101 protein-coding genes and 5 pseudogenes (2 of these 106 running past the window's edge) are annotated in these 113,521 nt (G+C 69.5%); 58 read left to right on the top strand and 48 right to left on the bottom strand.

What is annotated here, in order from left to right:
- The 4 genes in view from H4Q84_RS20690 to rsgA are tightly spaced (at most 27 nt apart) and all read left to right on the top strand, a layout consistent with a single transcriptional unit that may run on beyond the window.
- A protein-coding gene (locus tag H4Q84_RS20690) for a sigma-70 family RNA polymerase sigma factor (RefSeq protein WP_248580955.1) crosses the window boundary here: on the top strand, positions 1-1,263 show its 3' portion. The gene continues 525 nt to the left of window position 1, outside the view; the window shows 1,263 of its 1,788 coding nt (coding positions 526-1,788); the start codon falls outside the window, past its left edge; it ends in the stop codon at positions 1,261-1,263.
- Between the two features lie 27 nt (positions 1,264-1,290).
- The gene (locus H4Q84_RS20685) at positions 1,291-1,821 is read left to right on the top strand and encodes a DoxX family protein (RefSeq protein WP_248580954.1); all 531 of its coding nucleotides are present in this window, start codon (positions 1,291-1,293) and stop codon (positions 1,819-1,821) included.
- Positions 1,822-1,837: 16 nt separating this feature from the next.
- A complete protein-coding gene (aroA, locus tag H4Q84_RS20680; RefSeq protein ID WP_248580953.1) occupies positions 1,838-3,106 on the top strand; it encodes a 3-phosphoshikimate 1-carboxyvinyltransferase in 1,269 nt (422 codons plus the stop codon).
- Positions 3,103-4,101, top strand: coding sequence for a ribosome small subunit-dependent GTPase A (gene rsgA, locus H4Q84_RS20675; protein ID WP_248580952.1), 999 nt, complete (start codon positions 3,103-3,105; stop codon positions 4,099-4,101). The genes aroA and rsgA overlap by 4 nt, the downstream gene beginning before the upstream one ends.
- 81 nt (positions 4,102-4,182) lie before the next feature.
- Here rsgA and H4Q84_RS20670 read toward each other — a convergent pair whose 3' ends face one another.
- Positions 4,183-4,626, bottom strand: coding sequence for a DUF2231 domain-containing protein (locus H4Q84_RS20670; protein WP_248580951.1), 444 nt, complete (start codon positions 4,624-4,626; stop codon positions 4,183-4,185).
- A 54-nt stretch (positions 4,627-4,680) separates the two neighbouring features.
- Between H4Q84_RS20670 and hisN the strand changes: the two genes are divergently transcribed.
- The 3 genes from hisN (at position 4,681) to H4Q84_RS20655 (ending at position 6,499) form a co-directional block, all read left to right on the top strand.
- The gene (hisN, locus tag H4Q84_RS20665) at positions 4,681-5,571 is read left to right on the top strand and encodes a histidinol-phosphatase (RefSeq protein WP_248580950.1); all 891 of its coding nucleotides are present in this window, start codon (positions 4,681-4,683) and stop codon (positions 5,569-5,571) included.
- Between the two features lie 94 nt (positions 5,572-5,665).
- On the top strand, positions 5,666-6,097 hold the full coding sequence (locus tag H4Q84_RS20660; protein ID WP_248580949.1) for a CBS domain-containing protein: 432 nt from the start codon (positions 5,666-5,668) through the stop codon (positions 6,095-6,097).
- Positions 6,098-6,130: 33 nt separating this feature from the next.
- Entirely contained in the window at positions 6,131-6,499 is a 369-nt protein-coding gene (locus tag H4Q84_RS20655; protein WP_248580948.1) for an FKBP-type peptidyl-prolyl cis-trans isomerase, read from the top strand.
- A 9-nt stretch (positions 6,500-6,508) separates the two neighbouring features.
- On the opposite strand, the gene H4Q84_RS20650 is transcribed toward H4Q84_RS20655, so the two are convergent.
- On the bottom strand, positions 6,509-6,754 hold the full coding sequence (locus H4Q84_RS20650) for an RNA-binding S4 domain-containing protein (protein ID WP_248580947.1): 246 nt from the start codon (positions 6,752-6,754) through the stop codon (positions 6,509-6,511).
- A gap of 20 nt (positions 6,755-6,774) precedes the next feature.
- Positions 6,775-8,049 carry a DUF445 domain-containing protein gene (locus H4Q84_RS20645; RefSeq protein WP_248580946.1) on the bottom strand — a complete coding sequence of 425 codons (1,275 nt, stop codon included), beginning with the start codon at positions 8,047-8,049 and terminating at the stop codon, positions 6,775-6,777.
- Positions 8,050-8,087: 38 nt separating this feature from the next.
- On the opposite strand from H4Q84_RS20645, the gene H4Q84_RS20640 reads away from it, so the two are divergent.
- From H4Q84_RS20640 to H4Q84_RS20630, 3 genes are all read left to right on the top strand, one after another.
- Positions 8,088-8,483 carry an adenylyltransferase/cytidyltransferase family protein gene (locus H4Q84_RS20640; RefSeq protein WP_248580945.1) on the top strand — a complete coding sequence of 132 codons (396 nt, stop codon included), beginning with the start codon at positions 8,088-8,090 and terminating at the stop codon, positions 8,481-8,483.
- Between the two features lie 314 nt (positions 8,484-8,797).
- Positions 8,798-10,303 (top strand): MXAN_6640 family putative metalloprotease, encoded by a 1,506-nt coding sequence (locus tag H4Q84_RS20635; RefSeq protein ID WP_248580944.1) that lies wholly within the window; start codon positions 8,798-8,800, stop codon positions 10,301-10,303.
- 8 nt (positions 10,304-10,311) lie between these two features.
- A complete protein-coding gene (locus tag H4Q84_RS20630; protein ID WP_248580943.1) occupies positions 10,312-11,268 on the top strand; it encodes a D-glycerate dehydrogenase in 957 nt (318 codons plus the stop codon).
- Between the two features lies 1 nt (position 11,269).
- On the opposite strand, the gene H4Q84_RS23260 is transcribed toward H4Q84_RS20630, so the two are convergent.
- Positions 11,270-11,395, bottom strand: coding sequence for a hypothetical protein (locus tag H4Q84_RS23260; protein WP_282580280.1), 126 nt, complete (start codon positions 11,393-11,395; stop codon positions 11,270-11,272).
- Positions 11,396-11,646: 251 nt separating this feature from the next.
- Here H4Q84_RS23260 and H4Q84_RS20625 point away from each other — a divergent pair, with 251 nt between their 5' ends.
- A complete protein-coding gene (locus H4Q84_RS20625; RefSeq protein WP_248580942.1) occupies positions 11,647-11,967 on the top strand; it encodes a hypothetical protein in 321 nt (106 codons plus the stop codon).
- Between the two features lie 37 nt (positions 11,968-12,004).
- Positions 12,005-12,364, top strand: coding sequence for a hypothetical protein (locus H4Q84_RS20620; protein ID WP_248580941.1), 360 nt, complete (start codon positions 12,005-12,007; stop codon positions 12,362-12,364).
- Positions 12,365-12,488: 124 nt separating this feature from the next.
- On the opposite strand, the gene H4Q84_RS20615 is transcribed toward H4Q84_RS20620, so the two are convergent.
- From H4Q84_RS20615 to H4Q84_RS20605, 3 genes are read right to left on the bottom strand one after another with little or no spacing between them, the layout of a single operon-like run.
- Positions 12,489-13,673 (bottom strand): acyl-CoA dehydrogenase family protein, encoded by a 1,185-nt coding sequence (locus H4Q84_RS20615; protein ID WP_248580940.1) that lies wholly within the window; start codon positions 13,671-13,673, stop codon positions 12,489-12,491.
- 17 nt (positions 13,674-13,690) lie between these two features.
- Positions 13,691-14,074, bottom strand: coding sequence for an acyl-CoA dehydrogenase family protein (locus tag H4Q84_RS20610; RefSeq protein ID WP_248580939.1), 384 nt, complete (start codon positions 14,072-14,074; stop codon positions 13,691-13,693).
- Complete coding sequence (locus H4Q84_RS20605; RefSeq protein ID WP_248580938.1) at positions 14,022-16,301, bottom strand: MMPL family transporter; 2,280 nt, start codon at positions 16,299-16,301, stop codon at positions 14,022-14,024. Before H4Q84_RS20605 ends, H4Q84_RS20610 begins: the two co-directional genes overlap by 53 nt.
- 183 nt (positions 16,302-16,484) lie before the next feature.
- On the opposite strand from H4Q84_RS20605, the gene H4Q84_RS20600 reads away from it, so the two are divergent.
- The 3 genes from H4Q84_RS20600 to H4Q84_RS20590 are packed head-to-tail and all read left to right on the top strand — an operon-like array spanning position 16,485 to position 18,279.
- Positions 16,485-17,426: a histidine kinase gene (locus H4Q84_RS20600; RefSeq protein WP_248583693.1), complete on the top strand. Its 942-nt coding sequence runs from the start codon at positions 16,485-16,487 to the stop codon at positions 17,424-17,426.
- Positions 17,384-17,626, top strand: coding sequence for an ATP-binding protein (locus tag H4Q84_RS20595; protein ID WP_349238381.1), 243 nt, complete (start codon positions 17,384-17,386; stop codon positions 17,624-17,626). The genes H4Q84_RS20600 and H4Q84_RS20595 overlap by 43 nt, the downstream gene beginning before the upstream one ends.
- Positions 17,623-18,279: a response regulator transcription factor gene (locus tag H4Q84_RS20590; RefSeq protein ID WP_248580936.1), complete on the top strand. Its 657-nt coding sequence runs from the start codon at positions 17,623-17,625 to the stop codon at positions 18,277-18,279. The genes H4Q84_RS20595 and H4Q84_RS20590 overlap by 4 nt, the downstream gene beginning before the upstream one ends.
- 14 nt (positions 18,280-18,293) lie before the next feature.
- Here H4Q84_RS20590 and H4Q84_RS20585 read toward each other — a convergent pair whose 3' ends face one another.
- A complete protein-coding gene (locus tag H4Q84_RS20585; protein WP_248580935.1) occupies positions 18,294-18,848 on the bottom strand; it encodes a serine hydrolase domain-containing protein in 555 nt (184 codons plus the stop codon).
- On the opposite strand from H4Q84_RS20585, the gene H4Q84_RS20580 reads away from it, so the two are divergent.
- Positions 18,829-19,281, top strand: coding sequence for a hypothetical protein (locus tag H4Q84_RS20580; protein WP_248580934.1), 453 nt, complete (start codon positions 18,829-18,831; stop codon positions 19,279-19,281). The genes H4Q84_RS20585 and H4Q84_RS20580 overlap by 20 nt on opposite strands.
- Here the strand turns inward: H4Q84_RS20580 and H4Q84_RS20575 are convergent, their stop codons facing one another.
- The gene (locus H4Q84_RS20575; protein ID WP_248580933.1) at positions 19,282-20,409 is read right to left on the bottom strand and encodes a TDT family transporter; all 1,128 of its coding nucleotides are present in this window, start codon (positions 20,407-20,409) and stop codon (positions 19,282-19,284) included.
- Positions 20,410-20,502: 93 nt separating this feature from the next.
- On the opposite strand from H4Q84_RS20575, the gene H4Q84_RS20570 reads away from it, so the two are divergent.
- Both H4Q84_RS20570 and H4Q84_RS20565 read left to right on the top strand, forming a co-directional pair.
- Positions 20,503-21,426, top strand: coding sequence for a LysR family transcriptional regulator (locus tag H4Q84_RS20570; RefSeq protein WP_248580932.1), 924 nt, complete (start codon positions 20,503-20,505; stop codon positions 21,424-21,426).
- Between the two features lie 51 nt (positions 21,427-21,477).
- A complete protein-coding gene (locus tag H4Q84_RS20565) occupies positions 21,478-22,113 on the top strand; it encodes a class I SAM-dependent methyltransferase (RefSeq protein ID WP_248580931.1) in 636 nt (211 codons plus the stop codon).
- 2 nt (positions 22,114-22,115) lie between these two features.
- Here the strand turns inward: H4Q84_RS20565 and H4Q84_RS20560 are convergent, their stop codons facing one another.
- Positions 22,116-22,328 (bottom strand): CDGSH iron-sulfur domain-containing protein, encoded by a 213-nt coding sequence (locus H4Q84_RS20560; RefSeq protein WP_248580930.1) that lies wholly within the window; start codon positions 22,326-22,328, stop codon positions 22,116-22,118.
- Positions 22,325-23,272, bottom strand: coding sequence for an iron-containing redox enzyme family protein (locus H4Q84_RS20555; RefSeq protein WP_248580929.1), 948 nt, complete (start codon positions 23,270-23,272; stop codon positions 22,325-22,327). The genes H4Q84_RS20560 and H4Q84_RS20555 overlap by 4 nt, the downstream gene beginning before the upstream one ends.
- Positions 23,273-23,399: 127 nt before the next feature.
- Between H4Q84_RS20555 and H4Q84_RS20550 the strand changes: the two genes are divergently transcribed.
- From H4Q84_RS20550 to H4Q84_RS20520, 7 genes are all read left to right on the top strand, one after another.
- Positions 23,400-23,837, top strand: coding sequence for an SRPBCC family protein (locus H4Q84_RS20550; protein ID WP_248580928.1), 438 nt, complete (start codon positions 23,400-23,402; stop codon positions 23,835-23,837).
- A gap of 4 nt (positions 23,838-23,841) precedes the next feature.
- Positions 23,842-25,458: an NAD(P)/FAD-dependent oxidoreductase gene (locus H4Q84_RS20545; RefSeq protein ID WP_248580927.1), complete on the top strand. Its 1,617-nt coding sequence runs from the start codon at positions 23,842-23,844 to the stop codon at positions 25,456-25,458.
- Positions 25,459-25,540: 82 nt separating this feature from the next.
- A complete protein-coding gene (locus H4Q84_RS20540; RefSeq protein WP_248580926.1) occupies positions 25,541-26,815 on the top strand; it encodes a cation:proton antiporter in 1,275 nt (424 codons plus the stop codon).
- A 42-nt stretch (positions 26,816-26,857) separates the two neighbouring features.
- On the top strand, positions 26,858-28,048 hold the full coding sequence (locus H4Q84_RS20535) for a zinc-dependent alcohol dehydrogenase (RefSeq protein WP_248580925.1): 1,191 nt from the start codon (positions 26,858-26,860) through the stop codon (positions 28,046-28,048).
- The gene (locus H4Q84_RS20530; RefSeq protein WP_248580924.1) at positions 28,045-28,998 is read left to right on the top strand and encodes an SDR family NAD(P)-dependent oxidoreductase; all 954 of its coding nucleotides are present in this window, start codon (positions 28,045-28,047) and stop codon (positions 28,996-28,998) included. Before H4Q84_RS20535 ends, H4Q84_RS20530 begins: the two co-directional genes overlap by 4 nt.
- A 28-nt stretch (positions 28,999-29,026) precedes the next feature.
- Positions 29,027-29,215: a hypothetical protein gene (locus tag H4Q84_RS20525; protein ID WP_248580923.1), complete on the top strand. Its 189-nt coding sequence runs from the start codon at positions 29,027-29,029 to the stop codon at positions 29,213-29,215.
- Positions 29,212-30,867, top strand: a complete 1,656-nt coding sequence (locus H4Q84_RS20520; protein WP_248580922.1) for a thiamine pyrophosphate-binding protein — start codon at positions 29,212-29,214, stop codon at positions 30,865-30,867. The genes H4Q84_RS20525 and H4Q84_RS20520 overlap by 4 nt, the downstream gene beginning before the upstream one ends.
- 49 nt (positions 30,868-30,916) lie before the next feature.
- On the opposite strand, the gene H4Q84_RS20515 is transcribed toward H4Q84_RS20520, so the two are convergent.
- Entirely contained in the window at positions 30,917-33,199 is a 2,283-nt protein-coding gene (locus H4Q84_RS20515; RefSeq protein WP_248580921.1) for a catalase, read from the bottom strand.
- Positions 33,200-33,359: 160 nt separating this feature from the next.
- Between H4Q84_RS20515 and H4Q84_RS20510 the strand changes: the two genes are divergently transcribed.
- From H4Q84_RS20510 to H4Q84_RS20490, 5 genes are all read left to right on the top strand, one after another.
- Positions 33,360-34,751 (top strand): glutamate--cysteine ligase, encoded by a 1,392-nt coding sequence (locus tag H4Q84_RS20510; RefSeq protein ID WP_248580920.1) that lies wholly within the window; start codon positions 33,360-33,362, stop codon positions 34,749-34,751.
- Positions 34,752-34,833: 82 nt separating this feature from the next.
- Positions 34,834-35,622 carry a siderophore-interacting protein gene (locus H4Q84_RS20505; protein WP_248580919.1) on the top strand — a complete coding sequence of 263 codons (789 nt, stop codon included), beginning with the start codon at positions 34,834-34,836 and terminating at the stop codon, positions 35,620-35,622.
- 228 nt (positions 35,623-35,850) lie between these two features.
- On the top strand, positions 35,851-41,463 hold the full coding sequence (locus tag H4Q84_RS20500) for an ExeM/NucH family extracellular endonuclease (RefSeq protein WP_248580918.1): 5,613 nt from the start codon (positions 35,851-35,853) through the stop codon (positions 41,461-41,463).
- A gap of 84 nt (positions 41,464-41,547) precedes the next feature.
- On the top strand, positions 41,548-41,685 hold the full coding sequence (locus tag H4Q84_RS20495) for a hypothetical protein (RefSeq protein WP_248580917.1): 138 nt from the start codon (positions 41,548-41,550) through the stop codon (positions 41,683-41,685).
- Between the two features lie 19 nt (positions 41,686-41,704).
- Positions 41,705-43,342: an ABC-F family ATP-binding cassette domain-containing protein gene (locus H4Q84_RS20490; RefSeq protein WP_248580916.1), complete on the top strand. Its 1,638-nt coding sequence runs from the start codon at positions 41,705-41,707 to the stop codon at positions 43,340-43,342.
- 51 nt (positions 43,343-43,393) lie between these two features.
- On the opposite strand, the gene H4Q84_RS20485 is transcribed toward H4Q84_RS20490, so the two are convergent.
- A complete protein-coding gene (locus H4Q84_RS20485; RefSeq protein ID WP_248580915.1) occupies positions 43,394-44,854 on the bottom strand; it encodes a PucR family transcriptional regulator in 1,461 nt (486 codons plus the stop codon).
- 84 nt (positions 44,855-44,938) lie between these two features.
- Between H4Q84_RS20485 and gabT the strand changes: the two genes are divergently transcribed.
- Genes gabT through H4Q84_RS20465 form a run of 4 tightly spaced genes read left to right on the top strand, consistent with a single transcriptional unit; the run spans position 44,939 to position 50,173 of the window.
- On the top strand, positions 44,939-46,276 hold the full coding sequence (gene gabT, locus H4Q84_RS20480; RefSeq protein WP_248580914.1) for a 4-aminobutyrate--2-oxoglutarate transaminase: 1,338 nt from the start codon (positions 44,939-44,941) through the stop codon (positions 46,274-46,276).
- Positions 46,276-47,541 carry a Glu/Leu/Phe/Val dehydrogenase gene (locus H4Q84_RS20475; RefSeq protein WP_248580913.1) on the top strand — a complete coding sequence of 422 codons (1,266 nt, stop codon included), beginning with the start codon at positions 46,276-46,278 and terminating at the stop codon, positions 47,539-47,541. Before gabT ends, H4Q84_RS20475 begins: the two co-directional genes overlap by 1 nt.
- Positions 47,538-48,902, top strand: a complete 1,365-nt coding sequence (locus tag H4Q84_RS20470; RefSeq protein WP_248580912.1) for an NAD-dependent succinate-semialdehyde dehydrogenase — start codon at positions 47,538-47,540, stop codon at positions 48,900-48,902. The genes H4Q84_RS20475 and H4Q84_RS20470 overlap by 4 nt, the downstream gene beginning before the upstream one ends.
- A complete protein-coding gene (locus H4Q84_RS20465) occupies positions 48,899-50,173 on the top strand; it encodes an NAD(P)/FAD-dependent oxidoreductase (RefSeq protein WP_248580911.1) in 1,275 nt (424 codons plus the stop codon). The genes H4Q84_RS20470 and H4Q84_RS20465 overlap by 4 nt, the downstream gene beginning before the upstream one ends.
- On the opposite strand, the gene H4Q84_RS20460 is transcribed toward H4Q84_RS20465, so the two are convergent.
- Positions 50,151-50,483 carry a multidrug efflux SMR transporter gene (locus H4Q84_RS20460; protein ID WP_248580910.1) on the bottom strand — a complete coding sequence of 111 codons (333 nt, stop codon included), beginning with the start codon at positions 50,481-50,483 and terminating at the stop codon, positions 50,151-50,153. The genes H4Q84_RS20465 and H4Q84_RS20460 overlap by 23 nt on opposite strands.
- A gap of 63 nt (positions 50,484-50,546) precedes the next feature.
- Here H4Q84_RS20460 and H4Q84_RS20455 point away from each other — a divergent pair, with 63 nt between their 5' ends.
- On the top strand, positions 50,547-51,110 hold the full coding sequence (locus H4Q84_RS20455) for a TetR family transcriptional regulator (protein WP_248580909.1): 564 nt from the start codon (positions 50,547-50,549) through the stop codon (positions 51,108-51,110).
- A gap of 5 nt (positions 51,111-51,115) precedes the next feature.
- Here the strand turns inward: H4Q84_RS20455 and H4Q84_RS20450 are convergent, their stop codons facing one another.
- From H4Q84_RS20450 to H4Q84_RS20425, 6 genes are read right to left on the bottom strand one after another with little or no spacing between them, the layout of a single operon-like run.
- Positions 51,116-52,534 carry a gamma-aminobutyraldehyde dehydrogenase gene (locus H4Q84_RS20450; RefSeq protein WP_248580908.1) on the bottom strand — a complete coding sequence of 473 codons (1,419 nt, stop codon included), beginning with the start codon at positions 52,532-52,534 and terminating at the stop codon, positions 51,116-51,118.
- Positions 52,531-53,889 (bottom strand): NAD(P)/FAD-dependent oxidoreductase, encoded by a 1,359-nt coding sequence (locus tag H4Q84_RS20445; protein WP_248580907.1) that lies wholly within the window; start codon positions 53,887-53,889, stop codon positions 52,531-52,533. Before H4Q84_RS20445 ends, H4Q84_RS20450 begins: the two co-directional genes overlap by 4 nt.
- Entirely contained in the window at positions 53,886-54,821 is a 936-nt protein-coding gene (locus H4Q84_RS20440; RefSeq protein ID WP_248580906.1) for a nitrilase-related carbon-nitrogen hydrolase, read from the bottom strand. The genes H4Q84_RS20445 and H4Q84_RS20440 overlap by 4 nt, the downstream gene beginning before the upstream one ends.
- Positions 54,818-55,852, bottom strand: coding sequence for an agmatine deiminase family protein (locus tag H4Q84_RS20435; protein ID WP_248580905.1), 1,035 nt, complete (start codon positions 55,850-55,852; stop codon positions 54,818-54,820). Before H4Q84_RS20435 ends, H4Q84_RS20440 begins: the two co-directional genes overlap by 4 nt.
- The gene (locus H4Q84_RS20430) at positions 55,849-57,480 is read right to left on the bottom strand and encodes an amidohydrolase (RefSeq protein ID WP_248580904.1); all 1,632 of its coding nucleotides are present in this window, start codon (positions 57,478-57,480) and stop codon (positions 55,849-55,851) included. Before H4Q84_RS20430 ends, H4Q84_RS20435 begins: the two co-directional genes overlap by 4 nt.
- Complete coding sequence (locus H4Q84_RS20425; protein WP_248580903.1) at positions 57,477-58,853, bottom strand: APC family permease; 1,377 nt, start codon at positions 58,851-58,853, stop codon at positions 57,477-57,479. The genes H4Q84_RS20430 and H4Q84_RS20425 overlap by 4 nt, the downstream gene beginning before the upstream one ends.
- 85 nt (positions 58,854-58,938) lie before the next feature.
- Here H4Q84_RS20425 and H4Q84_RS20420 point away from each other — a divergent pair, with 85 nt between their 5' ends.
- Entirely contained in the window at positions 58,939-59,526 is a 588-nt protein-coding gene (locus tag H4Q84_RS20420; RefSeq protein ID WP_248580902.1) for a TetR/AcrR family transcriptional regulator, read from the top strand.
- Positions 59,527-59,605: 79 nt separating this feature from the next.
- Here H4Q84_RS20420 and H4Q84_RS20415 read toward each other — a convergent pair whose 3' ends face one another.
- Positions 59,606-60,001: a PaaI family thioesterase gene (locus H4Q84_RS20415; RefSeq protein WP_248580901.1), complete on the bottom strand. Its 396-nt coding sequence runs from the start codon at positions 59,999-60,001 to the stop codon at positions 59,606-59,608.
- 717 nt (positions 60,002-60,718) lie between these two features.
- On the opposite strand from H4Q84_RS20415, the gene H4Q84_RS20410 reads away from it, so the two are divergent.
- The 3 genes and pseudogenes from H4Q84_RS20410 to H4Q84_RS20400 all read left to right on the top strand — a co-directional run.
- Positions 60,719-60,964, top strand: coding sequence for a hypothetical protein (locus H4Q84_RS20410; protein WP_248580900.1), 246 nt, complete (start codon positions 60,719-60,721; stop codon positions 60,962-60,964).
- Positions 60,965-61,018: 54 nt separating this feature from the next.
- Positions 61,019-61,408: pseudogene (locus H4Q84_RS20405) on the top strand (HAD family hydrolase); the annotation flags it as partial.
- Positions 61,409-61,560: 152 nt separating this feature from the next.
- Positions 61,561-61,695: pseudogene (locus tag H4Q84_RS20400) on the top strand (transposase); the annotation flags it as partial.
- Here the strand turns inward: H4Q84_RS20400 and H4Q84_RS20395 are convergent.
- From H4Q84_RS20395 to H4Q84_RS20385, 3 genes are all read right to left on the bottom strand, one after another.
- Positions 61,670-61,873, bottom strand: a complete 204-nt coding sequence (locus H4Q84_RS20395; RefSeq protein WP_248580898.1) for a tyrosine-type recombinase/integrase — start codon at positions 61,871-61,873, stop codon at positions 61,670-61,672. The pseudogene H4Q84_RS20400 and the gene H4Q84_RS20395 sit on opposite strands and share 26 nt — an antisense overlap.
- Positions 61,874-62,107: 234 nt before the next feature.
- On the bottom strand, positions 62,108-63,187 hold the full coding sequence (locus tag H4Q84_RS20390; protein ID WP_248580897.1) for an ABC transporter permease: 1,080 nt from the start codon (positions 63,185-63,187) through the stop codon (positions 62,108-62,110).
- A 378-nt stretch (positions 63,188-63,565) separates the two neighbouring features.
- A complete protein-coding gene (locus tag H4Q84_RS20385; RefSeq protein WP_248580896.1) occupies positions 63,566-64,414 on the bottom strand; it encodes a helix-turn-helix transcriptional regulator in 849 nt (282 codons plus the stop codon).
- Between the two features lie 138 nt (positions 64,415-64,552).
- Here H4Q84_RS20385 and H4Q84_RS20380 point away from each other — a divergent pair, with 138 nt between their 5' ends.
- Positions 64,553-65,332 (top strand): NAD(P)H-dependent oxidoreductase, encoded by a 780-nt coding sequence (locus tag H4Q84_RS20380; RefSeq protein ID WP_248580895.1) that lies wholly within the window; start codon positions 64,553-64,555, stop codon positions 65,330-65,332.
- A gap of 857 nt (positions 65,333-66,189) precedes the next feature.
- Here H4Q84_RS20380 and H4Q84_RS20375 read toward each other — a convergent pair.
- The 7 genes from H4Q84_RS20375 to H4Q84_RS20345 form a co-directional block, all read right to left on the bottom strand.
- Positions 66,190-66,786 carry a hypothetical protein gene (locus H4Q84_RS20375; RefSeq protein ID WP_248580894.1) on the bottom strand — a complete coding sequence of 199 codons (597 nt, stop codon included), beginning with the start codon at positions 66,784-66,786 and terminating at the stop codon, positions 66,190-66,192.
- 42 nt (positions 66,787-66,828) lie between these two features.
- Positions 66,829-67,185, bottom strand: a complete 357-nt coding sequence (locus H4Q84_RS20370; protein ID WP_248580893.1) for a hypothetical protein — start codon at positions 67,183-67,185, stop codon at positions 66,829-66,831.
- A gap of 5 nt (positions 67,186-67,190) precedes the next feature.
- A complete protein-coding gene (locus tag H4Q84_RS20365) occupies positions 67,191-67,898 on the bottom strand; it encodes a hypothetical protein (RefSeq protein WP_248580892.1) in 708 nt (235 codons plus the stop codon).
- Positions 67,895-69,361: a TraM recognition domain-containing protein gene (locus H4Q84_RS20360; RefSeq protein WP_248580891.1), complete on the bottom strand. Its 1,467-nt coding sequence runs from the start codon at positions 69,359-69,361 to the stop codon at positions 67,895-67,897. Before H4Q84_RS20360 ends, H4Q84_RS20365 begins: the two co-directional genes overlap by 4 nt.
- Positions 69,362-70,087: 726 nt before the next feature.
- A complete protein-coding gene (locus H4Q84_RS20355) occupies positions 70,088-71,917 on the bottom strand; it encodes a peptidoglycan DD-metalloendopeptidase family protein (protein WP_248580890.1) in 1,830 nt (609 codons plus the stop codon).
- Complete coding sequence (locus H4Q84_RS20350; protein ID WP_248580889.1) at positions 71,845-72,261, bottom strand: single-stranded DNA-binding protein; 417 nt, start codon at positions 72,259-72,261, stop codon at positions 71,845-71,847. The genes H4Q84_RS20355 and H4Q84_RS20350 overlap by 73 nt, the downstream gene beginning before the upstream one ends.
- A gap of 146 nt (positions 72,262-72,407) precedes the next feature.
- Positions 72,408-72,866, bottom strand: coding sequence for a hypothetical protein (locus tag H4Q84_RS20345; RefSeq protein ID WP_248580888.1), 459 nt, complete (start codon positions 72,864-72,866; stop codon positions 72,408-72,410).
- A 309-nt stretch (positions 72,867-73,175) separates the two neighbouring features.
- On the opposite strand from H4Q84_RS20345, the gene H4Q84_RS20340 reads away from it, so the two are divergent.
- Together H4Q84_RS20340 and H4Q84_RS20335 are read left to right on the top strand one after the other, a co-directional pair.
- A complete protein-coding gene (locus tag H4Q84_RS20340; RefSeq protein ID WP_248580887.1) occupies positions 73,176-74,564 on the top strand; it encodes a ParB/RepB/Spo0J family partition protein in 1,389 nt (462 codons plus the stop codon).
- An 80-nt stretch (positions 74,565-74,644) separates the two neighbouring features.
- Positions 74,645-75,868: an IS1380 family transposase gene (locus H4Q84_RS20335; protein WP_282580279.1), complete on the top strand. Its 1,224-nt coding sequence runs from the start codon at positions 74,645-74,647 to the stop codon at positions 75,866-75,868.
- 70 nt (positions 75,869-75,938) lie between these two features.
- Here H4Q84_RS20335 and H4Q84_RS20330 read toward each other — a convergent pair whose 3' ends face one another.
- The gene (locus H4Q84_RS20330; RefSeq protein ID WP_282580278.1) at positions 75,939-76,253 is read right to left on the bottom strand and encodes a transposase; all 315 of its coding nucleotides are present in this window, start codon (positions 76,251-76,253) and stop codon (positions 75,939-75,941) included.
- Between the two features lie 363 nt (positions 76,254-76,616).
- Here H4Q84_RS20330 and H4Q84_RS20325 point away from each other — a divergent pair, with 363 nt between their 5' ends.
- Positions 76,617-77,312 carry a hypothetical protein gene (locus H4Q84_RS20325; RefSeq protein ID WP_248580885.1) on the top strand — a complete coding sequence of 232 codons (696 nt, stop codon included), beginning with the start codon at positions 76,617-76,619 and terminating at the stop codon, positions 77,310-77,312.
- A gap of 73 nt (positions 77,313-77,385) precedes the next feature.
- On the opposite strand, the pseudogene H4Q84_RS20320 reads toward H4Q84_RS20325, so the two are convergent.
- The 4 genes and pseudogenes from H4Q84_RS20320 to H4Q84_RS20305 form a co-directional block, all read right to left on the bottom strand.
- Positions 77,386-78,033 (bottom strand): annotated as a pseudogene (locus tag H4Q84_RS20320) (IS256 family transposase); the annotation flags it as partial.
- A 39-nt stretch (positions 78,034-78,072) separates the two neighbouring features.
- Complete coding sequence (locus H4Q84_RS20315; protein WP_248580884.1) at positions 78,073-78,276, bottom strand: sulfotransferase; 204 nt, start codon at positions 78,274-78,276, stop codon at positions 78,073-78,075.
- Positions 78,277-78,448: 172 nt separating this feature from the next.
- The gene (locus tag H4Q84_RS20310) at positions 78,449-79,456 is read right to left on the bottom strand and encodes a hypothetical protein (protein ID WP_248580883.1); all 1,008 of its coding nucleotides are present in this window, start codon (positions 79,454-79,456) and stop codon (positions 78,449-78,451) included.
- Positions 79,453-80,856 carry an FAD-binding oxidoreductase gene (locus H4Q84_RS20305; protein WP_248580882.1) on the bottom strand — a complete coding sequence of 468 codons (1,404 nt, stop codon included), beginning with the start codon at positions 80,854-80,856 and terminating at the stop codon, positions 79,453-79,455. The genes H4Q84_RS20310 and H4Q84_RS20305 overlap by 4 nt, the downstream gene beginning before the upstream one ends.
- 264 nt (positions 80,857-81,120) lie before the next feature.
- Here H4Q84_RS20305 and H4Q84_RS20300 point away from each other — a divergent pair, with 264 nt between their 5' ends.
- The gene (locus H4Q84_RS20300; protein ID WP_248580881.1) at positions 81,121-81,891 is read left to right on the top strand and encodes a hypothetical protein; all 771 of its coding nucleotides are present in this window, start codon (positions 81,121-81,123) and stop codon (positions 81,889-81,891) included.
- A 57-nt stretch (positions 81,892-81,948) separates the two neighbouring features.
- Here H4Q84_RS20300 and H4Q84_RS20295 read toward each other — a convergent pair.
- Positions 81,949-82,263: pseudogene (locus H4Q84_RS20295) on the bottom strand (hypothetical protein); the annotation flags it as partial.
- A gap of 149 nt (positions 82,264-82,412) precedes the next feature.
- On the bottom strand, positions 82,413-83,969 hold the full coding sequence (locus H4Q84_RS20290; protein ID WP_248580880.1) for an amino acid adenylation domain-containing protein: 1,557 nt from the start codon (positions 83,967-83,969) through the stop codon (positions 82,413-82,415).
- Positions 83,970-84,174: 205 nt separating this feature from the next.
- Here H4Q84_RS20290 and H4Q84_RS23350 point away from each other — a divergent pair.
- Positions 84,175-84,338, top strand: a pseudogene (locus H4Q84_RS23350) (hypothetical protein); the annotation flags it as partial.
- 303 nt (positions 84,339-84,641) lie between these two features.
- On the opposite strand, the gene H4Q84_RS20280 reads toward H4Q84_RS23350, so the two are convergent.
- The gene (locus H4Q84_RS20280) at positions 84,642-86,048 is read right to left on the bottom strand and encodes an IS1380 family transposase (protein WP_248580879.1); all 1,407 of its coding nucleotides are present in this window, start codon (positions 86,046-86,048) and stop codon (positions 84,642-84,644) included.
- A gap of 520 nt (positions 86,049-86,568) precedes the next feature.
- On the opposite strand from H4Q84_RS20280, the gene H4Q84_RS20275 reads away from it, so the two are divergent.
- Positions 86,569-87,282 (top strand): phosphatidylglycerol lysyltransferase domain-containing protein, encoded by a 714-nt coding sequence (locus H4Q84_RS20275; protein WP_248580878.1) that lies wholly within the window; start codon positions 86,569-86,571, stop codon positions 87,280-87,282.
- Positions 87,283-87,285: 3 nt separating this feature from the next.
- Here H4Q84_RS20275 and H4Q84_RS20270 read toward each other — a convergent pair whose 3' ends face one another.
- Positions 87,286-89,211 (bottom strand): RiPP maturation radical SAM C-methyltransferase, encoded by a 1,926-nt coding sequence (locus tag H4Q84_RS20270; RefSeq protein ID WP_248580877.1) that lies wholly within the window; start codon positions 89,209-89,211, stop codon positions 87,286-87,288.
- A gap of 252 nt (positions 89,212-89,463) precedes the next feature.
- Here H4Q84_RS20270 and H4Q84_RS20265 point away from each other — a divergent pair, with 252 nt between their 5' ends.
- From H4Q84_RS20265 to H4Q84_RS20230, 8 genes are all read left to right on the top strand, one after another.
- Positions 89,464-90,786 (top strand): aminotransferase class III-fold pyridoxal phosphate-dependent enzyme, encoded by a 1,323-nt coding sequence (locus tag H4Q84_RS20265; protein WP_248580876.1) that lies wholly within the window; start codon positions 89,464-89,466, stop codon positions 90,784-90,786.
- Positions 90,783-91,772, top strand: a complete 990-nt coding sequence (locus tag H4Q84_RS20260; protein WP_349238380.1) for a TauD/TfdA family dioxygenase — start codon at positions 90,783-90,785, stop codon at positions 91,770-91,772. The genes H4Q84_RS20265 and H4Q84_RS20260 overlap by 4 nt, the downstream gene beginning before the upstream one ends.
- 87 nt (positions 91,773-91,859) lie before the next feature.
- A complete protein-coding gene (locus tag H4Q84_RS20255; protein ID WP_248580874.1) occupies positions 91,860-92,594 on the top strand; it encodes a hypothetical protein in 735 nt (244 codons plus the stop codon).
- A 27-nt stretch (positions 92,595-92,621) separates the two neighbouring features.
- Positions 92,622-95,150 (top strand): amino acid adenylation domain-containing protein, encoded by a 2,529-nt coding sequence (locus H4Q84_RS20250; RefSeq protein ID WP_248580873.1) that lies wholly within the window; start codon positions 92,622-92,624, stop codon positions 95,148-95,150.
- Positions 95,147-96,631 carry a lyase family protein gene (locus tag H4Q84_RS20245; protein ID WP_248580872.1) on the top strand — a complete coding sequence of 495 codons (1,485 nt, stop codon included), beginning with the start codon at positions 95,147-95,149 and terminating at the stop codon, positions 96,629-96,631. The genes H4Q84_RS20250 and H4Q84_RS20245 overlap by 4 nt, the downstream gene beginning before the upstream one ends.
- Positions 96,628-97,572, top strand: coding sequence for a hypothetical protein (locus tag H4Q84_RS20240; RefSeq protein WP_248580871.1), 945 nt, complete (start codon positions 96,628-96,630; stop codon positions 97,570-97,572). Before H4Q84_RS20245 ends, H4Q84_RS20240 begins: the two co-directional genes overlap by 4 nt.
- On the top strand, positions 97,569-99,836 hold the full coding sequence (locus H4Q84_RS20235) for a pyridoxal-phosphate dependent enzyme (protein ID WP_248580870.1): 2,268 nt from the start codon (positions 97,569-97,571) through the stop codon (positions 99,834-99,836). Before H4Q84_RS20240 ends, H4Q84_RS20235 begins: the two co-directional genes overlap by 4 nt.
- Before the next feature lie 25 nt (positions 99,837-99,861).
- Positions 99,862-100,896, top strand: a complete 1,035-nt coding sequence (locus H4Q84_RS20230) for a GntG family PLP-dependent aldolase (protein ID WP_248583692.1) — start codon at positions 99,862-99,864, stop codon at positions 100,894-100,896.
- A 171-nt stretch (positions 100,897-101,067) separates the two neighbouring features.
- Here H4Q84_RS20230 and H4Q84_RS20225 read toward each other — a convergent pair whose 3' ends face one another.
- From H4Q84_RS20225 to vioD, 4 genes are all read right to left on the bottom strand, one after another.
- Positions 101,068-102,174, bottom strand: a complete 1,107-nt coding sequence (locus H4Q84_RS20225) for a cytochrome P450 (RefSeq protein WP_248580869.1) — start codon at positions 102,172-102,174, stop codon at positions 101,068-101,070.
- Positions 102,175-102,262: 88 nt separating this feature from the next.
- A complete protein-coding gene (locus tag H4Q84_RS20220; RefSeq protein ID WP_248580868.1) occupies positions 102,263-103,147 on the bottom strand; it encodes a transglutaminase domain-containing protein in 885 nt (294 codons plus the stop codon).
- Positions 103,144-105,117 carry an amino acid adenylation domain-containing protein gene (locus H4Q84_RS20215; RefSeq protein ID WP_248580867.1) on the bottom strand — a complete coding sequence of 658 codons (1,974 nt, stop codon included), beginning with the start codon at positions 105,115-105,117 and terminating at the stop codon, positions 103,144-103,146. Before H4Q84_RS20215 ends, H4Q84_RS20220 begins: the two co-directional genes overlap by 4 nt.
- The gene (gene vioD, locus H4Q84_RS20210; RefSeq protein ID WP_248580866.1) at positions 105,114-106,241 is read right to left on the bottom strand and encodes a capreomycidine synthase; all 1,128 of its coding nucleotides are present in this window, start codon (positions 106,239-106,241) and stop codon (positions 105,114-105,116) included. The genes H4Q84_RS20215 and vioD overlap by 4 nt, the downstream gene beginning before the upstream one ends.
- Before the next feature lie 457 nt (positions 106,242-106,698).
- Between vioD and gntD the strand changes: the two genes are divergently transcribed.
- Together gntD and H4Q84_RS20200 are read left to right on the top strand one after the other, a co-directional pair.
- Complete coding sequence (gene gntD, locus H4Q84_RS20205) at positions 106,699-107,718, top strand: guanitoxin biosynthesis L-enduracididine beta-hydroxylase GntD (RefSeq protein WP_248580865.1); 1,020 nt, start codon at positions 106,699-106,701, stop codon at positions 107,716-107,718.
- Between the two features lie 29 nt (positions 107,719-107,747).
- Positions 107,748-109,028 carry an MFS transporter gene (locus tag H4Q84_RS20200; RefSeq protein ID WP_248580864.1) on the top strand — a complete coding sequence of 427 codons (1,281 nt, stop codon included), beginning with the start codon at positions 107,748-107,750 and terminating at the stop codon, positions 109,026-109,028.
- Between the two features lie 65 nt (positions 109,029-109,093).
- Here H4Q84_RS20200 and H4Q84_RS20195 read toward each other — a convergent pair whose 3' ends face one another.
- The 3 genes from H4Q84_RS20195 to H4Q84_RS20185 all read right to left on the bottom strand — a co-directional run bounded on the left by H4Q84_RS20195 (position 109,094) and on the right by H4Q84_RS20185 (position 111,509).
- Positions 109,094-110,431 (bottom strand): cytochrome P450, encoded by a 1,338-nt coding sequence (locus H4Q84_RS20195; protein ID WP_248583691.1) that lies wholly within the window; start codon positions 110,429-110,431, stop codon positions 109,094-109,096.
- A gap of 389 nt (positions 110,432-110,820) precedes the next feature.
- Positions 110,821-111,150, bottom strand: coding sequence for a cupin domain-containing protein (locus tag H4Q84_RS20190; protein ID WP_248580863.1), 330 nt, complete (start codon positions 111,148-111,150; stop codon positions 110,821-110,823).
- 53 nt (positions 111,151-111,203) lie between these two features.
- Positions 111,204-111,509 carry a phosphopantetheine-binding protein gene (locus H4Q84_RS20185; RefSeq protein ID WP_248580862.1) on the bottom strand — a complete coding sequence of 102 codons (306 nt, stop codon included), beginning with the start codon at positions 111,507-111,509 and terminating at the stop codon, positions 111,204-111,206.
- A 139-nt stretch (positions 111,510-111,648) separates the two neighbouring features.
- Here H4Q84_RS20185 and H4Q84_RS20180 point away from each other — a divergent pair, with 139 nt between their 5' ends.
- Entirely contained in the window at positions 111,649-112,239 is a 591-nt protein-coding gene (locus tag H4Q84_RS20180; RefSeq protein ID WP_248580861.1) for a metallophosphoesterase, read from the top strand.
- Complete coding sequence (locus H4Q84_RS23255; protein WP_282580277.1) at positions 112,233-112,883, top strand: 4'-phosphopantetheinyl transferase superfamily protein; 651 nt, start codon at positions 112,233-112,235, stop codon at positions 112,881-112,883. Before H4Q84_RS20180 ends, H4Q84_RS23255 begins: the two co-directional genes overlap by 7 nt.
- Positions 112,884-113,221: 338 nt before the next feature.
- Here the strand turns inward: H4Q84_RS23255 and H4Q84_RS20170 are convergent, their stop codons facing one another.
- On the bottom strand, positions 113,222-113,521 hold the 3' portion of the coding sequence (locus H4Q84_RS20170; RefSeq protein WP_248580860.1) for a hypothetical protein. Its footprint extends 867 nt past the window's final position; 300 of the gene's 1,167 nt are visible here — the last part of the coding sequence; its start codon lies beyond the right edge, outside the window; the stop codon is at positions 113,222-113,224.

Here is a 113,521-nt window from a genome sequence, read left to right as displayed (position 1 = left end):
GAGGGGCTGCGGCAGGCGTTCCTCACCCAGCACGCCAGCGAGCTCGACGACGACACCTGCCGCTGGACCCACGAACACCTCGGCGCCTACGTGCGCGGCGGGTTGTCCCGCCGCGACACCGGTAAGGTCGAGGACCACGTCAAGGAGTGCCGTACGTGTGCGGCGATCTACCTCGAGCTCACCGAGGTCAACTCCAACCTCTCCGGCGTCCTCGCGCCGCTGTTGCTGGGCGGCTTCGCCGCGGCGTACGTCGCGTCGGGCACCACCTCCGCCGGCGTCGGCGCCGGCATCGGGCTGCTCGCCGGCCGGGTCCGCGACCTGGTGCTGAGCAACGCCCCGGTCGCCGCGGCAGCAGGTGTGGCCACGACGGCCCTCATCACTGGAGCGGTGTTCGTGGCCGTGCAGAACAACGACAACAGCCAGCTCTCCTCGGCCGAAATGCCGCTCGGGCCACTAGCCACCTCCAGCTCGCGCACCCCTGGCCCGACGGGGACACTCGACGCCGGCACCGGCCTCGTCCGGTCGCCCGAGGCGTTGGGTTCCGAGACCGCGGGCCCCGGCGACGCACCCGATGGCACCGTCATCGACCTGCCCACGGGCGACCCGAGCACGGACCCGTCCGTCGGCACCGGCGACCCGACCGACGACGGCAGTGACGACCCCACCGCCGGGCCCAGTGACAAGCCCAGTGACAAGCCCAGCGACAAGCCCAGCGACAAGCCCACGAAGACGCCGACCAACAGCCCGACGACCGCACCGACGACGACGGCTCCCACGAGCGACCCGACCGTAGGGCCGACGAACGACCCCACCACCGGGCCGACCGACGACCCCACGGACGACCCCACGGACGACCCGACCACCGGACCGACCGAGGATCCGACGGAGGAACCCACCGAAGAACCCACCGTCGACCCGACCAACCCGCCGCTTCCCGTCGCGGACATCGCGGTCTCCGCCAAGGCCGCACGCGTCCTCGTTCTGTGGGACATCGTGGTGACCGTGACCGGGGTGCCGGCCGGCGCGGAGGCCTCGATGACCGCCCACATCAACGGTCCGCCCGGTCTGGCCCGGCTGGCCTACGTGGGCGGCGACACTCGCTGCAAGGGCAACGTCTTGAACATCACCTGCACCGTGACGCCCGGCCCGTTCCGCTTCATCGCCGCGGCACTGGGCCGAGGCACCGTCGACTTCACCGTGACCGCCCCCGGCGTCGATGACCCCGACCTCGACAACAACACCGACACGGTCACCTTCGACTGACCGCGGGCTATCGGGTAGGAATGTCACATGACAGTGACGCGACTGATCGCCCGACCCATGCTCGCCTCCATGTTCGTCGTGGGAGGCCTCAACGCACTGCGCAACGTCGACGCACACGCGGCGGCAGCCAAGCCGGTGGCCGACAAGATCGTCCCGATGGCCAAGAGGGCCGTGCCGCAGGCGCCGATCCCGAGTGACGCCAAGACGCTCGTGCGCATCAACGGCGTCGCTCAGGTCGTCGCCGGCCTCGCGCTGGCCACCGGCCGGGCGCCCCGCCTGTCGGCGACCGTCCTGGCGGCGACCCTGGTGCCGACCACCGCCGCCGGCCACCGTTTCTGGGAGGAGAGCGACCCCAGCGCCCGCAGCGCCCAGCGGATCCACTTCTTCAAGAACGTCTCGATGTTCGGCGGTCTGCTGCTCGCCGGCGTCGACACAGACGGCAAGCCGGGCGTCGCCTGGCGGGCACGCCGCGCCGCCCGCGACGTACGCCGCGAAGCCGGTCACCTGGCCAAGGACGCCCGCCACGAGGCCAAGCTCGTCCGCGCCCAGATCAGCTGACGCCAACCCTGTGACCGTGCTCGTCGACGACCCGTGGCCGGCCCCGCGCGCCAGCGACCCCGTCGACCTCACGATCGACCTGCCCGGCTCGAAGTCGCTGACCAACCGCGCGCTGATCCTGGCCGCGATCGCCGACGGCCCCAGTGTCGTACGTCGTGCCCTGCGGTCGCGGGACACGACCCTCATGGCGCGGGCACTGACCTCGCTCGGCGCCGAGGTCGACACCAGCGGTGACGACTGGCACGTCACCCCCGGCAGGTTCGACGCGGGCGCCGAGGTCGACTGCGGGCTGGCCGGCACGGTGATGCGGTTCGTGCCGCCGGTGGCCGCACTGTCGACTGGCACGACCACCTTCGACGGCGACGCCCACATGCGCAACCGTCCGATCGGCACAGTCCTCACCAGCCTGCGCGACCTCGGCGTGACCATCGACGACGGCGACCGAGGCTCGCTGCCCTTCGCGGTGGTCGGCAAGGGGTCGGTGCCTGGCGGGAAGGTCGTCATCGACGCGTCGATGTCGTCCCAGTTCGTGTCCGCACTACTGCTGGCCGGGGCCCGCTACGAACAAGGTGTCGAGGTCTGCCACGACGGCAAGCCGGTGCCGTCACTCCCCCACATCGAGATGACGATCGCGATGCTGCGTGCCCACGGCGTCGAGGTCGACGACGCCGAGGCCAACCGCTGGGCGGTCGCGCCAGGTCCGGTGGGCGCCGTCGACCACGTCATCGAGCCCGACCTCTCCAACGCGGCGCCGTTCCTCGCGCTGGCGGCCGTGTCGGGCGGCTCCGTCGTCGTACGCCGCTGGCCGGAGGCCACCACCCAGGCCGGCGACGCCCTGCGCGACATCCTGACCTCGATGGGCTGCGAGGTGACCCGGGTGCCCGAGGGGCTGCGGGTGCGCGGCACCGGCGTCCTGCACGGCGTCGACGTCGACCTGCACGACGTCGGCGAGCTCACCCCGGCCGTGGCGGCGCTCTGCGCGCTGGCCGACTCGCCCTCCCACCTGCGCGGCGTCGCCCACATCCGCGCCCACGAGACCGACCGCATCAGCGCGCTCGTCACGGAGCTGACCTCGCTCGGCGCCGACGTCACCGAGCGCGAGGACGGCCTGTCGTTGAACCCGGCACCCCTGCACGGCGGCGTCTTCCGCACCTACGACGACCACCGGATGGCGCACGCGGCGGTGATCCTCGGCGCGGGCGTCGACGGCGTACGCGTCGAGAACATCGGCACCACCGGCAAGACGTTCCCCGACTTCGCGCCGTTCTGGTCGGGACTGCTGTGAGTCGGCAGCAGCAGCGCTACGACGAGAACGACCAGGAGCACTACGACCGCCCGCGCCGGCGCACCCGCCCGCGCACCAAGGAGCGACCTACGTACGACGACGCCGTCCCCGGCCGCGTCGTCACCGTCGACCGCGGACGCTTCACCCTCCTGATCGAAGGTCGCATCGTGATGGCCATGAAGTCCCGGCCACTCGGCCGCAAGGGCGTGGTCGTGGGCGACTGGGTGCGGGTCGTGGGTGACGTCTCGGGCGACGACGGCTCGCTGGCGCGGATCGTCGAGGTCACCGAGCGCACCAGCACGCTGCGTCGTACCGCCGATGACGACGACCCCATCGAGCGCGTCATCGTGTCCAACGCCAACCAGCTGGTCGTCGTCACCGCGCTGGCCGACCCCGAACCCCGCCCTCGACTGATCGACCGCGCACTCGTCGCGGCGTACGACGAGGGCATGGCGCCGCTGCTCTGCCTCACCAAGGCCGACCTGCGCGACCCCGAGACGTTGCTGTCGACCTACCGCTCACTCGGCGTGCCGTGGGTCGTCACCCAGCGCGGCGGCGAGCTCGACGTCGTACGCGACCGGCTGCGCGGACGCACCAGCGTGCTCGTCGGTCACAGTGGCGTCGGCAAGTCCACGCTCGTCAACGCACTGGTGCCCGATGCGCACCGATCGGTCGGCGTCGTCAACGCGGTGACCGGGCGAGGGCGGCACACCTCGACCTCGGCGTACCTCCTCGAACTGCCGGACGGTGACGGCTGGATCATCGACACTCCGGGCATCCGCTCGTTCGGGCTGGCGCACGTGCGGCCCGAGAAGCTGATCGAGGCGTTCCCCGACCTCGACGAGATGACCGAGGACTGCCCTCGCGGCTGCACGCACGGCACCGACGAGCCCGAGTGCGGGCTCGACGACGCGATCGCCTCCGGCGAGGCCGACCCGGAGCGGGTCGAGTCGTTCCGGCGGCTTCTCGCTGCGCGCGAGGGCTCGAGCGACTAACCCCACGGCCGGGGTAGTCCGGGCCAAATCGCACGTCGAACGGGCATTCGAGGTGCGATTTGCCCCGGACTAACTGGCCAATCAGCCCCAGACCGCCTGGGCGCCGGCGTCGCCCGTGAGCACGACCCAGACAAGGGTTGCCACGGCGCCCGCCAGCAGCAGCACCGAGAGCAGCGCCCCGACGAAGCCGCCGCGGCGATGGGCGAACGCCTTGAGCACGGCCACGATCGCGAAGCCGCTCACCACCAGGCGCAGGGTCTCCGCGAGCTCCACGTGGTGCTCGATCTTCTCGAGGGCCTCTCCGGAGAAGCCGTCGAAACGCGCGGAGTCGAAGAAGTCCTCGCCGGTCAGGTACGCCGCCCAGATCGAGCCGGCGGCGAGCAGCGCGAGCACCACCATCGGCCAGCGCAGCCGGTCGTGCCACGGCGGTACGAGGTAGACGAGTGCCGCGAGTGCCGCGAGCGGGCCGAGGACGACCGCCGCGTGCACGACCAGAGGGTGCAGGGGGACACCGGTGATCTCCATGGGCCGCACGGTAGTGCCGGGTTCGACGAGTTGGCTGGCACTAACCTGTGCGACATGCCCATCTCCGGTCCGGGTTCGCCCGACTACACCGACGACCTCCGGCTCGCGCACGTGCTGGCCGACGACGCCGACTCGACGTCCACGTCGCGGTTCAAGGCGCTCGACCTGCACGTGATGACCAAGCCCGACCTGACGCCGGTCACCGACGCCGACCAGGCCGTCGAAGAAGGCATCCGGCGCACCCTGTCGCGGGCGCGCTCGCGCGACGCCGTACTCGGCGAGGAGACGGGTTCGACCGGCCACAGCCAGCGACGCTGGGTGATCGACCCGATCGACGGCACCAAGAACTTCGTGCGCGGCGTGCCCGTCTGGGCGACGCTGATCGCGCTGGTCGTCGACGAGGAGGTAGTGCTCGGCGTGGTCTCCGCGCCGCAGCTGCAGCGACGCTGGTGGGCCTCGAAGGGCCACGGCGCCTGGACCGGCCGCTCGCTGCTCAAGGCGACCAGGTGCGAGGTTTCCGACGTACGCCGCCTCGAGGACGCCTCGCTGTCCTACAGCTCGCTCCACGGCTGGGACGAACGGGGTCGCCTCGACGACTTCTGGTCGCTGTCGCGTCGCTGCTGGCGCACGCGGGCCTACGGCGACTTCTGGTCCTACATGCTGCTCGCCGAGGGCGCCGTCGACCTGGCCGCGGAGCCGGAGCTCGAGACCTACGACATGGCCGCGCTCGACATCATCGTGCGCGAGGCGGGCGGCCGGTTCACCTCGCTCGACGGCACCGACGGCCCGTTCGGGGGCAACGCGCTGGCGTCTAACGGCCACCTCCACGAGGCCGCGCTGGCGTTCCTCGGCTCGATGCCAGACGACGACCAGGACCCCGATTCCCGGCGTCCTGGCCCGGGCTCCGTGCACGAGCTGCGCGACCGACGCCCCTCGCTCGACTAATTCTGTCTCGTCACCTGTGTCGCCCTGTCGCCCGCCGCCGGACGCGACTAGATTCGGAGACTCTCGACGAGAGTCGAGTCACCGGAGGTGTGCCATGCGGATCAACGACGTGCTCAAAGCCAAGCCCAGTCACGACATCTTCACCATCAGTCCCGACGCCACCGTGCGCGAGCTCATCGCGCTCCTCTCGGAGCACAACGTCGGTGCCCTCGTCGTCAGCGGTGACGGCACGTCGGTCGACGGGATCGTCAGCGAACGCGATGTCGTACGCCGCCTCCACGACGACGCCCAGGTGCTCGACCGGCCAGTCGGCTCGATCATGACCGCCGAGGTCCGCACCTGCGAGGGGAGCCAGGCCCTCACCGAGCTGATGCAGGTGATGACCGAGCACCGCATCCGGCACGTGCCCGTGGTCACCGACGGCAACCTGGTCGGGATCATCAGCATCGGCGACCTCGTCAAGCACCGCATCGACGAGCTCGAGTTCGAGCGCGACCAGCTCGACAACTACGTCCACCGGACCTGAGGTCGCAGGCGGCCGCCTACTAGGGTGGTCGCCATGGACAAGCCTGAAGTCGACCCGCACATGGGAGCAGTTCCGTCCGACCTCGAGGTCACCGACCTCATCGAGGGCGACGGCGCCGAGGCCACCACCGGCAAGACCGTCTCGGTCCACTACGTCGGTGTCGCCCACTCCTCTGGCGAGGAGTTCGACGCGTCGTACAACCGTGGTGCGCCCCTGCAGTTCCGTCTCGGCATCGGACAGGTCATCTCCGGCTGGGACCAGGGCGTCGAGGGCATGAAGATCGGCGGACGTCGCCGGCTCGTCATCCCGCCGCACCTGGGCTATGGCGACCGCGGCGCCGGCGGCGCGATCGCGCCGGGCGAGACGCTGATCTTCGTCGTCGACCTGCTCGACGTCAGCTGACCTGAAGCTTCACCAGGGCAGGTCGTCCGCGACCTCGCCCGTGGCGACCCGCGCGGACACCCCACCGAGCGTCACCACGTCGCCCGGCACGAGCTGGCGACCGCGCCGCGTCTCGACCTCGCCGTTGACCTCGACCGAGCCCTGGATCATCAGCGGCTTCGCCTCGGAGCCGTGGTCGATGAGGTTGGCGAGCTTGAGGAACTGACCGAGCCGGATCGACTCGTCGCGGATCGGGACGTCCTGGGGGGCGGGCATGGGGCCATTGTGTCTCGCGGCTACTGGACGAGCACGCTGGCGGTGTGGATCAGTACCCCGACCAGCCCGCCGACGATGGTGCCGTTGATCCGGATGAACTGTAGGTCGCGGCCGACGTGCAGCTCGATGCGTCGGGCGGCCTCCTTGCCGTCCCAGCGCTCGATCGTGTGCGTGATGACGGCGGTGACCTCGGCGCCGTACCTCGAGACCGCGAAGACGGCGATGCCGGCCGCGGTCTCGTCGAGGCGCTTGCGCAGCTCTGCGTCGGTATTGAGGTTGCCGGCGAACGTCGAGAGCTCGGCGAGCAACCGTTGGCATACGGCGCCGTCGCGGTCGTTGAGCGAGGCCAGCAGGGCGCGACGCAGAGCGTTCCAGAGCGAGACGCCGGTGGTGACCACCTGCGGGTGGGCTAGCACGCGTTCCTTGAGTCGCTCGGCGCGCTCCTGGGTGTCGGGGTCGACCATCAGGTCCTGCGCGAGCTGCGCCAGCACCTCGTCGAGGGCCCCGCGCGCGTGGTGACGGGGGTCGTCGCGGATGTCGGTCACCCAGCGGACGGCCTCGGTGTGGATGCGGGCGGTGACGACCTCGTTGAGGCGTGGCGGCGCCCACCACGGCGCGCGCTCGCCGATGACCTCGATGAACGTGTCGGGGTTCCCGACCAACCAGCGGTGCAGCTCCTCGAGCGCCAGGTCGACCATGCCGTGGTGCAGGTCGTCGCGCACGACCTCGGCCAGCAGCCCACCGGCGAGCGGAGCAACGGGCTCCTCGCGGAACCGCGGCAGGAGCGCCTCGGTGAAGAAGTCCTCGATCTGGTCGTCTCGGACCTTGCCGAGCCCCAGGGCGGCAAGGTCGGCGACCTCGTCGACGACCCTGCGGGCGTTGACCTCGTCGGTGAGCCAGGTGCCGACCCGGGCCGAGATGGTCGCGGCGGCCACCCGTTCGCGGATGACGCCCTCCTGCAGGAAGTTCTCCCCGACGAACTCCTCGAGTCCCTTGCCGAGGTCGTTCTTGCGGCGCGGGATCAGAGCCGTGTGCGGGATCGGCAGCCCGAGCGGGTGCTTGAAGAGAGCGGTCACCGCGAACCAGTCGGCGATCGCACCGACCATCGACGCCTCAGCACCGGCGTTGACGAAACCGAGGAAACCCTCCTGACCCAGCGTGGCGACGTACACGACGGCAGCCAGGCCGAGCAGCGACACGGCAACGGTTCGCATCTGGCGGAGGCCGCGTCGGCGCGCCTCGTCGGCGGCCGGCTCGGACGCGATCATCGGGGCGGTGCTGGCGCTGGTGCTCATCGCGGCCATCCTCCCCTGCCCGTGCCAGAATGCCGCCCATGCCTCGCACGATCATCACTTTCGGGACGTTCGACGTCTTCCACGTCGGACACCTCCGCGTCCTCCAGCGGGCCGCCGCCCTCGGCGACCGACTCGTCGTCGGTGTGTCCGCCGACGCTCTCAACGAGCGGAAGAAGGGCCGCGTTCCCGTGTTCAGCCAGGGCGAGCGGCTGGCGATCGTGGCTGCCCTCAAGGTGGTCGACTCGGTCTTCGTCGAGGAGAGCCTGGAGCTCAAGCGCGACTACATCGTCGAGCACGGCGCCGACGTGCTGGTGATGGGCGACGACTGGGCCGGCAAGTTCGACGAGTTCAACGACGTGTGCGAGGTCGTCTACCTCACGCGTACTCCGGCCATCTCGACGACCGCGATCATCGAGCACATCGCAGACCTCTGAGCCTGCCCAACGGTCCATGGCGGTCCGGCGGCGCACGCACTCGCGGCGGGGGCTGAAAGCGCGGCGTGGCGCCGCGCATCGGCGAACGACCACAGACGGCACTACCGCGGCGACACGGCACGCCTGTCCCCCGCCGCGAGTGTGGGAGTGGGCGGGCTTCGCCAGTGAGACGCGGGGGCGATACGTGCCTGTTTCGAGACCAGCAAGTGCCACGCCGGGGTGCTTCCCGTACGTCGGACACCACCGCCACGTAGCCTGTTGCCTCACCCGCGCCGCGTCGGAACCAGTCCGATGGGCCCGATGGAGGGATTCTCGTGCGTCGTCTCGTCACGCTGGTGCTCGCTACGGCCGTGCCGCTCACCCTCGCCCTGCCGGGCGCGGTGGCCGCTGACCCCCGCAAGCCCGCCGCACCTGCGGCGCCGGTGATCGCGCAGGCTCGTGCTGCCCTCGACGGGACCGCGAAGGAAGCCGATCGGGACGTCACGATGGCCATGCGCGACGTGTTCCTCGCCCGGCCCGATCTGAGCCCGGCCGGCAAGCGCCAGGCAGACGCGCTGCTGGGTCGCCCGACCGACTCGGAGAGCCCCGACAACCCCAACACCACGACGTACCAGGCCAACGCGCCGCGCGCCCAGGTCTGCGGCCCGCATGTCTGCGTCACCTACGTCACCGCCAGCGCCGACGTGTCCAGCGCCGCGTGGGCGGCTCAGACCCTTCAGGTGATGGAGGCTTCGTGGACCCGCGAGGTCGACCAGATGGGTTACCGCGCGCCCGCCGCCGACGGCGCCGCCGGTGGCGACGGCCGCTTCGACGTCTACCTCGCCGACGTGTCGTCGCAGGGCTACTACGGCTTCTGCGTGCCCGAGGCGCCGGTCGCCGGCCAGAAGTACCTGGCACAGGCCTACTGCATCCTCGACAACGACATGCTCGGCTTCCCGATGGACCCGGTCTCCAGCCTGCGCGTCACTGCGGCCCACGAGTTCTTTCACGCGATCCAGTTCAACCTCGACGCCGCCGAGGACAAGTGGTGGATGGAAGCGACCGCCACCTGGATCGAGGAGCAGGTCGCCGGCGACGTCAACGACAACCGGCAGTACCTCCCCGTCGGCCAGCTCGGCAAGCCCGGCGTCCCGCTCGACACGTACGACGGCTCGCTGGCGATGTACGGCAACTGGATCTTCATCCAGCGGCTCTCGCAGGCCTACGGCGTCGACGCGATCCGCCAGATCTGGAGCCGTCTCGACGCAGCCACCGGTGCGCCCGATGAGTCGTCGATCAAGGCCGTGTCGGCCTTCCTTAAGACGAAGAAGACCAGGTTCGCCGACTTCTACTCCACCTTCGTGGAGGCCAACTTGATCCCGCAGAAGAAGTACGCCGAGGGCGCGGCGTACAAGGCGGCCCCGGTGGCCTCGAAGGTCACCCTGACCGGCAAGAAGCGCAAGACGGGCGCGAAGAAGCTCGCCGCGCCGCACCTGTCCAGCACGTCCCTGCGGATCAAGCCGGGCAAGGGCATCAACGGCAAGCGCAAGCTCTTGATCTCGGTCGACGCCACCCGCGGCAAGAAGGCCAGCCCGGTCGCCCGCGCCCTCGTCTTCACGAAGAAAGGCGCCGTCTCCAAGACGACGATCAAGCTGAACAAGTTGGGCAAGGGCAGCAAGCTGGTCAAGTTCAACCGCGGCAAGGTCAAGTACGTCGTCCTGCTGCTCAGCAACGCCTCGACCCGCTACAAGAACTGCGTCACGGCCAACACCAACTGGGCCTGCGGCGGAAAGCCCAAGGACGACAAGCAGAAGTTCATCGTCAACGCGTCGGTGCGCTAAAGACCGGTATGCCGCGCACCCACGTGGGCTTCCGGCCCACTCCTGACGCTAGGGCGGCTCTCGACTCGCTGCCCGGCGAGGTCACGACGAGTCACGACCCGTCGGGGCAGGAGCGGGCCGCCTTGCTGGCGGACGTCGCAGGCTGCGACGCCGTGGTCACCCTGCTCACCCAGCGCGTCGACAAAGAGCTGCTCGATGCGGCCGGGCCGGGGCTGCGCGTCGTGGCCAACGTCGCGGTCGGCCACGACAACATCGACCTCGACGCCTGCCGGCAACGAAATGTCATCGTGACAACAACGCCCGGTGTGCTCGACCAGGCCACCGCCGACCTCGCCTTCGCGCTGGCCCTGGCCACGGCCCGACGGGTGGTGGAGGCCGACGCGTTCATCCGGGCGGGCAACGCCTGGACGTGGAGCCCCGACCTCTTCGTCGGCCTCGACGTCACTGGTGCCACGCTCGGGATCGTCGGCTTCGGCCGGATCGGCCAGCAGGTCGCGCGTCGTGCCGCGGCCTTCGACATGCGGGTGCTCGCGACGCCGTCACGCAGTGGCGCCGCGGCGGCGACCGAGCTGGGCGTCGAGACGATGCCCCTCGATCGGCTGCTCGGCGAGAGCGACATCGTCTCCCTGCACTGCCCGCTGACGCCCGAGACCAGGCACCTGATCGGTGCCGAAGAGTTCGCACTCATGAAGCCCGAGGCGATCCTGGTCAACACCGCTCGCGGACCGATCGTCGACGAGGCCGCCCTTGCGGCAGCACTGATCGCCGGGCAGATCGGCGGTGCCGGGCTCGACGTCTTCGAGCACGAGCCCGACATCCACCACGACCTCGTCGGCCGGCCCGACGTCGTACTGCTCCCCCACATCGGCAGCGCCGGGCGGCGCACCCGCCTGCGCATGCTCGAGCTCGCACTCGACAACGTGCGGGCCGTGCTGGCAGGCGAGACGCCGCCGACTCCGGTCTGACTCAGACCTCGTCGGACGTGGTGACCCGCACGAGCGGCGCGAGCTGCTCGAGCAGCACCAGACCGGCGAGGTCGAGGTGCCGGTGCAGGTCACGTGCTGTGACCAGGGCGGCGAGCTCGTTGTGCACGGGGTGACGACCGACGGTTGGGTGATCTGGTCAACCGGTCCGTCATCAGCGTTCGCTTGGCGTCCCGGTGAGAACGACGCCGTGCGACTCGCTCTCGAGTCGCGTCAGCTCTCGCTGCAGAACTGGCCGGGCGGCGTCATGTGGCAGGGGCGGATCCGGGCGATCACCCGGCTCGCCGGCGTGCTCGCCACGGTGTCGGAGGCAGGCGTCGTACGTCGCGTGGGCAAGGTCCCGACCGACCAGCTCGGGCAGTGGTCGCCGGACGGGTCGGCGTACGTCTATCCCCGAGACAGGCCGACGGACGCTCCCTCGTCAACGCGGCGCTGGACAACCTCTGGGTGCAGGACGTCGGCACCGGCGACCGCCGGCGGCTGGACCTGCCGACCGAGCTGCGCTTCGGACTGGCGACGTGGGAGTCGCCCCAGGCGGTCATCCTGCAGACGAGGTTGCCGTTCGACGGTTTCGACGACCGGGACGCCGGTGTCGAGGCACTCGTGCGATGTGACGCCGGCACCGGCGCGTGCGAGCGGGTGTCGGGAGCCCCGACCGGTGTGCCGGTGCTGCCGTCCTGACCCCGGGCTGTCGCCCCTGGATGGCAGGATGCGCTGCATGACGCCGGCTGAGTCCTCCGACCAGGTCCGGGGGCGTGTCCTGGCCGGCCTGGCGTTCGTCGCTGCACTCGTTGCGACCGCGTCAGTGCTGTTGGACCGAGTCACGGTGGCGAGCGGCGAGGCACTTGGACACCTCGGCTTCGGCTTCCCGATGACCTGGCTGGTGCAGGACCAGTCGGCGCTGTCGCCGCCGTATCCCACAGATCTCTCACCTGCATCGCCGTGGGAGAACCCCACGAGCGTGGCCATCGGCCCGCTCGTGGTCGACGCTCTCGTCGCCTACGTGCTCCTGGTAGGCGGATGGCTCATCAGTCATCCGGTCCTGCGTCACCTCAGAACCTCGCACGGTTCGCACTGACCCGGCGCCGGCGGAACTTCGTCCCGCGAGGTCCTCACCGTCCTCGACAGCGGGCAGGGCCCGGCCCAGCGCTGCCACGACCACGAACGGCCCCGTGGCCAGTTCCCTGACCGTTCGGAGGAGGTCAGCGGAACGCGGACTCCCCCGTGAGGGCCTGGCCGATCACGAGCTGGTGCACCTCGCTGGTGCCCTCGTAGGTCAGCACCGACTCGAGGTTGTTGGCGTGCCGCATGATCGGGTACTCCAGCGTGATGCCGGCGGCGCCGAGCAGGGTGCGGCACTCGCGCGCGATCGCGATCGCCTCGCGCACGTTGTTGAGCTTGCCGAGGCTGACCTGCTCGGGCGCGAGGGTGCCGGCGTCCTTGAGCTTCCCGAGGTGCAGCGCGAGCAGCATGCCCTTGCCGAGCTCGAGCGTCATGTCGGCGAGCTTGGCCTGCGTGAGCTGGTAGCCGGCCAGCGGCTTGTCGAAGATCTCGCGCTCGCGGGTGTAGGCGATCGCGGTCTCGAGGCAGTCGCGGGCGGCGCCGAGAGCACCGAAGACGATGCCGTAACGGGCTTCGTTGAGGCAGGAGAGCGGGCCGGAGAGGCCCGTCGCCTCCGGGAGCACCGCGGATGACGGCAGCCGGACGCCCTCGAGCACGAGCTCGGAGGTGACGGAGGCGCGGAGCGACATCTTCTTCTTGATCACCGGTGCCGAGAAGCCAGGAGTGTCGGTGGGTACGACGAACCCGCGGACCTTGTCGTCGGCCGGATCATCTACGCGGGCCCAGACCACGGCGACGTCGGCAACGGAGCCGTTGGTGATCCACATCTTGGCGCCGTCGAGCACCCAGTCGTCGCCGTCGCGGACGGCGCGGGTGCGCATGCCGGCCGGGTTGGACCCGAAGTCGGGCTCGGTGAGGCCGAAGCAGCCGATCGCGTCGCCGGCCGCCATCCGCGGCAGCCACTCCTGCTTCTGCTCCTCCGACCCGTGCTTCCAGATCGCGAACATCGCCAGCGACCCCTGCACGCTCACCAGCGAGCGCAGCCCGGAGTCACCGGCCTCGAGCTCCATGCAGGCAAGGCCGTACGCCGTCGCCGTCGTACCCGCGCAGCCGTAGCCCTCGAGGTGCATGCCCAGGACACCGAGCGTGCCGAGCTCCCTGGCGAGGTCGCGGGCAGGGATCTCTCCGGACTCGTACCAGTCGGCCAGGTGCGGCCGGATCTTCTCGTCGACGTGCTTGCGCACCGTGTCGCGGATCGCGAGGTCGTCGGGGTCGATCAGGTCGTCGGTGCCGAAGAGGCCGAGTGGGGTCCGGGGGTTCGCCATGGGTGCAGCCTTTCAGGTCAGAGAAACGTGCTGACGCCGGTCTCGGCGCGCCCGATGATCAGCTTCTGGATCTGGCTGGTGCCTTCGTAGAGCGTCATCACCCGGGCGTCGCGCATGAACTTCTGCACGGGGTACTCGTCGACGTAGCCGATCCGCCGAACGCCTGGATCGCCAGGTTCGACGCACGCACGCACCGCCGCCTCCGAAGCGAAGAGCTTGGCCTTCGACGCGGCCACTCCGTAGGGCTCGCCGCATTCGATCAGGTCGGCCGCACGCCAGGTGGGGAGCCGCGCGGCATCGGCGCGGTCCCACGCGGCGCGGTGCGGGACGACCTCCTTCTCGAGGAAGTCACGGGCGAGCTGCTGGAAGCTCAGCTGGTCGTCGTTCAGGGACAGGTCCATCGAACTCCTCGGGGGTCACCGTAGGTCTACCAGCCGTGGCCGACCGGAGGCCAGGAGGTTCGTCGCCCGCCGCCTGGCTGGGCAGCAGTCGATCCAGCCAGGCGGGCAGCCACCAGTTGGCGTGGCCCATCAGCTTCATCACTGCGGGCACCAGCACCATCCTCACGATCGTTGCGTCGACGAGGATGGCCGTCGCCAGGCCGAGTCCGAACATCTTGGTGATCGCGTCGTCACCGAGGACAAAGCCCAAGAAGACGGCGACCATGATCAGGGCCGCCGAAGTGATGACCCGACCCGTCCGGGCGATGCCGTGGACGACGGACGCCGTGTTGTCGCCCGTGACCAGGTACTCCTCACGGATGCGTGAGAGCAGGAAGACCTCGTAGTCCATGGAGAGGCCGAACAGGATCGCGAACATGAACATCGGAATGAAGGGGACGATCGGAACCGTCGACTCCAGGCCGATGAGTTGGGCGCCCCACCCCCACTGGAAGACCATCACCATCACACCGAACGAGGCTCCGATGCTCAACAGGTTCATCAGGGCGGCCTTCAGCGGCACCAGGACCGACCGGAAGACCAGTGTCAGCAGCAGCCAGGACATCAGGACCACGGCGCCGATGAAGAGCGGCAGCCTGTCGTTGACCTTGCCGCCGACGTCGGCGAAGGTCGCCGTCTGGCCACCCACGTGTGCCCGGGCCGGACTACCGCGCAGGGCCTCCGGGAAGACGTCTGCACGCAACCGCTCGATGGTGTCCTGCGTGGCATCGTCCTGGGGCCCCGTGGTCGGAAACGCAACCATGGTGGCGACTCCTGCCATCGCGTCGACCGCGGGTGCACCCACGCTGGCTATCCCGGCGTCAGCGCCGATGGCTTCGCGGAGTGGCTGAACCACGTCGGGATCATCCGCGATGTCGATGGCCACGACCAGCGGCCCGTTGGCCCCGGGTCCGAACCCGCCGGCAACGAGGTCGTAGGCCCGACGCTCGGTGCGGTGCTCAGGTAGCGCGCCCTCGTCCGGGGTGCCGACACGAAGGTCCAGCACCGGGGCAGCGAGTGCCAGCAGTACGACGGTCGCGCCGACCGCGTACCTGACGGCGTTCCGCGAGACGTGGGCGCCCCAGCGATGCCAACCGGCACCGGCCGATGGCGCAGCGCCCGAACGGCGTCGGCTCAACGCGAGACGGTTGATCCAGTGCCCGCTCAGACCAAGGAATGCCGGCAGCAGGGTGATCGAGGCGGCAACCATGAGCAGGACGATGAGGGAGACGGCGATCGCACCTGCGGTCATGAACGGCACTCCCGCGACGGCGAGGCCGAGGATCGCGATCACCACCGTGCCTCCGGCGAAGACCACGGCCAGGCCCGCGGTGGCGACCGAGCGCCCCACGGACTCCTCGACCGAAAGGCCGCGGGCCAGGTACTCGCGATGCCGGGTGACGACGAACAAGGCGTAGTCGATCCCCACACCGATCCCGACCATGCTCCCGATCACCGGAGCCCAGCTGGGAACGTCGATGACGTAGGTGACCAGAGACAGGGAGCCGATCCCGAGGCCCAGACCGAAGAGGGCGAGCCCGATCGGGAGGCCGGTCGCGATGAGCGACCCGAAGGCCAGCATCAAGATGATGACGGCTGCGACAAGCCCGGCAATCTCCCCGCCGCCGGCGCCTGCCTCCTCGAACGCGAAGAAGAGGTCACCGCCGATCTCGATCTGCAGCGGCGACCTCACCTGTGACCGGGCGACGAGCGCCTTGAGGTTCTCGAGGTCGTCGGGTTGCAGCTCTTCCAGCACGGGGTACTGCACCCGGAGGAGGGCGACGCGCCCGTCTTCGGATATCACTCCGCTCGCCTCTCTCGCCGGGAGATTCGCGGTCGCGACGCCAGCCGGGTCGCTGGTCGTGACCACGTTCGGCAGGCGGCGCACGGCTGACTGGATCTCGGCCAGCGCGGCACTGGCGTCGGGTGAGTCGAAGAACGTGGCGCTCTCCTCCCGGGGCGTCAGCACCACCTGTGCCGTCAGACCCTCGCGGCCTGACGAGGCGGCCGAGAGCAGGTCGGCGGCCTCCTGGGAGTCGAGACCCGGCGCGCCGAACGAGTCCTTGGGCTGTTGACCGAACGCGACCGAGGCACCCACCACCAGCACGGACACGAGGAGCCAGGATCCGATGGTCGCCCACGGCCGACGTGCGGTGAGGCGACCCAACCGGTACAACGCGTGCGACATGAGCGATCTCCTTGGCCTACATCCGGTGCCCGTACGGCGACCGGTACGCCCTCGATGCTCGCGGGAGTCCTCACTCCCCTGCCTCGGGAGAAGAGCCCGACTCGGCTCGTCCGGGCGAAGGAGGGCCGGGTCGTACTTTGGACCGATCCCGGTGGGCGGTCGTGTCCCTAGGCTGGGGTCGTGATGAGGAATGTCGTCGGCGCGCTCTGGGCCGAACCCCGGGCTCCGCACCCGCCCGGGCGCGTGTGGCGGGACTGGCCGCTTGTCGCTGTCGTGCTGGTGACGGCGATCCTCGAAGGCTCGTTCCGTGCGGAGATGCCGTGGCGACCCGTCGCGCTCGTGCTTGCGGTGGCGCTTGGGTTCACGGTGCTGTGGCGCCGTACCCATCCGCTCGCGATGGTGGTCCTGGCCTTCGGCTCCGTCATCGTGCTCGACGTCGCGAGCCTGATCGGCTCACCCGGGGTGGTGGGCCTCAACTCCATGGCCTTCGTGTTGGTGCTCGCGTACGCGCTCGCGCGATGGGGCGCCGGCCGTGAGGTCGCGATCGGCCTCGGCATCATGCTGGTCGCCGCCGGCCTCGGCATTGCCGTCGACTTCACGGGGGTCGTCGACGCCGTGGGCGGGCTCATGGTCCTCCTGTTTCCTGTCTGGAGCGGACTGACGGTTCGTTACTGGACCTCCAGCCGGATCCGGGAGCTCGACCAGGTCAAGCTCCGAGAGCGCGCCCAGCTCGCGCGCGAGCTGCACGACACCGTCGGGCACCACGTGTCCGCGATCGCCATCCGCGCCCAGGCCGGACGTCTCCTGGCCTCGTCCCAGCCAAATGCCGCCGTGGACGCGCTCGAGGTCATCGAGCAGGAGGCCTCGCGCGCCCTGGCCGAGATGCGCATCGTGGTCGGCGGTCTGCGCGACGGGGAGACTGCGGCCCTTGCTCCGCAGCCCGGCGTGGCCGACCTCGAACTGTGCGGAGCCTCGGGGAGCGCCCCCGGGTCCACCTCGACCTGTCGGGTGACCTCCAGGACCTGGCGCCGCGGGTCGACTCAGCGATCTACCGCATCACCCAGGAGTCGGTCACGAACGCGGTGCGACACGGTGTCCGAGCGACCCGGATCGACGTCCGCGTGACCGGGGAGCTCGACTGTGTCCGCCTCACCGTCAGCGACGACGGTGACGTGAGCGTCCACGGCAGGAGCACGACGGGTTACGGCGTGGTGGGCATGACCGAGCGAGCGACGCTCCTGGGCGGCACCCTCCAGGCGGGCCTCAGCCCTGATGGCGGTTGGACCGTGGACGCCGTACTGCCGAGGACGGGTTCGTCGGCATGACCATTCGAGTGCTCGTCGCCGACGACCAGGACATCGTCCGCACCGGCCTCACCATGATCCTCGACGCCCAGCCCGACATAGAGGTCATCGGCCAGGCAGTCAACGGTCGTGAGGCGGTGGCCCTCGCCCAACGGCATCGACCCGACGTGTGTCTCTTCGACATCCGCATGCCCGAGATGGATGGCATCGAGGCAACCCGCCGGCTCGCCGGACCCGGCGTCGAGGACCCCCTTGCCGTCGTCGTGATCACGACGTTCGACCTCGATGAGTATGTGCACGGCGCGCTCAAGGCAGGAGCCCGCGGCTTCCTGTTGAAGGACGCCGGCCCCGCGCTGCTGTCGCAGGCGATCCACGCCGCCGCAGCTGGCGACGCACTCATCGCCCCGGCCGTCACCGGTCGTCTGCTTGCCGCCTTTGCGAACGCCCGCACGGGAACGAACGCGGCCGAGCCGCTGGAGTCGCTCACTCGCCGCGAGGAGGACATCGTGATCACGGTGGCCCGGGGTCGTACCAACTCCGAGATCGCGGAGGAGCTGCACATCAGTCTCAGCACGGTCAAGACCCACGTCACCAGCGTCATGAACAAGCTCGGCGTACGCAATCGGGTCGAGATAGCCATGTGGGCGTACGAGAGCGACCGCATCCCACGGTGACCCGGGGCCCGGGCTCAGAGTGCTGCGTAGAGGGCCTGCTCGAAGTCGCCGAACACCTTCCATGCCTCGTCGCGGACGATGAACGGCAGCGAGTTGGTGTAGCTCGACGCGCAGATGCCGGTGGTCCGGTCGATGAAGAAGTGCGTGTTGAACAGACCGGCCCAGGCGCCCGAGCCTGCCTTGCGGCCACCCGGAGAGTCGGCGCCGTTGAGCATCAGTCCGTAGCCCCACTTCCAGCCGGGACCGGCGTACAGGGTGTCGGTGATCGGCGGGTCAGCGGTCGCGATCTCGGCGGGGAAGTCGAGGTCGCCGATCTGGTTGGAGAACGCCGCGTCGACCGTGGCCTCCTCGAGGATGCGGGCGCCGTCGAGCTCTCCGCCGCGCAGCAAGGCCTGCTCGAAGCGGATGTAGTCGCGCGGGGTGGAGTAGCGGCCGTGGCCGCCGGGCCACCAGTCGGGCTCGGGATTGAGGATGCTGCCGGCCGAGCCCCACGTGCCCGCCCTCGTGCTGCCGGAGACGATGACCGAGGTCGACGCCAGCCCGTGCGGTGTGGGCGTCGCCGCCGGCATCGGGCAGCTGCACCACTCGTTCCGTACGGCGCTGGTGGCCCTCCTGCTCTGCGACCCGCCGGCCACGCCACGCGTGACCGCCGACGAGTACGGCGGCCTGATCGGGCTGCTGGCCGACGCACCCGCCGACTCGCCGCAGCCCGACGCCATCCGGCTCGACGAGGTCGCCCGGCACCCGTGGGGCGTCGCGACCGTCGACGCGATCGTGCGTTCACCTTCGGTGCGGCAGGCAGCTCGGCTGGCCGGCGTGCACCACAGCACCCTGCAGACTCACCTCGACTGCATCACCGGCGTGATGGGTTTCGACCCGTACGACGGGTTCGGTCGCACGCGTCTCGGCACGGCGTACCTCGTCTGGCGGCTCCGGCACTCGCGCGTGCTGGACATGCCCGTTCCGCAGGTGGACGTGGTCGTCGTCGCGGACGGCGCCTAATCAGGCCGGCACGCGCAGCAGCTGACCCCGCCAGGTGCCGAGCCCGGTGCGGATCGCGACCCCCACCCATGCCACCAGCAGCCCGACGTAGAGGACCAGCGCGGCCACCACCAGGAAGTCCGCGCCCGTGGCGTCGGCGAGCCCCGAGGTGCCGGTCACGACGGTGCCGAGCGGGAACGTGAACGACCACCAGGACAGCGAGAACGGCAACCCCTGGCGCGCGGTGCGCACGGTGACGGCCAGCGCCAGCGCGAGCCAGAGCATCGCGAAGCCCCACATCGGCGCGCCGTAGACCACGCCCATGGCCTCGAACGCCATGCCGTACGGCGCGGGCAGCACGTGCGCAGCCGTGGCACCGAGCGTGTGCGACGCGGTGACGGACTGGCCGAGCGGTCCGAGCACGATCCACAACGTCGGCACGGCCGCAGCGGCGCCGATCTTGTGGTGGACCAGGCGGCCCCAGACCAGCGTGATCACGACCAGGCTGGCGACCAGGGTGAGCCCGAACATCATCGTGCAGGCCAGCTGCATGGCGAGCTGCCACTGCCCGTGCGGGAGGTGCGGCAGCAGGAGTGGCCCCGTGGCCGCGCTCACCATCGGCGGCACCACCGGCATCAGCCACCCGCCGAAGGCCGAGTCGGGCTTCACGTCGTGCCTGGTGAACGCCTTGTAGGGCACGGCCACCGCGGTCCAGAGCCCCAGCACGGTGCCCGTCGTCCAGAGCACGAAGTCGAGGCGAACGGCGGAGACCAGCCCGACGAGCGGCTCACCCACCAGCACGGCACCGGCTCCGACGGTCATCAGCGCCATCGCCGGAGCTCCGTAGAAGTGCGACATCACCGGGTCGTCCAGATGCCCGCGGGCGGTGCGCGGGTGGTGCACCCAGTGCAGCACCGTCGCCGCGATGACCACCGCGAGCAGGACCACGTCGGCGGCCCAGACGACACCGGCGAACGCCATCAGCCCCGGTACGTCGACCGGCAGGGTCGCCGCGGCGTTGGCGACGATCCCGGTGCCCATCACCGACGCGAACCAGTTGGGACCGATGAAGGCGAAGACGGGCTGACCCGCGAGGGCGCCCATAAAGGCTGTGCGATCACCGGTGGGACGGACGAGTGTGCTGGTCATGCTTCGAGTCTCAATCGGTGCGTCGTTTCCCAGTAGCCCCTCTGTACCTGTGTCCTCACAAGCAACGCCTGTGGACGGCGTACGGTATTGCCTGTGTCCACCCACGTGCCCGACCTCGCCGGTCTCGAGCTGCTCGTCGGCATCGCCCGGCACGGCAGCATCGGCGGATCCGCCCGCGCCATGGGCGTCAGCCAGCAGGCGGCCTCCGAACGACTCCGCGCGGTCGAGGCGCAGACCGGTCTCACTCTGGTCCATCGCGGCGCCCGCGGCTCGCGGCTGACCGCCGCCGGCGTGGTGGTCGCCGAGTGGGCCGCGCGGCTGCTCGATCTTGCCGACGAGATCGACACCGCCATCACCGGGCTGCGCGGCGACCGCAACCACGACCTCACCGTGTGGGCCAGCATGACGATCGCCGAGAGCCTCATCCCCCGTTGGCTCGTGCAGCTGCGGCAACGGCAGCTTGGCGAGGGACGGCGTCCCACCGCAGTCAGCCTGAACGCGTCGAACAGCGGCCACGTCGTCGAGGCGGTGCGAGACGGCGTCGCCCAGCTCGGGTTCATCGAGGGCGTGCGCGCCCCGCGCGGGCTCCGCAACACCCAGATCGCCCACGACGACCTGGTCCTGGTGGCGGCGGCGGGCTCGCCGCTCAGCCGCCGACGCAGTCCCCTGCCTCCCGAGGAGGTCGCGGCGCTCCAGCTCACCAGCCGCGAGCGCGGGTCCGGCACCCGCGAGGTCCTCGAGGCCGCGCTCCACGCCCACGGCCTGACCATGGGCGACGCCGTCGTCGAGCTCACCACCGCCACCGCGATCCGCGAGGCGGTGCTCGCCGGCAGCTCGCCCGCCTTCCTCAGCCAGCGCGTGGTGGCCCGCGAGCTCGACTCCGGCCACCTCGTCGCCGTACCGACCACCGGCCTCGACCTCACCCGGGTCTTCCGCGCGCTGTGGGTCGGCAGCGAGCAGCCGCCGGCCGGTCCGGTGCGGGAGCTGATCGCGATCGCGCGCGCGGTGGACCGCTGAAGCGTTGGTCGGGACGACGCATGCAGGCGGCGACGCTGGGTACCTCTGCGTATGAGCAAAGCCCTGACCTTCGGTTCCCTCGAGATCGCCTTCGACGACAGCGTCCTCCGACCGCGGGAGTGGACCACCGGCCAGTCGTTGTGGGCGGCCTCCCTGCTCGTTGACGCGGTGCCCGACGGACCCGTGCTCGAGCTCTGCGCCGGCGCCGGCCAGATCGGCCTGCTCGCCGTCGCGGGTTCGGGGCGCAGCCTCGTATGCATCGACGCCAACCCCAGCGCCTGCGACTTCGCGCGTGCCAACGCCCACGCGGCCGGCCTGGCCGACCTTGTCGACGTCCGCGAGGGGCGGCTCGAGAGCTCTCTCGCCGATGACGAGCTCTTCGCCCTCGTCATCGCCGACCCGCCCTGGGTACGTCGTGAGGAGACCGGGCGATATCCCGAGGACCCGCTGCTCGCGATCGACGGCGGCGACGACGGTCTCGACGTGGCGCGTGCCTGCCTGACCGTCATCGGGCGGCACCTGATGCCTGGTGGCGCAGGGGTGCTGCAGCTCGGGTCCGAAGCGCAGGTCGAGGCGCTGCGGGAGGATCCGAGCGTTCGCGCCGGCGGGCTGTCGCTCTCGGAGGTGCGGTCACATGAGCGCGGCGTACTGGTGCTCGTCGATCGAGAGCCCGACGACACCCTCTGACGTCAGGGCCGGTCGTCCACCGGCAGCAGCTTGTGGGTACCGTCGCAGAACGGCAGCCGGGCCGACCTCGTGCAGCGACACAACGCAACCACCGGACGGACTGACGCGTGCACCCGCCCGTCGGCGTCCTGCACCGTCTTTGCGCCGCGGATCAGCATGGGCCCGCCCGGGCAGAGCACGACGTCGGGGTGGTCGTAGTCCGGGGGGCCGCTCACGCGTCGCTCCCCCACCGCTGCAGCATGGAATGGGCGAACCGCGCTTCCAGGTCGAGACAGGTGAACGCTCCGAACCAGATGTTGTCCACCTGGCCCGGCTCATCGTCTGCCAGGGTGCCGCAGATGTCTCGCGCCGCGAGCTGCTCGTGCATGGCGTCGGCCTCGACGTGCTCGGTGTAGTAGCCGACCAGCTCCTGGGCGAACCCGAGGCGGCCCAGGCCCTGCGCCATCTTCCGCGAGGGTACGGAGCTCGTCGCCTCGAACGCCGCCAGGTGACCCATGGCCGCGCCGCGCAGTCGCCGGTGGAGGCCGAACAACGACATGGCGTTGTTCATCTCCAGCGTCTCGACGGTCGCCTCGTCGATGTAGGCGCCGTGCTCCGAGCGCAGGCCCTCGGCATCGAGGCCCTTGGCGAAGAGATGGGAGTGCAGCCGGTTGGGGTCGCCGCCGCCGTACTCGTCGAACTGCAGCTCCACCAGCGCGGCCTGGGCACGGACGGGCAACCGGGGCACGACCCACGACGCGGGGTCGGCCTCCTTGAGGTGGTAGACCGAGCGCTGTCGCATCAGCTCCAGCGCCTCGTCGCGCGTGGCACGCTTCTGCACGTACGACGCCAGCGAAGGGCCGTCGTCGGCCTCCACGTAGGCCAGCAGGTCGTCGGGCGAGTAGCCGTCACCGGGGTTGCCCGGCCAGCGTTCGTGAAGTCGCTGCTCGAGCTCACGCTCCAGCTTCCGGCGCAGCCCGAGCGCCGTCAGGTCCCACTCGGCTTCGTCGTCGACATCCTCGAAGCCGCGGTACGACAGCTCGTGCAGCACCCACAGGCAGAGAGCTGCATCGACGTCATCATCGGCTTCGGCGGGGAGAAGTGCGCCCTCTCCGGGAACCGAGCGAAGAACCTCGAAGAGCGCCGTGCTGAGCTCTCCGCGGGGCTTGGGAAGGATCATGCCCACCGGTACCCATTTACGACAGCTCCATCACTGGTCAGATCAGGTTGTCGAATCTGGGTACCGGACCTCGGCGTACGGTGACGAGATCCGGCGCGCCATGACCCTCTGCGACAGGAGCACCACCTTGAGCACCAACACTCGTCTGATCAACGCACCGGTCGAGAAGGTGTGGGACGTGTTGGCGGACGGCTGGCTCTATGCCCTGTTCGTCGTCGGGGCGTCTCGCATGCGCGACGTCGACGACGCCTGGCCGGCGATCGGCGCGAGACTGCACCACTCGGTCGGGGTCTGGCCGGCCCTGATCGACGACAGCACGAGCGTGCTCGAGTGCACACCACAGCGGATGCTGAAGCTGCGGGCACGTGCCTGGCCGGCCGGCGAGGCCGAGGTGGTCTTCACCCTCGAAGCACGCGGCAGCTCGACGGAGCTCACGATCGAGGAGGACGCCGTCGCCGGACCGGGAGTTCTGGTGCCGAAACCCGTGCGCGACGTCCAGCTGAGGCTGCGCAACACGGAGACCCTGCAGCGCCTCGCGTACATCGCCGAGGGTCGGGAGGTCTGAACACATGGCGACACACGACACGGCGTACGACGCCGTCGTCGTCGGCGCCGGGCCCAACGGCCTGGTCGCAGCCAATCGGCTCGCCGACGCGGGCTGGTCGGTGCTCCTGCTGGAGCAGCAGGCAGACGTTGGCGGGGCCGTGCGCAGTGAGCGTGACGTGCACCCCGACTTCGTCCACGACACCTTCAGCGCGTTCTATCCCCTGGCCGCAGTATCGCCGTCCATCCGGTCCTTCGGTCTGGAGAACCACGGCCTGGAGTGGACCCACGCGCCCGCCGTGCTCGGGCACCCGACCCGTGACGGACGCTGGGCCCTCCAGCACCGCGACCGTCAGCTGACGGCTGGCTGGCTGGATGAAGCCCACGGGGGCGACGGGCAGCTCTGGCTCGACCTCTGCACCGTCTGGGACCAGCTCGGCGACCAGATCCTCGGCGCCCTGCTGACGCCTTTCCCGCCGGTGCGTTCCGGGCTCGGCGCTCTGGCCCGGCTGCGCCGAGCCGGCGGCCTCGACCTGGTCAAGACCTTCCTCACGCCGGTCGCCGACCTGGGCCGGGAGCGGTTCGGCGGCGACGGGCCCGGCCTGCTGCTGGCCGGCAATGCCGGGCACTCCGACATCCCGCTCGAGTCTCCGGGGTCAGGACTCTTCGGCATCCTGATGACGATGCTGGGCCAGACGGTGGGCTTCCCCGTGCCGGTCGGCGGTGCCGGCGAGCTGTCGCAGGCGTTGGCGCGGAGGTTCGAGTCCCTCGGCGGCGAGACCCGCTGCGGCCAGACCGTCACGGAGATCGTGGTCGACGGCGGCCGCGCACGGGGTGTCATCACCGCCGACGGTGAGCGGATCGCTGCCCGGCGAGCCGTGGTCGCCGACATCACGGCGCCGCGCCTGTTCGGCGGTCTGGTGCCGGCGGAGCACCTGCCGGCACGCGTCGCACGTGGCATGAAGCACTTCCAGCTCGACCCCGGCACCGTCAAGGTCGACTGGGCGCTCAGCGGACCAGTGCCGTGGGCCAGTACGCCGGCGTACGCCCCAGGCACTGTGCACGTCGCCGACTCTCTCGACCAGATGTCCGAGGCGCTGGGGCAGGTGGCCGCGCGCGCGATCCCGGCGTCGCCGTTCATGCTCGCCGGCCAGATGACCACCACGGACCCCACCCGCTCTCCCACCGGGACCGAGTCGATGTGGGCCTACGCGCACGTGCCCCAGCCTGACCCCCGCGTCCGCGACGCCGGCGACGGCTCGGTGACCGGGTCGTGGGACCGCGACGACTGCGAGCGGTTCGCGGACCGTATGCAGGAACGCTTCGAACGTCTCGCACCCGGCTTCGGATCCCGTGTCATCGCCCGCCGAGTGCTGGGACCGCATGATCTGGAGGCCCGCAACGCCAACCTGGTGGGCGGTTCTGTCAACGGGGGTACCTCGCAGCTGCAGCAGGAGCTGTTCCTGAGACCGGTGCCCGGCTTGCTCGGTCGGGCCGAGACCGGCATCGCCGGTCTCTACCTCGGTTCCTCGAGTGCACACCCGGGCGGAGGCGTCCACGGGGCGCCAGGCGACAACGCGGCACGGGCGGCGCTCTTCCACGCCCGCATCGAGCGGATCAGGCACCCGCGATCCCGCGGCTGACTTCCGCCCACTCAACAACCGCAGCCTGCACCCGTTGGACGGCGACCGAGGGCTGCGGCGAGCGGTCGGGTACACAGTCCCTGTGACAGCCGACCTGGTCTACCTCGTCGCCGGGGCCAGCCTCCTCCTCGCCATCGTCCTGCCCGAGCTCCTCGCTCGCTGGGCGATCTCCGCGCCGATGGTGCTCGTGGGCCTGGGGATGCTGATCGGCCTCACTTCGCTGCCGGACGACCTGCCACTGGACCCCCAGGCCAACCGGGCGGCCATCGAGCACGTGACCGAGCTGGTCGTGCTCGTGGCGCTGATGGGCGTCGGGCTCGCCCTGGATCGACCCCTCGAGCTCAAAAGCCGCGCGAGCTGGCGGCAGTGGGCTGCGACCTGGCGGCTCCTCCTGATCGGCATGCCCGTCACCATCTCCGCGGTGGCGCTGCTCGGCTGGGCGGCCGGCATTGCGCCAGCGGCTGCGATCCTGCTCGGAGCCGCTCTCGCGCCGACCGACCCCGTCCTTGCCTCGGACGTCCAGGTCGCCGGACCGCAGACCGGCGACCACGAGGTGGACGAGACCGACGAGCTGCGCTTCACACTCACGTCGGAGGCGGGTCTGAACGACGGGCTGGCCTTTCCGTTCGTCTACGTCGCCATCCTGCTCGCCACCGAGGGTGCCGTCTCGCACTGGGGCCTGAAGTGGGTCGGGTTGTATCTCGTCTACAAGGTGGCCGTGGGTGTCGTGGCCGGCATCGTTGTCGGCCGGGTCCTCGCATATCTCGCGTTCCGCTCCAGCAGCCGGTCACTTCGGGTGGCTGAGCGTGGGGAGTCGCTGCTGGCTCTCGCCGCCCTGATCGCGTCGTACGGCGTCGGCGAGGTGGTGGGCGGCTACGGCTTCCTGTCCGTGTTCGCCTGTGCCATGACCTTTCGCTCCGCGGAGCGGTCCCACGACTACCACGCGGCGATGCACCAGGTGGTCGAGCGACTGGAGCGCCTGCTCACGCTCTTCGTGCTGCTGGTGCTCGGCATCGCGGTCACCCGCGGCCTGCTGGACGCGCTGGACTGGCGTGGCGTGGCCATCGGACTGGCCCTGATCATGGTCGTCCGCCCGGCCGCCGGCGTCCTCGCCCTGGCACCCTGGACGACGTGGTCGGCCGGCCTGGGGTTGACCCGGCCACAACGATGGGCGGCGGCGTTCTTCGGCGTCCGAGGTGTCGGTTCGCTCTACTACCTCGCCTATGCAGCAGGGAAGGCGCCGGAGCTGGGCCAGGACTGGCTGTGGTCGACGGTCTCCTTCACGATCATCGCTTCGGTCCTCGTGCACGGGGCGCTGTCGACCCCGGTCATGGCCCGCCTCGATCCAGACCGCTGAGTCCCAACCGGATAGGCGACTCCTTTCGGGGTACCGAGCCACATGAAGGCACTCACCTGGCAGGGCAAGGGCAACGTCTCCGTCGAAGAGGTCCCGGAGCCGCGTATCGAGCAACCGACCGACGCCATCGTCGAGGTGACGTCCACCGCGATCTGCGGCTCCGACCTGCACCTCTACCAGGTGCTCGGCCCCTACCTCCGCGCCGGCGACGTGCTGGGACACGAGACCATGGGCGTGGTGCGTGAGGTCGGCCCGGGCACCGGTGACCTGAAGGTCGGCGACCGGGTCGTCGTACCGTTCAACATCTCCTGCGGTCAATGCTGGATGTGCTCACGCGGACTCTTCGCCCAGTGCGAGACCACCCAGGTCCGCCAGTTCGGCAAGGGCGCCTCGCTGTTCGGCTACACCGAGCTCTATGGATCGGTCCCCGGCGGCCAGGCCGAGCTCCTCCGCGTCCCGCAGGCCCAGTTCGGTCCGGTCCGGCTTCCGGAGAGCGGCCACGACGAGCGGTACCTCTACCTGTCCGACGTGCTGCCCACCGCCTGGCAGGCGGTGGAGTATGCCGACGTGGGCGAGGGCGACACCCTGGCGGTCTTCGGGCTCGGCCCGATCGGCCAGATGTCGGCGCGCATCGCCCTGAGGAAGGGTGCCCGGGTGATCGGGGTCGACCTGGTGCCCGAGCGCCTGGCACTGGCTGCCAAGTGGGGAGTCGAGGTGCTCGACCAGTCAGAGCTGGGCAAGGTCGACCACGTGGCCGAGGCGGTCCTCGAGCTGACCGGTGGGCGCGGAGCAGACGCCACGATCGACGCGGTGGGCATGGAGGCGCACGGGTCGCCGGTCGCCCAGGCGGCCGTCGCCGCCGTCGGCGTGCTGCCGGATGCCCTGGCCAAGCCGGCCATCGACAAGCTGAGCGTCGATCGTGCTGCGGCCCTCATCGCCGCCATCAAGGCCGTACGCCGCGGGGGAACCGTCTCTGTCAGCGGCGTGTACGGCGGCGAGGTCGAGCCGCTGCCGATGATGGAGATGTTCGACCGCGGCATCTCGATGCGAATGGGCCAGTGTCACGTCAAGCGCTGGACCGACGACATCCTCGCGGTACTGGAGCAGGACGAGGACGTGCTCGGCGTCGAGTCGCTGGCCACCCACCGGCTGCCACTCTCGGAGGCGCCGGCGGCGTACGAGATGTTCCAGAAGAAGGAGGACGGCTGCATCAAGGTCGTGCTCAAGCCATGACCACCGCCCCTGATCCGCAGGTCGTCCTGGTCACCGGGGCCTCGAGCGGGATCGGTCGTGCGGCCGCCCTGCGTGCGGCGGCCCGCGGGGATCACGTCGTACTGGTCGCCCGGGGCAGAACCGCGCTGGAGGACACCGCACGGGAGTGCCGGGAGGTCGGCGCCGCAACCGCGGAGGTGATGTCCGCCGACGTGGGCGACGACGCTGCAGTCGCCCGTGTCGTGGACGCTGTCCTGTCCGGGCACAAGACGATCGACCTGGTCGTCCACGCCGCAGGGGTCGTGGCCTACGGCCGCACGGAGGACGTCCCGGCCGATGTCTTCGACGCCGTTCTGCGCACGAACCTGGTCGGCTCGGTCAATGTCGCGCGCCACGTCGTCCCCGTGCTGCGGCGCCAGGAGCACGGTGGGCTGGTGCTGCTCGGATCCCTCATCGGCCACATCGCCGTACCGACGATGAGCCCCTACGTGCTCAGCAAATGGGGTGTGCACGCCTTGGCCCGCCAGCTGCGGGTCGAGAACCGCGACCTGCCGGACGTGCACATCGCCTATGTTGCACCCGGCGGCGTCGACACCCCGATCTACGCCCAGGCGGCGAGCTGTCTCGGCATCACCGGGCGTCCACCGCCACCGGTCGACTCCCCGGAACGTGTTGCCCGGATCGCGATCCGGCGCGGCGAGCGGGGCCAGCGCCGCCGCCAGGTCGGGCTGGCCAACGACCTGGTGCGGTTCGGCTACAACGCCCTGCCGGGGCTGTACGACGTGCTGATCGGTCCGCTGTTCAGCGCCGGGGCGCTCGACCACACCCGACAGGTGCCCGACGGACCGGGCAACGTGCTCGAGTCACGCGAGGCCGGCAACGCCCTGCACGGCAACCAGGGCAAAGCCTTGGTGGGCATCCTCGGCAACCTGCGACAGCGGTGGCGCGCAGTGGCCGATCAGCCCGCATGACCGGTCGCCCGGGCGGGTACCGGTCCACATGGACACTTCGACACCGGGCCAGGACAAGCCGATAGATCTGGAGGGCGTGCCCGAGGGTGAGGACATCAACCCCACCGACGCCGCCCGACGGACCAGCCTCGATCCCGAGGACCAGCCGAACCATCCCGACCTACCGCATGCGGAGGACCCGCTCACCGTCGACGAGGACGCCGACGACACGGAATGAGTGACCAGCGGATCGTCGCCGACGTGATGGTCGAGCGCCTGCGAGCCTGGGGCGTGAGCCGGCTGTTCGGCTACTCCGGCGACGGGATCAACTCGTTCATGGGCGCCCTGCGACGAGCAGGCGGACCCACGCTGGTGCAGGCCCGACACGAGGAGAACGCGGCACTGATGGCCGTCGGTCACGCTAAGTACACCGGCGAGACAGGGGTGATGGTCAGCACCCAGGGCCCCGGTGCCGTGCATCTCCTCAATGGGCTGTACGACGCCAAGCTCGACCACGTCCCGGTCGTCGCCATCGTCGGTCAACAGCAGACCAGCGTGCTCGGGTCGGAGTACCAGCAGGAGATCGACCTCCAGAGCCTCTTCAAGGACGTGTCGGCACAGTTCCTCCAGACAATGCTGTCCCCCGAGCAGGCACCGATGGTCATCGACCGGGCGTTCCGCACGGCGCGGACGACCCGGTCACCGTGCGTCGTGGTCATTCCCCACGACGTGCAGCAGGAGCCGATGCCAGAAGACCTCCCGCACGAGCACGGCGTCATGGTCACGGCACCCGGCTGGAACCGCCCTCACGTCCTGCCACACGCTGAGGACCTCCAGCGCGCCGCCGACGTCCTCAACGCTGGCGAGCGGGTGGCCCTTCTGGTCGGGCAGGGTGTCCGCGACGCGGGTGACGTCGTCCGCGCGGTCGCCGAGCGGCTGGACGCCGGAGTCACGACGAGCCTGCTCGGCAAGCCGTGGTGGGATGAGTCGCTGCCCTACAGCTGCGGGGTCATGGGCCACCTCGGCAACCGCTACCCGGTGGAGGTCGGGCTCACCGGCGACGCCACGGACACGTTGTCGGCCCTTCTTCCCCTGATCCACCAGAGGTCCCCCGGACCCTGGATCGACCAGGTCCGCGGCTGGGTCGACGAGTGGCATGACCTCGCCGAGCGTCGAGCCGGGATGAATGCCGACCCGCTCAGTCCCGAGCTGGTCGTCCGCGCGCTGAGCGACCGGTTGCCCAACGACGCCCTCGTCAGTGTCGATGTCGGATCCGTGACCTACTGGTACGCGCGTCACCTGCGTCTTCCTCCCGGCGTGCCGGCCCACCTGTCATCGACCCTGGCCACCATGGGATCGGCTGTTCCCTACGGATTGGCGGCCAAGCTGTCCGCTCCAAGGCGTCCCGTCGTAGCCCTGTCGGGTGACGGCGCCATGCAGATGAACGGCATCGCCGAGCTCGTCACGGTGGCGCACCGCTGGCGCGACTGGGCCGACCCGCGTTTCGTGGTGCTGGTCCTGCACAACCGCGACCTCGCCGAGGTGACGTGGGAGCAGCGCGAGATGGAGGGCGAGCCGCGGTTCGACGAGAGTCAGGACCTGCCTTCCTTCCCCTACGCGGCGTACGCCGAGCTGCTGGGGCTCCGCGGCATCCGGGTGACGGAGCCCGGCGAGGTCGATGCGGCCTGGGAGGCCGCACTGTCGTCCGACCGACCGGTGGTCATCGAGGCCCTCACCGGTCCCGACACACCTCTCCTCCCGCCGTTCCCCGCCGGTCGCGAGAAGCTGGAGACGTTCCACGCGGGCCTCGACGCGGAAGGCCCCGCAGGGCAGCACGCCCGAGCGCTGCTGGACGAGCAGGCGAGCATGGAGGGGCACCGCCGGTCGTGAGCCCGGGTTCGCCGCCGGCGACGGCAGCGCACCCGGACCCACCGATGGGTCACCGGGTGGTGCCGAAGCGCTCCCAGACACGGTGTGCGCCGATCAGCTCCTGCACCTCGGCCAGCACCGACGCTCCGTCATCACCCGTCACGACCCCCGGCCCGGTGCAGCCGGCCGCTTCCAGCACGGCGACGCCCTCGCCCCAGGCCCCGATCGCCTTCGAGTGCCTGAAGCCCTCCTCGACGAGCAGCGCCACGCGCGGGTCGGTGGCGGCAGCGGCAGCGCCGCTTGTCTTGGTGTCGCGGGCGACAAGGGCGTCGGGAGCGGGTGCGGCAGCACCTGCGACGAGCACGGCGTCGAACTCGACCGAACGTGCCGTGCCGAACGTGCGTTGTGCCACCAACCCGCCGCCGAGGTCACCGCCGTGGGGTCCGATCACCAACGGGAGCATTCCCGCAGCCAGCACCGCACGGCGTACCTCGTCGACCGACGCGAGGTCCCCATCGGGGTCGGCCACGATGCCGATCACGCGGCCGTCCGCGGGCCACGTGTCACCGAGCTGCGAGAGAGCAGGACTGGCGTCGGGCTCGTCGTACTCGACGGTGCGCTTCGGGACGGGAAGGCCGAGGCCCTGGGCGACCTTGGCGCAGAGGTCGCCGTCGATGTTCGCGAGTGCCAGGAGCTGGCGCTCCTTGACGGCCTGCTCGTAGCACTTGCCGAGCTCGAAGGTGTAGGCCAGCACGATGTGCTCCTGCTCGACCGGGGTCATGCTCTTCCAGAACAACCGGACCTGGCTGAAGTGGTCGTCGTACGACGCGGGGTTCTCCCGCACCTTCGTCGCCTCAGGCACCGTCACCGGCAGGTCCGTGAACGCTCCGTCCTCGGAGCCGGCGAAGAACGGGCAGCCTCCGTCGAGCGAGTTGGGCTTGTACGGCGCCACCCCGACGTGGTCGGCGTGCTGGTGGAATCCGTCGCGCAGCAGGTCGTTGACCGGAGCATGCGGCCGGTTGATCGGGATCTGGGAGAAGTTCGGTCCGCCGAGCCGGGTCAACTGCGTGTCGACGTAGGAGAAGAGCCGCGCCTGCAGCAGCGGGTCGTCGGTGACGTCGATGCCGGGCGGCAGGTTGCCGACGTGGAACGCCACCTGCTCCGTCTCAGCGAAGTAGTTCGTCGGGTTGTGGGTCAGCGTCATCATGCCGATGGGCTGCACCGGCGCCAGCTCTTCGGGCACGAGCTTGGTCGGGTCGAGCAGGTCGATGCCCTCGAACATCTGGTCCGGGACGTCGGCGAACACCTGGATGCCCAGCTCCCAGGCGGGGTAGGCGCCTGACTCGATGGCGTCGGCCAGGTCGCGGCGGTGGAAGTCGGGGTCGAGACCGCCGAGCATCTGCGCCTCCTCCCAGACCAGGGAGTGCACGCCGAGTCGGGGCTTCCAGTGGAACTTCACCAGCGACGTCTCGCCGTCGGCGTTCAGACAACGGAAGGTGTGGACCCCGAAGCCCTCCATGGTCCGGTAGGAGCGCGGGATGCCGCGGTCGGACATGTTCCAGATGGTGTGGTGCTGCGCCTCGGTGTGCAGTGACGCGAAGTCCCAGAAGGTGTCGTGCGCGCTCTGCGCCTGCGGGATCTCCCGATCGGGGTGCGGCTTGGCCGCGTGGATGACGTCGGGGAACTTGATGCCGTCCTGGATGAAGAACACCGGGATGTTGTTGCCGATGAGGTCGAAGGTGCCTTCCTCGGTGTAGAACTTCGTCGCGAAGCCGCGGGTGTCACGCACGGTGTCGGCCGAGCCCCGCGATCCCAGGACCGTCGAGAACCGGACGAAGACCGCCGTCTCCTTGTCCTCGGCGAGGAAGCCGGCGGTGGTCACCGTGTCGGCGTTGCCGTAGCCCACGAAGATCCCGTGGGCACCGGCACCGCGCGCGTGGACGACGCGCTCGGGAATGCGCTCGTGGTCGAAGTGGGTGATCTTCTCGCGCAGGTGATGGTCCTGCAGCAGCGTGGGGCCTCGCGAACCGGCCTTCAGCGAGTGGTCGGTGTCCCGCAGTCGCGCGCCCTGCGACGTTGTCAGGAACTCGCCCTGCTGTGCGCGGACCGTCGGCTCCTCACCCTCGACGGCGCCGGTGGCGCTGCGGACCTCGGGGGCTCCGTGGTCGGGTTTCGGAGCCAGCGGACCACGCGGCGTGGTCGGCTCCTCCAACGTCGGGGGCTCCCTGCCGGGTGCGCCCGGCACCGGCTTCTCCAGGAGAGACGCTGCCTTGTCGGCGATCGCGCCGGCCGTGTTCTTGGCGGCCTTCTTCGCCGCCTTCTTCGCTGTGCTGGCGGGCTTCTTGGCGCTCATGACCGACTCCTGAGAGGCTGGGTGGTGGGTGACCTTCAGGTACCCCGTCCGGCGGGAGTCACTCGACCGGGAGCAGTCGTCTCAGCGGCTGATGTTGAGGCAGACCCGGAGCGCTGCGATCAAGGTCGGCGTGGCAGTGGTCGCAGCGAGTCCGAGCAGGTTGCCGATCGAACGGCCGTACAGGCGGTTGGCGAGCTCCGTAGCCTTCGTGCCGGAAGTCCTCGGTCTGATCGTTGTAGTCGCCGGTGAGCGTTATGTTGTCGTCTTGACCATGCACCCCAGCCTGAGTCGTCGTCGCGTCACCCCTCCCCCTTCTCATCACCCAGAGCTTCGCCACAGCTACAGGTCTGCCGAGGAGCGGCAGCGGCGAAAAGCAGAGAAATCGCTGAGAGACACCGCTACGGAGGTGCCTCTTCCGCCGACATCCCAGGAGGATCCACTCGTGGCGGTTCGACAGCTCGGAGTCGAGGAAGAACTCATCCTGGTCGACTCCTGCGGCGCACCGAGCGCCGGATCCGCGCAGGTCCTCGCCAGCTGTACGACGATCGCTCCCGACCTCGAGGACGTCACGCTCGTCCAGGAGTTCTTCCAAGCTCAGGTCGAGATCGTCACAGCGCCGGCACGGCTGCTCGAGGACATCGGGACGCGTCTGCGCCGCGCCCGTTCCGTGCTTGCCAGAGCGGCGGGACAGACAGGTCTCTCGCCGCTCGCCGTCGGTGGCCCGGTTGTCGACGCACCGAATGGCCCGCTGGTTCCGAGCGAACGCTTCGAGCGCATCGGTCACACCTATGCGGGAGTCGCTGCCGACTCGCTCATGTGCGCGCTGCAGGTGCACGTGGAGGTCGAGGATCGAGACGAGGGGATCGGCGTCATCGACCGGGTACGGCCGTGGGCGCCGCTGTTGCTCGCGATCAGCACCAACTCGCCTTTCTGGCACGGACGCGACACGGGCTTTGCGAGCTGGCGCTTCCAGGTGTGGAACATGTGGCCGAGCGCCGGCCCGAAGGAGCTTTTCGGCGATCTCGCGACGTACGACGCCTTCACGGCACGGATGGTCACGAGCGGGGCCGTCCTCGACGTGGGACTGCTCAACCTCGACGTTCGCCTGTCCGCTCGCTATCCCACGGTGGAGTTCCGGGTGGCCGATGTCTGCACATCCGTCGACGACGCCCTCGTCGTCGCCGCACTGTGCCGGGCACTGACCGAGACGGCTGCGCGCGAATGTCGCCGAGGCGTAGCCCCGGCACCGTGGCGAGTCGACCAGCTGCGCGCAGGGGCTTGGCGTGCCGCCCGCTTCGGACTGAATGACACGCTGCTCAGTCCCCTGGACGGAACCCCGGTGCCAGCGTCGGCAGCCTTGTCTGCGCTGCTTCGTCACACGGCACCCGCGCTCGAGGATGCCGGCGATCTTGGCTTTGTCACAGCTGCCCTGCAGCGGCTCGCTGAAGTCGGCACAGGAGCCGACCGTCAGCGAGCCGCCTTCGCGCAGCACGGCGATGTCGCGGCGCTCGTGGAGCAACTGGGCCGTTGGACCGTCGAAGGAGTTGAGTAAAGCGGCGCCTCACATTCGTCGGCCACGATTGTTTAGGTTAGGCTCCCCTAAATTTGACGAATGGGGCGAGATGTACGCACGAGTGACGACAACGCAGCAGCTGACGCCGAGCCTGGTCCGGGTGGTGCTCGGCGGCGGCGACCTGGCCGCCCTGTCGATGCCGGACGCGACGGATGCCTACGTGAACGTGGCGATACCTCCGCCGGGCGCGCCGTACGACGACATCTTCGTCCCTGCCGACGTACGCGAGCGCTTCCCGAAGGAGACGTGGCCGGCGCGGCGTCGCTACACGGTCCGCTCGTGGGATCCGACCGCGCAGGTGCTCACGCTCGACTTCGTCGTGCACGGCGACACCGGGGTGGCGGGTCCCTGGGCGGCGGGGGTCCAGGTGGGCGACGTCCTGGTCTTCGAGGGACCGAACGGCGGTTACCTCCCCGACGCCGACGCCGACTGGCACCTGATGGTCGGCGACGAGTCGGCCCTGCCGGCGATCGCGGCATCGCTGGAGATCCTGACGCCCGGCGCCAAGGCCGTGGTCCGGCTCGTCTGTGACGGTCCGGCGCACGAGCTCGAGCTGAGCAGCCCCGGCGAGGTCGACCTGCTGTGGCTGCATCGTGCAGGCGTTGCCAGCGACGAGGACCTGCTGGTCTCGTCCGTGAAGGTGGCCGCCTTCCCCGAAGGACGTGTGCATGCGTTCGTCCACGGCGAAGCCGTCGAGATCCGCGAGATCCGCAGGCACCTGCTCGTCGACCGCGGTCTGACGCGCGCCGACATGTCCTGTTCGCCGTACTGGCGGCGCGACATGGCCGACGAGGCCTGGCGAGCGGTCAAGCGCGACTTCGTCGCCGCCATGGAGACCGAGGTCGCCTGACAACGGGCACGGAGTTCGGAGCATGACCGGGTCGCCGGACAGCGCTCCGGTAGATCCACGGACGGCTCAGGTGGCGGTCTTGAGCACAGAACGATCTCCGGGCGTGCGGGCACCTTCATCGGTGGTTTCCGAACCGTTCACGTGAGGGTCTGGATTCGCCTGCAGCGTCGGCTTATGGTCAGCGCACCCCACGCTCGCCCACCCGTTTTCCGGACCGGAGACTTCTTCATGCCTGCTCGCAAGAGACTCGCTGCGGCCCTCAGCCTCGGCGTGGCCTTCACCGGCCTTCAGCTCGTTTCAGCACCCTCCGCCACAGCCGTCAGCACCGGCCTCGTCATCAGCGAGGTCTACGGAGGAGGTGGCAACACCGGCGCGGTCTACACCAACGACTACGTCGAGCTGTCCAACGCGACCGCAAGCGCGATCCCGGTCGATGGCATGTCCGTCCAGTACCGGAGCGGAACCAACACCGGCACCGGCGTCGTCGCCCTCACCGGCTCGGTCCCGGCCAACGGCCGGTACCTGGTCCAGCTCGCCGCAGGCACCACGGTCACCAACAAGCCCCTGCCGACGCCGGACGCCACGAACAACGGCGTCAACATGTCGGGGACTGCCGGCACCGTCTTTCTTGCGAACGGGACGTCGGTGATCACGCTGGTCGCGGGCGACAACAAGTCGACGGCTGGGGTCGTGGACCTCGTGGGGTACGCCTCCACCACGTACGAGACGACTACGGCGGCGGGTCTGTCCAACACGACCGTGCTGACCCGCACCGCAGCCGACAACGACGTCAACAGCGCGGAGTTCAGCGCAGGCACGACCTTCACCCCGACCAACGCCGCGGGCGAGACCGCGCCGCCCACGCCGGCGCTTGCCGCGACCGACCCCGGTGACAAGACCTGGTTCGTCGGCACCCCGATCCCCACCATCACGCTCGCCGCCGTCGGCGGCACCGGGTCCTACACCTGGCAGGCCACCGGCCTTCCCGCTGGCGTAACCCTGACCGGCAACCAGATCTCGGGCACCCCGACGACGGCGGTCGGCGCGACCGACGTCGTTCTGACGGTCACGGACTCGGCGACCCCGACTCCGGGCACCGACACCGAGACCTTCGCGTTCACCGTCGAGCAAGCACTCGAGACGCAGCCCATCGCCGCGATCCAGGGCACCGGCCCGGCCTCACCGGTCGTGGGCACCACCGTCACGACAGAGGGCGTCGTCACCGCGCTCTACCGCACTGGCGGTCTGAACGGCATGTTCATCCAGACGGGCGGCACCGGCGGCAGCCCCGACGCCACACCCGATGCCTCGGACGCGATCTTCGTGTACGGCAGCCCCAACATGGGCGGCATCCCGGCCGGGATCGCGATCGGCGACTCGGTCGAGGTGACCGGCACTGTCAGCGAGTTCAACAAGTCCACCCAGATCACCCCGGCCCTCAACGGCACCGGCGTGGTCGAGCTCGACACGCCTCTCGCAGCCGTGACGGCACGCGCGATCGCCTACCCGACGACCGAGGTCGCCCGCGAAGCGCAGGAGGGCATGCTGCTGGCGCCGACCGACGACCTGGCCGTCACCAACGTCTTCAGCACCAACCGGTACGCCGAGATCGGTCTCGCCACAGGCGGCACGCCCTTGGTCCAGCCGAGCGAGGTCAAGCGGGCGAACGACGCCGCTGGCCTGGCCGCGGTGAAGGCTGACAACGCCGCGCGCGCTGTCACCCTCGACGACGCGTCGTCGTTCGACTTCCTGCCGTTCGCCAACCGCGAGAACATGAACACCCCGCTGCCGTACCTCTCGAAGACCAACCCGATCCGGGTCGGCGCCTCGGCGACGTTCAACCAGCCGGTCATCCTCGAGTACCGCAACAACGTGTGGAAGTTCCAGCCGCGCCAGCAGGTGACCGGCGACGGGACCGACGTGGTGACCTTCGAGGACACCCGCACCGGCAATCTCGCGCCGGAGCTCGTCCCCGGGGACCTGAAGCTCGCCACGTTCAACGTCCTGAACTACTTCAACACCACCGGCGAGCAGTACGTCGCCAACGGCGCGGCGCAGACTCCGCCGGTCAACACCGCGTGCTCCTACTACCTGGACCGTGAGAACAACCCGATCGCGAACAACACGTGCGGTGTCGTGAGCAACGGCACCAACGCCGGCAACGGCCCGCGGGGTGCGGCCAACCAGCAGAACTTCCTGCGCCAGCAGTCCAAGATCGTGACTGCGATCAACGCCCTCGGCGCCGACGTCGTGGCGCTGGAGGAGATCGAGAACTCGATCAAGCTCGTCGGCGAGGGCAACAACCGCGACGACGCGCTCTCCGCGCTGGTGAAGGCCTTGAACGCCGCGGCCGGCCCCGGCACCTGGCGCTTCGTGACCAGCCCGACCGAGTCCGTCCAGACCGGTGCGGTCGCCCTTCAGGACGTCATCCGCTCCGCGTTCATCTACAAGCCGGCCACCGTCACGCCGGTGGGCATCTCGGACCTCTACCTCGACGAGTCCGCCAACGCGACCAGCAGTACGCCGGCCGGCGTGTTCTCCAACGCCCGCGAGCCCCTCGCCCAGGCGTTCAAGCCGAAGGGCGCCCTGGACTCCAAGGCGTTCGCGGTGGTCGCCAACCACTTCAAGTCCAAGGGCGACAGCAACCCGCCCGCGACAGGCGACAACGCCAACGGCGAGCAGGGCGCGTTCAGCGGCGACCGTGTCCGTCAGGCCACGAAGCTGACCCAGTTCGCGAACGCCTTCGCCGAGGCGCGTGGCATCGAGGCGGTGTTCCTCGCAGGAGACTTCAACTCCTACACCGAGGAGGACCCGATGCACGTCCTCTACGACGCGGGCTACGACCCCATCGAGTCGCCCGACGAGGAGACCTACTCCTTCAGCGGTCTCTCCGGGTCGCTCGACCACGTGCTCGGCAACGCTGCCGCGATGGACATGGTCGTCGGCGCCGACGTCTGGGACATCAACGCCAGTGAGTCGGTGGCATTCCAGTACAGCCGCTACAACTACAACGCCAAGGACTTCTGGCAGGGCGACCTGCCGTTCGCGGCCTCCGACCACAACCCGGAGATCGTCGGCATCGACCTGCCGTCGTACGGCACGAACTACTCGACCATCCAGCTCGTGGCGACCAACGACTTCCACGGTCGCCTGCTGGCCGACGGACCAGGCGGCGCCGGTGCGGCCGTGCTGGCCGGTGCGGTCGACCAAATGCGCGCGGACAACCCCGACACCGTCTTCGCGGCTGCCGGTGACCTGATCGGTGCGTCGACGTTCGAGTCGTTCATCCAGATCGACGAGCCGACCATCGAGGCGCTCAACGAGGCCGGCCTGGAGGTGTCGGCCGCGGGCAACCACGAGTTCGACCAGGGCTACGCCGACTTCACCGGTCGGGTCCAGGACCACGCCGACTGGGAGTACATCGCTGCCAACGTGGAGGAGCCGAACGGTCAGGACAAGCTCGCCGAGACCTGGACCAAGACGTTCGACACCGAAGCCGGCGACATCAAGGTCGGCTTCGTGGGTGCGGTCACCGAGGACCTGCCGTCGCTGGTCTCGCCCGCGGGCATCCAGGGCGTCACCGTCACCGACATCGTCGACGCGACCAACGAGGCGGCTGACGACCTCAAGGCCGATGGTGCCGACCTCGTCGTACTCCTGGTCCACGAGGGGGCGTCGCAGGCTACCTACGCGTCGGCAACCAATGAGAACACGGCATTCGGCCACATCGTCAACAACGTCGACGGTGACGTCGACGCGATCGTGTCCGGCCACACGCACCTCGCCTACAACTTCGCCGTCCCCGTGCCCGCCTGGGTCAACCGGGTCGTGAAGAAGCGCCCGGTCGTCTCGGCCGGCCAGTACGGCACCAACCTCAACCAGCTGGGGTTCACCTACGACAACGCCCGCGGCCGGCTCGTCGCCGTGTCCCAGGACATCGTCGGCGTCGCCGGTGCCGGCTTCGAGCCCGACGCGGAGGTCGCCGCCACCGTCGCGGCCGCCAGGGCGCAGGCCGACGTGCTCGGTGCCGTGGTGGTCGGCAAGATCGCGGCTCCGTTCAACCGGGCGAAGCTCGGCGACGGGACCACCGAGAACCGTGGCGGCGAGTCCACTCTCGGCAACCTGGTGGCCGAGGTCCAGCGCTGGGCCACCCGGACCCCCGAGGCCGGCGCAGCCAAGATCGCCTTCATGAATCCTGGTGGTCTGCGGGCCGACATGGTCGGCACGGTCGTGGGCGCCTCTCGCGACCTGACCTACAAACAGGCCGCCGTGGTCCAGCCGTTCGCCAACACCCTGGTGAACATGGACCTGACCGGTGCCCAGATCGAGAAGGTGCTCGAGCAGCAGTGGCAGCGTGACGGCAGCGGCAACGTGCCGTCGCGCGCGTTCCTGCGGCTGGGTGTCTCTAGGGGCTTCACCTACACCTACTCCCAGTACGACGACCCGGCGAAGCCCGGTCAGAAGCTGGGCGAGGTCAACGGGATGTGGCTCGATGGCGTGCCGCTCGACCCCACGTCGACGTACTCGGTCACCGTGAACTCCTTCCTCGCCTCGGGCGGGGACAACTTCTTCGAACTCAACAACGGGACCGGAAGGGCCGACACCGGCAAGGTCGACCTGCAGGCGATGGTCGACTACCTCAAGGCGAACGCCACCGACACGCCGCTCCCGGTCAAGTACGACCAGCGGGCCGTCGGGGCCACCTTCCCGGCCGGTGCTCCGGCGAGCTACGCGCCGGGTGCCCACGTGACCTTCGATGTGTCGTCGTGGTCGATGTCGACGGCTGCTGACGCCAAGGACAGCGAGCTGCAGGTCAAGCTCGGCGACCAGGTGCTCAGGACCTTCCCGGTCAACTCGACCATCGGTACGGCGCAGACCGACGAATACGGCACGGCCAGTGTCGACGTCGTCCTGCCGGCCGGCACGACGGGCGGAGCGAAGAGCCTCACGCTCGTGGGTCCGACGACCGGCACGCAGATCCAGGTGCCGATCGAGGTCGAGAGCACGACGAACGCGTCGACGGTCTCGGCCGCCAACCTGTCGGTGACGTACGGCGACGCGGCCACCGTCTCGGTGACCGTCACGAACGGCGCCACCGGAACCGTCCAGGTCCTGAACGGCTCCGAGGTCCTCGGCACCGGCACCGTCAGCAACGGTGCGGCGAGCGTGACGCTCGCCGCGAAGTCGCTGGCACCCGGGGCGCACACCCTCAAGGTGAAGTACCTCGGCGACTCGACGTACGAGCCCTCCGAGAGCACCTTCACCGTCACGGTCGCCAAGGCCTCCTCGACGGTCTCGGCGGGCAACGTGTCGATGACCTACGGCAAGTCGGCCACTGTCCCGGTGACCGTCACCAGCGGCGCCACTGGCACCGTGCGGGTCCTCGACGGCACGACGGTCCTCGGCACCGGCAGCATCAGCAACGGAAAGACGAGCGTCACGCTCCCCGCCACGTCGCTGCCGCCCGGGTCGCACACCCTCACGGTGAGCTACGCCGGCGACGCGTCGTACCAGCCGTCGCAGGGCACCTTCACGGCGACGGTCGCCAAAGGCGTCGCGAATCTCGACGTCACGGTGTCGCCGGAGGTCGTGAAGGTCGACACGGGCCGCGCCAAGGTGAAGATCCGGGTCACCGCCGAGGGCACCACGCCCACCGGCACGGTCGTCGTGAAGATCCCGGGTGGCAAGGAGCTGACGGCCACCCTGGTCGACGGCAAGGCCACGGTGAAGCTGCCGAAGTTCAACAAGCCCGGCAAGAAGAAGCTGACCATCACCTACCTCGGCAGCACCTTGGTGGAGTCGGCGCAGGTCAAGGACGCGGTCAAGGTCGTCAGGCGCTGACCTGACGATCCAGCAGCATCCCGAAGCGGGAGCAGGTCCTCGGACCGGCTCCCGCTTCGCACGTCTGGTGCGTAGATTCCTGGCATGACGACCCGCATCTCCCACTGGATCGACGGCCGCCCGACCGAAGGCACGTCCGGCCGCACCTCCCCCGTGTTCACGTCGCGCTGGCCCGACCCGGCCACCTCCAGCGTCGACCTGGGCTTTCCGCGGACCCGCTGACACGCCCTATGCTGCGGCGGTGAGTGGCACTCTGGTAGCGAAGGACCTGGCCGGGGGCCACGGACACCGCACCCTCTTCGAGTCCCTGAATCTGACCGTCGCCCCGGGTGACGTGGTCGGGGTGGTCGGCGCCAACGGTGCCGGCAAGTCCACCCTTCTGCGGCTGCTCGCCGGCGCGGCCGAGCCGATGGCGGGCACCGTCTCCGCTGCTCCCGCCGACGCGCTCGTCGGCTGGCTGCCACAGGAGCACGAACGGGTCCCCGGCGAGACCGTCGCCGGCTACCTCGCGCGTCGTACCGGTGCGGCAGCCGCGACGACGGCGATGGAGGACGGCGCCGCTGCGCTGGAGCAGGGTGGATCCGGAGCAGACGACGAGTACGCCGCGGCGCTGGACCACTGGCTCGCCAGCGGAGCACCCGACCTGGACGACCGCATCCCCGCCACCCTGGCCGACCTCGGTCTGGTCGTCGGCGCCGACGCGCTGATGACGTCGCTCTCCGGTGGCCAGGCCGCCCGGGTGGCGCTCGCAGCGCTGCTGCTGAGCCGCTTCGACGTCGTACTGCTCGACGAGCCGACCAACGACCTCGACCTCGACGGCCTCGAGCGGCTGGAGTCGTTCGTGCGCGGCCTCCGCGCCGGCGTCGTGCTGGTCTCCCACGACCGGGAGTTCCTGGCCCGCTGCGTCACCCGCATCGTCGAGCTCGACCTCGCCCAGCACCAGGTCGCGGTCTACGACGGCGGGTACGACGCGTTCCTCGAGGAGCGTGACGTCGCGCGACGGCACGCGCGCGAGGCCTACGAGCAGTTCGCAGACAAGAAGTCCGACCTGCAGGCGCGAGCGCGGACCCAACGGGAGTGGAGCTCCCAGGGTGTCCGCAACGCGATGAAGAAGTCGCCCGACAACGACAAGATCCGGCGCCGCGCCCAGACCGAGTCGTCGGAGAAGCAGGCGCAGAAGGTGCGCCAGATGGAGTCGCGGATCGCGCGCCTCGACGAGGTCGAGGAGCCGCGCAAGGAGTGGGTCCTGCACTTCGACATCGCCCCGGCGCCGCGTGCCTCCAGCGTCGTCGCCACCCTCGACGGCGCGACTGCACGCCGGGGCGACTTCGTCCTCGGCCCGGTCTCGGCGCAGGTCAGTGCCGGCGACCGCATCGGCATCACCGGCCCCAACGGGGCCGGCAAGACCACACTGCTGCGCCTGCTTCTCGGCCACGACGCACCGGACGAGGGTCGTGCCTCCCGGGGCGCCAGCGTCGCCGTGGGCGAGATCGACCAGGCCCGCACCTCGCTCGTCGAGGACGTGCCGCTCGGCGACGCATTCGAGGCCGCCGTACCGGCCATGACCGCAGCAGAGGTGCGCACGCTGCTGGCGAAGTTCGGGCTCAAGGCCGACCAGGTCGCGAGTCTCGTGGGACGACTCTCCCCCGGCGAGCGCACCCGGGCCGCGATGGCGCTGCTCCAGGCCCGCGGGGTGAGCCTGCTCGTCCTCGACGAGCCGACCAACCACCTCGACCTGCCCGCGATCGAGCAGCTCGAGCGGGCCCTGGACAGGTACGACGGCACGTTGCTGCTGGTCTCCCACGACCGACGGCTGCTGGAGAACGTCCGGCTGGACCAGCGGTGGGACGTCGACGGCGGCCGGGTGACCGTGCACTGAACGGGCGCGCTCGAACGATCTGAGAGCCGGTCCACGTGGCGTCGCCCAGGCTCAGCTACTGAGCCGCACCTGAAGTGCCAGCCAGGCCGACGCCCGGGTGGCCGGGTCGTCGAGGGATCGCCCCACCACGGCCTCGATGGCCGCCAGGCGGTTCCGCACGGTGTTGCGGTGTACGTCGAGGTCCTTGGCCACCCGCAACCGCGAGCCGTGGTTGCGTACGAACGACGCCAGGGTCTGCACTTGCTCGTCGTCGAGCCCGGCCAGGAACGAGCGGCTGAACGCGTCGGCTGCCGGTGGATCGAGCAGAGCCATTGGCCCGCTGCGGACCAGGTGCTCCCAGTGCACGACCGGTGCGAGCGGCGTAGCCTGCTCGAGCGCCAGGGCAGCGGTGCGATGTGCATCGGCGACGTCGGCCAGCTCGACCGGCCCACTGACTCCGACTCGAAGCCCTCCCAGACCGGAGGCATGACGAGCGACCTCGGCCGGCGAGGCGGACAGCCACAGCTGCCCGTCCACCACCGCCGCCAGGAGTCCAGCTTCCTCGAGTGGGCCGAGGGCGTCCTCGACGGCATCCTCGGAGCCGGCTGCATGGACCGCTTGCAGTCGCGACGGCAGGGAAGGCACGTCGGCAGCGGCAGCAAGGAGCAGCGCGCTCGCCACGTCACCCCGAGCGAGGAGCGAAAGCGCCCGCTCCACCAGTCGGCGCCGCGCCGCGATGCGACCGCGGTCCTGCTCCGCGGCCAGGGCGAGGAGCGCGACCGCGGTGGTGACCGCGCTTCGTCTGCTCTCGGAGAGCCGACCATCGACGGCCGCGGCCAGATAGTGCGCCGGCCTGCCGGTGAGCCCGATGGGCACGATGACCAGCGAGGCCTCGCGCGTGCCCACGTTTGCCGACGCATGGCGCCCTTGTGGTCGCAACCTCACCAGCTCGTCGCGGACGGCCTCGAGATCGAGCAGGTGTTGACGCGGGCCCGATGACGGCTCGGCCACGCGTCCGTCGAACGTGAGTAGACAGGCGGCTCCATCGAGGAGCTCGGCGAGACGGCGGACCAGCGAGCGTCTCGCATCGGGGCGAACCGCCGCCGCCGTGAGCTGGCGCTGCATGGCGAGCGCGGCACGCGCCTCGGCCTGTTCCCGCTTCTGCAGCAGCTCCGCCGCACTGCGGCTCACTGCGACGAAGGGCGTCTCCCGGGGGACCTCGAGCAGATTCAGGCCGTGCTGCTCGCAGGCCCGCACGAGCGCGGCCGGCACCCGCCGATGAGTGAGCCCGGTGCCGAAGCCGAGTGCCGCTACCTCAGCCTCCACCAGTCGTCGGACGTACCCGTCCCACTCCCGTCGCCACTCCTTCGTCGCCAGCCCGGTCGTCAGGATCAGCTCGCCACCCTCGAGGAAGGGCGCCGGGTCGGGGAGCTCGCTCGTCGCGACCCAGCGGAGCTCCGCCTCCGGTGTCGGGAAGCTCACCGCCCGCAGTGCGAGCGAGGGGTCGTCGCACAGATCCGCAATGTCGACCATGATGGCAGTTTCGCACCTTTGTGGATTTCACGTTGTGCAGTCTCGCCATCGCACTCGACGAGTGCCGGACCTAGCGTGGAGGACATGACGAACCAGTACACCGGTGGCCCGGCACTCCTCCAGGAACGCCGCGTAGTCACCGAGATCCCCGGACCCGAGTCGTGTGCGCTGCACGCTCGTAAGAACGCCGCCGTCGCGCAGGGCGTCGGCACGACCCTGCCGGTCTACACCGTCGCCGCCGGCGGTGGCGTCATCGTGGACGTCGATGGCAACTCCTTCATCGACTTCGGCTCCGGCATCGCGGTGACGACGGTGGGCAACAGCGCACCCCTGGTTGCTGCGGCTGTGTCCGAGCAGGTGCAGGCCTTCACCCACACCTGCTTCATGATCACTCCGTACGACGCATACGTTCGCGTCGCCGAGGCCCTCAACCGGATCACCCCGGGCACCCACGAGAAGCGCAGCGTGCTGTTCAACTCCGGGGCCGAGGCGGTCGAGAACGCGGTGAAGATCGCCCGCACGTACACGAAGCGGCAGGCGATCGCCGTCTTCGACCACGCGTACCACGGCCGCACGAACCTCACGATGGCGATGACGTCGAAGAACATGCCGTACAAGAGCGGCTTCGGGCCTTTCGCGTCGGAGGTCTACCGCGCTCCCCTGTCCTACCCGTTCCGTGACGTCGGCATCGACGGCCCTGCGGCAGCCAGGCGTGCGATCGACGTCCTCGAGAAGCAGGTCGGTGCCGAGAACCTGGCCGCCGTCGTCATCGAGCCGATCCAGGGAGAGGGCGGGTTCATCGTCCCCGCCGACGGCTTCCTCCCCACGCTGCTGGAATGGTGCCGCGCGAACGGCGTCGTCTTCGTTGCCGATGAGGTGCAGACCGGCTTCGCCCGCACCGGCGCGATGTTCGCGTGCGACCACGAGGGCGTCGTACCCGACCTCATCGTGACCGCCAAGGGCATCGCCGGCGGACTGCCCCTCTCCGCGGTCACCGGACGTGCGGAGATGATGGACGCCCCCCACGTGGGCGGCCTCGGCGGCACGTACGGCGGCAACCCGATCGCCTGCGCCGCAGCGCTCGCCGTCATCGAGACCATCGACCGGGACGGCCTCGTCGAGCGTGCCCGCGCCATCGGCACGACGATGCTCGAACGGCTCCTGTCCTTCGCCGACCCCCGGATCGGTGACGTCCGCGGCCGGGGAGCGATGGTCGCCATCGAGCTCGTGAAGCCCGGCACCGACGAGCCCGACGCGGATCTCACCCGCGCGGTCGCCGCCGCCGCGCACCAGCAGGGCCTCGTGGTCCTGACCTGCGGCACCTACGGCAACGTGCTCCGGTTCCTGCCCCCGCTCTCCATGCCTGACCACCTCCTGGCCGAAGGCCTCGACCTCCTAGAGCAGATCTTCAAGGACGCCTGATGACAAGCACCCTCCAGCCCGCGGTCACCGCCCGTGGGCCGCTGGACGACGCCCGCACGCAGCTGCGTGAGGCGACCACGATCCTCGGGTACGACGAGGGTCTCTACTCCATGCTCGCCACACCGCGCCGCGAGGTGACCGTGAGCATCCCGCTACGCCGCGACAACGGTGACACCGAGCTCTTGATCGGTCACCGGGTCCAGCACAACTTCTCTCGCGGGCCGGCCAAGGGCGGGCTGCGCTACTCGCCCGACGTGAACCTCGACGAGGTACGCGCGCTGGCGATGTGGATGACCTGGAAGTGCGCGCTCCTCGACGTGCCGTACGGCGGTGCGAAGGGGGGCGTGCGGATCGACCCTCGCAACTACTCCTCCGCCGAGCTCGAGCGCGTCACCCGCCGCTACACCAGCGAGATCAGCCCGCTCATCGGTCCGGAGCGCGACATCCCGGCGCCGGACATCGGCACCGACGAGAACACGATGGCGTGGCTGATGGACACCTACTCCGTCCAGCAGGGGCACACCGTGCTCGGAGTGGCGACCGGCAAGCCGGTGAGCCTCGGCGGCTCCCTCGGGCGCGCCACGGCCACCTCACGCGGTGTCGTGCACGTGGCACTGGCCGCTCTGAGGTCGCGCGGCATCGACCCGGTCGGCGCGACGGCCGCGGTGCAGGGATTCGGCAAGGTCGGCAGCTACGCCGCGCGCTTCCTCGCCGAGGCCGGCGTCCGGGTGGTCGCCGTTTCGGACCAGTACGGCGCGATCGGCTCGCACGCCGGCCTGGACATCCCGTCGGTCGAGGAGCACGTCGACACGCACGGCTCGGTCGTCGGCTTCCCGGCCGGCGAGGAGGTCGATGACCTGCTCACCCTCGACGTCGACCTGCTCGTGCCCGCCGCCATCGAAGGCGTCGTGCACGCGGGGAACGCTGAGCAGGTCCGCGCCCAGGTCATCGTGGAAGGTGCGAACGGCCCGACCACCCCGGAGGCGGACACGATCCTGCAGAGCCGGGGCCGGCTCGTGGTGCCGGACATCCTGGCGAACGCCGGCGGCGTGATCGTGTCGTACTTCGAGTGGGTGCAGGCCAACCAGGCGTACTGGTGGTCTGCCGACGAGGTCGAGGCCCGACTCGCCGACCGCATGACGACCGCCTGGGACCGCGTGACCGAGCACGCAGCTCGGCTCGACCTCCCCCTGCGCACTGCGGCCACCTGCCTGGCCGTCGAGCGCGTTGCCCAAGCCCATCTCCTGAGAGGTCTCTACCCATGACCGTCACCGCCACCCGGACCTTCGAGGTCCGCAACCCTGCCACCACCGAGGTCATCGCCCAGGTCCCGAACGCGACATCGGCCGATGCTGTCGCCGCCGTCGACGCCGCCGCCGCGGCGTTCCCGGCCTGGGCCGCGACCGCACCTCGTGCCCGTGCCGAGATCCTGCGCCGTGCCTACGAGCTGATCGTCGCCGACACCGAGCGGCTCACGGCGCTCATCACGTCGGAGAACGGGAAGTCGCTCGAGGACGCGCGGGCCGAGGTCGGCTACGCCGCGGAGTTCTTCCGCTGGTTCTCCGAGGAGGCTGTCCGCACCGAGGGCGAGTACGGCGTCTCCCCCGCCGGCGGCACGCGGTCGGTCGTGACGCACAAGCCGGTCGGCGTCGCTGCGCTGGTGACCCCGTGGAACTTCCCGGCAGCGATGGCCACCCGCAAGATCGCCCCGGCGCTGGCCGCAGGCTGCACGGTGGTCCTCAAGCCGGCTGCCGAGACTCCCCTCACCGCACTCGCGATCAGCGAGCTGCTCACGAAGGCGGGCGTCCCCGAGGGCGTCGTGGGCGTCGTCCCCACGACCGACGCCGCCGACGTCGTCTCCACCTGGCTGGCGGACGACCGGGTGCGCAAGCTCTCGTTCACCGGGTCGACCGGCGTCGGACAAGTGCTGCTCCGGCAGGCGGCCGACCGCGTGCTCAACACGAGCATGGAGCTGGGCGGCAACGCACCCTTCGTGGTCACTGCCGATGCCGACATCGAGGCGGCCGTGGCTGGGGCGATGATCGCGAAGTTCCGCAACGCCGGCCAGGCCTGCACCGCTGCCAACCGGTTCTTCGTGCACGAGTCGGTCGCCGACGACTTCGTCGCCCGGTTCGGGGCTGCCGTCGAGAGCCTGGAGGTCGCGCCGCTCATCAGCGCGAAGGCCGTCGATAACGTCGCGGCCCTGGTCGACGAGGCGGTGGCCGCCGGTGCCCGCGTGACCCACCGAGGAACCAGCGGCTCCGGCGGCTGGTTCTACCCGGCGACCCTCTTGGTCGACGTACACCCGGGCATGCGGATCGCGCGCGAGGAGATCTTCGGACCGGTGGTCTCGGTGATCACCTGGCACGACGAGCAGACGCTGCTCGCGCAGGCCAACGACTCGGAGTACGGCCTGGCCGCGTACGTGTACGCCGGGAGGCTCCAGGACGCGTTGCACATCGCGGAGTCCCTCGACGCCGGCATGGTCGGGGTCAACCGCGGCGTCGTGTCCGACCCGTCCACGCCCTTCGGCGGCGTGAAGCAGAGCGGGATCGGTCGCGAAGGAGCACGTGCGGGGATCCGCGAGTACCAGGAGACGCAGTACTTCAGCGTGGACTGGTCATGACGAAGCGAGTCGTGGTGGTCGGCGGAGGGTACGCCGGCCTGACCGCAGCCCGTCGGCTGCTCCGGCGCGGCTGCGACGTCACCGTGGTCAACCCGCACGGCTACATGACCTACCAGCCCCTCCTGCCCGAGACCGCCGCCGGGACCGTGCAGGCCGCACACGTCGTGGTCCCGCTCAGGTCGGCGCTTCCGGGCGCGCGGGTGCTCACCGGCTCCCTGGTCTCCCTGGACACCGAGTCTCGGGTCGCGACCTGCTCGACGCCCGACGGCACCACCCAAGGCCTGGCGTACGACGAGCTGGTGCTTGCTCTCGGCTCGGTCACGCGGACGTTCCCGGTGCCCGGGCTCTCGGAGCACGCCGTGGGCTTTCGCACCGTCGAGGAGGCGCTGCATCTCGGTAGCCGGATCCTGTCGCGGCTGGAGCTCGCAGCGTCGACCACTGGCTCCGAGGCCCGCGAGCGCGCGCTGACGTTCGTCTTCGTCGGTGGAGGGTACGCCGGCGTGGAGGCCCTGGCCGAGCTCGAGGACATGGTGCGCCGGGTGATCTTCCGCTACCAGGGACTCTCCATGGCAGACACCCGCTGGGTGCTGGTCGAGGCAGCTCCGCGCATCCTGGGCCAGCTGCCGGAGCGGCTCGCGACGTACACGACCGCCAACCTGCAGGACCGCGGTGTCGAGATCCGGACCGGCATCTCCGTGGCCTCGCTGGCCGAAGGGCGCGCCGTTCTCAGCGACGGCACGGTCATCGCCACCGACACCGTCGTGTGGACAGCCGGCGTCGTCGCGAACCCGCTGCTCCGAGCCCTCGGAGTCCCGTGCGACGCGGCCGGTCGCGTCATCACCGACGAGAACCTCCGTGTCTGCGACGGCGTCTGGGCGATCGGCGACTGCGCCGCGGTGCCCGACCTTGTGACCGGCGGGTTGTGCGCGCCGACCGCCCAGCATGCCGTCCGGCAGGCCGTGCGGCTGACCGGCAACCTGACCGGCCGCGTCCGTCCCTACCGCCACAAGGACGCCGGCGCCGTCGCGTCGCTGGGCCTGCGCAAGGGCGTCGCCGAGCTGTACGGCATACCGGTGCGGGGCCGGCTCGCGTGGCTGGTGCACCGGCTCTACCACGGCTCGCGACTGCCGTGCTCCCGGCGAAGGCTCCTGGTGAATTTGGTGTGGCTGCTGGGCTCCCGAGGCCACGACCCGGTCGCGGTCACCGCCCTCGAGTCACCGCGCTCCCCGCTGCGCGACGCCGTGGAGGCTAGTGCGCGCCCTGCAGGTTGAGCAGGACCACGCCGAGGACGATCATCGACAGGGCAGCGACCTTCACCGCGTCCAGGGACTCGCCGAGCCACAGGACGCCGACGACAGCGATGGCAGCGGTGCCGACGCCCGACCACACGGCGTACGCCGTCGAGACCGGCAGGTCCTCGACCACGAGCGCCAGCAGCCAGATGGACAGCGCGTAGCCGCCGATCACAAGGCCGCTCCACATCGGGTTGCGGAAGCCCTCGGCGCGGGGCAGGGCGGCGGTGGCGGCAACCTCTGCAGCGATCGCTGCTGTCAGGAGCCCGAAGGCGGCGTACATGATCATCGTCCTCTCCGCGGTATGTAGCAGTCGCTACACTGTAAATGTAGCACATGCTACAGTTCGGACGTGGCCAAGGACCCCGTACGCCGAGAGGTGTGGACCGTCGAGGCGACGAACTACACCTTGGGCCACGGCCTGATCGGGCTGAGCCTCAGACCCCTGGCCACAGCGCTCGGCACCAGCGACCGCATGCTGCTCTATCACTTCGGCACCAAGGACAACCTCGTCGCCGCTGTCCTGCGTGAGTCGAACGACCGCGCCGTCGCTGGCATCGCGGCACTCGCACCGTCGGCCGACCTGCGCGCGGCCGTGCACGATCTCTGGTCGGTGGTGAACTCGCCCGAGCTCGAGTCGTGCACGCGTCTGTACGTCGAGGCAGCTGCGCTCGGCCTGCTGGGCCGCGAGCCGTATGCCTCTGTCGTGCGTGAGGCCAACGAGCACTGGCTGCGGTCCTTCGTCACGCACCTGACGAGGTCAGGGGTCGCCCGCCCACTGGCGAACCGGGTCGCGACCGTCATCGACGCGGCGTTCCTCGGCTTCCAGCTCGACGCGCCGCTCGACGTCGGGACCACCGCCCGGAAGCGGGCGGTGGTCGACCTGGCCGACGCCGTAGCGGCGCTGGGCCGCTGAGGGCTTCAGCCGTGCGAGTGCATCACGTGCTTCACCCGTGTGTAGTCCTCCAGGCCGTACCGGGAGAGGTCCTTGCCGTAGCCGCTCTGCTTGAAGCCGCCGTGCGGCATCTCGGCCACCAGCGGAATGTGGGTGTTGACCCACACGCACCCGAAGTCGAGATCGACCGAGCAGCGATGGGCGGTGCCGTGGTCGGAGGTCCAGACGCTCGAGGCCAGGCCAAGGTCGACATCGTTGGCCAGCTCGATCGCCTCGCTCTCCGATCCGAAGGTCTGCAGGGTCACCACGGGACCGAAGGTCTCCTGCTGCACGATCGCGTCCTGCTGGCGTACGCCTGACACCACGGTCGGCGCATAGAAGTAGCCTTCGGTGCCCATCCGGTGCCCACCCGTGAGCACGGTCGCGTGCTCCGGCAGTGACTCCACGACGGCGGACACATGCGCGAGCTGGTTGGCGTTGTTGAGCGGACCGTACAGCGCCTCCTCGTCCGACGGCGGACCGGTGCGCACCTGCGAGACGGCTTCCACCAGGAGGGTCTGGAACCGATCGGCGGCCCCGTCCTGCACCAGCACCCGGGTCGCGGCCGTGCAGTCCTGGCCGCCGTTGAAGAAGGCGGCCATGACGATCCCCTCCACGGCTGCCGGGAGGTCCGCGTCCGCGAACACGATCGCCGGCGCCTTTCCACCGAGCTCGAGGTGGACCCGTGTCACGTGGTCGGCCGCTGCCACGGCCACCTGCTTGCCTGCGGCCGTCGACCCGGTGATCGAGACCATCGCCGCGTCCGGGTGCGATACCACGAGCCGCCCGGTGTCCCGGTCCCCGCACACCACGTTGAGGACACCTGGGGGAAGCACGCCGAGAGCGATCTCGCCCAACAGTGACGCCGTGACCGGGGTCGTGTCCGACGGCTTGAGGACGACCGTGTTGCCCGCCGCGAGGGCCGGCGCGATCTTCCAGATGGCCATCATGAACGGGTAGTTCCACGGGGCCACCTGGCCGACCACCCCGACCGGCTCACGACGCACGTAGGACGTGTGCCCGGCCAGGTACTCGCCTGCCGAGGCTCCTTCGAGCGTCCTGGCCGCGCCGGCGAAGAAGCGCAGGTGGTCGATGCCGACCGCGATCTCCTCGGAACGCGCGAGCGCGACCGGCTTGCCGGTGTTCTCGACCTCGGCCGCGACCAGCTCCTCGGAACGCGCCGCCAGCGCGTCCGCAAGGGCAAGCAGCGCATGCTGCCGCTCGGCCGGCGTCGTACGCCGCCAGACGCGGAAGGCTCGCGTGGCGGCGGCGTACGCGGCATCCACGTCGGGCGCGCCGGAGAGCGCGGCCATGTCGTAGGACTTGCCGGTCGAGGGGTCGACGACGTCGCTGACCCTGCCGTCGTGCGCCGCGCGAAGCTCGCCGTCGATGATGTTCTTGATCATGATGCTGCTCCTGGTGTGAGGACTCGCTGGGCGAGCTCGGTGCCGACGCGGACGGCGCCGTCGACGTGCTGGAAGCCGAGGCCGGACACGTCGCTCGTGCCGAACTCGATCGGCCCGACCGGCTGACGAAGCACCCGGCCGTACCGCGTGAGTCCACCGACGTCGAAGCTGGTGCCGTAGGCGCCGCCGGTCAGCTCCTGGTGCTGCCAGTCGCTCTCGACGTACGTCGTGGGGCTGCGGGCGGCATCACCGAAGTACGCCGTCAGCGAGGCCAGCACCTGCTCACGGCGCTCCTCGACCCCGAGGGTGCCGAGCCGGTCCGCGGCCTCGTCGGAGACGAAGCCGACCAGATGCCCCACCGTGGAGCCAGCTGGTGTGTTGTCGTAGACCTCGTGCACGACCTGGTAGGGACCGAAGCCGGTGCCACTGAGCCCCTCCTCCCGCCAGAACGGTGTGGGGTACTCCGCCTGCACCTTGATCACCAGCCCGAAGGACTGGTGCTCGCGGGCGTGTCGGTGCTCGGCGGGCAGCTCCGGGGTGAACCGGATCCGACGCACCAGTGGCGGCGGCACGGCCACGATCACGCGACGTGCGCGCAGCCGCTCGTGCTTCACGACCACGGTCGCGCCCTCGTCGTCGTACTCGACCGCCGTGACGTCCTGCGAGAGCCGCACCCGGTCACCGAGCCGGCGGGTCAGCTCGTGCGCGACCGAGGCCAGTCCGCCCTCGACCCGCCGGTCGAGGATGAAGTCGGCGTCGACGAGGTGCAGGAACGACCCGGCGCTGGCCGCCATCAACAGCGCCTGCAGGGCCGAGAACGACCAGGCGGGCTTGGTGAGCATGGCCGGGCCGATGAAGAGCGCGATGTTGTCACGCGCCTCGACATCGTCGCACTCCTCCTCGAGCCACTGCTGGAACGTCATGTGATCGAGCCGCTCGGCCTCCGGGTGGTCCCAGGGGCGGTCGGGGTCGATCTCGGCGGTGAGGTCGTCGAGGGTCTTGGTGAGCCGTTCGATGGCAGCCGCCGTGTCCGGGCCGACGGGCAGGTCCTCGCCGGTGAAGCGCCGCACCGCACCGTCGCCGGCGACGTACAGCGACTCGCCCTCGCGAAAGCGCGGGTAGGTCTCCAGGCCCAGCTCGTCGAGGAGCCCCACGAGGGCGTCCTGGTCGGGTGAGACCCACTGGCCCCCGATCTCGAAGAGGGATCCGTCGTGCTCCTCGCTGCGCAGCCGCCCGCCGACGCGCTCACGCGCCTCGAGCACCACGACGTCCTGTCCGGCCTCGGCCAGGCGCCAGGCCGCCACCAGGCCGGTGACTCCTCCGCCGACGATGACGGTGTCATGGGTGGACATCATTTGGTCTCCTTCTCGACGAGGCACCCGTAGGTGTCCGGACGTCGCGTTTGCAGGAATGGGAAGAGGTCGAGCCAGTCACGCCGCTGCGCCAGGTCGAGGGTCGCCACCAGCACGGCGACGCCCGCGCGCCCAGCCTGGGCGAGGACACGGCCGTACGGGTCGCTGATGAAGGACGAGCCGTAGAACTCGACGAGTCCCTCGTTGCCCCAGCGGTTGGGAACCACCATGAAGAGCCCATTGGCGATGCCGTTGCCCACGATCACGCTCTGCCACAGCGGCTGGGTGTCGAAGTCGGGGTGGTCCGGTTCGGAGCCGATCGCCGTCGGGTAGGCAAGGATCTCCGCGTCGGCGAGCGAGTACGCCCGCGCCAGCTCCGGGAACCACTGGTCCCAGGTCGGCAGACCGACGCGAGGCGCTCCGGGCAGGTCGACGGCGTGGACCGGGTACGGCGAGCCGGCGGGACCCGGCCGGAAGTACTGGTCCTCGTAGTAGCCCGCTGTCACCGGGATGTGCAGCTTGCGCGTGCGAGCCACGATGCTCCCGTCTGGGGCGACGAGGATGGCGGTGTTGAAGCCGAGTCCGTCGTCGGCCTCCGCCTTCTCGTAGAGGGACGCGTGCACGAAGACTCCGTGCGCGGCAGCCGCCGCCGCGGCGAAGGTGTACGTCGGACCGTCCGCAAGCGGCTCGGCGATGTCGGCCGGCGCCCCCTCGGGCATGGTGTCCGCCGGGTAGCGCGACAGGGTGAGCTCCGGAAGGAACACGATCGACGCACCGGCCCCGGCCGCGGTTGCGATGCCCTCGGCCAGGGTGGCGAGGTGCTCCTCGGGTTCGGCGGCCCAGTGCATCTGGACCAGAGCCACGGTCACCTGTCGGTCGTCCGTCTCGCCGACACGGGACAGGGACGGCTGGGCGGGTGGGGCAATGAGTTTCATGAGGTTTCCTTGGGCAGTGCGGGTTGCTGTTGGGTGATGCAGTGGATGCCGCCGCCGCGGGCGAACAGCGGCCGGGCATCGAGCTGGACGACGGTGCGTCCGGGATACGCGTCGGCGAGCAGCTCGCGGGCCTCGTCGTCGGCCGGGTCGTCGAAGGCGCACGCGATGACGGCGCCGTTGGCCACGTAGTGGTTCACGTAGCTGTAGTCGACCCAACCCTTCGAGTCGCGGAGCACGGTGGGGGCCGGCAGCGCGACGACCTCGAGCGGCTTGCCGTCGGCGTCGGTCTCGTCGCGAAGGAGCGCACCGAGCTCGCGGCTGACAAGGGCATCCGGGTGCGCCTGGTCGCGCTGCTCGTGCAGGAGGATCCGGCCGCGGGAGCTGAAGGTGGCGACGATGTCGACGTGTCCGCGGGTGCCGTAGCGCTCGCTGTCCCGGGTGAGGCCGCGCGTCAGCCAGATCACCTTGCGTGCGCCGACCGTCCGGACCAGCTCGGCCTCGACCTGCTCGCGGCTCCAGCCGGGGTTGCGCCCGGGGTCGAGCTGGACCGTCTCGGTCACCAGGAAGGTGCCCGCCCCGTCGGTCTGGATGCCCCCGCCCTCGTTGACCATCGGCGAGTCGATGCGGTGCGCTCCGCTCGCCTCCATGGCGACCAGACTGGCCACCGCGTCGTACTCCCAGGTGGCCCAGTCCTGAGCCCCCCAGCCGTTGAAGACCCAGTTGACGGCGCCTAGGCCGTCCGGGCCGAGCACGAACGTGGGTCCGATGTCCCGGTACCACGCGTCGTCGAGTGCAGCTTCGTGGAGCACTACCGCCGCGGAGAGCCGGCGCCGGGCCTCACCGATCTCCGACGGTGGCACCAGCATGTGGAGGGGCTCGTACTCGGCCACGGCATTCGCCGCCGAGGCCCAGGTCAGCCGGGCCTCCTCGGCCTCCGCGGGCGTGTCGCCGAGGGTGTAGCTGCCGGACGGCCAGGCCATCCAGGTGCGGTCGTGCGTGTCGGTCTCGGCCGGCATCGTCCAGGTCGTCATGAAGCGTACTTCCGTTCTCCGCCGACCCAGGTCTCCAGCACGGCGACGTCTGCGAGCTTGGCCGAGTCGACGGTGTGCGGGTCCTGGTCCAGGACGACCATGTCGGCGAGCTTGCCCACGGTGATCGAGCCCCGGTCGTGCTCGCAGAAGTTGGCCACGGCGCTGCCCATCGTGTAGCCGCGCACGGCGTCGGCGACCGAGACGGCCTCCTCCGGCTGCCACGCGTCGCCACCCGCCAGGGGCGAGCGGGTCACCGCGCTGTAGATGCCGACCATGGGCTCCATCTCGGCGACGTTCCAGTCACTGGAGAACGCGAGCGTCGCGCCGTGCTCCTGCAACGACCGCAGCGGCCAGGCCTGATGCCAGCGGCGCTCCCCCACCGCCTCGGCCCACGCGTGCCCCGGCCCGGCCAGGTCTGGGCTGGCGTGTCGCGGCTGCATGCAGGCCACCACGCCAAGCTCGGCGAACCGCGGCAGGTCGTCGTGCCGGAGGCACTCGACGTGCACGATCTGGTGGCGCGCGTCGCGCGGTCCGTTAACCAGACGAGCGTGCTCGACGGCGTCCAGCACCGTGGTGATGCCTCGGTCGCCGGTCGCGTGCACGAACAGTTGGAAGCCGTCGCGGTCCAGGTCTGCCACCAGGTCGGCGAAGTCCGTCGGCTCGTAGTACGTCGCCCCGCGATGACCCGGCTCGTTGGCGTAGTCCTCGTGCAGCGCTGCGGTGTGCGGCTCGACCACGTCGTCGATGTAGAGCTTGAGCGGCCCGACCCGCAGCCGATCGTCGTCGTACGCCGAGGCGAGACGGGCGAACTCCCTGCGCTCCTCCGGCGTCGTGGTCGGCGGATGGAACATCGCCAGCACCACGCGCGGGTCGAGCCGACCCTCGGCACGGGCGCGCTCGAACAGCGCGATGTCGTCGGGCGAGTTCTGAGGCTCGACGACGGTCGTGATGCCGCAGGCGACAGTGTGGTCGAGACTCGTCAGGAGGCGGGAGTACTGCCGATCGGTGCTCGCCCACGGCAGCCGGCGGTCGCGCAGTGCTCGCACGCCCGCACGCGAGAGTCCCTTGACCGCGAAGTCGGTGATGAAGCCTGTGGGCACCCCTTCGGCGTCCAGCTCAGCGGTGCCGAAGGGCTGGTCCGCGTCGTCGATCCCGAGTCCCGTCAGACCCAGGGTGTTCAGCCATAGGGTGTGCACGTCGTAGCTGAACACCACGACGGGACGGTCGGGAATGATCGCGTCGAGCTGCTGGCGGGTCGGGTGTGCGCCGTTCTCCAGGCCGACATAGGCATAGCCCTCGGCCTCCACCCAGCCGACGCCGGGGTGTGCGCGGTCCCAGTCCCGCAGACGCGCCGCGACGGCCTCGACCGAGTCGGCACCGGCGAGCTGCACACACTCGCGATCCGAGCCGAGGCGGACGTGGTTGTGGGCGTCGACGAACCCCGGGAGAAGGGTGCGCCCATCGAGGCGTACGACGTCGGCGGCACCGGTCACCCAGGCTGGCGCCTCCGCGGCGTAGCCGACCCAGACGATGCGGCCGTCACGGACGGCGACCGTGTCGGCGTGCGGCTGGGCCGGGTCGACCGTGTGCACGTTGCCGCCGGTCAGGACGAGGTCAGCGGTGGTCACCTGTCCTCCCTCGCGTCAACGAGGAAGCGGGTGTCGCGGCGTGGCCGGAGATACAGCACCTCGTAGGCGAGCGCGGCGACGACGACGCCGGCGGTGATGCCCAGGTCGAGCGCGGCCGACTGGGCGAGCGCGTAGGTGAGCGCGACGATGACCACCACCGGGGCGAGCGGCCACAGCGGCATCTTCCAGCCCGCATGGGGAGTACGACGGACGGCGAGCGCCCCGAACGCGAGCAGCAGGTAGACCGCCGCGACCATCACCGCCGTGACCCCCAGCAGCGACTCGATGTCGACGAGGTAGGCCAGCACGGCGCCCGGGATCGCAACCGAGAGAGTCGCGACGACGGGTGTGTTGAATCGCGGGTGGAGCTTGGTCAGTGCGGCGTTGACCACTGCTGGCCAGGCCTGGTCCCGGCCCGAGGCGTACAGCACGCGGCCGTTCTGGAGCACCATCACGATCACGGCGTTGAGGATCGCGAGTGCGATGCCCACGCTCACCGCGGCGGCGACCCTCGGACCGGCCCAGCTCTCCACGAAGTCGGGAAAGGTGAGGACGCCGAGGTCCTCGAGCGATCCAGCACCCACCACGACGGCGGCGGTCGGGACGATGATCACCAGCGCAGCGATGAACAGCGAGCCGAACACGGCACGCGCCACGTCGCGCCTGGGCTCCAGCATCTCCTCCGCGAGGTAGGACGCCGTGCCGAAGCCGTTGACGACGAACATCGCGATCGCGAGGCCGGACACCAAGATGCCGAGCGTGAACGGCGAGAGGGCGCCGTCGGTGAGCGCCTGCGGGTGGACCAGCGTGCTGACCGAGCGCTCGGAGTGGGAGAAGCCGAGGAAGGCGACTACGCCCGCGGTCAGGGTCTCCAGGGCCAGGAAGCAGCTGGTCACGAGCGCGTTCGCACGCACGTCTAGCACCGCGGTGCACGTGGCGAGCAGCATCACGACCGCTCCGGTGATGGACCGGTCGAGGTCGACGATGGAGCTCAGGTAGTCGGCAGTGCCGAGGGCGATGACCGGCGGGATGACCACGAGGAGCGCCGCGGTCAAGGCGAACGTCAGCCAGCCGAAGGTGCGACCGATCGTGTGGGTGACCATCGCGTACTCGCCACCGGAGCTCGGCGTCCGAGTGCCCAGCTCGGCGTAGCAGGCGCCGACCGCGATCGAGACGACCAGGCCGAGGACCAGCGCGATCACCACTCCGGAGCCCTGGGTTGCCAGGAGCTCGGGAACGATGATGAACAGGCTCGACGCCGGAGTGATGCACGAGATCGTCAGCAGGATCGCGGCGGTCACCCCGAGGACCGGCGTCAGCCGCACCGGGGCGGTCGTCAACGCGGCGGCCGCGTCATCGTCCGCGGCGGACACGGTCATGGATTCTGGTCGCATTTAAAAGCCTTTCAAAGTAGTGGCACGCGTCACTATGAGGGGTCCGCCTGACTACAGTCAAGGGGTGACTGGTCAGGAACATCGGCGACACCGGCGGCTCGAGCGTCCGCGCGAGCGCGTGCTCCAGGAGGCCTGGGACCTGCTGGCCCAGAAGGGGTTGGCCGACCTGAGCCTCTCCGAGCTGGGCCGTCGGCTGGGCACCAGCGCCGGCCATCTCTCCTACTACTTCGGCAGCAAGAACGGGTTGCTCCTCGACCTGCTGCGCTGGAGCGAGGACGATCTGAGCGAGCAGCTGAGCGTCGTACTCGCGGCGGACGCCCCGGCCGAGGAACGCGTGCACGGCCTGTGCGAGCTGTTCCTCCCCCGCGCCGCCGGCGACCCGCGGTGGCTGCTTTGGGTCGAGCTGTGGCCACGAGTGCTGCGCGAGCCCGCCCTTCGCGAAGCGCAGCAGGAGCTGGACGCCGCCTGGCGCGACGCGCTGGCCACACTGCTTGCCGAGATGACCGACGAAGATGTCGAGCCGATCGCCCAGCGCATGCTGGCGCTACTCGACGGCCTCAGCGTCGCGCTGCTGACCGGCGAGCCCGGACTCAGCACCGAGGCAGCCTGGGAGCACGTGCGCGCGCTGCTGCCGAGTCAACGGATCAGCTGACTGGCCGACGCGAGGCTGATGCTGGGTCGCGCAGCGGATCGTCCCGCCGGCCAGGAAGGCTGACCTGTCGTGTGGTGCGTCAGGGTGCGTAGAGGTTCTGGATGCGCACCTGGCCCCGGGCGACGAGCTTGGCGTCACCGTCGGAGACCGTCTCCACGAGCCACAGCTGCTGCGAACGTCCACGGTGCAGGGGAGTCGCTGTCGACCTCATCGCACCCTCACTGACCGCCTTAAAGAAGTCGGTGTTGTTGTTCACGCCGACCACCTGCCCACGACTGCCGAGCCACACCGCGGCGCCGACGCTCGCCAAGGTCTCGACGACACTGCAGTGCACTCCCCCGTGCACGATTCCGAAGGGCTGGTGCAGCTTGGGCAGCGCCTCCCAGGTTGCGACGACCCGGTCCTCGGTCACCTCGGTCAGGCGGAGGCCGAGATGCTCCGCGAACTGGCCGCCGGGAAGTTCCGGGTCTGACATGTCTCCCAGTCCAGTCGGCGTCACACGGGAGTCTGGCGTGGGGTTCTGGTCCATGCACCCCAGTCTCTCCTGCATGCCCGGCCGCTGTCGTCAGGGTCCGTCGTCGGGCGTCTGCGCCGCCGAGGATGCGGGACAACAGCAGTTTGCCACCTGCCCCGAGCATCACGCCCCAACCACGCTCAACCTTGGACACGCCTGGCCTCGCGCTCAAGGTCGCCTCTCCTACCCCTGCTGAGGGATGGGCGACCAAGCTCGGAGCGCCCCGACCCACGGGGTTGCCTGGCCCGCCGTGCTGTGGTCCAACCGCGATGATGTCCCCAATCGACAAGCACATCCTCGCGCCTGGTGACCCGACCTCTGAAGCAAACGTCGGCTGCGGGACCGGACCGACTTCCTGCTCCTTTCTCGAGGCCGTCGGTCGTCCTCGTCGAGGCGGAAGCCGAGCAGCTCGGCCCACTCGCCGTGCCCGGCTCTCATGGGCCTGCCCTGCCTGTTGACGCAGTGCTCTTCACCTGTTCGCTGTCGCTGATGGGTGCCTGGGAGGCGCGTGGCGTCGGGTCCGTCTTTCCTTTCGGATGGACGGTGCCAACATCAACGCGCGACCGTGGACGGTGCTCGACACGACAGCCGCTGACGTGCATTCATGGAGCCTGCGTGGTGGCCATGTCCAGGTGTGCGTCGGAGCCCTCTGACCCACGACCACGCTTGAGGAGTGTCATGTCCATCTCGCAGCCCGCACTGATCATCTTCGACGTCAACGAGACGCTCTCCGACATGTCCCCGCTCCAGCAACGCTTCGAGGAGATCGGACTTGACGCACGCGAAGCAGCCGCCTGGTTCGCGACCTTGTTACGCGACGGCTTCGCCTTGACCGTCACGGGCGCAAACCCGTCCTTCGCCTCGCTGGCACGCGGATCACTCGAGGTCTTCCTGGCCGGCCACGTCCCCGAGGAAGCGCTGTAGCACACCGTCCGCCATCTCGTCGACAGCCTCAGCGGCCTCGGTGTCCACGATGACGTTGTGGACGGAGTCACTGCCCTGGCCGAGCAGGGCCGACGGCTCGTGACGCTCAGCAACGGCGGAACCGCAGTGGCGGAGGCACTCTTCGCCGCAGCCGGGTTGCGCGACCGTTTCGAGCAACTGCTCACGGTTGCGGACGCACCCCGGTGGAAGCCGGACCGGGAGGCCTACCACTACGCTCTGAGCTGCTGTGACCTCGACGAGCCGGGCGAGGCCATGCTGGTCGCGGTACACCCCTGGGACATCGAAGGAGCGCGCAGCGCTGGCCTCAGTACGGCGTGGATCAACCGGTCGGGGGCCCGCTACCCGGCCTATTTCGGCCGGCCCGACCTCGAAGCCACGTCAGTTCTGGACTTGGCGCGTCAGCTGGTGTCCGGGCCGGCGTGAGCCGGTCATCAATCAATCCCTTCCGTCCGCGGGTGGCAGCAGCCCGATGTGCTTGATCGGCGGCGGTCCGCGTGAGGTGAGGGCGGGAGCGGCCGCAGGGGCCCCACCGCTCATCTCAGGGAGTCACAGCGACGAGGCTGCGTTGGAGCCCCGACACGCGAACGACCGAGGGCAACGGGTCGCGTCCGCGGCTGGTCACCACCCAGTCCGGCGATGTCGGCCTGCGCATCCCCAAGCTCCGCAAGGGCTCGTTCTCCCCCGTCATCCTCGAGCCGCGGCGCCGCCTCTGTAGTGCTCGATGGTCACCTTGGGATCGATGTGGCCGAGCAGTTCGGCCGCACGGTTCACGCTGGCCTGATCGTTGATCACCGTCGCCACCGTGCGCCGGAACATGTGCGGGTGGTCACCGGCGATGCCCGCGTCGCCCAGAACCTTGCGGAGTCGGCGCTGCACGTTCGCCGTCATCAGCGGGGGCGGCCTGGCACGCAGCTCCGCCGCGGTCTGTCCCTCGGGGGTGACTGGCTTGGAGCACATGGCTGCGCGGATGACGATGCGACGGCGCGACCCCGGAACCTGGGCATGATGTCCGGTCGCTGCGCTCGGCAGCGATGCGACGGGAGTTTGTTGAGACGGCAGCGGCCGGGTGTCTTCCTCGACGCCCTCAAGCTCACGTCGACTGCTGCGCGACCTCGTCGCTGATCATGGCGCGGCACGAACCTTCGTGCTGGGCAGGGCGTTGGTGATGAGGACGACGACAAGCCCGACCACGGCGTAGCCGGCGAGTACCGAAGCCGGGCCCGCAACGGAGGCGTCGGGGAAGTAGAGACGCTCGCGGATCAAACTGGCACCTGACCCGGGTGGTAGGGCTTGTCCCAAGACGCGAGCCCAGGACGGGAGGAACTCAGGGACGACCGAGGAACCCGAGATGACGATCCCCACGAGGAAGTACAGCGTTCCGAGCATCGCTCCCCCAGGTCCAAGGAGCGCGACGGCTGCAGCGACCGAGCAGCTGAGGGCAAGTGAGAGCAAGGCGAACGAGGCGAACAGGGAAAGCACCTCGCCGGAGGGAATGACGCCGAAAAGGCTGGCCCCCACGGCGACCGCCGCGGCGGAGACGATGCCGTACAAGACGAGAACGGCGGCGTGCACGAACCCGCGGCGGGCCGAGCGCGTCGTGTGCACGCCAAGCTTCCCCAGCTCGATGGAGGCAATGGTGGCGCCGATGGCGAGAACCTGGACGAGCAGGCCCAATGAGGTGCCTCCGCGGTCGGCATCGGGCAGCGGCACCAGATCGGTGACCGACGGCGGCTCGGTCAGTTGCTCGACGGTGTCCGCGGGCACAGGTCGCCCCGCCGCGACGAGCCGCTGGACCTGGTCGGCGCGCCGTCGCTCGACGACCTCTGTGAAGGTGTTGCGGATCGCGGTCGCCGCACTCGTGCCTGCGGCCGAAGCGAGGTACAGCTCGGGCTGCTCACTGGTGAGGTCTACTCCTCCGTAGATGTCCTTGGCCCGGACCGCGGCGGTGAGGGCGGGTTCGTCGGTGAATCGACGGGCAGCGAAACTGCCCCCCTCCTCAATCTGAGCCTCGACCTCTGAAGCCATGGCGTCGGTCGAGATGTACCCGACGGGAAGGTGGTGCGGCCTCGGGCTGTGCGCCGCACCGAGGTAGTAGATGATGAGGACGACCTGTACCAGAGCACCGAAAAGCAGTACTCCGACGAGGGTGCGCCGCACCAGCCAGCCGGTCGTGCGAGCCTGTCCTGACGACGACTTCTCCACACCGACCTCCTTGGACTATGAGATCGCCGCATCGCCCATCGGTGATGGCGAGATTGGCCCTCACAGCGGCTCCCGGTGCCTGTCGGTCATCGCTGCGAACATCAGTCAACCCGAGACCTCGCCAATCCCGGAGCCCGGGGTCGGGGGCATTGCCCGAACAACTGGCTGGTGACAGTTGCTCAGGCGCTCATGGGGCTCACCTTGACTGTGACGGGTTGAACTGGCCCCGGAGCGACGCTTGAGTTCTAGTCATCGTCGAGCGCCAGCTTATTCACCCACTTGGGTGTCGGTAAGAAGCTTGTCGCGGCCGCAAAGTGGGCCTGGGACCGGAAGCCGTCAGTGTTGAGACGTTCCCGGAGGTGAGTGTGCGTCGTTGAGCTACTCGCGGACCTGGGCGCTCACTGTGGGGTGCGCGTTACGGCTGTCCGCGCCCAGGCCCGCGAGCAGGCGCAGCCCGTCGTCGGCGGGGCTGCCGGGGGCCGCGGACAGCACCAGCAGCTCCATGCCTGATTCGTCCGGTAGTGCGAAGTTCTCCTGGTGCAGTTCCAGCAGTCCGACCAGCGGGTGCCGGTACGCCTTGCGTCCATGTGTGCGGGCACGTACATCCGCGCGGGCCCAGAGGCGGCGGAAGCGCTCGCTGCCCATCGCCAGCTCGCCGATGAGCGAGGCCAGGCCGGTGTCCTCGGGGTATTTACCGGCGGATAGGCGCAGGTGCCCGACCACGTCGAGGGTGCAGTTGTCCCAATCCGTGTAGAGGCCGCGCTCGGTCTCCTCAAGGAAGATGTGCCGGGCGGTATTCAGGCCCGGCATCGGCCGGCCGAAGAGGAGCCCGGCGAGGCGGTTCCCGGCGAGCACGTCCAGCCGGTGGTCCATGATCAGCGCGGGCGCGTCGGCGACCATGTCCAGGACGCGCAGAAGCTCCGGCCGGACCCGCCCGCCCGGCGCTTTCGCGCGGCGGCGGCGCTGCCGGGCGAGCCGGTAGAGGTGCCCGCGCTCGGTCTCGTCGAGGTCGAGGACGCGGGCCAGCGCGTCGAGGACTTGCTCGGACGGCTGGGTTGCGCGGCCCTGCTCCAGGCGTACGTAGTAGTCGACGCTGACTCCGGACAGGTGCGCGACCTCTTCGCGGCGCAACCCTTCGACCCGGCGGCGGCTGTCGATGGGGATGCCGACGGTGACCGGGTCGACCCGGGAACGCCGGGTCGACAGGAAGCCCGCAAGATCGTCCACGCATCCAGTATGGCCTTGGTGGTGCCCGTGAAGGTGGTCCTGCCGTTCCTAGGAAGTCCCGTCCGATGGAAGCGGCGCCCCTGAACGCCGGGCGCCGCAGCGCCCAGGATCGAAGGCACCCGATTCAAAGGAGCTCCCATGAAGACGCTGATCGTCTACGCCCACCCGGAACCGAAGTCGCTCAACAACTCGCTGAAGGACCTCGCGGTGTCCACATTGGAGACCGCCGGGCACGAGGTACGGGTGAGCGATCTGTACGCGATGAACTGGAAGGCGGTCGTGGACGCCGCGGACTACGGCCCCGACGCCTCAAGTCCGCTGAAGGTCGCCCTGGACTCGGGCCGTGCCTTCGACGCCGGGACGCTCACCCCGGACGTCTCCGCCGAGCAGGAGAAACTGCTGTGGGCCGACACGATCATCCTCCAGTTCCCGCTGTGGTGGTACACGATGCCCGCGATCCTCAAAGGGTGGGTGGACCGGGTGTTCACCTACCATTTCGCGTACGGCGTCGGCGAGCACAGCGACACCAAGTACGGCGAGCGCTTCGGCGAAGGCACCCTCGCGGGCAGGAAGGCCCTACTGTCGGTGACCGCCGGCGGCCCAGAGTCGCATTACGCCGCTCGCGGGATCAACGGCCACATCGACGATCTGCTGTTCCCGATTCACCACGGCATTCTCTACTACCCGGGCATCGAGGTGCTGCCGCCGTTCGTGCTGTACGGCACCGACCGGATGACCGGCGAGGGGTACCCGGACGTCGCCAAGGCCTGGGAGCAGCGCCTGCTTACCCTGGAGTCGACCGAGCCCATCGCGTTCCGGCGGCAGAACTTCGGTGACTACGAGATCCCCTCGCTGCACCTGAAAGAGGGACTGGAGCCCGCGAGCCGCACAGGTTTTGGGCTGCACGTGCGCGGCTAACCGCCGACGGCGGACAGGACGAGTCGGGGCGCGAACCCGAGGAGCGGCCCGATGGCCGTGGCAGCCGTGAGGGCGAGCGCCGACCGGCCAGGGTATGCGGGCGGGTTCCGCGGGCGTGCGTGCCTGCCGTCGTAGAAGAGGAGCCGTGAGCGGGACGGCGTGGCCTTAATCGTTTGCCGGTTGTCTGCTCGACGATCAGCACTTCGATCGTGCGTACGCGAAGATCGCCGATCAAGGTCGAGACCACTGGGCCGACCCACGGCGGACGCGACTCGGAGAGACGAACACCGAACATGAAGGGCGAGGCGTGTACCTGCTCGACCCGTCCGGGCACTACCTGGAGCTGATCACGCGGCCATATAGGTGTGGTCACCTTCTCTGGCCCCGGTTGAGTGCCTGATCGTCACGAATGTTGGCCCCGGCCCTGGGTAGTGGTGCCGCTGGCTGGGTGGGATGGCGTGTCGTCGCGAATGTTGGCCCCACCCCGGTTCGGATCTTCATGTCGATGTCGTCGTCGTGGAGGTCTTCAGGTGGGATCACGAGTGGAGTTGTTCGAGCAGATCCGTCGTGATCGGCGGCTAGAGGAGATGTCGATCCGCGAACTCGCGGATCGACACGGGGTGCACCGCCGCACGGTGCGCCAAGCGCTCGCGTCATCGGTGCCGCCACCGCGACAGACGTACCCGGCGCGGGCACGGCCGGCGATCGATCCGTGGCGGGAGGTCATCGACGGGTGGCTGATCGGCGACCAGGCGGTCCATAGGAAGCAGCGGCACACCGCTCGACGTGTCTGGCAGCGGCTCGTGGCCGAGCACGGCGCGAGCGTGTCGGAGGTGACCGTCTCGCGCTACGTGGGCCTACGCAGGGTCGAGCTGGGGATCGTGGATCAGGAGGTGTTCGTCGCCCAGGAGCATCCGCCCGGCGCTGAGGCCGAGGTCGACTTCGGTGAGTTCCAGATCGTGCTGGACGGGGTCGTGGTGAAGGTGTGGATGTTCGTGATGCGCCTGTCCTGTAGCGGGAAGGCGTTCCACGTTGCCTACGGCAACCAGGCCCAAGAAGCATTCCTCGAAGGACACACGGCGGCGTTCGAGCACTTCGGTGGCGTGCCGGGCCGGATCCGCTACGACAACCTCAAGCCCGCGGTGACCCGAGTGCTGAAGGGCAGGGACCGCGAGGAGTCCGAGCGGTTCATCGCGTTGCGGTCCCACTACGGGTTCGACTCGTTCTTCTGCATTCCCGGCAAACAGGGCGCACACGAGAAGGGTGGTGTGGAAGGCGAGATCGGCCGGTTCCGCCGCCGCCATCTGGTCCCGCCACCGAAGATCGCGACGCTGGTCGAACTCGCCGCTCTGGTCGCAGCCGGCGATGTCACTGATGACGACCGGGTCATCACCGGCCGCACGAGCACAGTCGGTGCCGCGTTCGCCACCGAGTGCGCCGCCAGCATGGCCCACATCTTGGTCGTGGGCACGCTCCCGGTCTGTCGCCGCGTGGACTCAGTCTCCATGAGCTCTCTCTCCTGGGTCGGTCTTCGCGGCGTCCCGGTCGACGTTCCCGTAACGAGAGAACGTCGGGCCCTGCGCCTGAGTCGGTCCGGCATCGAGGTCGGCAACAGCACCCGCGGCACCTCGTGCGCCTCGGAGCTCGGCGACACTCGGGACGCCGTAGCGGCGGGCGGCCATGGTTTCCGCCTTGATGACCGAGTCCCAGACCCGGCTCCCGTCACCGGCTGCGTAGCAGGCGTTGAGGTGCTCACGAGCTTGCCCGAGCTCCTGCTTGCAAGAGCGCGGGTGCTCGGCGAGGGCCTGGAGTGCGCGCTGGGCGCGTCCGATGGCCGCGGTGCGCTCGTTCATCCGCATCAGTCCCGAGGTCCCTTCTCGGTCCGGGTGGTGCGGGGCGCGCTGTCGAGCGAGACGTCCTTGTGGACCTCGCCGGTGTCCAGGTCGACCAGGCCGAGGCGGGGCGGACCGGGGACCCCCTGCGTTTCGCAGGTTCCCCGGCTGGCCGGGAGCGCGTCGACGTCCTGGGCGTAGGCGTCCTCGCGGCGCTGGGTGGTGGTGTCGGAGGTGTGCTCGTTGTGGCGCGGTAGGCCTGGCCAGCGCTTGTGCTCGTCGTCGCAGTGGGCGCGCAGCCGGTTGCGCAGCCGGTCGGCGAACGCGGGCAGGCAGTAGCGGTGCCACTCCTCGAGCGCGTCGCTGGTCAAGGCCATCCCGGCGCGCCGGCGCTGGTCTGCCAGGACGGCGAGCTCGTGCGTGACGTGGGGGTGCAGCGGCCAGCAGGTCGGGATGAGTCCGGCGACGTCCCACGTGTACTCGCGGTTGAGCCAGATCACGACCTCCTCGAGCCACTCCCAAAGGTCGTACCGCAGGCAGGGGTCCACGCAGGTGGCCGGCTCCCAGGGCCGGGGCAGCAAGGCCGGGTTGCCCAGCACGTTCTTCTCCTCCTCAGTGCCGTTGATGGCGAGGTGGATTTCGCGGTAGGCCAGGCGGACCAGCTCGCCGGGGACGGGGAACGGGTGGAGCATCGGATTCGGGGTGGCCCGGCGAGTCTGCGGGTCGGTGGTCACTGCTCGCTCCTGTCGTCGTCGACAAAGCCAAGCCGGCGAGCCTCGGCGAGCGCGGCGGTGGCCCGCGCCTCGGGCGTGATCACCATGGGACGGTCCGTGGTGAGCCTCTCCTGCAAGGCTCGCTGGTCGGCGAGCAGGCGTGCGCCGGCCTTACCCTCCACGCAGCGGTGAAGCTTGGCGATGATCGGCTTGCCGTTCTCGGCGATCACCAAGGCCTGCCGCTCGGGTAGTTGGCGCACTTCCTCCGGCCGGAGGATGGGGATGTCGTCACCGGACACGCTGCGGCCGCCGCCGCTGAACCCGCCCGAGGAGTGGGTGACGCGACGGACGCGGACGGTGCCGAGCAGGTCGGAGATCTCCTGGTTGAACGCGACGTCCTTGGAGCCGCCGAACATGATGAGCTCGTTGGTCAGACCCAGGAGCGCGCGCGCCTCGTGCTCACCGAAGATGCTGGTCAGCTGAGGGCGTGTCTGAGCGGCCCAGATGAAGGACAGCCCCATGGCCCGCTCGTTGGCCATCCGGGTGCGCAGCGTCGGAAGCGGCGCTGTGGAGGGCAACTCGTCGAGCACTGAGAGCAGCGGTGGGCACAGTCGGCCGCCCCACGGGGAGTTGTTGGCCAGGACGAGGCCTGTGTCCAGGACGTGCTCGGCCACGGCGGTCATCAGCGGGCTCGCGCTCGCGTAGGGGTCCTCGCGGCCGAGAAGGTAGATGGTGCCGCGGCGGCGGATGACGTCGGCCAGGTCGGTGGCGGGTCGGCCGTGGCTGGGTATGCAGCGGCGGCGGATGTCGGCTTGGAAGAACAGGCTCACCGCCTGCTGGACGGTGGTGGCCGTGTTGCCCGCGGTGCGGTCATCACCGTTGAGTGCCCCGTGCAGCAGGCCGTGCCAGAACGGCTCGGCGTGGGGGTGGCGGCGCAGGATCTCCATGGGTTGGCTGGCGGCGGCCGGATTGGCGACCCACTGCAGGACGTCCTCGAGGGTTTTGCCGGTGAGTGCAGCGGCGTGGAAGTAGCCCTGCAGAACCTTCGCGGACTCGGTGGCGTAGAACCGGGCCGCGTCGTCGCCGGTGCCCCCGCTGATCGCACCCTTGACGGTGCCGGCGGTGAAGGCCTTGGCGCGCCGCTCGGCGATCTTGGGGTCGACGCAGCCTGCCACCGGGTCCCAGATCAGCTCGTCGACGAGACCTTGGGTCAGGCCGAAGGGGTCGAGCACCACGCATGGTCGGTGGTCGCGGGACCTCTCGGTGAGGCTCAGCAGCAGGTCCTCGACCTTGGTGAGCGTTACCAGCGCCGCTCCAGGTGCACCCAGGAGGGCGGGGGTGAGCAGGTCGAGGGTCTTGCCCGAGCCCTGCGGTCCGATCACGCCTGCCGTGCGGTCCCACGGCACCCACAGCTGTCCTCCGCGTGGCTCGTGGGCGTCACCGATGCGCCATCCCACCGCCTGCGGGTCGAACTTGCCCCTCATCGGTCTCTGGCCTCTCCGCGTCCAGGGCGTCGCGCCAGCCATGGGCTGGTTGCCGCCGCGCCGTCGTGGGCCGCGACCACGACCCCGGCTTCGTGACGGGGAGGGGGCTCGGGCCTGTCGGCCGGGCGTGCCCGCTTCCCGTGAAGGTCTGGGCGGACGAGGGGCGCGACTCTGCGCAGCCGGCTGACACCCAGGAGCGACTCGGCCTCTGTACGGCTGGCCACTCCGCGTACCCGATTGGGTCCGTAGCGTCGCCAGCCGTACCCGAGGGTGAGTGCGGCTGTGGTCATCAGTGCGAGCTCACACGCACCCATGCACAGCCAGAGGAGCACGGGTCCTGCGAGTGCCGTGGGGTCCGCGGCGGGGAGTCCTGCGCCGGCGTCACCGGTGAGGATGCCGGGGAGGCTGGCCCAGAACGCTGCACCGATCGGGGAGGGGGCTGTGGCGCCCTGGTCGGGTGCCGGCCAGGTCCAGCCGGCCCCGGCGATGAGGTTGGCCAGGCTGCGCCCGAGTTGAAGGCCCACGAGCACGACCAGCGCGAGGACCGCGCAGATCCCGACGGGGAGCTCCCAGGACCAAGGGTGTGGATCACTTCGCCGTTCACGCTGCATTTTGCATCGTCTCCTTTTCCCTCCTATGGCCACGGTGGCGGCCCAGCGATCACTCAGCAGGTGGCCCTCACGGCTTGGTGGGGCTTTGCCTGACCGTCAGGGTCGGGCCGGCCTGTCAGTTGGGGGTGGTGGTGGCTTCGATGTAGGGGTGGTCGCTGATGCGGCCGCGTGGGGTGTTGTCGACCTGGTGGTTGCTGAAGCTGGTTCCCGTGCCGAAGATCCAGTCGATCTGCATGTCCGGTGGTGGTTGGCATCCGCCGGCGCCGTTCGAGCCGCCGGCGGAACTGGTCAGCAGACCGCCGGCGGTGGCGGGGCAGAACGCCTGTTCGCGGTCGTTGAGGTCACCGACGAGGAAGGTGGCGAAGCCGGCGCCGCGTTCGCGGGCGACGGCGTCGCGCTCGCGAGCGATGGCCTGCGCCCGCCACTTCGCGGTTGGGCCGCGGGCGTCGGCGGGGTTGTGGAGGTTGATCACCGAGATGAGGCGTCCGCTGGACCGGTGCTTGAGGCGCACGATGGGCATCTGGCGGATCTGCCCGCCGAAGTAGGGGATGGCCACGGTGCCCTTGGAGTGCAGCTCGAACGCCGTACGTCGCCAGATCACGACGTTGTCTTCGACCCCGGCGCTGTCCCAGGTGTCTCCGGCCAGCTGGCGCAGCACGGTCGCTTGGGGTGCTTGGAACTCCTGCAGCCCCACCACGTCGGGTGCTTGGGTGGCCAGGAGCTGGGCGAGCCACTTGGTGCGGGTGGCGCTGTCTGCCCAGCCGGGCCGGTCTCCGCCGGGCACGGTGTGGGAGTGCCCCAGGGCGTTGAAGGTGGCGATCACGAACGACCCCGGCCCGCCGCCCAGGCTCTTGCCGACGTTCTCGGCCAGCCAGGTGGAGGGGTTGACGTTGTCGGGTCCGTAGATGGGTCCGTTCTTCTCGTGCACCTCGAAGTGGAGGTGACACCCGGTAGGTCCGCTCACGTTGCCCTCGGCTCCGACTTCACCGATCTGTTGGCCGGCCCGCACCGGCTGGCCGTCTACGACCGTGAGCTTCTGCATGTGGGCGTACCAGGTGGTCAGGTTGGTAGGTCCCGTGCTGACCTTGACCAGCCACGGCCCCGACCACCGCTGGGTGGTGTCGATCTCCACGGTCCCTGCGTGGGCGGCGAGGACCGGGGTGCCACAGGGCACGCTGAAGTCGGTGCCGGTGTGCCAGCTGCTCCAGCTGCGACCTGCGGAACCCCAGTTGCGGCGGTCGGTGTCGGCCAGGTCGGCCGGCACCGGATACACCACGGCGTCGCCGCCGCCGCCGCCGGCGACCGTCTGGCCGGCACAGACCGCGGCCGCCTCGACTTCGGGGCCGGTGACCGGGGTGCCGTCGGGGATCACGTTGATGTGGACGTGGTCGACGTGGTTCTCGGTGTCGCTACCTCGGTCCGCCATGGGTCGCCAGCCCTCGGGGGCTCGTTCGACCGACCAGATCCGCTGGTGCCAGATGATGTAGTCGATGCCGAGACCGGCCGCGTTCTGAATCGCGTAGGCGGCGAGCGCCTCGCCTTGCGCGCGGCCCGCCGCAGTCACCGGGACCATGAAGTCAGCGGCGAGACCCGCCGGGTGCCCCTCGGGGTCGCGGGCGCTGGCCCGGTACCCGCCCACGGTGGTGATGGCGAACTGTGGCGCGAGGACCTCCACGAGCGCGCGCAGCCGCGGTGTCACCTGGCCCAGCCCGTACGGGTCCGCCGTCGACGCGCTCGACGAGCCCGATGACCTCTGAGCCGGTGCCTCACCCTGAAGCGAGCCGGCGACGGGCGCCGCACCATCTGGCTGCCTGGGCGCGGGCGCCTGTCCCGGTGCGCATCCCGCGGCCGCGCCAGTGACCATCGCGACGATCACCCCGGCGCCGATGACCGGCGCCAGCACGAACACCGCGAGCACGAGGACGACTGCGAGCAGTTTCTGCATGGTCGTCCCGGTTCGTCTGCGCCCGCCCTCAGGCGGCTGTCAACCACGACCACGTCCTTGGTGCGCTTCTCCCCGGTCTCCTTGTCGCGCCAGCTCTCGGTGCGCTCCAGGCCGTGCACCACGATCGGGTCCCCGGAGCCGCAGCTGTCGTGGACGTGCGGGGCAGCAGAGCCGTAGACCTTGACGTTGTGCGGCGTCGGCTCGTCGTTGCCCCACTCCCCCGCATCGTTCTGGATCCGACTGTTCACCAGGACCCGGCAGCTGACGAACGGCTTCTGGTCGTGGGTGTAGAGCAGCTCGGGGTCCTCGGCGAGGTTCCCCGCGAAGGTGACGGTGGTGGACATGGCACTCCTCCTAGGTGTTGGCGGAGCGCCGCGATAGCGGGCCCGCAGTTACCTAGGTCCGATCCAGCCCCTCCAGCGGTCACTTGTGCCGAAATTCGGCCGCGCCCGGTTCGGGAGCCGCCGCCCCGTCACTGTGGGCGCAACGTTCAGTCCTGGAGGGCAGGCCGACGCCGCGGCGGCCGGTTGCTGAGCTTCAGCGGTGGCGGGGGGAGCTCGCGGCCCAGCCGCCGGCGGGCTTGGTCGGCGGCCGCGATCACGGACTCCTGCGCGAACACCGAGCGCGCGATCACGCGGCCGAGCTCCTGACGGTCCGCCACGACCGCGTCCTCGACCGCCCCGATCGTCGACGCCGGCAGATCGTGCTTCTTGTTGAAGCCCTTCTTGCTGCTCACCTGAGCCGGGTGCTGCTCGGCGGCCGCGGCGAGGTCAGCGCGCTGCTGCGGTGAGCGTCTCGCGTGCAGCTCGAGCGCCCGGGCGAGCCAGCCGACGAAGGCGTCCGGGGACTTCGGGTCGGTGTCCAGGTCGGCGATGTAGGCGGACCTGGCCAGGTCCCAGATTCCAGGCTTCCAGTAGATCCCGACCGGAGTCGTGGTTCGGCTCGTCACCGGGTCACTCCCCTGCCCACGTGTGACGTCGTCGAGCTGCACCGGCTAACACCAACGCCGCTGCATTCCCGGTCCGGGCCGTAGTCAGCTGTTCCCACCGTCGCGCCTTCCTTCTGATCGAGCATCCAAGGGGAGCAGTCGCGTCGCGCCACCACAGTCGCGGCGGCGTCGCGTGAGCGTGGATTTCCCCACCCTCGCGAGCCGTTCCCACCTTTCCACAGGTCGGGTCCGCAGCCGGTGAGCGTCGGCCCCTGCTGGCAGTCTAGACCTTGTCAGTTCTTTCTATTCTACTCCACGGAGGGCAGCCACATGACCGACACCATCCAGACGCCCACCGAGACCGCCAACGAGGCCGACGGGTTCGTGCACATCGACCCCGCCGCCATCATCATCGGCACCAACGTCCGCACCGACCTGCGCCCCGATCACAAGGAGTTCCGCAAGTCGATCAAGGAGCGCGGCGTGCTGGAGGCCGTGACGGTCTACCGCGACGAGGACGGCCACTACGTCCTGCTGCGCGGCCAGCGCCGCACCGTCACCGCCACCGAGGTCGGCACCCCGACCGGCCTCATCCCGGCCAGGGTCGTCACGCAGCCCACCGACGCCGACCGGATCGGTGACCAGATGGTCGAGAACATCCACCGGGCCGGGATGCGCGAGGCCGAGATCGTCGCGGGCGTGGAGCAGCTCGCCCTTCTTGGCGTGAGCGCCGCGCAGATCGCCAAGCGCACCAGCATCGACCGCCCGACCGTGAACGCCGCCCTGGTGGTCACCAAGGCCGACCAGAGCCGCAACCGGCTCGACTCCGGAGACCTGACCTTGGAGGAGGCCGCGATCTTCGCCGAGCACGACCCCGAGGCCGTCGAGCGCCTGGAGAACGCCAAGCGCTACCGCCAGTCCCTGGCCCACGCGGCTCAGCGCCTGCGCGACGAGGCCGAGGAGCGCGCTGCCGATGCCGCCGAGGTCGAGCGGCTCCGAGACGAGGGCCTGCCCGTCCTGACCGCCGAGGAGGTCGCGGAGGCCGAGCAGTCCGGCGAGGTGCTGCGTATCGACCGGCTGGTCACCGCCGATGGTGAGCCGGTGGCGCAGGAGGAGTGGCCGAACGTCCCCAGCGCCCGCGTCCGCGTCGTCAAGGAGTGGGTCTACCCCGAGGACGAGTACGACGAGGCCAGCGAGGACGGGGCCAACGAGGAGGACGGCGCGGACGAAGGCGACTACGAGCCCGCCGAGCCCTACCAGCAGTACGTGCCGGTGTGGGTCGTCACCGACCTCGCCGCATCCGGTCTGCGTCGTCGCCACGGCGCGGTGTGCAGCACCGGCACCGGCACCGGCACCGGGGACCAGGGCGAGAGCGACGAGGAGGCCGAAGTCCGCCGCCAGGAGCGCCGCCGCGTCATCGCCAACAACAAGGCCTGGGACAGCGCGGAGACCGTGCGACGCGAGTGGCTGGCCGGGTTCGTGTCCCGCAAGACGGCCCCGAAGGGTGCCGAAGCGCTGATCTGCGAGGCCGTCATCACCGGCCAGCACTTCCTCTACAAGGGCATGGAGGCCAACCACCCGCTGCTGCGCACGCTGCTCGGCACGGGCGCGGACAAGTCCCGGTGGGACTCGGCGGGCGAGGTCGCCAGCATCGCCACCAAAGCCAGCACCCCTAAGCCTCGATCCACCGATGAGCTTGAGGTTGTGAGCGCGTCGTGAAGTGAGAATGCCCTTACGTGCTGGGAAAATCGGACTTCTTCAGGGTCCCAATTCTCACCAAGACGAAGGGCATCTCGTAGATGCAACTTTGCCACACGCCCCGTGCCACGTCGGCAGTGTTCGATGATCCCAATCTCGTGTCGTCGGCCGGGCTGGTCCCGGTCCTCGCGCTGGCCCGATCCGCGGGACTCCAGGAACTGGCCCAAGCCCACCTCACTGTGCCGACCGACAAGGGCGCGAACGCGGGGTTGAAGGTGTCCTCGCTGGTCGCCGGGATGGTCGCCGGCGCGGACAGCATCGATGACATGGCGCTGCTCCGTCACGGCGGGATGGGCCGGGTGTTCACGAACGCCTACGCGCCCTCGACGCTGGGTTCGTTCCTGCGCACGTTCAGCTTCGGCCACGTCCGCCAGCTCGACGCTGTCGCCTCGAGGTTCTTGGCCGGGCTGGCCGAGCAGGCACCGCTGATCGTGACCTCACCTGACACCAGCGAGCGGGTGATGATCGACATCGACGACACCATCGTCGAGGTCCACGGGCACGCCAAGCAGGGCTCTGGCTACGGCTACTCCGGCGTGCGTGGGCTCAACGCGCTGCTCGCTGTCGTGTCCACGAGCCAGTCCGCGCCGGTGATCGTGGCCCACCGGCTCCGGAAGGGATCATGTGGTTCACCGCGGGGCGCGAAACGCCTGGTCGCCGACGCGTTGAAGACCACCAGCAAACTGCCCGCCAAGTCCGATCTGCGCCCGATGCTGCGAGCCGACTCCGCGTTCTACGGCGCCGAGGTGGTCAACGCGGCGTTGCGCGGTGGCGCCGACATCTCGGTCACCGTGCGAATGGATCCCAAGGTCAAGGCGGCGATCGCCACCATCGGTGACGATGCCTGGACCACCATCGAGTACACCGACGCCGTCTTCGATGAACCCACCAACACGTGGGTCTCCCGCGCCGAGGTCGCCGAGATTCCGTTCACCGCGTTCACTTCCAAGAAGAAAGCCGACCAAGTCACCGGACGGCTCGTGGTCCGCCGGATCCCCGACCTCAACACGTCCGCCAAGAATGGTCAGGAGACGTTGTTCGTTGTCGTCTTCCACCGCTTGGGGCAGATCCCGCGCAGCCCGAGCCTGCGCATCGTCTTCGCGACGGTCTTGCGCGAGATGGTCTCGCCGTCCTCGCGGAGGTCGACCAGGATCCGGGTTGCCCCGGAGACCTCGTCAGAGTCCCCGTGGAACCACGTCACCTTGGCCGCGATCCGCTCAGCGCGAACCGCCCGCTTCGAGGGTCCTCGCTTGGCCCAGGCGTAGTACCCGGACCTCGAGACCTCCAGCAGCCGCGCCATCCGGGAGATCGTGTGGTTGCTCTTCTCCGCGTGCATCAGTTCGAACGCTTCACGTTCGTATCCGAGGCTTCCTGGGCGAAGAAGAGAGACGCTTTTTTCAAGAACGCCCGGTCCAACTTCAGTTCGGAGTTCTCCTTGCGCAGCCGAGCCAGCTCGGCTCGCTCAGTCTCGCTCAGCGCGCCGTCACCGACGTCCTGACGCTCTTTGAACGCATTGACCCACCGGCCCAGGGTTGACTCCTGGATACCGAGCTCACGAGCGACCACAGCAACCGTCCTGCCAGTGTTGATCACCAGCTTCACGGCCTCGTCCTTGTACTCCGCGCTGAACTCCCGACGCTGTCTTCCCATGACGTAGATCCTCTCTTACGAGGTGTCCACCATCCGGGGTCAAGGCCAGACAGCCTCGTCCTTGTACTCCGCGCTGAACTCCCGAAGCTGCCTTCCCATGATGCAGATCCTCTCTTACGAGGTGTCCACCGTCCGGGGTCAAGGCCAGTCCTCGATGCCTACAGCCGACGGACCACCGCAGTCAGTTAGGTGCCACCGCAACTGGAACCCAAACGGTGGGCAGGTCACCGCTGTCACGAGTCCGTGCAGCAGACCCGAGCGATACACCCAGTCATCGTGGTGTGATGTAGACATGTCCCGGAGAAAGCACACGCTTGCTCTATATGGCCGCACCCGCACTACTCGCCTAGGAGGGGTGGCTGCATGACTCGCCAGAGACGCAACAGCCCAGAGTTAGACATTGACGCGCTGTCCACTGAGGTGTCCGTCGCGCTGGAAGCAGCCATTGGAGGGGCGAGCATCACCCTTAGCCGATCAGGCCTCCCCATCGGAACACTTGAGTTCTGCTCAAACGTGCTCGAAGGAACTGTCATCAACAGCCCAGCGCAGCACGACTCAACCGCTTCCACCCCGGACGGTGTCACGGTCATCGCCACTGCGATGCGGCTGTCAGCCACGGCCCGTCGCCGCCTGTCCGACGAGTTCGGATCGGACTACATTGTCCTTGACTTCCACGAAGCGCCTACCAGCACCGACGTGGTCCTGACGAATCCCGTCAGCCCCCAATTGCTCGGAATCCTGCGACAACAGTTCCCCCACGCGCGAGTGGTGGTCACCGAGATCGAGGACGAAGAACTGGGGGTCCGCTACTCGGGTCCAGTCGGCCGCATGCTCGACGCGGGAGCAGCCGCTTATCTCCCACCCCGGCCGATTGCAGAACTCGCGGCCAACGTGCATAGCTACCTCACGGAGGGCGGCACGCAGGTGCTCGAATCTGGCGACCCGGCTCGCCCGACCCTTCCGACAACGCCAGCACGCCAGAGCGAGTCCCAAACGCATGAAAGCGATTTCCCTTCTGCCGCAGAGCATCAGATCGCATGTCTATCGATTTTGGCGTGAGAGGATTGCGCCGCGTGCACAGTGAAGCGCCCAGGTGGGACTGTCTCAGTAACGGTGTTTCCGGCGGTTTTCATTAGTAGGTCTCGGCTGCCGGCCAGCGGTCGGCGAAGGTGATCGCGAACGCGTTGAGCGCTGGCTTCCACCTCATGGTCCATCGTGCCCTGCCTTGACCGGTCGGGTCGAGGGATCGGGTGACCAGATACAGACATTTCATCGCGGCCTGCTCGGTCGGGAAGTGCCCCCGAGCCTTGACCGCACGGCGGTACCGGGCGTTGAGCGACTCGATGGCATTCGTGGAGCAGAGCACGGTGCGGATCTCCACGTCGTAGTCCAAGAACGGGATGAACTCTTCCCAGGCGTTGTTCCACAGCCGGATGATCGCCCCGTACTTCGACCCCCACTTCTCGCTCAGGTCCTCCAACGCGGCCCTGGCTGCGGTGGCGTTGACGGCGGTGTAGATCGGCTTTACGTCGTGCTTGAGCGCGTCCCAGTCGCGTCGCGACGCGAGCCGGAACGTGTTGCGGATCAGATGGATGATGCACGTCTGAACCGTCGTAAGAGGCCACACGTTCCCCACGACCTCGGGCAGGCCCTTCAGGCCGTCGCACGCCACGAAGAAGGTGTCCTTGACGCCGCGGTTGCGTAGATCGGTGCGCACGCTCATCCAGAACTTCGCCCCCTCACCACCTGTGCCTGCCCACAAGCCCAGGACGTCCTTCTCTCATCGAGCCCGCCGAGTACGCCGGGAACCAAGCGTTGGCTACCGGCCATTCGCGACTGGACCGGATTGAAGGTGGCCTTCGCGTACGGGCTGCGACGACGTGAGCTCACCAGGGCCGCGCACGTCTCCCTCGTCGCCCCAGCTGAGCTGATCGGGATCGCCACCGTAGGCGCCCCGCTGGTGGACGATGTTGGCGATCATCGAGGTGCCGCTGCGGCCCATGCCCACCATGAACGGGCGCATGCGTTGCCCGATAGTCCAGTCCACCGTCGAGCTCACTTTCGGTCAGGGATGAAACCCGTGCTCGCGTGCCGTGGAACCATTTCTCGGCCGGGGAGTTCCTGAACAATCGACAGGGTGGTCCAAAGCAGCCTGGGCGCTGTCCGGCCGGTCGACGTTCTCGGTGGGTCCGCCGCTAGACGATGTCGAGGCGGTCGGGTGTTAGGTCCGGGTGACTTGACACCAGCAGCTGGAGGGCCTCGTCGAGCACGTCCTGGTCAAGGACGCGGAGGGGAGTGTCCTCCCACGCACCGTCCGGAGTCCTCAGATCCGCGAGGTCACCATGGATGTGCGCACCGCTGCGTTGCAGCGCCTCGATCCGCCGGGAGGTCTCGGTCTCGATCCACCCGCGGCCGGACGCCGGGAGCCGTATCTCTCGCCTGGGGTCCGCGGCTCGCAGCCGAGGGAGCAGGGAGCCATTGATCAGCCGGCGTTGGGCCCGCACGTGCTGCGTTGATGACGATGTCACGTTGAGGCGCCGAAGCAGTTCGGCCTGGACCCGGTCCAGGGATTGGTTCCTAGCCGCACCGCCCGTGTGCCAAGAGGTCGTCTCGATGCCCAGCGCCCTGGCGAACCTACCCAACAGCACGGTTGGTTCGGCACCGCGCGGCGGAACCGTGACCACATGGATGCGCGTGGGAGGTACGTGGGCGAGCCATCGGTCGACGATCAAGGAGGCGTCCGTCCATGGTGACCTGGTCTCACACTCGGCCACCACGAAGTCGCTCAGGCTGGTGTCGGGATAGACCATCTTGATCTTCTCCTGCCACAGCGAAGACAGGATGGTGGCCAGACTTCTGGCCATTACCACGACGTGCAGTCGGGCGGGAGCCAGGGAATGCACGACCTTCGCGACGTGGTCCGCGGTCGACCAGCCCAGGACCTCGTGCGATATCACGGAGGGGCCGTCGTGACGGGCCACCCGCTCGCACACCTTGTCCCAGACTCCTTCCGACTCCGGGATCTCGAAGTGGATGAACGCATGGTCCTGCATGTCTGTCGTGGCCAGCCACATCTCATTGGGGTGCTCTCCGGGATGGTGGTATCCCTGACGAGCGAGATCGTCGCGGTTGCGCCACAGCAGGTCCTGTAGATAGGTCGAGCCTGTCTTTACGGGCCCGACATGCAGGTACACATCCTTCATGGAAGCGAGACTAGACCGCCGCCAGGACGGGGCGGCCCGGTCCAATGACAGGGCGGTGCCACCGTCTCAGCGGCTTGGTCCGGGACGCCGAGGAAACCGGGGAAGCGTCGTTCGGGGTCGCGGTCGTCGCGCACCTGCTGGTAGCGCTGCCATGCGGCGTCCGACATCACGCGGTCGCTGCGGGTGGCGAGGTCGCTGTCGCCGAGGTAGCAGCCGGCCGACGACGGGACGAGGTCCGCCATCGTCCGGGCCAGCCAGTCCTGGCAGCGGGCGTCACCGGAAGGCATGTCCGAAACTACGTAGGCGGCGAAGTAGAGGTCGGTGTCCACCGAAAAGGCCATGTCCGAACGGGCCCGGCGCGCTGCCGGGCCCAGGTCGCCCAAGACCGTGAAGGTCAGTGGCGTGGGCAGCGAGCCGTAGGTCGGTGCGAGCGCCCGGCACCAGTCGTCGGCCGGACCGGTGAGGAACGCGTTGTCGACGTGGTAGCGGTGTCCCTCCGGGTTGGCGTCGTCCTGGGCAGCGAGGAGGTCGGCGAACGACGCCCCGAGGGTCGTCTCGCGCGACAGGGCGCGCTCCAGAACCGGGGAAGTCTCGAGCGCGTCCAGCGAGCCCGCGTGGCCGTCGAAGGACAGCGCGTCGACCACGACGACCTGGCCGAGGCCTGGGACCGTGCACCCGACGAGCGCGACCTCTACCTCTGCGGGAACCGCGTGGCGGCACTCGGCGTACCAGGACAGGACCTCCGGTGCCATGTCGACCGGATAGGTCCAGGTGGCATGTGTCAGGTGCCGGAAGCGTGGCCGCGTCCGGAGGCGGAAGGAGGTGACGACGCCGGCGAAGCCGGGGCCCGAGCCGCGCGCCATCCAGAAGAGGTCGGCGTTCTCCTCCTCCGAGCAGCGCACCAGTTCTCCTGACGCGGTGACCACGTCGACAGACTCCAGGTGCTCGACCGCCCAGCCCCAGCCGCGCGTGTTCCAGCCCAGTCCGCCCTGCAGGAGGAATCCGGCAACGCCCACCGAGGGTGCGTGCCCGACGGGGAAGAACCGGTCGTGGCGTGCGAGGAAAGGGTCGAGGTCGTGCCCGCCGCGGGCGCCGGCACCCACCGTGGCGATGCCGGTGGATGGGTCGTAGGCCAGGTCGCGCAGGTCGGAGACATCGATCAGGAGGGCCTGGTCGCGCAAGGACCATGCGGTCCAGCTGTGACCACCGGCCCGCACGGTGACCTGCCATCCCTCTTGGGCCGCCAGCTTGACGCCCGCGACGACGTCAGCGACGGTGGCGGCCCGCACCACGGCTCGCGGTCTGCGCGACGGGACCCGCTGGTTGAACAGGCCCGCGACCGACGCCTCTTCGAGTCCCGCGTCACCAGCGCGCCACAACTTCCCGTCAAAGGGGTCCACAGGCCCACGTTATGTGGCGCGTGCGGCGCGCGTACCTGTCATCCGTCAGGTCCCCTGCGGGTCGTCCACAGGGCTTCGCCACGCCCGAAACTAGGGCCGGAAGGACTGTTGACTGCACCTGTACTGTCAGCCGGGCTTGTGGTTCGGAACGGGCCTAACCACGCTCAGGGGGAGCATCCAATGCGGGAATTGTCACTCACTCATGCACGCACTGCAACACCTCCGCCGGTCGTCCCCGCGCCGGACTGCGTCAACCCTTTCAGGGTGCATACGCCGTCGTCGTCGCGACCGGCGCCGGCCGTCGGACCCACCGCGACGATCACGTGGGTGCAGCCGGCAGGCCCCGGTGACGGCCCGACCCGGCGTCGCACCGACTTGTGCGAGGGTGAGAGCGCCGACTTCGGGCGCGACCGCTTCTCGGGAGCCTTCAAGCTGGGCGCACAGCCCCTGTTCGGCTCGTTCGAGGTCGATGACGACCGGTTGATGATCTCGAACTACACAACTAGCACCACGTTCGTGATCGAGAACCTTGAGGGCGGCAGCGAGCTGGTGAAGGCCCGCCCGCGACACCTACGCATGTCGGTCCCCTTCGAGATGTCCCGCATCATCATCCCTGCCGGGATGGACGTCTTCGAGTTCACGGCGTTCGGCCCGGAGCCGCAGATGCTGGACGCCGAGCACGCCATCGACTACGGCAACGTCCCGCTGGCGCGCCTGGACACGGCCAGCAAGTACTTCGCGGTGCTAGTCGCGCTGTGCGAGCCGAGGCTGCGCGGCAACTCCATGGCAGCCGTCCCGTCGGTGCAGGAGCTCGTGGCGCGGCTACGGGGCACCGACCTGTTCACCCTGCCCAGCCGCAGCAGCATCAATTACCACATCGACTACCTGGTCGAGCAGAAGGTCCCCGTCACCCAGTGGGCCAAGTACGGCGACGACGGTCGGCGACACTCCAAGCGCGAGGCGCTTGTCGCGTTCGCCATGCGCTTCGACCTGGTCTCCGAGGAGCACCTGGACCTGCTGCCTCGACCTGCCTGAGTCCGCCTCAGCCGATCTCCGTGACGACGCCAGCGAGGATGTCGGCCGTATGGCGCACTCGCGGGACCCATCACCCTCGTGGGTCTCGAAGTACAGCGTCGTGACCTCCTCGAGGACCAGGCTGGCCGGACCAGGGCGGGCGCGCTTCGCGCACGCGAGCCGCTGGCGCCACTCAGTTTTGGCGTAGACCATTAGGCGACGGTTCAACGTGGCGTAGGAGGCAGGCACGAGCCGGCTTCCCATCCGCCAGGACACGATCGGCAGCTTGATCCCAGGATCAAGCTCGTCCTGGTCGCCGGCGAGTCGCTTGGCCGCAGCGATCTTGAGCGCCGCGACCTCCTCGTCGGTGTGCGCGGACCCGAGATGCTCGATCCCTTCCGCGACGAATGCACGATCTGGTCCGCGATCGCTCCCGACGAGGTTCTCACCGTCTGGACGTAGGCCACTGGCACATACGATACGAGCACTCGGCCAGTGCGCAGATCCTGCCCCCCATGGAAGCAAACCCGCAGGTCTGCGCCCTACGCCCGACCGAACCCCGACCCGGTGATCAAACTCGGGTCAAGCGCGGCGGCCGGCTCGCTGCGCGGGAGGGGCCAGGGCAGGGCATCGCGGTCGACCTTCCCGGACGTCTTGGTCGGCAGGGTCGCGACCTGGGCCAGCCGGGGGACCAGGGCGGCGGGCAGCGCGTGATGCAGGCCGGCGAGAGCCGCGACGCGGTCGAACTCGGCGTCGACGGCCACATAGCCGACCAGGAGCGTGTTGCCCGAGCGTGACCGGCGGACCGCGGTGGCCGCCCCGGTCACACCCGGCACCGCCAGCAGGGCGTTGTCGATCTCGCCGAGCTCGATCCGCCGGCCCCCGATCTTGACCTGGTCGTCGGCTCGCCCGACGAAGACCAAACCATCCTCCTCGAACCTGACGAGGTCGCCGCTGCGATAGGCCCGCAGCCAGCCGAGGGACGGCATCGCGGCGTACCGCTCGGCGTCGAGGACCGGGTCCAGGTAGCGCGCCAGGCCCAGGCCGCCGATGATCAGCTCGCCGGACTCGCCCGGCCCGACGACCGCACCCGTCGGGTCCACAACGGCCAGGTCGTAGCCGTCGAGCGGCAGCCCGATCCGCACCGGCGCACCGCCGCTGAGCCGAGCCCCGCAGGCGACCACCGTGGCCTCGGTGGGGCCGTAGGTGTTCCATACCTCGCGCGCGTCGGTAGCGAATCGGGCGCCGATCTCCGGCGGGCAGGCCTCGCCGCCCAGGATTAGAAGCCGGATGTCCGCAAGGGCCGCCACCGGCCAGAGCAGCAGCAGGGTCGGCACCGTCGAGACGACCGTCACGTCGTTGGCGACCAGCCAGGGGCCCAGATCCATCCCGCTGCGGACCAGTGACCTGGGTGCCGGGACCAGGCAGGCCCCATGCCGCCAGGCCAGCCACATCTCCTCGCATGAGGCATCAAAGGCGACCGACAGTCCCGCCATCACCCGATCCCCGGGCCCAAGAGGCCGGTCCTGGAGGAACCAGCGCGCCTCGGCATCGACGAAGCCGGCGGCCGAGCGGTGGCTGACCGCCACCCCCTTCGGGGTGCCCGTCGATCCCGAGGTGAAGATGATCCACGCATCGTCGGTGAGGGTCGCGGGCTCCCGGCCGACCGGGCCCCGAGGGGCTCCGCGCACGGTCAGAGAGACGGCCTCGCCGATAACGGCCACCACGGCCGCCTCGTCGAATACCGTGCGGGCGCGTTCGTCGGGATCGTCGGCATCGACGGGCACATAGGCGGCGCCGGCCATCAGGACCCCGAGGATGGCGACGTAGAGCTCCACGGTCCCGGAGCCAATCCGCACCCCCACCCGGTCGCTGCGGCCCACCCCCAGCTCGGCTAGGGCGTCGGCCACCTCGTGGGCTGACTCGGCGAACGCGGCGTAGGTCAGCACTTCCGCGCCGTTGTCGATGGCCGCGGCGTCCGGGTGCTGCCGGAGCGTCGCCTCGAACACGTCGACCAGCGTCCGCGGAGCCGGCGCCCGATCCCCCCGTCGAAGATTCGCCTGAACCGGTGCGGGATCGGCGGCGGGAGGCGGAGTCACGACCGCATGCTAACGGGATCGCATCAACGCCGTACCACGCCTTTGAAAGCCTCGTTGTCCTCGCCGCGTGCTGGCTGAGTGCGCCAAGCACTCCCATGACCAAGCAGGCGCCGAGAACTCGCCAGCTCGGAGCCGGCGATCAGCAAGATGATGTTGGAGTGGTCGAAGCGGCGTCCGCAACAAGCTCGGAACGGATGGGTAGGCGGTCTCGATGGCCGTCGTCGTCGCGACCGGGATCGCCGCCGACACCTCACGTAAGGTCCTCGGACTCGACGTCGGGGACAGCGCCCATAAGACGTACTGGCGCACGTCTCCAAGCCACACGCCGACAAGGTCGCCGCGGCGGTCCGCACGATCTTCGCCCAGCCCGCGTCCCAAGCAAGGAGCAGAGTGCCGCCAATCCGCTGCTCAGGAGTAGTGCCCTGACAAAAGCCGGCTCCTTCCGCATGTGAGTTTCGATTGCGCTGGAGGTCAGAAGGGGGGCATCCGACGCCCATTCTGCGCACCACGACCGGGGGCTAAGCCTGGGCTAAGCCTCGATCCACCGATGGGCGGGGTCGGAGTTGGTCGGTGGCGGTGACGAGGGTCTCCGAGGTCCTGGACATGTCTGAGCGCCGGCCTTGTTGCCGGGTCGTTCCGTTGTGTCCTTGATCGTGGCCGGATCGGCGGTGGTCAGATGGCCGCGATCTGGGGTGGGTCCTGGCCGTGCGTGAAGAGGCGTAGCCGGGCGTCTTGCCAGGGCCATCGGGTCGGTAGGTGCAGCGTGACTCGTCGTGCCGAGGACGCAATCCTGGCCGGGACAGTGATGAGTTTGCGCCGGATCGTGGCCGTCGTCGCGCGGGCCAGCGTTGGCCCGGTGAGGGTGGCTGCGGCGCGGGTGAGGTTGAACGCCATGACGGCCAGGACGAGCCAGGCTGCGTTCGCGGCGAACGCGGAGGGCAGGTGCGCGAGCGCGGAGTTCTTCAGATCGGAGTGGACCTGTTCGATGATCGCGTGGCCGCGGTGGGTCTTGTCCGCGGCCACCGTGTCGGCCACGTCGGGGTCGGTGGTGGTGAAGAACCCGTGGAAGCGCCAGGTGTCGAACAACGTCTCCTGGTCTCCTGCTTTGGCCGGGTTGAGGTCGGGAATCCTGCGCACGATCAGGCGCCCGGGCACGTGGTTGGTCTTCTTCTGCGCGGCGAACGGGGTGAACGGGATCTCGGCGACCTCCGCGCGGGAGACCCATCTGGCGGCCTGCTCGTCGTAGACGGCGTCGGTGTCCTCGATGGCGGTCCATGCGTCCTCACCGATCGTGGAGATCGCGGTCTTGATCCGGTTGTCCAGGCGCACGGTGACCGAGACGTCCGCACCCGCCTTGAGCGCGGCGGCGATGGTCGGGTGGCCGAAGAACGCGGAGTCGGCGCGCATCAGCGGCCGCAGACCAGACCCGCCCGGCAGCTTCTTGGTGGTCTTCAACGCATCGGCGACCAGTCGTTTCGCACCGCGTGGTGAGCCGCACGATCCCTTGCGGAGTCGTTGCGCCACGACCACCGGGGCGGTCTCTTGCGTGGACACGACTGCGAGCAAGGCGTTGAGGCCGCGGACTCCGGAGTAGCCGTAGCCGGAGCCCTGCTTGGTGTAGCCGTGGACCTCGATGATGGTGTCGTCGACGTCGACCAGCACCCGCCCGCTGGTGTCGGATGGGGTAGCGATCAGCGGTGTTTGGTCAGCGAGTCGGGCCAGGAACCTCGAGGCGACCGCGTCGAGCTGGCGGACGTGACCGAAGGTGAACGCGCGCAGGAACGAACCCAGCGTCGAGGGCGCGTAAGCGTGGGCGAAGACCCGGCCCATGCCACCGTGTCTCAGCAGGGCCATGTCATCGATGCCGTCCGCGCCAGCGACCATTCCCGCGACCAGGGATGCGACCTTCAGCCCAGCGTTCGCGCCCTTGTCGCTCGGCACCGTGAGGTGGTCCTGGGCAAGCTCATGCAGTCCTGCGGAGGTGGCCAAGGCCAGGACTGGGACCAGCCCGGCCGACGACACGAGATTCGGATCATCGAACACTGCCGTAGTCGCGCGGGGCGTGTGGCAAAGTTGCATCTACGAGATGCCCTTCGTACTGGTGCGAATTGGACCCTAGACAAGTCAAATTCTTCCAGCACGTAAGGGCATTCTCACTTCACGACGCGCTCAACCACTCAAGCTCATCGGTGGATCGAGGCTAAGCGGGCCAGGCGTGTCCTCGCCCGACCTTGCTTGGATGTCAGATCACCAGGATTCCACGATGATGCCGAGTCCACGCACGACGGGGACGCGAACCCCTATAGGCTGCGGCACATGGTTGCGACGCAGTGCCCGTTGCGCGACGGGCAAGTAGAGACATCCACAACGTTCGCAGGGCCAATCTGTGGGTGACGTGGATGTGCCCACCGTCGTCACTGGCGACATTCTGAGCGGTTTCCCGCAGAAGCGCCCTTTCGGCCCCGGCGAGATGGCGCAGACCTTACTGACCGCTGTCTGGAAGTGTCACGAACTCCCTTACGACTGGAACCCGAACTACGCTTGGTACCGGGGAGGGACCGGCGAGTTCGCCCTCGTCCTTGTCGAAGGATTCCTCGCGATGACGTACCCCTCCCCTATCTCCAGCGGCTCGGTCTCGCTGCTGTGGGGACGTGGCACCCCCGCGGACCTCGACGACCTTACCGCGCTCGGCATCGCGCCGTTCCGCGCCGACGCCGACACGGGGGCGCACGTCGAGTCCCTGCGGCACCCAGCCCCGTTCACCTGCATACCGAACCGGGACTTCGACGACTACGTCTACAACCTCGATGAGCAGCTGGGACTCAACGGACGTCGCTTCCGACACCGACGGCGGTGCCTGTCCGCTCTTGAGAGGGACTACGCCTCGGTCGAGGCGGTACCCCTCGTCCTGGGCGCAGCGGAGACCAATGCCGAGGTCTGGCGCATGTACGACGACTGGGCCACGGGACGCGAGGACTCCGCGACCATCGCAGCCGAGCGCCGCGGGCTCGCCCGAGTCCTGGAAAGGGGCGCGGACGCAGGGCTGCGGTGCCTGGGCCTGGATGTCGATGGGTCGCTGCGCGGCTTCGCCGTGTACGACGTGTTCGGCGAGCGGTCCACCGGGCACTTCATGAAGGCCGAGCACGACAGCGACATCACGGCAGGAACGATGCAGGCCCTTTTCGCAGCCGCGCACGAGGCGGGCGCAACCACGATGAACATCGGCTACGACGGCGGGCTGGCCAACCTCCGGCGGGCCAAGGACCAGCTCAAGCCCCACTGCATGGCCCGGATGGTGTGGCTCACCCCGTAGTGGTCACGACAGCGCCGCAGGTGCCGGCACCAGCTGGAGCAGCGCCCGGTCGTCCTCGACGGCGACATCATCGTCCGGCAGATCGAGCACCACGAGGCTGATCACCCGGTCGTCCTCCTCGAACAGCATGCCGTGCTCGCGCAGCACGGCGAGTCGGCTCAAGAAGACCTCGCCAGACTCCTCCGTACGCACCAGCGACTCCTCGGTCACCGGGGACGTGAGCCGCTCCAGTAGACGGAGCATGTCCGCGTCCACCGCGATCGCCTGCGTGGATCCCGTCCGTGTGTCGAGGATCGAGCGGCTCCCGTCAGCACCGACGCGCAGCTCGAGCACCGGTTTCAACGCCCCCGCGGTGGGCGCGCGCCTGCTCAGCCAGTCCTGGACCAGCTGGTTGACCTCGCCCACGTAGGCGAACGCCGAGTCCTGGTAGGCGCCAGGCCCGCGGTCGCGGAAGAAGTAGGCCAACTGGCTCACGTCGTCGGACGCGAACGGGAACGCCTTCTCGTAGAAGTCCAACGGGACGAGGTCGAGTCCGTACTTGTCCGGGTTGGTGAAGTACGGGCTGTAGCGGTCGAACCGGACGAGGAAGGCGGCCTGCGGCGGGGGCAGGTGCGTCAGCTGCGGGATGTCCGCGATGTATTTTTGATAGACCTCCTCGCGCTCACCGGGGAAGCCCATCAGCAGGTTCCACTCAGGTGTGATCCCGTTGCGCACGCAGTTCTTGAGGAACTGGATGTTCAGGAACGCCGTGGTGCCCTTACCCATCAGCTGGAGGGTCTCGGTAGAAATTGACTCGATGCCGGGCTGCACCCGAGTCACCCCCACACGCGCCATCGCGGCCATGTCCTTGGCGCTCAGAGGCAGCTTGACCTCGTAGAACACTGGCGGGCCGTCGGGCCGGTCGGGCAGCTTCGCGAACACCTCGCGTGGGAAGTTCTTAGGCAGGATGTTGTCGGTGCAAGAGAAGCCCCGCGCGTGCTCGCTCAGGCCGAACAACCAGGTGAACTGGCGCAGTGCGACCTCCGGTGACATCGCACGGTAGCCCATCCCGAGACCGTTGAGGCCGCAGAACGTGCAGTGCGAACGCTGGCCCCACCAGCACCCGCGCGAGGTCTCGAACATCAGTTCCGGCTTGACATCCGGGTCGGCGCTCAGCGCGCCGCACGCCCGCTCGAAGGCGTCGAGGTAGCTGGAGTGGTCGGGCTCGAAGAAGTCGTCAATGTCGCGGTCCCTACCGACGGCCGCCGCGAGGACGGGGTCCTCGATATTGGCCCGGGTGACGACGCCCGGAATGTCGTTGACCGCGTCGATCCCTCCCTCGAGGTAGCGCTGGACGAAGTCGGGAAACGTGTGCAGCGCGGGCCCGGAGAAGATCGCATCGACCGCGGGCACGTTGCGCACCAGGACCGTGCCCATGGGCGCCTCGCAGTTAGCACCACCGACCACTGCAACCGCCTGGGGGTTGCGTCGCTTCACAACCCTGGCCATCGCGAGCGACGCGTTGGTCTGGGCGAACATCGAGGTGAACCCGATGATGTCGGCGTCGGCCAGCGCGTGCTCGGTGCACAGTTGTTCGAGCAGCTCCGGCAGCCCCGCACGCAGCTCCAGCAGCCGCGCCTTGAAGTCACTTGCCCGGGGGCTGGTGTAGTAACGGTCGAAATAGGCGTCCGCATTGTCCTCCACGTGGGGAAAGGCGATGCCCCGGAACATCCACTCGCCGAGGCCGGTGAGGAGGTGCTGGATGTCCCCGGTGATCTCCTGGTAGGTATCCGCACCGAGGTAGCGGGCGACGTCGAGGTTGAGGGAGTGGACGGACACCTCGACTTGACCGCCGAACTCTCGGCGAGTCAGCGCGGCGAGCTGGCTGAGCGCGAACGACGGCCGATCCCAGTCGGCGAACGGCATGTTGACGAAGCTGATCCTGAGCATGCTGATCCTTTGGTCCTGGTGTCCTCGAGATGCCCGTGCACGTGCAGAGGCCGACCTGTGTCAGGCCCGGTCCCGCAGTGCGCCGGGCGAGGTCGCCCCTCGAGAAGTGCGACAGTCCTAACACGCATTCCACTTCACTTGCCGAGGACTGCGTCCTGCTATCTGATAGGACTGCGGACCCTCCGTCTCAAGGCATCGTGAGCGCCGACGGGGCGTTTATCGTGCCCACCTCGAGCACGGAGAGTGAGAACGATGTCGGATACCACGCGGGCCAGCGTCCTCTGGCGTCCATGGACCCCCATCACGCAGCAGGCGCAGTCGCTGCGCATCGTCGAGGCGCTCGGCAACCGGGTACGCGACGAGGACGGCAAGTGGTACATCGACGCCATCTCCGGAGTGCTCAACGCCTCGTGCGGACACGCACACCCGAGGCTGATCGAGGCGGCCACGAGGCAGATGGGCAAGCTTGTCCACTACGACCCCATGGTTACCACCCACGACCCGGCCGAGACCCTCGCCACGCGTCTCGCGGACATTCTTCCGGGCGAGCTCAATGAGACGGTCCTTCTCAACAGCGGCTCGGAGGCTACCGAGGCGGCCATGCGGATCGCCCTCCAGTACTGGCGCAACTGCGGCGAGGACCGCAACCGGGTGGTCACCTTCGAGGCGGGCTATCACGGCTCGACTTTCCTATGCCAGAAGCTCTCCGGGCTGCCGTTCACCGTTAGCGAGTGGCCCGAGCCGTTCCCGATCGACCGGGTGCCTCTGCCGGCGCCTGCGAGCGGGATGCAAACCCAGGAGGCGGCCGACGCGCTGGTCGCAGGCTTCGAGCAGGCCCTGCGATCCGGGCCCCCCGCCGCCGCGGTCATCGTCGAGCCGCTCCTCGGACTCGGCGGCTGCGTCGTCCTCCCCTCCGGTTTCCTGTCCCGCCTGCGTGCGCTCTGCGACGAGTACGGCGCGCTGCTGATCCTCGACGAGGTCTTCTGCGGCTTCGGTCGGACGGGCCGTATGTTCGGCTTCGAGCACGAAACCGTCACGCCCGACCTCGTCACGATGAGCAAGGGCATCAGCGGTGGCTACCTGCCGCTCGCTGCGGTGACCGCTACCTCGGCCATCAAGCAATCCTTCCTCTCGGAGCCGCTCGTCCAGGGCCTGCGATACGGGCACACCACGGGCGGGCACGCGGTGGCCGCCGCAGTCGCCAACACCGTCCTGGACGTGATCGCCGAGGAGCGCCTGGTCGAGAACTCGGCCACGCAGGGTCGCCGCCTCCTCGACGGCCTCGGCCAGTTCACCGACTCGCCCCTGGTGGCCGGCGTACGCGGGCTCGGGCTCGTCGTCGCACTCGAGGCGACCAGCGTGGAGGCAGGGGAGGCGATCGCCGAGACCATGGCGGACGAAGGCGTGATGGCACGCCACGAGCGCGGCGTCATCCGGATCGCGCCGCCCCTTACCATCAGCGCCCAGGAAACCGACCAGATCGCGCAGGCGGTGGGCGTCGCCATCGGACGGGGCGCCCCTGCGGCGCCCCTGCGGCGCAGCTCGTCGGCTGAGCGCAGAGAGCGGACTGAGTGAGCGGGAACGCAGCCGCGCTGCCTGGGGCCGGTGCGTCGTGGACCGATGCGGACCTGCCTGTCGTGCATGCGCCGACGGGCGATCCGATTGGCTGGCTGGCGGACGAGGCCCCGATGGTGCGGGACCTCGTACGACGACAGGGCGCGATCGTCGTCCGCGGGTCAGGGATCACCAGCCCCTACGACCTCGCGACGGCGCGAGACGCGTTGGGCCTCTCGCCGCACCGCCCCGCCGAGCACCTCGTTCCGCGCGAGAGCCTGGCGGGCGGGGTGGTGACGCCGATCAGATGGCCCGAGGACCGCGAGCGGTGCCCGTCCCAGGAGGGCGCCGGCAGCCTGCGGCCCCCGGCGTTGGTGCTGACAGCCTGCACCAAGCTGACCCGCTCCGGGTCGCAGCACCACATCAGCGACGTGCGGCGCCTGCCCGAGCTGCTCCCTGACGGCTTGGTGGACCGGGTCCGGACGTTCGGCTGGGCGGTGATCCGAACGTTCCACGAGGGATTCGGCATGTCGTGGCAGAAGGCGTTCTCGGTGTCGACGCGTGAGGAGCTCAAGCCGGTGCTCGACCGCGAGGACGTCAAGTCGACATGGCTGCCCGGGGGATCGCTGCGCACCATGCGGCACCGCGCGGCGTTCGTCGATCACCCCCGCACCGGCGAGGGGTGCTGGTTCAACGACCTCGCCTTCTACAACACCGGGAGCCTCGATCCGGTCGAGCGGGCGACCATGACGCAGGCCTTCGGGCAGGACCTCCCGATGCAGACGACCTACGGGGACGACCATCCCCTGTCGGAAGGCGAGCTGGCCCACCTCCAGGCTGCCTACACCGCCGTGCGCCGCGAAGTGACGTGGCAGGAGGGCGACCTGGTCGTCGCCGACAACCTGCTGACCGCGCAGGGCCGGCCGCCGCTCGTCGGGTCACCGCAGCTCCTGGTTGCCCTCGCGGACGATCCCGGTGCCGACCTCCTGGTGGCGGCACCCACGTGACCCCCATAGCTAGCGCCGCACCGACAGGACCGGCAAGGCGTCCCACATCCACAGAACAAGCAGCACCGACGTGCGAGGAGTAGAGAAATGGCGCAGATCAGGACCGACGCTGGCCTGCGGGAAATCAAGGACCTGCTCGACGTGGTGGTGGAGAAGTCCGACACGGTCAGCTTCGAGGCGAACGTCTCGGTCCTCCGCAGGCTCGCCGCGCCAGAGGAGCTGAAGAGCATGCTCGGGCAGATCATCGAGGACGAGGACCAGCTGGCCGAGATCGCGGCCCGGTCCTACTACCACGCCAACAACTTCTTGAAGCTCGTGCTGATGGCCGGCGACTCGGCCCCGTGGAAGCTGCGACTCCACGTTTGGCACCCGCAGCCGGACGTGACCGAGGAGATCGTCGAGGACGTGCACTCGCACCGGTGGGACTTCACCACCGCCCTGCTGGCCGGTGAGTACTGCGCTCGGGAGTTCCGCGTTGACGACACGGGCGACGAGCACCATCACCTGAAGTACCTGCCGGTGGGCGCCGACGAGTCCTTCAGCCTTGAACCGCAGGGCAAGGCCCGGCTGCTCAACGTGTTCGAGGCCGTGCTCCCCGCCGGGACGGTCTACCACATCAACCATGAGGTGCTGCACAACATCTCTCGCTCCGGCGGCGGAGCAGCGGCGTCGCTGGTGCTCCAGCGACCGGCCGTCACCGAGTTCACCAACGTATACCGCCGGACTCCGGTGGAGACCGAGGACAAGGTCGCTGTGAAGGTCGAGCGCCCCGGCCCGGCCGAGCTGCGCGAGGAGCTCCAGCGGTTCCTCACCTGGTTCTGAACCGACATCACGAGGAGGACATGGTTCATGAAGCAGGTGGAGGCGGTACGCATCGAACAGACGTGGGGCGTGGGCCCCCGAAGGGCGCTGCCCGAGCGTCGCGCGCACGAGCTGTTCGAGGAGTGGTCGCGGCGCACGCCGGACGCGATCGCCGCGGTGCACCGCCATGAGCGGTGGACCTACGCCGACCTCGACGCGGCCGCCGAACGCATAGCGGGTGCCCTCCAGTCCGCAGGTCTGCGCCCAGAGGGGGTGGTCGCAGTATGCAGCGAGCGAACGCTCGAGTGGCTCGCCGCGATCATCGGCATCTTCAAGGCGGGAGGTGTCTACCTGCCCATCGAACCGGCCTACCCGGACGATCGGATCGCCGGGCTTCTGCGACGCTCGGGGTCGACCCACGCCCTGCTCCCGGCCTGCGTCTCGTCCCGGACCTTCCGCGACGCGGGGGTGATCCCCCTGCCGCTGACGCCCGCCGCAGAGACCGCCCCACGGCAGGTGGTCCCGGTCAGCGACTCCGACCTGGCCTACATCTACTTCACCTCCGGCTCGACCGGTGAGCCCAAGGGTGCCGCCTGCGAGCACGCCGGGATGCTCAACCACCTGCTGGCCAAGATCGAGACCTTCGAGCTTCGTCCGGGCTTCGTGGTCGCCCAGACCGCCTCGCAGTGCTTCGACATCTCGCTCTGGCAGGCATTCGCTCCGCTGCTTGCCGGTGGGTCGACCCTGATCGTCGACCCCGAGGCCGTCCTCGACGTGTCGTTGCTGCTGCGGCTGCTCTCCAAGGAGCAGGTCGCGGTGCTGCAGGTCGTGCCGAGCTATCTCGACGTGATGGTGACCCGGCTCGAGGCCGGGGACGAGGTGCCGGGCACCCTGCGGATGCTGGGCGTCACGGGAGAGGCGGTCACCGCGGCCGTGCTGCGCCGGTGGTTCGCCCGCTGCCCCGCGATTCCCGTGGTCAACGCCTACGGAGCGACTGAGGCCTCCGACGACACCACCCACGAGGTGATCACGAGCGTCTCCGACGACGACCTGGTCAGCGTCGGCGTCCCGATCGCCAACGTCCTGGTCGACGTGGTCGGCGCCGACGGCCTCCCGCTGGACGAGGACGGCGTCGGGGAGATCACGTTCTCCGGGGTGTGCGTCGGGCGTGGCTATGTCAACGATCCTGTCCGGACCGCCGAGGCCTTCGAGGACGACCCCGTCCGCCCCGGACTCCGCCGTTACCGCAGCGGTGACTACGGACAGTGGCTGCCCGACGGGCGACTGCGTTTCATCGGCCGTCGCGACGAGCAGGTGAAGATCAGCGGCATGCGCGTCGAGGTCGGCGAGGTTGAGGCGCAGCTGCTGCGCGTCCCCGGCGTCCGCACAGCGTGCGTGATCGTCATGCCGGACGGCTCAAGCAAGCGCCTGGCCGGGTTCTACATCGCGGAGTCGCCGCTGGAAGACGTCGCCAAGTCACTCGGCGAGTTCGTCCCACAGCATCTGGTCCCTCGCACCTTGCGGTGGATGCCCGAGCTGCCTCTGACCGACAACGGCAAGGTGGACAAGCGCGCCCTGGCGGACCTGGAGACCGGGTGCGGGACGGGCACGAGTGTCACACCCCCGCAGAATCCCGTCGAGCGCCGGATCGCCACGGCCTGGGCGGAGGTGCTCGGAGTGCCGCTCGATGAGATCGACCGCAACGACAACTTCTTCGAGCGCGGAGGCGGCTCCCTGGCCGGTATCCGGCTCGCGGTCCAGCTGTCCGGGCTCGTGTCGCTCGTGGATCTGATGAAGCACCCCGTGCTGGCCGACCTCGCCGCGGCCGTCGAGCAACCGCAGGACGGCGCCTCCCTCCTCCAGCCTCTCGCCCGGCCCGAGGCTGCCTCCGCTGCTGCCCTGGTGTGCCTGCCCTACGAGGCCGGCAACGCCCTCAACTTCGACGCCCTCGCACGCGCGACCGCCCTCGACGACCTGGCGGTCTGGGCGGTCGAGCTGCCGGGCCACGACATCGCGCGTCCCGACGAGAAGCTATGCGACATCGATGAGCTGGCCCGTCGGCTGAGCGAGGAGATCATCGAGCGGGTCGACGAGCCGGTCGTCCTCTGGGGACACGGCGCAGGGAGCGCGCTGGCGCACGCCACCGCACGTCACCTGCAGTTGGCCGGAGCAGCGCCCCGTCACGTCATCCTCGCGGTCGGTGCCGGGGAGCCAGCCGACGAGGCCACCGACGTCGGCACCTGGCTGCGCGAGTCCGGTGCGCTCACCGACGTCGACCACGCCCGGCCGATCCGCGGGGAGATCATCGAGCGCGCCTTCCGTCACGACGTGGACCAGGCCGAGGCCTACTACGGCGGCCTGGGGCGCGAGCCGGTAGATGTGCCCACCACGGTCGTCGCCGTCCCCCGCGCTCCCGGCGAACGTGAGGTGGCCGCGGACCTCACGACGTTCTTTCCCATGGCCCGGCTCGCCCCACTGTCCGGCCTGGACCGCTACTTCGTGCGCGGCCGGGCGGCCGTGGCCGCCTCGCTCGTGCGGGACTCCCTTGCCCTCGTCCGCGACGGCAGTGCCCCGTGAGCGTGTCCGGGCGCGTCGCCGGGACACCCACGGAGTTCGTGCGGCGCGAGTTCCTCGAGCCCCAGTTCCGCCACGAGCTGGAGCACCTGCTGCCGTGGTACGTCCTCATCGAGAAGGCGCTACTGACTGAGTACCACCGTCTCGGGGTGCTGTCCTCGGGCGAGGTGACCTGCCTCACCGTAGGGCTGCGCGGGTTGACACAGCAGAACGTCGCTGCCTGCGCCGACGAGTCGCTCACCGACATCGCCTTGGCCATTGAGGCCCAGGTCGTCGCCGACTCCGACCCCGTTCCGGCCTGGCACGTGGACCGCAGTCGCAATGACCTGCAGGCGTGCGCGCAACTGCTGCACGTGCGCGCCCAAGTGAAGAGCATGGCCGCTGGCTTCGACCGGCTCGCTGAGGCGGCGATCAGGCGCGCGGGCGAGGACATCACCTCGCCGATGCCCGGCTACACCCATCTCCAGGCCGCGCAGGTGGTCAGTCCGGGGTTCTGGCTCTCCGCCCTGGCCGACCACGCACTGGCGACGTCGTCGCGCCTGCTCTCTACCTACGACCGCATCAACCTCTCGCCCCTGGGTGCAGGCCCGATGGCCGGCCAGGAGCTGGCGTGGGATCGGCAGTTGTTGGCCGAGGCGGTGGGCTGCACCGCCCCCGCTCCCCACGCGCTGGCGGCGGTCGCCTCGCGATCGTGGCTGCTCGACGTCGCCGCCGACCTGTCCACCGCGGGTGTGGGACTCAGCCGCTTCCACACCGACCTCATGGCCTGGCTTTCCAGTGCCTACGGTCTGGTCGAGCTGCCCGACGACCTGGCCGGCATCTCGGCGTCCATGCCGCAGAAGAAGAACTACCCGATCCTCGAGCGACTGCGCGGCCGGACGGCGCACCTCGTGTCGTTCTATGTCGACCTCGCCACCGCGCAGCGCAACACGTCGTACAGCAACAGCGTCGAGGTGTCGAAGGAGGCGGGGCGCCACGCGACCACGGCCTTCGCCGAGGCGCTCGCCGTCGTGGACGGCACCGTCCTCGTGGTCGATCAGCTCCACTGGCGCGTCGACACGATGCGCGCTTGGTGCGAGCGCGACCACTTCGGTGGGTTCAGTCTCGCCAACCAGCTCACCCTGCGCGCTGGCATCCCGTGGCGGACCTCCCAGGTGGTGGCGGGACGCTACGTCGTCGCTGTCCTCGAGCAGCACGACGGTCGCGACGACGCCGGGCTGCTGGGTGACGTCTGTCGTGCCGCCGGCCATCCGCTCGACGACCCCGGGTCGTTCCTCGAGGCCTCCCTCGACGTGGACGGCCAGCTGGCGGGCAAGTTATCGCCCGGCGGCACCGGCCCCGACGCGATGCGGGCGCTGCTCGGGGACCAACACGAGCGCAGGGTCGCCCTGGAGCGGGAGTGGGCGACCCGCGCGTCGACGGTCGACGCGGCCGCGGCCAAGACCGATGCCGCACTCGACGCGTTGGCCGAGCTCAGCACATGACCCGGCAGCTGATCCGACCCGAGCGACCTCGTCCGGCCTCCCGTGCACGTGGCTCGGCGGTCAGCTCGGCCTTCGGCACCTTCGGCGAGCTCTTGCAGGGCGCGCTGCCCGAGGGCCCCGACTTCCTGGTCACGCTCCCCATCGCTCGTTGGTCCACCGCCGAGTTCGAGTACGACGGCGCCCGCGAGGGCGTCGAGACCTCGCCAACGTCGAAGACCAAGGCCCAGCGCGTCGCCGAGGCGGTGCTCGCCCGCCACGGTGCGGACGGTGGTGGGTCGCTGCGGCTGAGCGGGTCGCTCCCTGAGGGTCGCGGCCTGGCCAGTTCCTCGGCCGACCTGGTGGCCACCGCGCGCGCGGTCGCCGGGGCCATCGGCGTCGACATGCCGCCCGCGCTCATCGAGGATCTGCTGCGACCGATCGAACCCACCGACGGCGTGATGTACCCCGGCGTGGTGGCCTTCGACCACCGCGACGTCGTGCACCGGCGCACCCTGGGCGTGCTGCCGCCCATGACGATCGTCGGCATCGACGAGGGAGCGACGGTCGATACGGTCGCATTCAACGCGATCCCCAAGAACTTCACCGACCGCGACCGCGACGAGTACGCCGCACTCCTCGCCGCCCTCGGCGCCGCCGTGCTCGTGGGGGACACCTCCACCATCGGTCGCATCGCCACGCGCAGCGCGCACCTCAACCAGCGGCTCTGCCCCAAGCGATCGCTCCACGCGATGACCGCCCTCAGCGCGGAGGTGGGCGGGGTGGGCGTCGTCGCGGCGCACAGCGGGTCAGCCATCGGGCTGCTGCTGCCGCAGCACATCCCTGCCTACCGCGCCCGCTTGGCCGAGGCGATCACTCGCAGCCGCCAGCTGGGGCATGGGCAGGCACTGCTGGTGTGCCAGACCCTGGATTTCGACCCCGCCGACATCGGAGCAGAACTGTGAAGTACGACGACCTCGTCGACGCGATCGGGCATACCCCGGTGGTCCGACTGCGCACCGGGCCCGCGACCGCCGCGGTCTACGCCAAGCTCGAGATGCACAACGTCTTCGCAATGAAGGACCGCGTCGCCAAGCGTGTGATCCTCGAGGCGCGCGCAAACGGCCTCCTGCAACCCGGTGCCCCGATCTTCGAGAGTTCCTCGGGCACGATGGCGCTGGGCCTCGCGTTGGTCGGCACGCTGCTCGGCCACCCGGTCCACATCGTCACCGACCCGCGGATCGACGAGGTCACGCTGGCCAAGCTCCGGTCGCTTGGCTGCTCCGTGCACGTTGTCGATGCGATGACCTCCCACGGCTGGCAGAGCGCGAGGCTGACCCGTCTCGCCGAGCTGATGGCCGAGCGCGACGACGCGTTCTGCCCCCGCCAGTACTACAACCCGCAGAACCCGCTCGCCTACGGCGCGCTGGCCGACGAGCTGGTCGCCGACCTAGGTCGCGTCGACGTGCTCGTCGGCGCCGTCGGGAGCGGTGGCTCCCTCTGCGGCACGGCGCGCGCACTGCGACGCGCGCAGCGAGCCGCCGGCATCACCGATCCGGTACGGGTCATCGGCGTGGACGCGGTGGGCAGCGTCCTGTTCGAGCAGCCCGACCGTCCCGGCCGCCGTCAGAGCGGCCTGGGCAACAGCCTGCTGCCGGGCAACCTGAGCCATGCCGAGATCGACGAGGTGCACTGGCTCAACGACCACGAGGCATTCGCCGTTACCCGCGAGCTCGCCCGCGATGAGTGCATTTTCGCCGGCAACTCCTCGGGGTCGGTCTACCAGGTGCTCCGTCACCTGGCTTGGACGCTGCCGGAAGGCGCCACAGCGGTCGGCATCTTCCCCGACCGGGGCGATCGCTACGTCGACACCATCTACTCCGATGACTACTGGGACCGGGCCGACCTGCGGTCCCTGCCGATCCGTCCCGAGCCGGAGCAGGTCGCCTACGGGACCGAGGTGGCGCAGTGGTCGTGGGCGTCGGTACCTTCGACCCCCCGTCGGCGGCTCCTGTTCGTCGAGTCCAACACCACCGGCACCGGCATGCTCGCCATGACACGCGCCCGCGAGCTGGGCCTGACCCCCGTGCTGCTGACCTCCTCTGCCGCGCGCTACCGGGGCGTCGCGGAGACCGACTGCGAGATCATGCGGTGCGACACCAACGACCAGGCTGCCCTGACGGCTGCCCTGCGCGAGGCGTTCGACGCGCGGGAGGTCGCCGGAGTCACCACGAGCAGCGAGTTCTACCTCGGGGCCACGGCGGTGCTCGCGGCAGAGCTCGGTCTCCCGGGCAACCCGCCCGAAGCCGTGCGCCGGTGCCGCGACAAGTCAGAGACCAGGAAGGTGCTCACGGACGCGGGACTTCCCCAGCCGGTCTCGGTCCCCGTCTGCACCGCGGCAGACGTCGCTGCCGCCGTCGCCCGCACGGGACTCCCCTGCGTGGTCAAGCCCGTGGCCGACTCGGCGTCGACTGGCGTGCTGCGGTGCGAGACCCTGGAGAAGGCCGTCGAGCAAGTCACCCTCCTGCTGCGCCGGACGCACAACGTGCGGATGCAGCGACAGCCCGCCGCGGTGCTAGTCGAGCAGCTCGTGAGCGGCGCGGAGGTCAGCGTCGAGACGATCTTCGTCGACGGCCGTTGCCATGTCGTGGGCATTACTAGGAAGGACCTGTCACACGGCCCGGCCTTCGTGGAGCTGCGACATGCGTTCCCCGCCGTGCTCGAGGAGACCACGGCTGGCGAGATCGAGCGCGTGGTGATCGAGGCTCTCGAGGCGGTCGGCGTCCGCCACGGGGTGTGCCACACCGAGGTGCGGTTGGCCGACGCCGGGCCCACCGTCATCGAGATTAACGCCCGCCCGGCCGGCGGGATGATCCCTGAGCTCATCAGGCTCGCGGGCGGCCCCGACCTGCTCGATCAGCAGTTGAGGGCGGCGATCGACCTGCCGATGACCGTCGGAGACCTGCGGACAAGGACAGCCGGCATCGCATTCATCACCAGCACGACCGACGGCGAGGTGTCCACCGTTGACGGCCTCGAGGAGGCCCGGACCCGTGATGGTGTTGCGGCGGTGCACACCAGCTGCCGTCCCGGCGACCGCGTACGCGCCGCCGCCGACGCCTACGACCGGCTGGGCCACGTGATCGCCACCGGGGGGTCGATCGAGCAGGTCGACCGCACCCTCGACCTGGCAATGGCCGGCATCACCGTCCGACTGACCGACGACTGAGTAAGGACCGACTGACGTGATCGAGATGCGGAGCGACACCTTCACGCTGCCCACCCCCGAGATGTTCACCGCCATGACGCGGGCCGACCTCGGAGACGACGTCTACTCCGAGGACCCGACCGTCAGGCGGCTGGAGGAGCTTGCGGCCGAGCGGCTCGGCAAGTCCGACGCCTGTCTGATGCCCAGCGGGACGATGGCCAACTTGACCGCGATGATGGCGCATGTGCCGCGGGGCGGGAAGGCCATCGTCGGGGACGAGAGCGACATCTACCTCTACGAGGCCGGCGGGGCGAGCGTTTGCGGCGGGATCATCTACGAGCCGGTCCGCACCCAGCCCGACGGCACGCTCGACCTCGCCGACCTCGCCGGGGGTTGGCCGCCCGACCTTGACGACCCGCAGTTCGCCCTGCCGGGGCTGATCTGCCTCGAGAACACTCACAACCGGATGGGCGGGCGGGTGCTGGACCCCGGCTACCTCGACGCCGTACGACGTTTCGCTGACGACCGCGGCGTCCCGCTGCACATGGACGGGGCCAGGATCTTCCACGCGGAGGTGGCTAGCGGCGTGCCCGCGGCGGAGATCGCCGCCTTCGCCGACTCGCTCCAGTTTTGCCTGTCCAAGGCGCTCTCCGCGCCGATCGGGTCGATCCTGGCCGGGGACGCCGAGGTTGTCGCCCGGGCGCGTCGGCTGCGCAAGATGCTCGGCGGCGGCATGCGCCAGGCCGGTGTGGTCGCGGCAGCCGGCATCGTGGCCATGACCTCGATGATCGACAGGCTCGCCGAGGACCACGCCCTGGCGGCGGACCTAGCCCAACGGCTGGCCGACATCGACGGGATCGACATCGACGCCGGCTCGGTCGTGACCAACATCGTGCTGTTTCGGGTATCCGCCGGCGACCTCGACGAGAACGCCGTCGTCGACCTTGCCCGCGAGAGTGGCCTGGCCGTGGGCGAGTTCGGCCACGGCCGGATCCGCGCGGTGACGCATCGCGGCCTCCGGCCCGCCGACGTGCGCGATGCAGCCGACATCCTCGCCGGCATCGTCAAGGAGGCCCGCTGAGCCTCAGCAAGGTGGAGGAAGCTGGGGCAGCAGGTCGACGTGCTCCTCGCAGAGAGCCCTTCTGCGCGACGACCCCCGTGGCGTCGTTCGCCCTCACGACCATGCCCTACCAGACGGAGGTCCAGCACGCGCACCCCGAGGAATCCCGGGGCGTCAAGGACCTCCGCCGGCTCAGCCAGGGATGCGCACGACCAGCTCGCTGAACCCGCGATAGGTGCGGTTGGCCTTCGGGGTCGCAGAGACCACCCGGGCGCCGGGCGCCTTCTCCACGAGTTGACGGACGACCTCGTCCCCTACCAGGCGCGCCAGCGGTGCGCCGATGCAGCGGTGGACGCCGTAGCCGAAGGCTAGGTGGAGCGCCTTGTCCTCCAGGGGACCCGGGCCCCCGCTCGGCAACTCCGGATCCCACGTCAACATCCCGGGCCGATCGAGGACGTCAGTGCCGTCGAGCGCGATGAGCACCGCGCTCCCCTCAGGTATGGCTGTGGACGCGATCGACGTCGCGCGGTCCGCCATCCGCGCCACGTGCCCCAGGGGCGCCCAGTGCGACAGGGTGCGCTCGATGAGGGCGCTGCGCTCCCCGACGGTCGACGGGGAAACGTCGGACTCCATCATGTATTTGCAGGCGAAGCCCAGGAGGCCGACCGTCGTCTGCAGCCCGCCGAACACCATCATCGCGGCGGTCGCTACGCGGTCCTCCCTCTCCCCCGACGCCAGGCTCAGCAAGCCACCGGGAGCCGACTCGGCCGAACGGACGAACTCGCTCAACTCCACGATGGCGACCTGGGCCTCCATCGCGAAGTCGGGACGGTAGGACGCGCCTAGGAACTTCGACAGCGCGAGCCCCCACCGCTGCAGCGACTCCTGTGAGGCCGACTCGAACCCGAGTATCAGCGCGATCGCACGCGCCGCGACCTTGTCCGCCACCTCGGTGACGAAGTCGAACTCCGTAGAGCGCATTGCCTCGTCCAGCACGTCCTCCACGATCGTCGCGACCTCCGGTGCCAGGTCACGGATGTTGCGCGGGGAGAAGAGGGGACGTACGGCCTTGCGTGCCGTTTGGTGGTCGGCGCCGTCGCGGAAGATGAACCAGCGCTCGACAAGGGCGACCAGGTCGGGGCACTCGTCGCGGACCACCTCCGGCAGGTAGCTCAGGTTCATCGGCTGGAAGGTGTCGCTGGTGAGGGCGGGGTCGGCCATCGCGGCACGGGCCGGCTCCAATCCCCACACAACGTAGCAATCGAGCTCGTCGTGGTAACGCACTCCGCTGGGTTCCATGGACACTTCCTTCCGGCACTGGGACGTGATCGCTGGGTCGGGCTCCGCCTCGCCGAAGACGCTCCGGTCCGTCATCGACGCCACGCCGTCAGCTCCCGCCGGGTTGGGTCTTTGGCACCCGCAGCCGCTCGTCGGCCCACAGCTGCTCGAGCTCGGTCAACCTCGTGTCGGGCGCGAGCGTAAGCGTGCCCAGACCGTCGAGGAGGGCCGCCAGCTCGCCGCCGACGGTGTCGCCCGGTCCCGGCATCGCACCCCAGGTATCGTCCGGCAACATCTCCAGGCGCTGCAGCGCCGCTGCGTCGCGCATCAGGTTGGCGGCGACGTACCACTCCCCGAAACGACCCGTGATGCTCAGGCCGAACGCCCCCGGATCGGCCGTGCCCGCACGACACCGGGCCCATGCCTCACCCGCGACGAGGAACCGATCGCGGGGCACGTCCAGATGGTCGAAGTCGATCTCGAACATGCTCCGCTGCATCGCGTCGACCTGGGCGTCGACCAGCACCCAGCGCCGCTCGTCGGGGTGCCAGTACTCGCAGACCCAGTGGTCCTCGAACCGGCCCTCGCTGAAGTAGCCCGCGAAGCCGCACCGCGCCCGGGCAGGGGTTCCCTGGACTCGCAGGGTGGCGACGAGGAGCATCACGAAGTGCCAGCAGTTGCCGGCAACCCGGCTCGTGGCCGCCCGAGGCTGGTCGAAGGGTCGCCCGTCCCGTGCGGCGACGAAGTCCAGCACCCGTTCGACCGAGCGGTGGTGCGCCGTCCCGTAGTCCTCGTCGGTGAGCACGACGCCGTACGCCGGTGCGATGTGCTCGTGCACCACCAGGGCGTGGTTGATCCTCGTGAGGCGGTCCACGTCGCGCGGGAGCGCCTCGACCAGCGGGCGATGACGGCCCACGTCCGTGGCGCCGCTCGGCTGGGCGTAGAGGTGGAGCGTCGGTGGCCTAACGCCGGCGACCTCCACCCGTGCAGTCATCGGACGACCCGCTCTCGGTCGAGGTGTGCCGCGAGATGCTCGACGGTGGAGTGCTCGAGGAGGTCGGTCGCGCGCACCGGCTCCCCGGAGTCGCGCAGCAATCCGGCGACCTGCAGGGCAAGCAGCGAGGACCCGCCCAGAAGGTAGAAATCGGCCGTCGGCGAGGTCACGGGCACTCGGAGCACCCGGCTCAGAACGTCTGCGACCATTTGCTCGGTCGCGGTCAGGCTCCGGCCAGGTACCGCCTGGCTGGCGCGCACCTGGTCGAGGTGCTCGAGCAGGCGGTCCCGGTCGAGCTTGCCACTGGGGGTGAACGGCATGCTGCCGACCGGCAGGACGATGTGCGGGACCATGTAGGCAGGGAGCCTCTCCGACATCTCGGCGCGCAGCGACGCGGGTCCGTCTTGGCCGCCCACGACGAAGCAAACGAGTTGGGTCGGCGGGTCCCCGATGGTCATGACGGCGGCGTCGCGCACCTCCCGGCACGCCTTGGCCGCCATCTCGACCTCCTCGAGCTCGAGGCGGTACCCCGAGATCTTGACCTGCCGGTCCGCCCGGCCGCGGAACTCCAGCACCGGCGTGCCGTCGATGTCGCGCACCAGCCGGGCCAGGTCACCGGTCCGGTAGAGGCGCTCCGTCGTGTCGCCGAAGACGCAGTGGTCGAGCCAGGCCTTCCGCGTCGCCTCCTCCGAGCAGTAGCCCTGCGCCAGCCCTGCCCCAGCGATGTAGAGCTCGCCCTGCTCACCGACCGGGCACAGGCCGCCATCGTCGTCGAGCACGTAGAGGCGGTAGTGGGGCAGCGGCTTCCCGATCGGCACCTTGCCCTCGGTCCGCTCGGGAGGCACGACGATATGGGTCGCGTTGACGGTGGCCTCGGTCGGGCCGTAGACGTTGTTCAGCAGGCCGGGCGACCGGACGACGTCGTACCACTGCCGCGTGCTCCGGTAGGTGAAGCTTTCGCCCCCGACCAGGGTCCACCGCAGGTGTGGGAGGTCGCGCAGGCCTGGGCTGGAGACGGCCGCGTCGAGCATGTGAAACCAGTGGGAGGTGACCATGTCGAGGTGGGTGATCTCCTCCTCCTGAAGCCAAACCAGCAGCTCGTAGGAGTCGAGGAGGGCCACGTCGGGCATGACCACCAGGCAGGCGCCGGCGGTCCATGCGGGGAATATCTGCTGCACCGAGGGATCGAACGTCAACGGAGCGTTCTGCGCCACGCGGTCACCCGCGACGGTCCCGTGGCGGTCGTGGAACCAGCGCACGAGGTTGAGCAGGCTGGACTCGGCGACACGCACGCCCTTAGGACGCCCCGTCGTGCCGGAGGTGTAGATGACGTATGCGGTGGTGTCCTCTGGGGCCCCCGTACCCGCCGTCGCCTCGACTGGCGGTGCGGGCTGGTAGGCAGCCGGGACCCCGGACCAGTCCTGCCACCCGTCCATTGCGCCGCCCTCGTCGAGCACGGCGCACGTCGGTACCAGGCCGGTCAACGCCTGCAACTTTGGTGCGCTCGAAACGTCGGAAAGGACGGTCGAGGCCCCGCAGTCCTCCAGCATCAGCCGGAGCCTGTCCGTGGGGTCGTGGGGGTTCAGCGGGACGTAGGCGGCGCCCACGGAGATCACGGCAAGCAGCGCCGGGTAGGGCACGACCGTCCGGGTGGCGACCACGGCGACGGTGTCCCCTGCCCCGACGCCCGAGCCGCGAAGGTAAGTGGCCAGGGCATCGGCCCGCTCGTGGAGCGCGGCGTAGGTGAGTACCAGGCCGTCGGCAGACACGGCGGGAAGATCACTATGGTCCCGGGCGGCCTGCGCCAGCCAGGGCAGCAACCTCGACGGGTGGTCGCCTGGGGCCTCCGCGGTGCGGTTGAAGTCAAGCCACGCGGCGCGCTCGACCTCGTCGAGGTCGGCGTCCCCCGGCCGTGCGAACGGGCCCGGCGGCGAAGGCGCGGCCCGGTCTTCGTCGCCCCTCGTCGTCATCGCCGGCTCCACTGCCGGACGACGCGCGCGAAGACGTCCAGCCCGGCGGCCACGTCGGGCCCGGGAGCGCCAAAGCCAAGCCGAACCCGGTCCGGGTGGTCGAAGCACTCGCCGGGGACGGTGAGGACGCTGTGCTCGTCGGCCAGGACCTCGCACAGCGGCCTGGTGTCCTCGAGCCCAAGGACCTGCGGGAAGAAGGTTACGCCCCCGCCGGGGGCGACCCCGGCCACGATGTCGCCGTTGGCCGCCAGCCAGTCCGCCACGTTGGCACGGTTCCCCCGGACCTCCGCCAGTCGCGGCCCGAGCACGGCGTCGGCGTTCTCGATCACCCGCGCCGCGATCTCCTCCAGCAGGGGCGAGGTGTTGAGGGTGACGTAGTCGCGCATCCGGACCAGCTCAGGGGCAAGCGTGGACGGCGCGATGCACCATCCCACCCTCAGCCCCGGCAGGCCGTACGCCTTGGAGAGGGTGCCGAAGGAGACGCAACGCTCGATGGTGCGCGAGGGATCGGGCAGGGGCTCGGCCTCGTGCACCAGTTCGGCGAAGGCGGCATCCCACAGCAGGTAGGCGTTGCTGTGGTCGACGATCGCGAGGAGCTCGTCGTACTCGGGTGCGGTGAGGGTGATCCCACTGGGGTTGTGCGGGAAGTTGACGATGACGGCGCGGGTGCGGGGACCGATCAGCGAGCGCAACGCCTCGAGGTCGGGCCGACCGCCCGTCAGGTCGAGCTCCCACCTGACCAGCGTCGCGCCTGCCGACGCGGCGAGCGCTGTGAGCGCGTGGTAACTCGGCGTAGTGACCACGACCTCGTCGCCGGCGCCGACGAGGGCGGAGACCGCCAGGAGGATGGCTTCCGTGGAGCCGTTGCACACCAGCGGCTCGTGGCTCGGACCCGGCTCGAACCTCTCGATCAGCGCAGTGCGCAACCTGTCTTGCCCGGACGACGGGGAGTCGCGGAAGACCAGGTCGTCAAGCTCCTCGGCGGCCAAGCCGGTCAGCCCACGGACCTGGCCGAGGGTGTAGGGGTGGACCCCGCTGCTGCTGATATCCACGCGTGCGTCGAAGTAGCGCACGCGGAACCAGTCCTCGAGCGCGGCCGCGGGGACCTGTCCCAGAACGGTCACTGGGCGGTGCCCCTACGCGGACATAGATCTGCGAGTTGCCGGGCCACGGCCGCCTCCTCCTGCTCGTCCAGCCCTTTCAGGAGCTGGAACCGGATCTCGTGGATGCTCGAATCGGATGGGCGCCCCCAGGGCGCCGACGAATTCCTCACTGTAGGACCGCGTGTTATGTCCAAGGCACTGACAGATGCAAGGGTCCGCGGTGCCCGCCCAACCCCTTCTGGGGTCCCGTGCGCCCTGACAAATGCTAGCCGCGAGGACTACCGGACCCGGCCTATCGTCGCGCGGTGACGACACCCGCGGGACGATTACGGACGTCAGCACCCTTCGTTGCGCAGCCGACGTCCCGACGAACCAAGCACCTTGCTCCACCCGGGTCGAGTTGACCGCGGCTACGTCGTACCGGGCCCGCGGCCTGCTGACCACCACCCGAAGCAATGCGAGGAGAAATATGTACCGGATGACGTTGACAGGGCCCGATATCGATGGCATTCACCGGTTGGTCGGTGAGATCACCGAGAAGTACACCTCAGTGGAGGACCCCGAGCTGCTGCGCCACGCACCCGTCCTCGCACACGAGCTCCCCCCGCGCGTCCGCGGCTTCCTCAACGACTTCCGGCTCACCGAGCCCAGCGGCGTCGCGGTCATCTCCGGCCTCCCGATCGACCAGGAGCGGATCGGCAGCACGCCCGCGCACTGGAGGGATCGCGACACGGTCTCCTCCGCCCTGCCGCAGGAGATGTTCTTCCTCCTGTGCGGCACTCTGCTCGGCGACCCGTTCGGCTGGTCGACCCAGCAGGACGGCTACCTCATGCACGACGTGCTCCCGATCAAGGCCGACGAGGACGACCAGCTCGGCTCGGGGAGCAAGCAGTTGCTCTGGTGGCACACCGAAGATGCGTTCCACCCGTTCCGCGGCGACTACGTCGGACTCTTGTGCCTGCGCAACCCCGACAACGTCGAGACCACCGTCGCTATGGCGGACTCGATCCCGTGGGACGAGGTCGACGTCGATCACCTCTTCCAGCCGCTCTTCCACATCAGGCCCGACGAGTCGCATCTGCCGAAGAACAAGGTCGACCGCGACGTTCCCCCAGAGATCCAGGAGCTCCTCGACGCCGCCTACGCACGGATCACCGAGATGAACACGCGGGCCGAGAAGCGACCGGTTCTCTCGGGGTCTGCCAGATCTCCCTACATGTGCCTCGACCCCTACTTCATGGACGTGGACCGCCTGGAGGAGCCGGCCCGGGGTGCGATCCAGGGACTCATCGACGCCATCGACCGGGTGCTCGAGCCGGTCGTACTCGAGCCCGGCGACCTCTGCTTCGTGGACAACTACAAGGCGGTGCACGGCCGCAATCCGTTTACTGCTCGCTACGACGGCAACGACCGCTGGCTCAAGCGGATCTGTGTCACCCGAAACCTCCGCAACTCCCGCGAGGCGAGGCTGTCGAGCTCGGACCGCATCATCTTCTGATCCCCCGCCCGAAAGCGACACGGCTCTCCATGGAAAATTCGACCACGCCCATCGTGGACCCCGACGCCGAGCAGAAGCCCTCCCGGAGGCTTCTGTTCCACAACCGCGACTACACCGGGTGGTGGATCGGCCAGACGCTCTCGGACTTCGGCACCGCCCTGGCGGTCGTCGCCTACCCGCTGCTCGTCCTGGCGGTGACCGGCTCCGCTGCCGGCGCCGGAGCGGTCGAGGCGGCGCTCAGCATCGGCTACGTGGTGACCCTGCTGGTCGGCGGTGCGCTGGCTGATCGCTTCTCGCGCCGAACGCTCATGCTGCTGAGCCCGACAATTCAGGCGGTCGCAGTCAGCACCGTCACGATCGCCGTGCTCACCGACCGGGTGACGATCCCGCACATCGTGCTCGTCGGGTTCCTGCAGGGGCTCGCGGGCGGTCTCTCCGGGGGCGCTGAGTACGCCGCCCTGCGCCGGGTGGTGGACCAGGACCAGCTTCCCACCGCCTTCTCGCTGATGCAGGCCCGGGGAATGGTCATCGGGTTGATCGGACCGGCGGTGGGAGGACTGCTCTATGGGGTGGCGAGATTCCTGCCGTTCCTCGTCGACGCGATCTCCTTCGTGATCAACATCGTCGGCGTCATGATAATCCGCCGGCCGCTCGGTCCCGACCTCGACGAGAAGGAGCCGCGGGAGCCGGTGTTGCAGAGCATCGGCGAAGGCCTCCGCTTCATCATGGGCAACGCCTACCTCCGATTCGTCACGATCTGGGCGGCCCTCATCAACGCCTGTGCGGCTGGACTGTTCATCCTCGTCATCGTCCTTGTGCACACGCGCGGTGGCAGCCCGGCGCTGGTCGGCGCGGTCAACGCCATCGGTGCCGTCGGTGGCCTCGTCGGCGCACTCGTCGCCGCCAAGATCGTCCGCACGCTCCCCGGCCGGCTGCTGGTCATCGCCGCCTCGTGGCTCATGGCGCTCATGGTCGCCGGGATCGCCATGGTCACCAACGCTTGGGCGATCGGAGTGCTGATGGCGATCCTGATGTTCGTCGTCTCCCCCCTCAACGTGCTCTTCTCCTCTTACGAGACGCGGATCATTCCCGATCGGCTGATCGGCCGGGCCTCCAGCGCCATCGAGTTCGGCGCGTCGTCGATCCGGTGGGTCGGCGCGCTGGCCGCGGGCGTCCTCGCCTCGGCGATCGGCCCAGCCGCCGCGACCGGGATCTTCGCCGGGGTGCTGGCCCTCATTGCCGTGAGCACACTGATCGCCCGCGGCCTCCGCGTACTCGACACCCCGCTCGACCAGATCGTGGCCGACTAGCGTACGTCGCCCGACGTACGTCGCCCGACGTACGTCGCCCGACGTACGTCGGCACCACACGCAGGTCACCAGGACACGTGCAGGGTGGCCGGGCCGGCGTCGGCGAACCCGTAGGACCAGGGGACGTCCTCGATAGCGGTCTCCAGCCGCAGCCCCGGCACCTCGCGCGCGAGGACGGTGAGTGCCGTAGCCAGCTCCATCCGCGCGAGGGCGGCGCCCAGACAGTGGTGAGGGCCGCGGCCGAACGTCAGGTGAGGGACACCGCGCCCAGGGACGTAGCGGTGCGGGTCGCGGAACTTCTCCGGGTCCCGGTTCGCCGCCTCCAGGCGAGCGAGCACCATGTCGCCGGCGGCGAGCTGCTGGCCCTCGAGCGTCAGGTCCTGCTGCACCCAGCGTGGCAGTGCCTCGCCAGTCAGTCCCGCGAGAAGTCGGAGCACCTCGTCGACGTCAGGATCGGTCTCGCTCGTGCGCCCCTCGGCGATGCCTTGCATGACGGCCACCGAGATGGCGTTGCGTGGACTTAGGTAGCCGCCCTCCAGCAGCACCATGATCAGAGAGGTGAGCTCCTCGTCGCTGAGGCGCCCGTCGTCGGTGTCACGCACGGCGATGAGGTCAGTCAGCAGATCATCACCCGGGCTCTTGCGCTTGGCGGCCACGAGGTCCGTGGCGTATGCCTCGAGCGCCGCCACTCCCTGGCGCATCCGCTCGCCGTTGGGCACGTTGCCGATCAGCAGCGCCTCCTCCGCCCACCCGCGCAGGGCTGCCCTCTCCTCCAGCGGCACGCCGAGGAACTCGCCGAGCACGTTGATCGCCAGCGGCGCCGAGAAGGTCTCGATCAGGTCGACGGGGTGCTCCGCGTCGGCCTTCTGCGCGGCCATTCGAGCGACGTAGCCGCTCGCCATCTCCTCGACGCGCGGACGCACCGCCTCCACCCGGCGAGCAGTGAGCCCGCGGGTCACGAGCCGACGCATGCGCGCGTGCCCGTCGGCGCTGGCAACCTTGTCCTTGGCAGTCGCCCTGTCCGGTGGAGCCCCGCCGAAACGGGGGTCGGAGAGCACGGTCGCCACCGCGTCGTACGACGTGACGAGCCAGGCGTTTTCGAACCGGGGGACGGGGACGCGTGCCACTGGCGCCTTCTTCCGCATCTCCTCGTAGATGGACGGCGGCTCAAGCGGCCCGGGCCGTTCGAAGAGCTGGAACATGTCGTCCTCTCGGTCTGGTGGACACGCCGTGGAACGGCGCTGCCAGAGCATGCCCTTGGCTCCGGCATAGCCGGTACTAGCAGCTGTCAGCGCCCTCAGCCCCGGGCCGGCTCCGTGCGCCAATGCGATCAACCGGATCTCGGCGTTGTGGCGGCCCTGGTTAGCGTCGTGCAGGCACGCTTGGTCCGCGTTCGGCATCATCTCGGTCACTGCGATAACTCGACCCGCCGGCGGCCGCTCCTCGCGCCAGCTGCAGGCTCCGCGGAACCCCAGCGCGGGGCTTGGTCGGCGGCCAGGTGGTGGCAGACGATCGCGATCTGGGCCCGATCAGCGGACGGCCTGACGAGCACGAAACGAGCCAGCGCCCCGCCGTCGCTTGCGAAGTGATGGATGCGACGACGTCGATCGGCTCCATGACCTGCCCCCCCCCAGCGCCGCCAGGGAGGTCGACGACAGCGACGACGAGGGCCTCCTCGTCGGCGCGTCGTGCACCGCCAGGACGATGGTGAGGTTGTGCGCGTGGTCGGAGGCTCTCGTCGGCTCGACGTAGAACGTGGGGGCACGCGCAGCCGTGACCGGGCGCGCGCGGGTCAGTGGTGCGGGCTTTCGGTCTCGCTGATGAACCTGACGTGGTGCTCGTCGCGTTCGTCGAAGGCCGGGGCGACGGTGAGCACTAGCTCCATGCTGCCGAAGTAGTGGACCCTGCTACCGGGGAGCACGGTGACCAGGTCGGACGGTCCGACCGGGTGAGGCTGGTCGTCGACGTAGAACGTGCCGCTGCCGCTGACAACGTAGTAGAGGTACGTGCTACGGGTGTTGTAGAACTCCTGGAAGTGGCCGCGCTGCACCTCGACCCTCGCCACGGTGGCCGACCGGTTGGCCGGCGCGTAGATGGTCAGTTCGATCCCGTGCTTGTTCACGCGCACGGCGTCCCGCGCCGTGCACCTCCACGGGGCAGGGCTGGGTTCGCCTTTCACGGTCCCCCCGTGTCGGCCGGCTCGCGTCTCGTCGCCGTCTCCCTCTCGAGCTCCCGGGGGGAGCTGAACTCGAACACCAGGCGTACCGGCGGACGCCATCCCGCGAGCGCTTCGTAGCGGCTGACCAGCTGCGGGATGAGGAGGGAGTAGCCGCCCGACCGGAAGAAGTCGCTATCCTCGGTGAGATCGTCGAGCTCGGCCTCGCTGAGGTCGTCGAGTGCGAGCACGTCTTTGAAGGCCCGGAGCCAGAGCGACTCGTCGGATGACGCGTCCTCCGACGCGCAGGTGAGCGGCACGGCCATGCGGGACTCCTTTAACGTTCGACTTCTCTGAGGATGCACGGGCGACCTACGACGCGCTACTGGCACCTGTCAGCCATGCGTGGCACGTACGGTCAGCCGTCAGGGGCTCTGCGCACCCACAGCGGGCAGACTGGCCGTGATGGCCGGCCTCCTTCTCGCGATGAGCGACCTGCAAGTGTCGAACCCGGACAACCGGCGATTTAACGGGGCCATCAAGCCGGGCGGTCCGGTCCAGGTCGCTCCGGTCTTCGTTCTCTACGGCTACAACTTCCGGGCCCCGGGCACCACGTCGCAGGCGGAGTCGTTTGCCGTCGCCTACAAGTGGGGCGTAGTCTGCATCGACGAGGTCCTGCTGCACCCCGAGTCCAACCCCGACGGGGCGACCTGGTGCCGAGCACGTGCGGCCCACACCGAGCAGAGACTGGCCCGCCGGGATCCCGGGTTCCTCACGGTCCTGGTCTCGCACTGGCCGCTGAGCCGTCGGCCCTCGGAGATCCTCCGTCACCCGAAGTTCGCCCAGTGGTGCGGCACGGAGTTCATCCGGGGGTGGCATACGCGCTACCGGGCCGTCTTCGCGGTTTACGGCCACCTGCACGTGCCGCGGACCATCCTGTACGGCAGCGTGCTCTTCGAGGAGGTCTCGCGGGGATACCCCGAGGAGTGGAGAGCCCGGTCCCGGTCCCGACCCCCGGCTGTGTGCACCGTCCTCCCCGAAGCACCCGCGTGCTAAGCCAGCTTCTGCCCGAGGGCGTCGTCTCGGTTGAGGCCTTCGAGGACGATCTCGAGACCGTGGTCTTCCCCGGTGAGGAGGAGTACGTCGTCGCACCGCACTCAGCCCGTGGACGCGAGTTCGTCACCGCACGTCGCTGTGCCCGAGAGGCCCTTGAGCAGCTCGGCTTCCCTCCGGCACCCATCCGTGTTGGAGCGCGGCGGGAACCCCTGTGGCCGGACGGCGTGGTCGGCGCCATCACGCACTGCCCTGGCTACCGTGCGGCCGCTGTGAGCCGCAGCATTGCTTCCGTGGGTATGGACGCCGAGCCCAATGGGCCGCTGCCCCCCGGCGTGCTCGAGCAGGTCGCCTCCCTCGCAGAGCGCAAGGCACTCGACGGGCTCGCGCGGGAGGACTCGACGGTGAACTGGGACCGTCTGCTGTTCACCGCCAAGGAGGCGGTCTACAAAGCATGGTTCCCGCTGACGGGTCGCTGGCTCGGCTTTGAGGACGCGGTCGTCGTCATCGACCGGGCAGCTGGGACCTTCCACGCGGACCTGATGACGCCCGGGGTCCGGCGCGACACAGGTGTGGAGTTCCACGCGTTCGACGGCACCTTCCGCGCCGTCGGAGGCCTGCTGCTGAGCGCCGTCACGTTCCCGTGAGGGCCTTTCGCCGGCGCCAGCTCGTAGACGAAGACGTCGAGCAGCATGCTCGGCGCCTGCAGGAAAGGCTGGCGGGGGCCGTCCACTAGGACCGACCGCGCGGCGCCGCACTGGTCCAGCCACCCAAGCCACCGCACCGGCGTCAAGCAGTCGGCGTCGTGGGACGCGAGACGGACGCGTTGAGCAGCCGGCACAACCGTGGCCAGTCCTCGTGCGCAGGTTCATCTGCACGCCGGCCACGGCGACCGGCAGCCTCAGCATGGCCCTTGTGCATCCGGGGCACCAGCACGGTTCACCGTCTCACCCGGACCGCCGACGGGGGGCCGACCCTGACCAGGTCATCGCGACAGCACCTCGCCAAGCCAGTGGAGCCAGCGCGCTCCCAGCTCGTCTGTACTACGTCCCAGCACCGTCTCGTCAACGATCAGCCAGGGCTGCAGCTCGCCCTTGCGAATCGACGCGGCGGCCTGGAAGGTCGATGTGACCGGGATCTCGGCGTGAGCCGGTAACATCTGCACCGCCTCGGTCCCAGCGATGTTCACCGTGCGCAGCCACCCGTCGGAAAAGCTGAGGTAGGCCGACACAGCACCGGTGAAGCCAGCGTCGAGGCTCATCAACCGCGTGACGGGCACGTCGAT

It is taken from the genome of Nocardioides sp. InS609-2 (genome assembly GCF_023208195.1).
GTDB lineage: Bacteria > Actinomycetota > Actinomycetes > Propionibacteriales > Nocardioidaceae > Nocardioides.
The sequence above is the reverse complement of the archived record's forward strand: the minus strand, read 5'-3'. Positions and strand labels throughout refer to the sequence as shown.

What these genes read in the sequence shown, in the direction of transcription:
- H4Q84_RS20685 (WP_248580954.1), top strand. Translation starts at nt 1,291, where the DNA reads ATGACAGTGACGCGACTGATCGCCCGACCCATGCTCGCCTCCATGTTC.
- H4Q84_RS20670 (WP_248580951.1), bottom strand. Translation starts at nt 4,626, where the DNA reads ATGGAGATCACCGGTGTCCCCCTGCACCCTCTGGTCGTGCACGCGGCG.
- hisN (WP_248580950.1), top strand. Translation starts at nt 4,681, where the DNA reads ATGCCCATCTCCGGTCCGGGTTCGCCCGACTACACCGACGACCTCCGG.
- H4Q84_RS20660 (WP_248580949.1), top strand. Translation starts at nt 5,666, where the DNA reads ATGCGGATCAACGACGTGCTCAAAGCCAAGCCCAGTCACGACATCTTC.
- H4Q84_RS20655 (WP_248580948.1), top strand. Translation starts at nt 6,131, where the DNA reads ATGGACAAGCCTGAAGTCGACCCGCACATGGGAGCAGTTCCGTCCGAC.
- H4Q84_RS20650 (WP_248580947.1), bottom strand. Translation starts at nt 6,754, where the DNA reads ATGCCCGCCCCCCAGGACGTCCCGATCCGCGACGAGTCGATCCGGCTC.
- H4Q84_RS20645 (WP_248580946.1), bottom strand. Translation starts at nt 8,049, where the DNA reads ATGAGCACCAGCGCCAGCACCGCCCCGATGATCGCGTCCGAGCCGGCC.
- H4Q84_RS20640 (WP_248580945.1), top strand. Translation starts at nt 8,088, where the DNA reads ATGCCTCGCACGATCATCACTTTCGGGACGTTCGACGTCTTCCACGTC.
- H4Q84_RS20630 (WP_248580943.1), top strand. Translation starts at nt 10,312, where the DNA reads ATGCCGCGCACCCACGTGGGCTTCCGGCCCACTCCTGACGCTAGGGCG.
- H4Q84_RS20620 (WP_248580941.1), top strand. Translation starts at nt 12,005, where the DNA reads ATGACGCCGGCTGAGTCCTCCGACCAGGTCCGGGGGCGTGTCCTGGCC.
- H4Q84_RS20615 (WP_248580940.1), bottom strand. Translation starts at nt 13,673, where the DNA reads ATGGCGAACCCCCGGACCCCACTCGGCCTCTTCGGCACCGACGACCTG.
- H4Q84_RS20610 (WP_248580939.1), bottom strand. Translation starts at nt 14,074, where the DNA reads ATGGACCTGTCCCTGAACGACGACCAGCTGAGCTTCCAGCAGCTCGCC.
- H4Q84_RS20605 (WP_248580938.1), bottom strand. Translation starts at nt 16,301, where the DNA reads ATGTCGCACGCGTTGTACCGGTTGGGTCGCCTCACCGCACGTCGGCCG.
- H4Q84_RS20600 (WP_248583693.1), top strand. Translation starts at nt 16,485, where the DNA reads ATGAGGAATGTCGTCGGCGCGCTCTGGGCCGAACCCCGGGCTCCGCAC.
- H4Q84_RS20590 (WP_248580936.1), top strand. Translation starts at nt 17,623, where the DNA reads ATGACCATTCGAGTGCTCGTCGCCGACGACCAGGACATCGTCCGCACC.
- H4Q84_RS20585 (WP_248580935.1), bottom strand. Translation starts at nt 18,848, where the DNA reads ATGCCGGCGGCGACGCCCACACCGCACGGGCTGGCGTCGACCTCGGTC.
- H4Q84_RS20575 (WP_248580933.1), bottom strand. Translation starts at nt 20,409, where the DNA reads ATGACCAGCACACTCGTCCGTCCCACCGGTGATCGCACAGCCTTTATG.
- H4Q84_RS20565 (WP_248580931.1), top strand. Translation starts at nt 21,478, where the DNA reads ATGAGCAAAGCCCTGACCTTCGGTTCCCTCGAGATCGCCTTCGACGAC.
- H4Q84_RS20555 (WP_248580929.1), bottom strand. Translation starts at nt 23,272, where the DNA reads ATGATCCTTCCCAAGCCCCGCGGAGAGCTCAGCACGGCGCTCTTCGAG.
- H4Q84_RS20545 (WP_248580927.1), top strand. Translation starts at nt 23,842, where the DNA reads ATGGCGACACACGACACGGCGTACGACGCCGTCGTCGTCGGCGCCGGG.
- H4Q84_RS20535 (WP_248580925.1), top strand. Translation starts at nt 26,858, where the DNA reads ATGAAGGCACTCACCTGGCAGGGCAAGGGCAACGTCTCCGTCGAAGAG.
- H4Q84_RS20530 (WP_248580924.1), top strand. Translation starts at nt 28,045, where the DNA reads ATGACCACCGCCCCTGATCCGCAGGTCGTCCTGGTCACCGGGGCCTCG.
- H4Q84_RS20525 (WP_248580923.1), top strand. Translation starts at nt 29,027, where the DNA reads ATGGACACTTCGACACCGGGCCAGGACAAGCCGATAGATCTGGAGGGC.
- H4Q84_RS20520 (WP_248580922.1), top strand. Translation starts at nt 29,212, where the DNA reads ATGAGTGACCAGCGGATCGTCGCCGACGTGATGGTCGAGCGCCTGCGA.
- H4Q84_RS20515 (WP_248580921.1), bottom strand. Translation starts at nt 33,199, where the DNA reads ATGAGCGCCAAGAAGCCCGCCAGCACAGCGAAGAAGGCGGCGAAGAAG.
- H4Q84_RS20500 (WP_248580918.1), top strand. Translation starts at nt 35,851, where the DNA reads ATGCCTGCTCGCAAGAGACTCGCTGCGGCCCTCAGCCTCGGCGTGGCC.
- H4Q84_RS20495 (WP_248580917.1), top strand. Translation starts at nt 41,548, where the DNA reads ATGACGACCCGCATCTCCCACTGGATCGACGGCCGCCCGACCGAAGGC.
- H4Q84_RS20485 (WP_248580915.1), bottom strand. Translation starts at nt 44,854, where the DNA reads ATGGTCGACATTGCGGATCTGTGCGACGACCCCTCGCTCGCACTGCGG.
- gabT (WP_248580914.1), top strand. Translation starts at nt 44,939, where the DNA reads ATGACGAACCAGTACACCGGTGGCCCGGCACTCCTCCAGGAACGCCGC.
- H4Q84_RS20475 (WP_248580913.1), top strand. Translation starts at nt 46,276, where the DNA reads ATGACAAGCACCCTCCAGCCCGCGGTCACCGCCCGTGGGCCGCTGGAC.
- H4Q84_RS20470 (WP_248580912.1), top strand. Translation starts at nt 47,538, where the DNA reads ATGACCGTCACCGCCACCCGGACCTTCGAGGTCCGCAACCCTGCCACC.
- H4Q84_RS20465 (WP_248580911.1), top strand. Translation starts at nt 48,899, where the DNA reads ATGACGAAGCGAGTCGTGGTGGTCGGCGGAGGGTACGCCGGCCTGACC.
- H4Q84_RS20460 (WP_248580910.1), bottom strand. Translation starts at nt 50,483, where the DNA reads ATGATCATGTACGCCGCCTTCGGGCTCCTGACAGCAGCGATCGCTGCA.
- H4Q84_RS20450 (WP_248580908.1), bottom strand. Translation starts at nt 52,534, where the DNA reads ATGATCAAGAACATCATCGACGGCGAGCTTCGCGCGGCGCACGACGGC.
- H4Q84_RS20445 (WP_248580907.1), bottom strand. Translation starts at nt 53,889, where the DNA reads ATGATGTCCACCCATGACACCGTCATCGTCGGCGGAGGAGTCACCGGC.
- H4Q84_RS20440 (WP_248580906.1), bottom strand. Translation starts at nt 54,821, where the DNA reads ATGAAACTCATTGCCCCACCCGCCCAGCCGTCCCTGTCCCGTGTCGGC.
- H4Q84_RS20435 (WP_248580905.1), bottom strand. Translation starts at nt 55,852, where the DNA reads ATGACGACCTGGACGATGCCGGCCGAGACCGACACGCACGACCGCACC.
- H4Q84_RS20415 (WP_248580901.1), bottom strand. Translation starts at nt 60,001, where the DNA reads ATGTCAGACCCGGAACTTCCCGGCGGCCAGTTCGCGGAGCATCTCGGC.
- H4Q84_RS20410 (WP_248580900.1), top strand. Translation starts at nt 60,719, where the DNA reads ATGTCCATCTCGCAGCCCGCACTGATCATCTTCGACGTCAACGAGACG.
- H4Q84_RS20395 (WP_248580898.1), bottom strand. Translation starts at nt 61,873, where the DNA reads ATGACGGCGAACGTGCAGCGCCGACTCCGCAAGGTTCTGGGCGACGCG.
- H4Q84_RS20380 (WP_248580895.1), top strand. Translation starts at nt 64,553, where the DNA reads ATGAAGACGCTGATCGTCTACGCCCACCCGGAACCGAAGTCGCTCAAC.
- H4Q84_RS20370 (WP_248580893.1), bottom strand. Translation starts at nt 67,185, where the DNA reads ATGAACGAGCGCACCGCGGCCATCGGACGCGCCCAGCGCGCACTCCAG.
- H4Q84_RS20360 (WP_248580891.1), bottom strand. Translation starts at nt 69,361, where the DNA reads ATGAGGGGCAAGTTCGACCCGCAGGCGGTGGGATGGCGCATCGGTGAC.
- H4Q84_RS20355 (WP_248580890.1), bottom strand. Translation starts at nt 71,917, where the DNA reads ATGCAGAAACTGCTCGCAGTCGTCCTCGTGCTCGCGGTGTTCGTGCTG.
- H4Q84_RS20350 (WP_248580889.1), bottom strand. Translation starts at nt 72,261, where the DNA reads ATGTCCACCACCGTCACCTTCGCGGGGAACCTCGCCGAGGACCCCGAG.
- H4Q84_RS20340 (WP_248580887.1), top strand. Translation starts at nt 73,176, where the DNA reads ATGACCGACACCATCCAGACGCCCACCGAGACCGCCAACGAGGCCGAC.
- H4Q84_RS20335 (WP_282580279.1), top strand. Translation starts at nt 74,645, where the DNA reads ATGCAACTTTGCCACACGCCCCGTGCCACGTCGGCAGTGTTCGATGAT.
- H4Q84_RS20330 (WP_282580278.1), bottom strand. Translation starts at nt 76,253, where the DNA reads ATGGGAAGACAGCGTCGGGAGTTCAGCGCGGAGTACAAGGACGAGGCC.
- H4Q84_RS20325 (WP_248580885.1), top strand. Translation starts at nt 76,617, where the DNA reads ATGACTCGCCAGAGACGCAACAGCCCAGAGTTAGACATTGACGCGCTG.
- H4Q84_RS20315 (WP_248580884.1), bottom strand. Translation starts at nt 78,276, where the DNA reads ATGCGCCCGTTCATGGTGGGCATGGGCCGCAGCGGCACCTCGATGATC.
- H4Q84_RS20310 (WP_248580883.1), bottom strand. Translation starts at nt 79,456, where the DNA reads ATGAAGGATGTGTACCTGCATGTCGGGCCCGTAAAGACAGGCTCGACC.
- H4Q84_RS20280 (WP_248580879.1), bottom strand. Translation starts at nt 86,048, where the DNA reads ATGCAACTTTGCCACACGCCCCGCGCGACTACGGCAGTGTTCGATGAT.
- H4Q84_RS20275 (WP_248580878.1), top strand. Translation starts at nt 86,569, where the DNA reads ATGACGTACCCCTCCCCTATCTCCAGCGGCTCGGTCTCGCTGCTGTGG.
- H4Q84_RS20270 (WP_248580877.1), bottom strand. Translation starts at nt 89,211, where the DNA reads ATGCTCAGGATCAGCTTCGTCAACATGCCGTTCGCCGACTGGGATCGG.
- H4Q84_RS20265 (WP_248580876.1), top strand. Translation starts at nt 89,464, where the DNA reads ATGTCGGATACCACGCGGGCCAGCGTCCTCTGGCGTCCATGGACCCCC.
- H4Q84_RS20255 (WP_248580874.1), top strand. Translation starts at nt 91,860, where the DNA reads ATGGCGCAGATCAGGACCGACGCTGGCCTGCGGGAAATCAAGGACCTG.
- H4Q84_RS20250 (WP_248580873.1), top strand. Translation starts at nt 92,622, where the DNA reads ATGAAGCAGGTGGAGGCGGTACGCATCGAACAGACGTGGGGCGTGGGC.
- H4Q84_RS20240 (WP_248580871.1), top strand. Translation starts at nt 96,628, where the DNA reads ATGACCCGGCAGCTGATCCGACCCGAGCGACCTCGTCCGGCCTCCCGT.
- H4Q84_RS20230 (WP_248583692.1), top strand. Translation starts at nt 99,862, where the DNA reads ATGCGGAGCGACACCTTCACGCTGCCCACCCCCGAGATGTTCACCGCC.
- H4Q84_RS20225 (WP_248580869.1), bottom strand. Translation starts at nt 102,174, where the DNA reads ATGGAACCCAGCGGAGTGCGTTACCACGACGAGCTCGATTGCTACGTT.
- H4Q84_RS20220 (WP_248580868.1), bottom strand. Translation starts at nt 103,147, where the DNA reads ATGACTGCACGGGTGGAGGTCGCCGGCGTTAGGCCACCGACGCTCCAC.
- H4Q84_RS20215 (WP_248580867.1), bottom strand. Translation starts at nt 105,117, where the DNA reads ATGACGACGAGGGGCGACGAAGACCGGGCCGCGCCTTCGCCGCCGGGC.
- gntD (WP_248580865.1), top strand. Translation starts at nt 106,699, where the DNA reads ATGACGTTGACAGGGCCCGATATCGATGGCATTCACCGGTTGGTCGGT.
- H4Q84_RS20200 (WP_248580864.1), top strand. Translation starts at nt 107,748, where the DNA reads ATGGAAAATTCGACCACGCCCATCGTGGACCCCGACGCCGAGCAGAAG.
- H4Q84_RS20195 (WP_248583691.1), bottom strand. Translation starts at nt 110,431, where the DNA reads ATGATGCCGAACGCGGACCAAGCGTGCCTGCACGACGCTAACCAGGGC.
- H4Q84_RS20185 (WP_248580862.1), bottom strand. Translation starts at nt 111,509, where the DNA reads ATGGCCGTGCCGCTCACCTGCGCGTCGGAGGACGCGTCATCCGACGAG.
- H4Q84_RS20180 (WP_248580861.1), top strand. Translation starts at nt 111,649, where the DNA reads ATGGCCGGCCTCCTTCTCGCGATGAGCGACCTGCAAGTGTCGAACCCG.